Genomic DNA, 113,033 nt, shown 5'->3' with positions numbered 1-113,033 from the left:
GCTCCTCCGCGAGCACCGCGGTGAGGTGGTCGAGCGCGGCCTTCGACGCCCCGTAGCCGCCCCACGCGGGGTACGCCTCGACCGCCGCGTCCGACGAGACGTTCACCACGAGACCGCTGCGCTCGCGCAGGTTGGGCAGCAGTGCCTGCGTCAGTGCGAACGGGCCGATGAGGTTCACGGTCAGCACGTCACGCAGCGTCTCGACCGCGAGCTCATCGAGACGGGGCAGGGGTGAGACCCCGAGCGTGCTCGCGTTGTTGACCAGCAGATCGACCGGACGGCGGTCGACCGCGGCCTGCAGCGCGAGGCGGTGCGACGGGTCGCCGATGTCGCCCGCGATGTCAGCAACGCGGGGCGAGCCGGCGCGTCGGAAGCCCACAGCGGCGCGGCGCAGGTCGCGCTTGGTGCGGCCGTCGACGACCAGCTCCCAGCCGCGTCGCGCGAGGGCGGTAGCGACCGCGCAGCCGAAGCCGCGCGATGCGCCGGTTATGACTGCGGTTGGCATCGCATCTCTCCTGTGGTTGGAACCGGTCGAGAGCGAAACTACGAGTTGAAGTTAACTTCAAGTCAAGCTAGGTTGTCCGCCCCGCGCACACGCCAGATCGTGAGGAGGCTCGCCCGACGGTGGATACACACGATCGGCTCACCGTGAGCGAGGTCGCCGACCGCAGCGGGTTCGCAGCGTCGGCGCTGCGCTACTACGAGGCCGAGGGCCTGATCGACGCCGAGCGCACGTCCGGGGGACAGCGCCGCTTCGAGCGCAGCGTCCTGCGACGGCTGGCGTTCATCCAGGCAGCCAAGAACGTCGGGCTGAGTCTCGACGAGGTCCGTGAGGTGCTCGGGGCGCTGCCCGATGGCCGCACCCCCACCAAGGCGGATTGGGCGCGCGTTTCGCGCCGGTGGCGGTCGCGGCTCAACGCCGAGATCGAGGCGCTGGTCGCGCTCCGGGACCGGCTCGAGGGCTGCATCGGCTGCGGCTGCCTGTCGCTGCAACGCTGCCGGCTCTACAACCCCGATGACGAGCTCGCCCCAGAGGGACCTGGTGCGGTCCGCCTGCCCGACCCGGCAACGGTCCGCGCCCCCACTCCCTGACGAGCGGGAGCAGTTGCCCGCGGCGCCTGACGCCGACTTCTGCTCCCAGTCGTGAAGGCGGGTACGGTCGGTGTCCATGGATACACGGGACGTGTTCGCCGACGCCTTCGAGCGCGTGCGCCAGGGAGTCGGGCGGGTGACCGACGGGCTCGACACGGACGCGCTCGCGTTCCGCCCCGACCCCGATGCGAACTCCATCGCGTGGCTCGTGTGGCACCTCACCCGGGTCCACGACGACCACGTCGCCGAGATCGCGGGGCGCGAGCAGACGTGGACCTCCGCCGGCTTCCACGACCGTTCCGACCTCCCGTTCGACGCCGCCGACACCGGGTACGGCCACTCCAGGGAGCAGGTCGGTGAGGTGCGCTTCGACGACCCGCAGCTGCTGGTCGAGTACCACGAGGCCGTCGTCGCGCAGACGCGCAGCTACCTCGAGACGATCGACGCCGAGGAGCTCGACCGCATCATCGACCGCCGGTGGGACCCGCCGGTCACGGTGGGAGTGCGTCTCGTCAGCGTGATCAACGACCAGATGCAGCACATCGGTCAGGCCGGCTACGTGCGCGGGTTGTGGGAGCGCTCGCGAGCCGCGGCAGAGACCTGACCTCGCGGCCGACTCAGCGCGGTCCGGGCGTGCCCGCCGGTGGTCCAGCGCCCTCGGGTGCGCCGACACCCTCAGGTGCTCCAGCGTCGTCCGGGGCTCCGGCATCCTCAGGTGCGCCCGCATCTTCGGGTGCTCCGACGCCTTCAGGTGCTCCGCGGCCGTCCGGGGCTCCAGGCTCCTCGGGTGCTCCGGCGTGCTCGGGTGCTCCGGCGTCCTCAGGTGCTCCAACGCCCTCGGGTGGCCCCGCGTCGTCGGGTGCACCGGTACCGGTGCTACGACCGCCCGAGGCCTCCGAGGCGGTGGCGCGTCCGAACTCCTCGCCGCCGCCAGCCCCACCGCAGCGTCCGGGCAGGTCCTCCTCGGCCACGGGCTCCGGCGCGTCAGCCGGATCGAACGTGGTCGGGCCCTGTCGGGCGGCGGCCGCGATGGTCAGGCCGCGCTGACACCCTAGGACCTCGTCCAGGCTCTGGACCCACGCGGAGAACGCCTCGGCGTTGTCGCCGTCGACGCCGCCGGTCGCGGTCTCGGGGACCAGCTCGAGCAGGTCGACGGGCGGCCCGTCACGGTCGGGCTGATCGGGCGCCTCGGGCACGTCGTCGGGGGGTCCACCCGCCTGCGCGAGCGCGACGGTGCCGCCTCCCAAGACGATGGCTCCCGCAGCGATGAGGCTCGACAGGTGGCGTGGGCGTCGCATCAGGACCTCGCGTGGTCGCGTCGTGGTCGGAGCGAGGGGATGGACCTCACGCTCCGCATGCCTTCACCCTCGTCATCGTCACGCAGGGTCACCGGGTTACACGAGGCACCCGAAAGCGTGCGCTCAGCGCGCGGGGAAGGACGGCCGGGCGGCGACGGTGCCGTGCTCAAGTAGCGAAGCGGTAGCACGACCTTCCGTGCTCAAGTAGCGAAGCGGTAGCACGACCTTCCGTGCTCAAGTAGCGAAGCGGTAGCACCACCTTCACCGCAGCGGCAGCAGCAGTCGTGTCCCGTCGAGGTCGAGGGACGTCGTCGCGCGGGTCTCGTCAGCGACACCGAACGTCGCGTTGGTCGACGACAGCGTCAGCTCGAGCCGGTCACCCGGCCGCAGCACGTGGTCGATGTCCCACAGTTCGACCGTCGCCTCCCAGGTGGACAACGGGTCGAGCAGCTCGGAGGTGTCGAGCCCGTCGCGGTTGCGGCTGTTCAGCAGGCCGCGGGTGATGGGCGTCCGCGCCCCGCTCGACGACACCTCCCACAGGACCGGGGTCAGGTGGGTGGAGACGAGGTCGGTGCTGCCGCGGAACTCCAGCCGAGGCGCCCCGACGATCCTGGTCGTCGTGGTGACCGGTTGCGAGACCGCGCGGATGCACTCGACCGTGCAGCCTTCCCGGGAGACCTGCGGCTCGAGCAGGCCGGGGTTGGTGTCGGTCCAGGTCGGGGCGGCCCCGTCGAGCCCGAGCTCGTCGCCCGCGGCCGCCGCCCCGTCCACGATGCGGAACTCGACCTCCTCGGTCCCCGCGGGCGGCCACTCGTAGCTGTAGCGGCGGCCGCGGTCGCTGGCCTGGCTGTCCACCAGCGGCACCAGCCACTCGCCCGTCTCGGGGTCGGTGAAGCCGACGTCGAGACCGACGAGGAAGTGGTCGAACCAGGCGTGCCGCAGCCGCCCCGCGTCGGCGAACTGGCTGACGCTGTGGCTCCACTGCCCGATGGCGAGGTGCTTGGGCAGCTCGTCCGGCAGCGCCTCGATGAACCGCGTCGCCGCCCAGTGCTTGACGTTGTCGTCCAGCCACGCGCCCTCGAACAGCACGCTGGCCCTGACGTTGGACGCCAGGTCGCGGTAGTCCCGCTCGATCCAGAAGTCGTCGTAGACGGGGTCGGTCTGGTAGCCGCGCGTCTGGTTCTCGACGCGGTTGCAGGGTTGGACGTGGGCCGCCAGCGCGCTGGCGCTCCCCTCGGGGTCGTCGCTGAGACGGTGGTAGGGCGGCACGACGCCGTAGACGGTGTCGTAGTCGGCGGGGGAGTCGATCGGCGGGTCGAGCAGCCCGCCGAGGTTGTCCTCGAGGCCCATGCGGACACCCTGGTTGAACATGTAGTCGTACCAGCGGTCGATCGCGACCTGCGGGACGATCGTGGCGAGGTGCTCGGGTGCCTCGACGGCTGCGGCGATGGCCAGGGTGCCGTCGTAGCTCGCTCCGATCATGCCCACCTTGCCGTTGCTCCAATCGCGCTCGCCGAGCCAGTCGACCAGTTCGGCGGTCGAGCGGCGCTCACCGAGGCCACCGAAGTCGGTGCACCCCTCGGAGCCGTAGGTGCCGACGGCGTCGAAGACCGCGAACGCGTAGCCGCGCGGCACGAAGAAGTCGGCGTTCGCGAAGTAGTCGACGCGGGTCGCCCCGCCCGGGTTCAGCGACTTGTAGAGCACCTGGTAGGGCGTGACCACGAGGATGATCGGCACCTCCACACCGTCGGGGACGACGGGGCGACGCAGATCGCCCCGCAGCACGCCGTAGGAGGTCTCGACCGCCAGGTTCTCGTCGATGTACTCGGCGTAGATCGGCTGGCTCACGCCCTCGTAGGTCCCGGGGAGGTGGTGAGGACCACCGTCGGATGCCGCCGGTGCGGTCGCCGGCACGGCGGCGACGAGTGTCCCGAAGGCGAGCGCGCCAGTGGTGAGCAGAGCGAGGTGACGGCGCACGCCCCGATGACCTCCGTGGTGGACTTGGGGAGAGCTTCGACGGGAACCAGGACGAGTCCTGCGGCGGAGCGGCGACGGCCACGGCGCCGCCGTAGGCTGCGCTCAGACGGCGACGACGAGGCGGACGTTTGCGGTTCCCAGGCAGCGGCCGGCAGGTCCTGGACGTTGGACACGATCCCGACTACCGCTTCTCGCTCGCCAACGAGCGGACGTTCCTCGCCTGGATCCGCACCGCGCTCGCGCTCATGGGTGGCGGCCTCGCCGTGGTCTCGCTGCTCCCCTCTGACGCGAACCCGGCGCTGCGCGACACGGTCGGGCTGGTGCTGGTGGTGCTGGGGACGCTGGTCGCCGCCACCAGCTACCGCCGCTGGTCCACCAACGAGGTCGCGATGCGCACCGACCGCCCCATCCCCGCCTCGGTCCTGCCGCTGTTGCTCAGCATCGGGGTGCTCCTCGTGGCTGTCCTGGCGGCGGCACTGCTCATCGCGATCAGGTAGCCGCCCGTGGACCCCGACGACGACGGAGCACCCCAGGGTCTGCAAGCCGAGCGGACGCTGCTGGCGTGGAACCGCACCGCGTTGGCGCTGCTCGTCGCCTCCGCGCTGCTGCTCCGCGCGGGCGAGGCCCCCTACCTGGCGCTGCGTCACCTGCCAGCGGTGATCGGCCTCGCGGTCGGAGCGGGACTGTTCCTCCTCGGTGACCACAACTACCGGCGCCTCATCGGTTCACGGCCGGGACGCCCCGCACCGCTGGGGGCGCCCTGGGCCCTGCTCCTCACGGCTGCGACGACGGTCCTACTAGGGGTCGCGGCGACGATCGTGGTCGCACGACCCTGGGCCTGACTCGCCCACCGGGCCGCGGCGAGGCAGTCTGCCCCGCCGACGAGCCGTTGCCGCCCGTCGAGTTCGCCGGCGGACAGGACCTGCTGACCGTGTGGGCCGAGGCCGATGGTGGCACCTCGCGAGATCGGTAGGGCTTCAGGACCGTGCCGCCAGGAACTCGTCGATGTAGCCGGTCAGGAACTCCATGCACGACGGCTCGGCCAGCAACGGGTCGTGGTCGCGCCGCACGCGGCGTCGTACTCCTCGAAGTGGTTCTCGAACAGGTAGCCGCCGAGTCCGCGAGCGCGTCGATGTTGACCACCCTGGGATCGGTGATGCCGATCAGTCGGTCTGCGCGATGCGGTCCCCGACGATGGCAGTACGCCAGCATCTGGTGGTGGGTGTGGTCGTACAGCGAACGGAAGGCCCGCTCCTTGCCCTCGCCCTGCGGTCGCGGGTGCGGTCTCCAGCGGGGCGACGCAGGTGCTTGGTAGCGCGAGGCGCGGTGGTTAGCGTGCGCGCGCCCGCTGGGGGGGCCGTGCCCAAGCGCGTCTCCCACGGCTGCGGAGAGCCGTCTGAGGGGATGGGCGATGCGTCGTGTCCTGTACCTGTCCGTCGTCGGCGCGCTGCTGTTGGGTGCGACGCCGGGTTGGGGGGCGGTCACCTCTGGCGATGACGGCCGCCCCGCACGGGGCGAGATCACCCGGCTGGCTGGTCGCGACCGCATCGGCACCGCGGTCGAGATCTCGCGTGCGACGTTCGCGCCGCGCGTTCCACTGGCGATGATCGCCACCGCTGATCGCTTCCCGGACGGACTCAGCGCCGGACCGCTCGCCGCCACCATCGGGGCGCCGATCTTGCTGACGTGGCTGGACGACCTGCCCGACGAGACCGCGCGTGAGCTCGAGCGGCTCCGGCCAGCTCGGATCCTGATCCTCGGCGGTCCCGAGGCCGTGAGCGATGCGGTCGCGTTCGAGCTGACGGGCTACGCCCCGCCCGACAGCGTCGATCGCATCTGGGGGCCCACGCGGTACGAGACCGCGGCCGAGATCGCGCTCGAGGCGTTCACCGCGCCGGTCGGGATCGCGTTCGTCGCCAGCGGACTCGACTACCCCGACGCGCTCTCGGGTGCCGCGGCTGGGGCCCGTCTCGGGGGCCCGATCCTCCTCACCCGCTCGAACGAGCTGCCCGCGGCGGCGCGGACGGCGCTCGAGGAACTGCTGCCCACACGGATCGTCGTGCTCGGTGGGGAGGAGGTCGTCTCCGAGGGCGTGAGGCAGGAGTTGGCGTTCTACACCGACGCCCCGGTCGAGCGCTGGTCGGGCAGCGATCGCTACCGCACGTCCGCCCGCATCGCGGCCGAGGCGTTCCCGGCGCAGCAGACCACCGCGGTCTTCGTGGCGACCGGAGAGCGGTTCCCCGACGCCCTCACCGGGGCCGCAGCGGCCGGGATGTTCGACGCCCCGCTGCTGCTGACGTCACGCTTCCAGGTACCCGAGCGTCTCGCCGAGGAGCTGGAGCGCCTCGCCGCCGGCGGCCTCGACGTCTACGTGCTCGGTGGCGAGCAGGTCATCAGCGCCCAGGTCGTTGAGCTGCTGTCGGCGTACGCCAACCCGACGCTGTCCAAGCTCGGGGGTGAGGTGACCGACGCGGTCAGTGCTGAACGCGTCGCCGCTGCCGACGTCCGGCTGTGGCGGGGCGACGCCGAGGAGGCGACGACGGCATCCGGACCCGCGGGGGCGTACGCCTTCGAGGGCCTGGTGTGGGGACGCTTCCGGCTCGAGGTCACGCGCATCGGCTACGCCCCGGCCACCGTGACCGACGTCGAGGTCGCACCAGGCGAGGACCACGTGGAGGATGTCGCGCTCGACCGCGTGGCCAGCATCGCCGGTCGCGTGGTCGTCGCAGGCAGCGACGAGCAAGTCACCGGGGCACAGGTGAGCGCCCGCCGCGTTGTCAACGGTGAGATGGTCGGTCCCACCTTCGAGGCCGTGACCGACAGCGACGGTGCGTTCGTGCTCTCCGATGACGAACTGCAGGGCCTCGAGCCGGGTCAGTACCGCTACGAGGCGACGCACGACGACTTCACCTCGACGTCCACCCTGGTGACCGTAACCCGCGGTGAGTGGACCGAGGTCGAGATCGAGCTCGTCAAGGCCGCCTGATGGCCGCGGCCGTCGGTCGGCATCGGCGCTCCGGCGCCGCCGTGCCGTGCCGTAGGGTGGCCTCGTCGAGGAGGTTGCGGTGTACGACACGCCGGCCGATGACGAGGAGCTGCTCCACGAGTTCCGGGTCATCGAAGTCACCGAGGACGAAGCGCACCGCCTCGAGGCCGGCTGCACGTGTGGCTGGCGCGGCAGCGTGTTCGCCGCCGAGGAGGGCGGGTACGCCGGCGCGCGCGACGAGCACGGGGCGCACGTGCTCCAGCTCGAGGAGGAGATGGAACCTCCGAGCTAGCTGACCGTGAGGCTGCCCTCCATGCCGGCGTCGAAGTGGGTCGGGATGCCGCAGATCACCTGGTAGGTGCCCGCCTCGTCGATGGTGAACGACTCGGTGGTCGACTCACCCGCGGGAATGGCCTCGACCTCCAGCAACACGATGTCGTCGGTGAACTCGTCCTCGGACGTGATGTCCTCGCCGAGCTCGATGACGACCCACTCGTGCTCGAGCGCCCCACCGTTGGTGAGGTCCACGGTGAACTCCTCGCCGGCCTCGACCGTCCAGCTCGACGGATCGAACGCGAACTCGGTGGCCGTGGTCTCGATCGTGGTGCCGCCCGCGTCATCATCATCACCGCCTTCGCACGCGACGAGCATGGTCCCCAGTACCAGTACGGTGGCTGCCAGTCGGTGTCCACGGGGCAGGTGCGTCATCGATCCGTCCTTCCTCGGTCGTCGACCTCACGCTAGCGCCGGCGTCGACGTCCCCACCACCGCACCGTGCCCGCAGCACGTGACACCGTCATCGTCCCGGAGCCGACCCGTCCGTCGGTCGTAGGATGCTCGGGGCCGATGAACGAGGTGCGGGTGGCTCACGGTGACATCGGAGCGGACGCAGCGTCGGCGGGGAGTTGCGCCAGAGCCGGCACGGGGCTGGGACTCTCGATCGTGAAGGAGTACGTCGAGCTGCACGGCGGAGCGGTCGAGGTCGAGAGCGGCGATCGACGGACGACGTTCCCGGTGACCCTTCCCGCCGGACCGATCACGTGAGGATCCGTCCCGCCACGGCGGACGACGTCCGGGCCATCGTGGAGCTCCTGGCTGCGGATCAGCTCGGTGCGCAGCGCGAGGATGCCGCCGACCCGCTTCCGCCGGAGTACGGGGCGGCGTTCGATGCCATCGACCGCGACCCCAACAACCTCCTGGTGGTCGTCGAGACCGACGCTCGCGTCGTCGCGACGCTGCAGCTGACGTTCATCCCCTACCTCACGCACCGCGGATCGTGGCGGGCCCAGATCGAGGGCGTGCGCGTTGCGGCGGATCAGCGCGGTCGCGGCGTCGGCCGCGAGCTGATGGTCTGGGCCATCGCCCAGGCGCGCGTCCGTGGGTGCCACCTCGTCCAGCTCACCTCGAACAAGATCCGCGCGGACGCGCACCACTTCTACACCTCGCTGGGGTTCCAGCCCACCCACGAGGGCTTCAAGCTCCACCTCGACGCCGAGTAGCTCTGCCAGCTTTCCGTGCGTCTGCCGTCGCGGTCACCAGGTGTCCTCGTGAACGACGTCCTCGTAGGGGCGTCGGTCAGGCTCCGTCATCGCCTCCAGTGAGCGGTCCGACGGGTAGCCGAACCCGACCATGAAGGCGACCTCGCGATCCGGGGGGACGCCGAGCAGCTCACGTGCCAACTCCTGATCGTGCACCGCGGCATGACCGCTTCCGATGCCCTGGTCAGCGGCAGCGAGCATCATGCTGATGGTCGCCTGGCCGAGGTCGAACGAGATCGATCGGCGGGTGCGCTCGTCCTCGGCGATGGGCGCGACCAGGCAGACCGTCGCAGCCGACGTCGCGACGTGCCCGGCACCCCGCCACACCTCGGCCAGTCGCTCCAGCCGTTGTCGGTCCGTGACCACGACGAAGTCCCAGCGCTGCTGGTTCTGTGACGACGGGCTGCGTCGCCCCGCCTCGAGGATCCGTCGCAGCGCGTCAGCGGCGATCGGACGTTGCTCGTAGCTTCGCACGTTGCGGCGTGCGCGGATGGCGTCCCAGGTCTCCATCGCTCTCCCTCCAGGTGGCCGTCGTTCGGGACCGTCGTAGCGTTCCCACGGGGCGTGACGTCGCCTTCCGACACGTCCATCCAGCCGTCGGTGTAGGTGATCCGGTGCCATCTCGCACCGGAACACGTACATCGACGTGTTTCCACAGGGCCGCGCCCGGTGGTCGTCGGGGCGGTGGTGTCCCCGCGGCACCCTGGCGGCCATGGCGACGAAGAGTTCCTGGCAGAAGCTGATGAAGCTGGCGCGCCGTCAGCACGGTCTGGTGACGGTCGCGCAGGCGGAGGAGGTCGGTATCCCTCGCTCGACGCTGTCGAGGTGGGTGGCGGCGGGGCGTCTCAAGCGCTGGTACCCGGGGGTGTACGCCCTCGAGGGTGTGCCCGACTCGTGGCTCCGTCGCGCGAAGGCGGCGACGCTCGCGGCACACGCCGAGGCTGTCCTCGGCGGGGCGGCTGCTGCACGTCTCCACGGCCTGCTCGCCTTCGACGGGTCCCAGGTCGAGCTGCTCGTCCCACGAACGGCGGCGTGCGGACGGCTCGGACGTGTCGCGATCCGACGGACGAGCACGCTGCCGGACCACCACCGCGTCGAGGTGGATGGCGTACCGGCGGCGTCGGTCGCCCGAACGATCGTCGAACTCGTCGACGTCGTTGCGGAGAAGCGCCTGCGGGAGGTCCTGCTCGACGCGTGGCGCCGGAACCTGGTGACGCCGCTGGAGGTGGCCGCGTGCCTGGGCGAGGTCGGTCGGGTGCGGGGCGCGGCGAGGCTGCGGCGCGTGCTCGCCGAGTGCGATCCGGCGCTCGCACGGACCCGGTCCATCGCCGAGATCGTCGGCTACCTCGCCATCCGGGACGCGGGTCTGCCGGTACCCGAGGTCAACCATCGGGTGGAGGTGGCGGGGCGCCGGTACGAGATCGACCTCGCCTGGCCCGAGCTCGAGCGGGGCGTGGAGATCGACGAGGAGGCGTTCCACTCCATCCCCCCGGACGTCGCAGCGGACGCACGGCGGCAGGCTGACCTCGAGGGGGCGGGCTGGCGGCTCGACCGCGCCCCGGCGAGGCTCGTGCTCACCGACCCCGCTGCGTTCGTGGCACAGGTCCGGGACCTCCTGGCGTCTGCGCAGGTCGGGGCGCCGGAGTAACGCGAGCACGATCCGCGCGGTCGGTGTACGTGATCCGGTGCGAGATGGCACCGGAACGCGTACGTCGATGCCCTGGGCGGTGGAGGAGGGCGACGCCCCGGCGTCGAATTCCCTCGCAGTCTCGCCTGCGGGGAAGGGGCCGGCATGAGGCACGAACCGCAAGGCCGGTACGTGTGGGTGATCGTGCTCACGCTGCTCGGGCTGCTCGGGACGGCGCCGGCGACGGATGGGTCCGGATCGGCGATCGGTGCGTCAGCGGCTGCGAGCTCCTCCGCTGACCGCCTGTACCTGCTGGAGTCGGCGGACGGCACGCTCACGTGGAGCGTGGACGCGACCGACCCCGAGCTCGGCACCCACCCGATCCGGCGCCTCTGCGGCTACTACGCCCAGCACGCGACCCAGAGGCGCTACCCCTGCCTCGGTGGGTACGGCCACGTCTTCACGCAGGGCTCGCTGCTGGACACGCCTGCGAACTGGACCGTCGAAGAGCCGCTGCGCTTCCACCTCGAGCTCGACGTGGCCTCGCCAGACGAGGTCGACGTCACCCTCGAGGTGCAGGACGAGGCCCACATCTCCGAGGCGGGAACCGCGACCGAGGTGGCGCCGGGCGTGTGGGAGGGCGAGATCGCACCGTACGAGGGGTTGTTCGCCGGACGCGAGACCGTGTTCGTGCTGCGTGCGACGCCGCGGACGCTCGCCGGGACCGGTGTTCACGTCGACCTCACGCTCGGCGGTCGCGGGCGCTCCTACATCGAGGTGCCCGCGCCGGTCCCGGCTCGGTCCGTGCCGCAGCTGCTGGCGGCGGACACACACGCCCCGGTGCGGTCCAGCTTCGCTGGAGGACGGTGGGAGCTGGCGTTCAACGACGACGACTGGGTCGCGCACGCCTTCGAGGGCGACGTGACCGAGAGGCGCGCGTTTCCGTTCCCCGTCGCAGCGCACGCCACCTCGATCCTGTCCTGGGTCGACGTCTTCGACGCCCCGCCGGTGCACGGGCTGGCACGTGGGCGACTACCGGACTCGCGGCAGCTGACCGATGACGTCTCCCTCGACCTGATACGTGACGGGGAACGGGTCGAGGGGATCCAGGTCGGGGCGGGCTCGATCGGGACCGGGTACGCCAGTCTCGCCGCCGCGGATGTCGCGCCTGGCGTGCTCGAGCTCGAGGTGACGCCACGACCCAACGCGCAGGACTCGACCTACACCGTCCACGTCGTCGTGATCCACGGCGAACGGACCCTGCGGCAGATCCACGCCACGGTTCCCGGCGACACCAGTGCACGCACCCCCTCGGTGGGCGTCTGCCGAGGAGGCGGGATCGTGTTCACGGTGAGCCCCGCCGTGACGACCTACCGACTCGATCTCGACTGGGACTCGTACTCGCTGGTCAACCCGGGTTGGACGCCGGCGTTCGACTCGCCGATGGGCGCGGCGGTTTGTGGCAGCACCACCAACGGCGACCGGGTGCGCCTGACGTTCCGCCAGCACGGCGTCACCGGTGTGGGTGCGCACCCCACGGTCGACTCGGACTACGTCTCGATCTACGACACCGTATTCGCCTGGACCATCGACTTCACCCACTCGCCCCCGCCGGTCTGACCGCCGACGCCGCGTCAGCCCGGGTGAGCAGGTGCGTGCCGGCACGGCTCGGGCCACAGCGGATCGATCTGCTCGAGGACGATCTCGAGCATCTCGAGCAGATCGGCGTCGGGCTGCTGCGCGGCCCAGATCGCGATGGCGGCGTTCTGTGCGGCCACGAACGCCATGGCCGCGGTGGTGGCGAGCAGCGCCCCGTGCTCGAGACCGGTGACGTCCGGCCCCATCAGCTCGAGGTAGCGAGCCACCCACTCGGCGTCGGAGCGGCCGTGCCGCGACAGCAGGCTCGGAGACGAGGCGAGGACGGCGTACCCCCGAAGCACGTCGTGACGGGTCCGCTCGATGTGGACCGCCGTGTCACGCAACGCCCGACGCAGCAGGTCGCGCGTCGGCTCGTCCTCGCGGCGCTCGGCGATGGTGGCGTCGAGGACCTCGAGCCACTGGCGCGGCAGCTCGAAGACGATGTCGTCCTTGGTGTCGAAGTAGCGGTACAGCGTGCGCCGCGAGAGCCCGGCAGCCTCGGCGACTTCGTCCATCGAGGTCGCATCGAAACCCTGCGCGAGGAACAGCTCGATGGCGGCGTCAAAGATCTCGGCGCGCGTCTGTGCCGCTCGGCGATCGAGGAGGCTCGAGCCGGTGGTCTTGCCATGTATGTCACGCTGTGCCATCATGTCACAGTATGCCATCAGCGCGCGGGCATGGCGCGCCAGGACCGAGCAAACAGGGCGACAGCAACCGAGCGCGCCGTCGTGCGCGAGAGCTGAGGAGGCCGGGCCATGGGCACCGATAGGTCGACGATCACGACGAGCGGACCAGACGGGACGGCGGTGGAGCCGGCGCGGTGGATCCGGGTCGTCACGCTGCTCGGAGCGGCGGCGTTCCTGCTGTTCGGGCTCTGGGCGTTCCTCGCCCCGCAGAGCTTCTTCGACCAGATCGCCACGTTCGAGCCCTACAACCCTCACCTGATCCACGACCTCGGGGCGTTCCAGGTCGGCATCGGCGCCGTGCTGCTGCTCGCGGCGTACCCCGAGCGCATCGACGGTCTCGCCGCGGCGCTCCTCGGGGCGGGCGTCGGCGCGGCCGTGCACGTGATCGGGCACGTGATCGACATCGACCTCGGAGGCAAGCCGGCCAGCGACATCCCCACGCTGTCGATCCTCGCCCTGGCCGCCATCGTCGCCGGCTACGCGCGTTTGCGCGAGACCACTCTCAGGCGTTGATCCCGTCGTCGGGGTCCCAGACGTAGTCGATCTGGCGCGCCGTCCGCAGCGCGAGGTCACGGCCGGCTAGTCGATCGACGAGGTGCAGAGCCATCGCGATCCCCGAGCTGAGCCCGCCGGCGGTGACCACAGCACCGGTGTCGACCCACCGCGGCGCCCCGTCGGCGGGTGGGCTGGTGACGTCCGTCGCGAGATCGCTGATGTCCTCCCAGTGCGTGGTCCAGGACCGGTCGTGCAGCAGCCCGTGATCGGCGAGCAGGAACGCACCCGTGCACACCGATGTGACCAGCGGGGCGCGCGCGATCGCGTCGGCCAGCGCCGACGACAACGTCCGATCGCCCCGGACGCGGTGGATGTCGACCGCACCCGGGACCACGAGCACGTCGAGGTCCCCGGCATCATCGAGCGTCCGCTGCGGCACCAGCCGGAGGCCGCCGTAGGCCGACACCGGCTCGGGCGTGACGCCGACCGTGGTGACCTCGAAGGGTGGGGTGTCGCCGTCGCGAGCGACGAGTCGCGCCGCGGTGAGGAACACCTCGTAGGGTCCGCCGACGTCGAGCAGATCGACGTCCTCGAACAGCAGCAGGCCGATGGTGAGGGTTCGCACCTGCTGCGTCTCGCTCACCCGACGAGGAACATCGAGAAGTAGGGGATGAAGTTGGGCTCCCAGATCGTCCCCGACCAGTGGTTGGTGACCTGGAGCAGGACGTCGGTCCCCTCGATCGGTTCGGCGTCGGCGACGGCGGCGTCCGGGTCCGGCTCGTAGGAGGCGTGGTCGGCGAGGAGGTAGGCGGTGGTGTGCAGCGCCTCGGCACGCCCCGGACCCCCCACGTTGGGCGACAGTTGCAGGTGCGTCACCGTCGGTCCGCCCGCGGTGTCGAAGGCCTGGACTGCGGGCAGGGAACCGAACCAGCCGTGCAGGAGCGCGCCGACGGGGAAGTCGAGCACCCCCTGCGGGACGGCTGCCTCCTCGGCGTAGGTCTCCCCGGTGTAGAACGGCTCGCGGAACGCATCGCCGTCGTCTCCGCCGATGGCGGGGTCGAAGACGGTGTGGACGGTGACGTCGTGAGGGGAGCCGTCGGTGCTGTGGCCGTCCCACAGGTACCAGGTCGCCGACGTACTGGTCGGCAGGGCATCCACGAGGAGGACGACATCGGCGAAGACCTCGCCGGTGTCGTACAGCGCGACCACCGACCACCGCCCCGATCCCGGCTGGGCAGGCCCGTTCACCCAGCGATCGAGCAGCACGGCGTCGTCGAGCGCTGCGCTCGCGCCGTCGACGGTCAACGCAGGCACCGCCAGCTCGCCGACCTCGACGCCATCGCGTGCGATCGCCAGGGCTGGCGTTCCGTCACGGTCGACCACATCGACCGACGCACCGTCCGCGACCACCTGGCCGCCGCCCTCGTCCGACACGGTCCGCTCGGTGGCTGCGGGCAAGGCCGGGCCCGGGATGCGCCGGCCGCCGACGTTCCCACCCTGGCCGGTCGCCGCGAGTTCCACGTGCGCGCCGGGTGGCAGGTTGGCGTCGAGGAGCCCAGGAGGTAGCAGCGGCGACCCGTCCGCCGCGAGTCGATCCACGGCGAGAGAGCCGTCGGGGCGCAGCCGGGCCGGGGCGGCGAGGTGCTCGAGAGCCGCCGGTTCCCCAGGCCCGCCGTTGACCAGGTCGCCGTAGTCCCAGCCCATGAAGAACACCCACGGCGACCACTCCCAGGTGGGCACCGTCGGATCGTCGTCGAGCGCGCCGGACGCCGGCCACACCGATCCCGCGTGCACCGTCGCCTGCAGCGTCAGCGTGCGTGCGTTGAAGTCGAGCGCCCGCGTCCACGACACCTCGACGCCGGGCGGAGCTGGCGGGGTGGAGAAGAAGACGAGCCCCGACGGCCGCACGGGCAGCTCGAGCACTAGGGGAGGGGCCGCTGTGTCCTGCTCGAACACGCCGTCGCCCCCGACGATGCGCAGCGCCGGCTGGGCGAGGTTGCCCCAGAAGACCCCTTCGAAGGTGCGGCCGGTGGCGGGGTCGTGATCAACGGTCGTGGCGGTGCGGATCAGGTGGCGGTCGTCCCACGCAAGCTGAGCCTCGCCGCTCGCGACGATGGAGCGTTCGGGGTACGCCACCGTGGTGGGGCCGAGTCCGAAGACCGCGTTGTCGGCGTGCTCCTCGCCGCTGAGCAGCCCGCCGGCCAGCACGCCGCCCCACGCCCACAGGTCGGTGGCGGTCTCCTGCCGGTGCCACCAGCGCGTGCCGTAGGGGTTGGCACGCGCATCGACGATGACGTGGACCGGCAACGTGTCCTCGGCGTTGACCTTCACCGGCGCGCCTCGCCCCGCGAACGCCCAACCCAGCGTGGCGTCGGGGCGCAAGGTCGGGCTCAGTGCTTCCCGCTCGAGCCGTGCCGCGGGAGTCGCGGTATCGGCCGTGACCTCGACCGGCAGTCCCGCCGTCGCGCGCGCCCTGGACGAGTACGCGAACAGCGCGGGGCGCGTTCGGCCCTGGTCGTAGAACACGGCGTCGTGGTCGACGATCGCGAGCTCGATGTCCGCCTGCTGCACCGGGGCCGTGCCTGCCGCGATCGACAGAAGCGCCACCGCCAGCAGCGTCCCCACGCTCGTACTCCACCGCACCATCCGCGCCACCTCCCCCCTGCCGGTTCGACGTAGCCCCCCCGTCCACCTTCTGCCCGGGCACGGTTCCCCGACAGGAGACCGGACCCGCCGCGCTACGTTCGACGCACCGCATCGCGAGGGAGTAGCGGTGGCGTACGTCAGCTTCATCACGCTCGGTGTCGACAACCTCGACCGTGCCACACGCTTCTACGAGGCGCTGGGTTGGCGGCGGTCAGCCGCGTCGGTCGACGGTGAGATCTCGTTCATGGTCGGCGGGGCGGTCGTGCTCGGGCTGTTCGGCCGCCAGGCGCTCGCGGACGATGCGCGCGTCGAGCCCGAGGTCGCGGGGCGGCACGGCAACGTCGCCCTCGCCAGCAACGTCGCCTCGGAGGAGGCCGTCGACGAGCTGCTGGCGCAGGCGGCGCGCGCCGGCGGGGAGATCACCAAGCCGGGGCAACGCGTCTTCTGGGGCGGCTACTCCGGCTACTTCCGCGACCCCGACGGTCACCTGTGGGAGGTGGCGCACAACCCCGGCTTCGAGCTGCTCGACGACGGCCGCATCGTGCTGCCCGAGGAGGGTGACGGGTAGCGCGCCACCTCCAGCGCCTCCGTCAGCGGATCTGACCGCGGATCTCGCCGCTGGGATGCGCGGTGGTGTGGACGTTGACGTAGGCGCCGCCGTTCTCGATCGCGGCGATGACCTCGTCGAGGTCAGACCACTCGCACGCGTTGTTCTCGTCCGGAGCGGTGATCGTGCCCTCGGCCAGGGTGCCCGACACGGTCACGGGAGGGTCAGCCATGAACAGCGTGACGCCGATCGGACCGTTGGCGCCGGCAACGTTGCAGTGGATGTGCGAGGCGAAGATGTCCTCGAGGTTGGCGACGTTGAGCTTGTACACCAGGCCTTCGGCACGGTGCTTGAAGGTGGCGACGCCGGTCCCACGGGTGTCGACCGGGTCGACCTCCTGGTCGCCGCTCATCGGAGCCGCGTAGTTGCTGGACCGTGCCAACGATCCAGCGGCTGGCAGGGTCATCAGCAACGCCACCACGACGATGCCCACGGTGCGGATGCGGTTCACGGTTCCCCTCCTGTCTCGGTCTTCAGAGGGGTGGTCCACCCACGGACCGGGCGCGTGCGAGCGCACGCGCAGCGCCCCTCGAGCACCGCTAGGCACGCCAGGCTGGCACGGTTCAGGGCATAGCGGGTCGTGCGGCCCTCGCTCGTGGTGCGCGGCGGCCCCGACGAGGGCCAGCAGTACCCTCGCGATCCCCTTCAGAGAGGCCGCTTTGGACGTCCACGAGGTGCTGGCTGCGCTCGAACGGGAGCGCCCCGCCTTCCACCGCGACGGAGCCGGTCGTGACGCGAGCTGGCCGGTCAGTCCGGCGCTCCTCGAGTTGCTCGCGGCCGCGGCCGGTCCGGGTTCGACCACGCTCGAGACCGGAGCCGGGTGGAGCACGGTCGTGCTCGTCGCGACCGGTGCAAGGCACACCTCGATCAGTCCCGCGGAGCACGAGCCGCAGCGCATCGAGGACTGGTGCGCCGTCCACGAGGTCGCGACCGACCAGTGGCGCCACCTGCTGGGAGGGTCGGCGGATGTGCTGCCGCGGGTCGAGACCCAGCCCCTCGATCTGCTCCTGATCGACGGTGCCCACGCGTTCCCGCTGCCGGCGATCGATTGGTACTACGGGACGCGCCACCTGCGCGAGGGTGGGCTGGTGATCGTCGACGACCTGCAGTTGTGGCCGTGCCGCATCGTCGCGGAATTCCTCCTCGGTGATGACGGTTGGGAGCGCACGGTGGCTGGCGACCGCTTCGCCGTGTTCCGGGCCCTTGGCCCGGGTTCGCAGCTCACGGCGCGGTGGTGGGGACAGCAGCCGTACGTGGTCGAGCAGGGGGACGGCGTGACTGCGGTCGCTCGAGCCGTCCGTGCTCTTCGGGCCCGAGTGCGGCTCCGCAGCCGCTTGCACCTCGATCACCGCTGACCGCCCCCTAGGGTCGCGCGTGGTCCCAACGGAGGCGAGGCGATGTCGCCACGGCAGCACGGTCACCCGTGCGCGGACCAGACGGCGGCGGGGCGGCGGGTCCGGATCCGCCCCGCGCGGCGCGACGACCACGACTGGGTCGTCGCCCGGCACGGTGCCATCTACCGCGCGGAGTACGGTTGGAACGCGGACTTCGAAGCCCTCGTGGGGCGGATCATCGCCGACCACGCGGCGACGCACGATCCTGACCGGGAGGCCGGCTGGATCGCCGAGGTCGACGGCGAGCGGGTCGGCTGCGTGTTCTGTGTCGCCAAGGACGACACCACTGCACAGCTGCGGATCCTGCTCGTCGAGCCGTCGGCGCGAGGCCTCGGCATCGGATCGCTGCTGGTGGACCAGTGCATCCGGTTCGCCCGCGACGCCGGCTACTCGGCCATCACGCTGTGGACCAACGACGTCCTGGTCTCCGCCCGCCGCATCTACGAACGGGTGGGGTTCGAGCTGGTCGAGGAGGAACCCCACCACAGCTTCGGCCACGATCTCGTCGGCCAGTACTGGCGGCTCGAGCTGTGACGGCGGCGCGCCGCCAGGTGGCCGCCTCAGGTATGCCGCGGCCGGCGCTTGCCGCGCGCATCGGTCGGTTCAGTTGCTGAGGACCGGGACGGTCAGCGTCACGCTGGTCAGGAGCGCGGCGCCCGGCCGGCGTGTGCTGTTGAGTGCGTGTTGCTCGTTCCATCCCTCGACCCGGAGCAGCAGCTGTTGGCCCGGTGCGAGCGTCGTCGCGATCCCTCCGAGCTCGGCACGGTGCGGCACGCCGCGCTCGGACATGCACGTCGCCTCGGCGTAGCCGTCACACCCGGCTCGCAGGCGCATCCCGGTCACCTGATCATCGATGACGTGCAGACCGTCGGCGTCGGCGACCACGAGCGAGAGGTAGAGCTGGTCGTCGAGCTCGTGCAGCGGGGTGCCGATCAGGCGCGGGATGCCGGCCAGCGTCACCGGCTCGTCGGCGGTCATCAGTGGCAGCAGCAGGCTGCCTCCAGGTTGGGGTGCGGTGAACGCGGGGAACGTGAAGGTGAGCTCTTCGTCGGTCAGCGGCCAGTCGGGCCCGCTGATGCAGTCACCCTGCTCGGTCGGGATGACGACCCGCGGGACATCGGCGAGCCGTGCCGCGGCGGCGCTGTCGCCCCGCAGGTGGTGGGCGAGGAAGTCGTCCACCAGCGTCGGCAGGTCGGCGCAGGGCGACTCCTCGGCGCGGAGTGCGTGCCCCGCTCCCGTGGGCTGCAGCCCGGGCAGGAGGTGGCCGGTGTTGAGGCCGACGAGGCGTACGTCCACCCCGTGGTCGCGCAACCCGAGGTAGTTGTGCACGCCCTCGTTGAGGTTGAAGACGGTGTCGGGCAGGCCCTGGATCAGCAGCGTCGGGGCGCCGATGCGGTCGATCCACTCCGCGGGGCTCGACTCCTCGAAGCTGTGGGTCGCCTCGTGGGATGGCAGGTTCTCGGCCATCCCCTCGATGAACCAGGCGTCGAGCTGGGGGTCGAGCGTGCTCGCGGCGCCGGCTGACGTGTACGGCGCCTCCGTGCCAGACGGCACGGAAGCGCCTCGACGTTCGTCCACAACCCGCGGGAGGTCAACCGACCGGTGCTGGCGCCGGGGCGGCAGCCTGCCCGCCATGGCGAACCGGACAGCGTGGCAGCGGCTGGTGCGGATCGCCCGGCGTCAACACGGGCTGATCACCGCCGCGCAGGCGGAGGAGGCGGGTATCGCCTACTCCACGCTGTCGCGCTGGACGTCGGCGGGGCGCCTCAAGCGCTGGTACCCCGGCGTGTACGCACTGGAGGGGATGCCGGACTCCTGGCACCGCCGTGCCAAGGCCGGCACGCTGGCAGGACCGGCGGGGGCGGTACTCGGCGGGATGGCAGCCGCGCGGCTGCACGGGTTGCTCGGCTCCGGGTCGGCAGAGGTGGAACTCCTCGCGCCACGGGGCACGCGGGGTGAACGCGTGCCCAAGTTGCGCATCCGACGCACGCGCACTCTCCCGGTCGAGCATCGCGTCGAGGTCGAGGGCATCCCGGTGGCCTGCGTGGCTCGCACCATCGTCGAACTCGCCGCCGTCCTCCCCGAGGAGGAGCTGCAGAGGCTCCTGCTCGAGGCTTGGCGTCGGGGGCTGGTGACACCGTTGAAGGTGGCGACGATCCTCGGCGAGATCGGTCGCGTGCGGGGCGCCTCGACCCTGCGGCGCGTCCTGGCCGGATGCGATCCGGTGCTGGCGCGGGCTCGATCGGTCGCCGAGATCGTCGCCTACCTCACGATCCGCGACGCGGAGCTCCCCCTGCCCGTCATCAACCACCGCGTCGAGGTGGCGGGGCGCTGCTTCGAGATCGACCTCGCCTGGCTCGACCTCCTCCGTGGCCTCGAGATCGACGGTGAGCGGTACCACTCGATCGCCCCGGACGTCGAGGCGGACGCGGCGCGGCAGGCGGAACTCGAGGCAGCCGGTTGGCGGTTGGACCGCGCCCCGGCGCGCCTGGTCCTGACCGACGCTCGCGCCTTCCTCGCGCAGGTGCGGGGCTTCCTGGAGGTGTCCCCGTAGCTCGGTGTACGCACTTCCGTGCCAGACGGCACGGAAATGTATGCCTCGCCTATGGCGTCCCAGGTCTGCACGTCACTCCTGGGGCACGCCCTTCACGTACTCGACCAGCTGGTCGAGGGCGGTGCTCCAGCCGGCGGAGAAGCCCATCTCCTCGTGCGCGGCCGCTCCCTCGCGGGTCGCGTGGATCGCGCGTACCGAGTAGCGCGTGCCGTCGCCGACCGCCTCGAACGTGAGCTCCGCCGTGAAGGCCAGGTCCGGGCCATCGGCGTCCGCGGCGGGCGGGGGCAGCGGCCGGTAGCCGGGGCCCAGGGCGGAGGTCCACACCAGCCGGTTGGGCGCCTGGACCTCGAGATAGCAGCCGCCGGGGTTGTCGACGACGTTCCCGTCCGGGCCGCGCATGACCGTGCGGAAGATCCCACCGGGGCGCAGGTCGATCTCGCAGTCGATGGTCTCCCACGGTCTCGGCGCGAACCACGGGAGCAGATGCTCCGGCTGGGTCCAGGCCTTCCAGACCAGCTCGACCGGTACGTCGACCAGCCGCTCGAGGTACAGGTCGAGCTCGGGGTCGTGCGTGAACGGGGTGGCGGGGCTCGGGGCGGTGGTCACGGCTCGTCCTCCTTCTCCAGGTCCTGCTTCATCCGGTGCAGGTGCTCGTCGAGCTGGTCGAGCCGGCGTTCCCACAGCTCGCGCTGCTCGGAAAGCCAGCTCTCAGCGGCGCGCAGCGGTTCCGCTACGAGCCAGTAGGTACGGACCCGCCCGTGCTTGTGCGAGGTCACCAGCCCGCTGTCCTCGAGCACGCCGAGGTGTTGCAGGAACGACGGCAGCGCCATGTCGAAGCCGCTGGCCAGCTTGGTCGTGGCTGCGGGCCCCCGGCGGAGCCGCTCGACGACGGCACGGCGGGTGGGGTCGGCCAGCGCCTTGAAGATCCGTTCCACCTCGAGGGCGCTCGTCGTGCTGGCAAATCGGTTAGCCATATGCCTAAGTGTAACGCACGTCGACGGTGAGGTCGAGCCCTACCGTCTCTGCTGGGAACCTCCACCCGGTTGGGGTCGCCTCCCATCTGACGGCGTGGTCGGGGCGCCGCCCAGGTCGCACACGAGCGCGTCGAAGTCGCGGTCGCCGTCCGGGTGACTCAGGCTCGTGCGAGGACCCCGTCCGGGTCGTAGTGGCGCCGCACCTGCTCGAGGCGCTGCCGCGTTGCCTCCGGGTAGGCGGCGTCGCGGGTGTCGTCCCGGTCGAGGAAGTTGACGTACACGCCGGTGAGCCACGGCCGCACCGCCTCGTGGTACGCGCGGGTCCACGCCGTCTCGCGCTGGCCCGCGTCGTGGTTCGCCTCCTCCTCGGTGGTCCAGATGCCGTTGATGTTGAGGTTGTGCCGCGCCCCGCGACCCGCGTAGGCCGTGGCGTCCGGGTCCACGTCGGTTATGGCACCGCCGAGGTGGAAGGTCACCGAGTAGGACCGCGCGGAGATGCCGCTGGAGTGCTCGATCATGGCGTCGATCATCGCGTCCTCGAGGCGTTCCACCTCGGCCGACTTCCAGTAGTAGTGCCAGCCGTGGGGCACGGTCGGGTCGAGCATCGATTGCAGCTGGCGGTACGGCCGGGGAGCGACCGCGTCGAGCAGCGGGGACCCGTAGCCGCGCAGCGGGGCGAGCGCCGCGGCGCCGGCCTCCACGGGACCGTTGTGCACCATGGTGATGATGCAGACGCGGCGGCCGCGCAGCTCCGCGGGCACGGCGGGCAGCGGCGGGGCCTGCCTCAGATTGACGACCGTGCCGACCTCGCGCGGGGCGGTGAGGGTCCAGTCACGGTAGTGGCGCAGCACCTCCGGGGCATCCTCGAGCGCCCACAGCACTGGCCCGGCGAGCACCTCGGGACCGAGCGGGTGCAGCCGGTAGGTGAAGGCGGTCACGGCGACGCTGCGGCCACCGCCACCGCGGAGCTGCCAGAACAGGTCGGGGTGTTCGTCCGCCGACGCGCGCAGCAGCTCGCCGTTGGCGGTGACGGCGTCGACCGCGAGGAGGTTGTCGATGGTCAACCCGTGCTTGCGCATCAGCCAGCCGATACCGCCTCCGAGCGTGAGCCCCGCGACGCCGGTGTGGCTGACGACGCCGCCGGTCGTCGCCAGGCCGTGCGCCTGGGTGCGCTCGTCGACCCCGGCCCACAGCGCCCCGGCCTCGACCCGGACCGTGCGCGACTGCGGGTCGACGTCGACCGCCCGCATCGCGGACAGGTCGATCACCAGCCCGTCGTCACACACCGCGGTCCCCGCGACGTTGTGGCCACCGCCGCGCAACGTGACCGTCAGGTCCCGCTCGCGGGCGTGGCGGACGGCGGCGGCCACGTCCGCCGCCGAGCTGCAGCGCGCGATCACGGCCGGCTTGCGGTCGATGGCGGCGTTCCACACTGCCCGCGCGTCGTCGTAGTCGTCGTCGTCGCGCCCGATGACCCGTCCTTCGAAACCCCTGATCGACATCCCCGGTGCCTTCCCTCGGTGACGTGGTGAGCGTCCCGGCGCGGGGCGGTCGCCTCAAGTCCACATCCTGTACTGTGGCGGCGACGGGTCGTCGGGGAGGCTGGTGGAGTGGTCAGCTACGGCCAGTACTGTCCGATCTCGCGTGCCGCCGAGGTCCTCGGCGAGCGCTGGACGGTCGTCATCCTGCGCAACATCCTGCTCGGGGCGACGACCTTCAACGCCATCGCCGACGGCGCCCCGGGCCTGTCCCGAACGCTGCTGAGCAAGCGGCTGCGCGAGCTCGCACGCGCCGGCGTCATCGACATCCTCCCGAACCCCAGCGGCCGTGGGTCGGTGTACGTGCCGACCGCCGCGGGGCGCGACGCCTGGGCCACGATGGAGTCGCTGGGGATCTGGGCGGCGCGGTGGCTGGAGTTGCAGCCCACGCACGCCAACCCCGACGTCGTGCTGTGGTCCTGGGTGAACAACTGCCTGGCGGTCGAGCGTCTGCCGGAGCGGCGGGTGGTCGTCGAGTTCCGCTTCCACGACCAGCCCGAGCGGCGCCGCCGCTACTGGGTGCTGTTCGGGCCCGACCGCGCCGAGGTGTGCCTCAAGCCGCCCGGCTACGACATCGACCTGGTCGTCGAGGCGCAGGCGTTGAGCTTCGCGCGCTGGCACGCCGGGGCGATCGAGTGGGGCCAAGCGATCCGCTCCGGCGGCATCACCGTGACCGGGCCGACGCGGCTGGCGCGGGCGCTGCCGACGTGGAACCGGCGCAGCCACTTCGCGCCGCACGTCACGGCTGAGAGCGCCCGCTGACCCGTCGGGGACGCCGGGCTGCGGCCAGCTCAGCCGAAGGTCGGGCGGGAGAAGTCACTCGCACCGGGAGCGGGATCGGACGCGGTCCAAGGCGCCCAGGTCACGCCGGCGTCGTAGGGGCTGGGGTTGACGTCACCGACCCCGTCGAGCTGGGTCACCCAGATCCCGCCGGCCTCGTTGGTGCCGCCGTACAGGCCGCCGCCGCCGAACGAGTTGCCGTACACGTAGCCGTGCCAGTAGTAGGCGGCCCAGAAGTCCCCGCCGGTCGGGGTGAAGACGGCGTGCTCGGTCGGCAGGGTGCGGTTGGCGTAGTCCACGACGATCATCCCGGACTTGTACCAACCGATGGTCAGCAGGTTCGTGCCCGGGATGAAGTTGTAGAAGTGGCTGGTGCACGGCAGCTTGGCCGCGGCTTCGCTGGTCGAGAACGACCCGAGGTAGACCGGCAGCTCCGGGATGCCGATGTCGTAGAAGAACAGCGCCCCCAACGGGTCGTTGGTCGTCGGCAGGCATCCCGGCGCGGCGGCCGCGCCGCCGAGCTCGTCGTTGAGCACGAGGGTGCGTCCGTCGGGAGCGAGACGCGCCCCGTGGTGGATCGACTCCGGTGGACCGACCACGTTGGCGACGTGGCGCGGCTGCATCGGATCGCTGACGTCCCAGATGAACGTCTGCTCCACGGCGGCACAGAACGCCAAGGCGCGGTGGCCGAGGTTCGCCACGCCGATGTCGTGGCACTCGGCCGTCGCGGTGGGCGAGATGGCCTGCATCGGGATGATCTTCACCGGGAAGTCGGGCTCGGTCAGGTCGACGATCGACAGCACCGTGTCCGCCTGGGTGAAGCCCGAGCCGGCGATGTAGAGCACGCCCGCCCACGGCAGCGTCGTGATGTTGTGCGCGTCGGTACCGGTCTCCTCCTCGGTCAGGTGAGCCACCAAGGTGGGACGGGCCGGGTCGGAGATGTCGAAGATGCGCACGCCGGCCTCACCCTTCTGGTTGAGGCCGTGCGGATCGAAGCGCTCGTCGCAGCCCTCGTTGCTTCGGGCCGAGTCGATGCCGTGGATCAACAGATCCTCGTAGACGGCGATGTCGGCGTGGTAGCCGGAACAGTCGACGGCGACGAGCTCGTGCGGCTGCGTCGGATCGGTCACGTCGAAGATCCGGATCCCCTCGGGCGTGCCCTCGGGAGGCTCACCGACCGCCGACGACGCATCCGCACCGGCGAACAGGTAGTCGCGGGTCCCGTGCACGACGCGTCCGTCGACCCGTTGCAGGCCGTCGCGGCGCTGGAAGAACATGTCCGTCCCCTGAGGGAACTGCGCCCGAGCGACGAGCTCGATGTTGTCGCTCTTGCGGTCGTAGTCGACTTCGTCGGACGACTGTGCCAACGCGGTAGGTACTGAGACGATCAGCAGCGCGGCGATCGCGAGGAACATCGACCAGGTGCGGAACATGGGGGCCTCCTGGCGCCCTCCGGGGGGGGGGGTGCCCCCCGAGGCTGCCTCTCGGCGGTCTGGTCGACCCAAGCCGAACCCCTACTTCAGTACACGCGGGGTTTTCTCTCGCGCGTCCCGCGTCGCGGACGGGCGAGCGTGCTGTACGTGCGGTGGACCTGCACGCGCGTCCCGTCGTTCGCGGTGCGCTCGGCGACGCCGGGTGACCGGACAGCCGTGACCCGGCGCCGGCCCACCGCGCCGCATCGGCAGCTGTCCGTTCGACGTTCCCTCGGTGCACTGCGATGATGGACCGTTCGCCGCCGCGGTATCCGGACGTAGGAGATGTCGGTGCGCCCGAGGATCCGCCACTACCGCGAGGGCGACCTGGGCGGCGTCGTGGGCCTGTGCGAGCGTGAGGGCGTCGTCCACCGAGTCCCCGACGGGCTGTCGATCGACGAGGTCGCCGACCTCGTCACCTCCGCGGCGACCGAGACGCTCCTTGCCGAGGTGGAGGGCGAGGTCGTGGGCCTCGCCGTCGGTGCGGTGAGCGGCGCGGTCGGCTCCATCTACCGGGTCGTGGGTGACCGCGGCTCGGTCGACGGCCTGCTCGATGGGCTCGAGGGCCGGCTCGCGAACCAGGGGGCGCGCATCTTCACCACGGCGCTGCACAGCGGCACCGAGCTGCACGCGCTGCTCGAGGATCGCGGTTACGAGACCGCCGACGGAGTGGTCGTGCTCCGTCGCGTCATCGAGCATCGCCGCAGCGAGCTGGCTGACCTCGGCGGGCAGCACATCGACGCTGGCCTATGGGACGAGCTCGAGGGCATGGACGAGGTCAAAGGGATCATCGAGCGCCGTATCATCCTGCCGCTGGCTGAACCCGAGCTCGCCCTGCGGCACGGGGTCACGGCACCGCAGTCGGTCGTGCTGTTCGGTCCCCCCGGCACCGGCAAGACCACCTTCGCCAAGGGCATCGCATCGCGGCTGCGGTGGCCGTTCGTGCCCGTCGAGGTCGCCCAGCTCGGCGAAGGCAGCGACGCCCCGGCCGTCCTGGTCGACACCTTCGACCGTTTGCTGGCGGCCCCGGCGGCGGTGGCGTTCTTCGATGAGGTCGAGGACCTCGCGGCGAACCGGCAGTCGGATCGGCGCGTCGGCGGACAGGTCACCAACGAGTTCCTGCGCCAGCTACCCCGGATGCGGGAGTCGTTCGACCACCTGCTGGTGTGCGCCACCAACTCGGTCGGCAGCCTCGATCCGGCGTTCCTCCGGCCGGGTCGCTTCGACTACGTCGTGCCGGTCGGGCCACCGGACGCCGACGCCCGGGCGGCGATCTGGCGTCGGTACATCGCCGACATCACCGACGAGGACATCGACGTGGGGATCCTCGTCGAGGCCTCCGAGCGGTTCACGCCCGCGGATCTGGAGTTCGCCGCGAGGAAGGCGGCGCAACTGGCGTTCGAGGCCGAGCACGCCGGCGAGCGGTCGGGTCGGGCCGGGACCGACGAGTTCGTGGCGGCGATCCGCGCCACCCGGCCGACGCTGACCGACGAGATGATCGAGAGTTTCGAACGCGACGTCGAGACCTTCGCCCGTTACTGATCGCCCCGGTGACGCCGGTTCCGCTACGAGCGGCGCGATGTCGCCCGCAGGGCGATCTCGAGCTCGAAGCGGGCGGCGGGATCGTCGAGCTGGGCACCGAAGAGCTCGCGGAGCTGCGTCAGCCGGTAGCTGACGGTCTGGGGGTGCACGTGCAGCGCCTCCGCGACGTGCTGGCGCTGCCCGTGGTGCTGCAGCCAGGCGAGCAGGGTCTCGGCGAGCCGATCCCGGCTCGACGCACGGACCGACCCGAGCGGTGCCAAGCGCCTCGTGGTGAGGTCGTCGAGCAGCTCCGGTTCGTTGTGCACGACCAGCGTGGCCAGGTGCTCGTCCACGAAGAGGGGATCCGCGTCGATCACGCCGGCAGCCTGCAGACGGACGGCGGCTCCGGCCAGGCGCAGGCTGGTCGCCACCGCGGTCGTCTGTCGGCTGGGTCCGATCACCGCTGCGCAGCTACGGAGCCGGCGCGACAGGAGGTTGCGGCTGCGGTCGTCGAGGGGTGTCGGCACGACGCCGACCACCGTGTCGCCGCGTTCGGCGACGAGCGCGTCGGTGCCGAGCCGGGTCCGGACGGTGTCGGCGGCGTCCAGCGGCACGAGCACGGCCATCGCCTGCTCCGGCGGCACCCAGCCGACCGCCGGTGCCGCCTCGGCGACCGCGGTGGCGTCCACGGTGGTGGCGAGCAGAAGCTCGAGGAGCTCCCGGCGGCGCCGGCCTTGCTCGTCCGCCCGCGCGGATTGCTCCGCGGCGTACCCCTCGGCGCTCGCGGCCGACAGCTCGTCGATGTAGGCGAACACGGCCTCGGCCAGCGGTACGACGCCGTCCGCCGGCAGACCGTCCTCGCGCGCGTGGGTCGCGAAGCGGCGGAACGCCACGCGCGCCCCGATGCGGTACGCCTGCAGGAGCGCCTCGAGCGCACGACCTGCGCGCATCTCGCCGCGTCCGAGCCTGACGTACACCTCGCGATCGGTCTCGGTCAGCGCGGGCTCGTCACTGCCGGGCAGGGTCAGGAAGCGGCCGAGCGCGACCTCCACCCCCTGCCGCAGGCCCACCCCGAACGCGCCCTCCAGGGGGCGGGCGTAGGCCGGCACCTCGCGCGCGATCGTCGCGATGGTCTCGTCCACCACCGAGGACAGGTGACGAGCGAGCCCCGCCGCGATGTCGGTCGGGAGGGCCTGCCAGGGCGCGGATGCGGCCAGTTCTATCACCTCGTGCTAAGTAGACGGCGAGATTGGTGCGTCGAGAGCGTAGCGGAGGTAGTTGTTCATCACAGATGATGAAGTCCCAGTGACCCGACCCCCCGACCATCGACACCGAGAGCCCCATGACGCTGACCACCGACCAGCAGCTACTCCTCGAGCTCGAGCCGACCGCCGCCGAGCTGCTGCGCCGCCACGAGCAGACCGCCAGGGAGTGGTTCCCCCACGACTACATCCCCTACAGCCTCGGGCGCGACTACGACGGCGACCCGTGGACCCCGGACCAGTCCCGGCTGTCGGGCGTCGCGCAGACCGCCTTCGAGGTCAACCTGCTGACCGAGGACAACCTGCCCAGCTACCACCGTGAGATCCACGCCATGTTCGGCGACGGCGACGGCGCCTGGATCAACTGGATCCACCGCTGGACCGCCGAGGAGGGCCGCCACTCGATCGTGCTGCGCGACTACCTCGTGGTCACCCGCAGCGTCGACCCCGTCCAGCTCGAACGCGGCCGGATGCAGCAGGTCATGACCGGCTACGACCGGGGCGGCAAGGGTCTGCTCCGAGGCATGGCGTACGTGTCGTTCCAGGAGCTCGCCACCCGCATCAGCCACCGCAACACGGGACGCTACTCCGACGACGCCGTCGCCGACCGGATCATGGCGCGGGTCGCCGCGGACGAGAACCTGCACATGGTCTTCTACCGCGACATGCTCGGCGCCGCGCTCGAGCTCGACCCGTCAGCCGCCGTCGAGGCCATCGCCGCCGAGGTGATGGGCTTCCAGATGCCCGGCGCGGGCATGACCGACTTCAACCGCAAGGCGGTCGAGATCGCCAAGGCCGGGATCTACGACCTGCGTGTCCACCACGACGAGGTGCTGTGGCCGTTGCTGCGCCACTGGGGCTTCTTCGACCTCGAGGGCCTCGACCCCGACGCCGACAAGGCCCGCACCCAGGTCAGCGAGTTCCTCGAGGGCCTCGACGCGATGGCACGCAAGTACGAGGCGAAGCGCGCCGAGCGCGAGGCACGCGCGGCGACCAACTGAGGCAGGTCGTCGCACCGGGCGCGCCGTAGCGCCCGATGGGTCGCGCCGACTCAGAGCGTGCAGTACTGTCTTCGGCCCAGGTCAGGAACCCCCTCGCGCGTACTGCAGATCGCTCCCCCCTGGTTCGCCGTGCCGCCGATCGGATACGGCGGCATCGAGTGGATCGTCGCATCGCTGGCGGACGGACTCGTCGACGCCGGTCACGACGTGACCCTCTCGGCGGCAGGTGGGAGCGTGACCAAGGCGACGCTGGACACCGTGTTCGACATCGCGCCCTCGTTGCACATCGGCAACCCCTGGTACGAGGCGACCCACGCGGTGTCCGCCTACCGCGATCCAGACCGGTTCGACGTGATCCACGACCACACCGGCGCGATCGGGCCCGCGATCGCGGCCGGGATCACCGATCGGCCCCCGGTGGTCAACACCCTCCACGGATCCTGGACGGACGCGAACGCACGGCTGTACCGCGCCATCAGTCACCGCATCGCGCTGACGGCCATCAGCCACGATCAGATGTCCCGGACACCTGCGGGGGTGCAGGTCTCGGGAGGAGTCGTGCACAACGGCATCGCGCTGGAGCGCTACCCCTTCCGGACGGACAAGGATGACTTCCTGCTCTTTGTCGGCCGTGCCTCCGCCGACAAGGGGCCCGAGGTCGCGGTCGAGGTGGCCAAGCGGGCGGGGCTCCCGCTGATCATGGCGATCAAGGTCAGCGAGCCGCTCGAGGTCGAGTACTTCGAGACGATGATCGCGCCCGCGATGCTCGGCGCCGATGTCGACCTGCGTACCAGCGTCGAGCACGAGGAGAAGGTCGACCTCATGGGTCGCGCACGCGCGGTGCTGGTCCCGATCCGGTGGGACGAGCCGTTCGGTCTGGTCATGGCCGAGTCGATGGCCTGCGGCACCCCCGTCGTGGCGTACCGGCGGGGAGCTGCGCCCGAGATCGTCGTCGACGGCGAGACGGGGTACCTGATCGATCCTGGCGACCTGCGCGCCTTCGCTCGCGCAACCGAGGCGGTGGGCGAGATCGATCCGGTGGCTTGCCGCGCGCGCATCGAGGACGAGTTCTCGGCGGTCCGGATGGTCGAGCACTACGTCGCTCTCTACGAACGCCTCCTCTGACCACCTGAGGGGACCCCCTTGACCGGCCACGGACCTATCGGCGAGATCGTCTGCGTGCGGGGCGAGTCGTTCGTCATCTCCGGCGCGAACGGCGACATCGTGCCCGGTGGTGACCACGGCCTGTACGTCCGCGACACCCGCTTCGTCAGCCGTCTCGAAGTGCTCGTCGACGGTACGCGCCCCGTCCATCTCGCGGGCGTCTCCGTCGGCGGCCACGAGGCGGTGTTCCACGCCTACCTCCCCCCGTCGCGCGACACCGAGATCGACCCGAGCATCTCGGTCACGCGTCGTCGCGTCGTCGACGGTGGGTTGCGTGAGGAGATCGAGGTCCGCAACGCCGGCTCGGAGCCGGCAGAGCTATCCGTGAGCGTGGAGGTCGGCGCCGACTTCGCCTACATCTTCGACGTCAAGCACGGCCGTTCCCTCGACGAGGTCGCGCCGGAGCCGCGCCCCGGCGCGGTCGAGTTCCGGCGCCCGGGCGGCGAGGAGTGCGCGCGGGTCACGATGACCGCCGGGGTCGCGGACCGTGACCGGCTGCGCTGCGACGTCCGACTGCCGCCCGGCGGGACAGCAACCGTGGTCGTCGAGGTGGTGGCGTCGGACGTACACGGTGAGACCGCGCTACCCGCCGTCGGTGTGGGGGCGACCGCTCGGGGCGTGGGCGTCACCGGATCGCCGTCTCGGGGCCCGACCCTGCGCTGCTCGGAATCGCGGTTCACACGACTCGTGCGGCGCTCGGTCGTGGACCTCGCCTCGCTCGATCTGCGCGACCCCGAGGCTCCCGACGACCGGTTCACCGCCGCCGGGAGCCCGTGGTTCCTGACGCTGTTCGGTCGCGACTCGATCTGGGCCGCGTTCATGGCGCTGCCGTACGACCTCGATCTGGCGCGGGGCACGCTGCGTGTCCTGGCACGGCGCCAGGGGCGGCGCGTCGACGAGGAGACCGAGGAGGAGCCGGGCAAGATCCTGCACGAGGTCCGGCGCGGAGCGCTCGCGGACCGCGGGGACCTCCCGCCGTTCTACTACGGGTCGGTGGACGCGACCCCGCTGTTCGTGGTGCTGGCCCACGAGGCGTGGTGCTGGGGGCTCCCTGACGAGGATGTCGCCCCGCTCCTACCCCACATCGAGGCAGCCCTGTCGTGGCTGCGCAACCACGGCGATCCCGACGGCGACGGGTTCGTCGAGTACGTGCCGCGCGGCAGCCGCAGCCTGGCGAACCAGGGCTGGAAGGACTCGCGTGACGGCGTTCGCTTCGCGGACGGCGCGATCGCGACCGCGCCCCTCGCGCTGAGCGAGGTCCAGGGCTACGCCCACGACGCGGCGGTTCGGGGCGCAGCCCTGCTCGACCACTTCGGTCGCCCGGGGGGCGAGGGCTGGCGTGCCTGGGCCGCCGACCTGCGGGAGCGGTTCCGGGCCGCGTTCTGGGTCGAGGACGCATCGGGGCCCTACCCGGCCGTGGCGGTCGACCACGACAAGCGCCCCGTCGACGGCATCGCGTCGAACATGGGCCACCTGCTGTCGAGCGGCCTACTCGACCGCGACGAGACCGCGCGGATCGCGACCCGGCTCGCAGCCCCGGACATGGCGTCGGGCTGGGGGCTGCGCACCCTGTCGTCCGACTCGGGCGGCTACAACCCCCTGTCGTACCACTGCGGGGCGGTGTGGCCCCACGACACCGCGATCGCCGTGTGGGGGCTGGCGCGCACGGGCCACGTCGCCGAGGCCACCACCCTGCTCCGCGGCTTGGTCCGGGCCGCTCCCGCCTTCAACTACCGCCTGCCGGAACTGTTCGCGGGCTTCTCATCGGACTTCGCGCCACGGCCGGTCCCCTACCCGACGGCCTGCCGGCCGCAGGCGTGGGCCGCCGGCGGGGCGCTGCTGCTGGTCCGGTCCCTGCTCGGCGCCGAGGCGGATGTGCCCCACGCACGCCTCACGCTCCGGCCGCTGTCACCGGCACCGTTCGAGCGCCTCGAACTCACCGGTGTCGAGATCGGCGGTGGCACGGTCGACATCAGCGTGCGCAACGGCGAGGTGACGGTCGACACGCACGGCACCGCCATCGACGTGATCGTCGAGGGCAGCGACGAGCGGTGATCGCTGGGTGACGCCGACCCGAGCTCGGACAGGATCGCAGGTACGAGACGACGCGCGCCGATCGCGAGGCACGCGCCTCGACCAACTCCCCCGTGCGTGGAGCGCTCCGGGCGTCGACGGTACGACGTTGGTCTTGACGCTCGATGCGGGGAGCGGGATGCTGCCGACGGGCTCCTGCGCCGGGCAGGGCTCGGTTCCATCGGGGACGGGTCATGCCGGGTAGCCACATGCGCAGCCGGACACCGGCCAGGGCCAGCACGACACGCAAGACCGGGGCAGGTCCCGCTCTTCGCGAGCACCTCGTTCCCGCCGTGGCAGCCCTGAGGAACGGGATCGGGGGCGCCGCTCTCGACCTGCAAGCGGTGCTCGGCGTCCAGAGGCTGGTGGGCAACCGCGCGATGACCGCGCTGCTCCAGCATCCAGCGGACGCGCGGACGACGGTGCAGCGCGACGACACCGCGACCACCACCAGCGCCCCGACCACGACGGCGGACGACACGGTCGCCGCGGTCAAGAAGCGCATCGAGGACGTGCTCGGTGGCAAGAAGCCGACGCTGAAGGCACTTCAGAAGGCGTACCTGCCGGCCCTCTACCCGCAGCGGACCAAGATCGCGGCTGACTCCGCGCTGATGGGTCGGATCAAGACCGCGATCGGGGTCCCGGGCTGGATGACCGTGATGGCCGACCTCGAGGCGCAGGCGCAGGGCGGCACGGTCGCGCACGCGACCGCCAAGGCCACCGACGCGACCGTCCGCAAGGAGCTCAAGGACTACGTGGGCAAGGCCGTCAAGTCGGGACGGACCGCCCGCGGCAAGGTGATGATCCTGGAGGGGCAGGACTGGCTGGATGCCTACTACCACGAGTTCCCCGACGAACTGCCCCGCGGCGGACCGACCGACGAGGAACCCTTGACCAACGCGTTCACGACGACGAGTCCCCCGAAGAACCTGATCGTGCTGAACAAGGACAAGGGCAACCCCGGCACGTCGGTACACGAGGGCGTCCACCTGTACCAGAACAACGCGATGCTCAACAGGTACGGCAACGAGGTCAACGAGGCCATCACCGAGTACTTCACGCGCAAGGTCACTGGACCCATGGGCATCGTGCGCGCCAACTACGAGGACAACCTCGTGGCCGGGCAGGCGCTCGTCGACGCGGTCGGCGAGCAGGTCGTCGCGAACGCGTTCTTCGATGGCAAGACCGGGGCGCTCGAGAAGGCTCTCGTGCAGTTCCAGAAGGCCAAGGGCGAGGCCGACGCCAAGAAGGCGTGGACGAACTTCGTGGGGTGGTGTCGGGCGAAGGAGTTCGACAAGGCGGCGGCGTGGTGCGAGTGACACCGGACGGGGACGACGCCAGCGAGCGGCGCAGGGTCGAGCTGCTCCTCGACGTCCACGGCGAGCCCGGGCTCGATGAAGCCGAGCCGGAGGGCTACCCGGGACCGGGGACGGCCGAGTGGGCCGTCGGCTACCGCGACGAGGAGCACGGTCTCGCCGTGACCGTCTGGTTCGTCCGCGACCCCGAGCTCCGCTCGCAGGCGGCGAGCCGACTCGACACCTCTGGCGCGCGCGTCGTGATGAACGGCGGGCTGCTCATGGTGGCCCGATCGGGGCGTGACGATGACACCACCGCGAGGCGACTGCGGCGCCTCGTGTCGCGGTTCGCCGGAGCCGAGTGAGGGCGGGGCGCCGCGCCGCGCCCCGTGGTCGAGCGGTCAAGACAGGCGTGCGGCGAGCTCCTCGGCGAAGGTCTCGAGGTCCGCGAGGCGATCGCGGATGATGCTCAGCACCCGACCGTCGTCGATGTCGGCGTACTGGTGGACGAGCAGGTTGCGGAACCGGGCGGTGTCGCTGAGATGTGCAGCGAGATCCGATCCGAGCCAGCCACCTTCCTCGAGCGAGCGGAAGCTATCGGCGAAGCTGGTGGCGGGGCGCAACTCCTCGGACGCGATCACATGCTCGGCTGCGTCGGTGGCCGCCTCGATGGCGACGATCAGGCGGTACTTGGCCGCCGGTAGCGCGTTCGGGTCATCGGTCACGGCAGCGTGTGGTTCTCCTGCACCCGTCCACGGAGGGTGAGCGGGGCGGTGTCGAGGACGACGACCTCGATGGGTCCCACGCCGGCAGCGCGCTCCAGCTCGTCGGCCAGCCGCAGGCGCAGCTGGAGCACCTCGTCATCCGACAGCTCGACGGATGCGCGCAGGTGGACCGCGATGTCGATGTCGCTGCGTTCCGTGGCGGTGCCGGCTGCGTGCGAGCCGAACAGGTAGGCGAAGGCGACCTCGCCGTCGGCGAGGACCCTCGCCGCAGCCTCACGCAGTCGCTCGGTCAGCGTCGCCACGAGCACACCTTACGGCCTGCCTCGGTCCGCGGACGCCCGCAGGCGCCGATCGAGGTCGACGCCTGATCGTCACGCTTCACGTTGGTGTCGGCCGCGGCGGATCGGGTGCCGGCGCCGGTCCGGGTGGCCCCGCAGGATGTCGCCGGCGGCCCGCTCGAACGGGGTGCGGGGCGGCAGCGGGACGGTGTCCACGCGCTCCCACATGTCCATGTGGTCGATGCCGGTCACGATCCGGGCGGTGCCCTGGCCCCGGGCCTCGGCGTACCACAGCATCTTCCAGCGCGGTTCGACGAGCTGGAGCTCTTCGAACCCGTCCTCGTCATCGGGAGGCGGCAGCCACGCGTAGCGCGGTCCGGGGGTGAGCGTGAGGAACAGCCACAGCTCGCGGAAGGTCGCCACGTCCTCCCGAACCTTGGCGGCGAGGCACCGGGGCTCCTCGCAGTCGGCGTCCCAGCGCCAGCGCTCGTCGCCGTGCTCGACGATGGCTACGCCCAGCGGGTGATCCCCATGCGGCGGCGCGTCGCGACCGAACTGGTACTCGACCGTGCGGGCGAACCGGCGCTGCTCCGCGATCCAGGCGTCGAAGTCGCTGGTGCGGTCGGAGGCACGAGCCAGCTCGACCCGGTGCGCCCTGGTGGGTACCGCGAACGCCTCGGGCACGAGATGGCGTGCCCACTCCCGGATCGCGGCGTCCCTCGTCGCCGATAGCTCCACGCGGTCCTCCCTCGCTCGCCGCCCTCGATCGGACACGCGAGTGGACCACCCAGGTGCGACATCTCCGCGAGCGCGGATCAGCCCACGGCGAGCCGAGGGCGACGCCAGCCTCTGCGGGTCAGTGTCAGGTGAGGTCGGCGCAGGCGATCCGCGTCCCGCCGCCGGCGTGGATCACGACCGACTGGGCCTCGGGGCGTGCTCGCCACGGCGCCGACGCGTTGGCGTTGCCCACCCCGGCCGCGTTGGCGGTGATGCCGACGCCGGCCTGCGGCGAGTCGGGCCACAGCTCGTTGGGCGGCGTGGTCGGCCCGGACGGGTCGTGCTTGTAGTGCCCGCCACCGCCCGTGTCGCACGGCGCGTCGTGCACGTGGGACGGGTAGGTGACGCCAGCTTCCAGCCCGGTGACGTGGACGTGCACCCGGGTCGTGTCGTCAGCGGTGCGTTCCATCTGGACGCGTCCGGCGAGATCGTCGAAGCCGGCCGCGATCCCCGCTGCGGTGGGTGTGAACGTCCCACGCGTCACCTCGCTGTGGCCGTGTGACGCGGCAGGTGCCGCGAGCAGTGCGCTGATCCCCACCACGGCGAGGAGTGTCGCTGCGGGACGTGCGGTCCGGTTGGTCCCCATAGGTTCCCCTTCATCAGGTCGTGCCAGGCTGTCCTGGCTCTGGCCCTGTCGCGCCATGGGCCGTCGCCGGTTCTCGGGCGAGCACGTGAACCGTCGACGCGTCGGGATGCGACAGGGAACATGGACCTACCTGAACGGAGCACGCACGTTGGAGCGGCGAGACGACCGGGCACTGCTCGACGCGGTGGCCGACGGGGACCGCGAGGCCCTGCGGGAGCTGTACGAGCACCACACACCGTGGCTGCTCATGCGGCTGTCGCGGCGCTGCGGCGATCCCGGTCTCGTGGAGGAAGCGGTGCAGGACACCTTCCTCGCGGTGTGGCGCCGACCCGACTCGTACCGTGGACGCGGCGACGTCGCCGCGTGGATCTGGGGGATCGCGATCCGCCGGCTCATCGACCTCCTGCGGCGCCAGGAGGTGCGCGAGCGGCTGAGGGTCCCGGAGACCCGCGACCTCGGACGGCCGGTCGAGGACGCGGCGCTGTCGGGGCTAGAGCACGGGGACTTCGCTGGGGCGCTGGCGCGCCTGTCGCCCGAACTGCGGGCCGTGCTCGAGGCGACCGTCCTCGACGGGCTGACGACCCGGGAGGCATCGACGTTGCTCGGGATCCCCGTCGGCACGGTCAAGACGCGGGCGATGCGCGCCCGCGCACAGCTCAGAGAGGCGCTGTCATGATCTGGCACGCGGACCAGGAGTCGCTCGCTCGCTACGCGCGTGAGGAGGCGGACGACACCACGGCCTATTCGGTCGAGGCGCACGTGCTCGCCTGCGCCGACTGCCGCGCCGATCTCGCTGGTCTCCGCCCGGCCGACCAGCGGCTCGAGCGGATGTGGCACCGCATCGAGGCCGGACTCGACGCTCCCGTACCGAGCCCGGTCGAGCGGTTCCTGCTCGCTGTGGGTGTCCGCGACCACGTCGCGCGTCTGCTGGCGGCCACGCCGTCGCTGCACCTGTCGTGGCTCTTGGGCGTCGCGGTGGCGTTGGGCTTCGCCGTGCTCACGGCCCACGCACGCCCGGCCACCTCCGCTTCGCTGCCCTTCCTGTTGCTGGCGCCGCTCGTGCCGGTCGCCGGCGTCGCCGCCGCCTACGGTCCCGGGGTCGACCCCACCTACGAGATCGGGGTGGCCGCGCCGCTGCGCGGCACCCGTCTACTGCTGCTCCGAGCCCTCGCCGTGCTCACCTCGAGCCTGGCACTCGCCGGACTCGCGGCGATGGCGTTGCCGCAGCTCGACTCGACCGCGGTCGCGTGGCTGCTGCCCGCTCTGGGCCTGACCTCGATCACCGTGGCGGTCGCGACCTTGGTCGACCCGCTGCGTGCCGCCGTCGCGGTGGCGCTGGTCTGGGTCACGGTCGTGCTGACACTCGAGCGCCTGGCCGCGACGCGGCTGGCGGCGTTCGACGCCGAGGGGCAGTACGCGTTCCTGATTATGACCGTCGTCGCGGGCACCGTGTTGCTCGTGCGGCGGCGTACCTTCGACACCGGGAGGCACCTGTGAACACACCCACCGTGGAGATCGTCGGCGTCGAGCACCGCTTCGGGCGGACGCAGGCGTTATCGGGCGTGACCTTCGACGCCGGCCCCGGGATCACGGGCCTTCTGGGGCCCAACGGCGCGGGCAAGACGACGCTCCTGCGGATGCTGGCGACCGTCCTGGCGCCCGACCGCGGTTCGCTGCGGCTGCTCGGGCGGGACCCGTCCCAGCCCGACGACCGCGTCGAGATCCGCCGCCGCCTCGGCTACGTCCCCCAGGAACCCGGCTTCTACCGCAACTTCACCGCCTTCGCGTTCATCGACTACGTCGCCATCCTCAAGGAGATGACCGACCGCAAGGCCCGCCACGAGGAGGTGCAGCGCGTCATCGACGCGGTCGATCTCCGCGACGTGGCAGGCAAGAGGATCCGCAAGCTCTCGGGAGGGATGCGGCGCCGGGTGGCGCTCGCGCAGGCGCTGCTCGGCGACCCCGAGCTGATCATCCTCGACGAGCCCACCACCGGCCTCGACCCCGAGCAGCGGCTGCGGTTCCGCGATCTGATCTCGCGCATCGCCGAGCAGCACACGGTGCTGCTGTCGACGCACATGACCGAGGATGTCTCGGCGGTCTGCCAGCGGGTCGTGGTGCTCCACGCGGGGCAGGTGCGGTTCGACGGCACACCTGGCGAGCTCGCCGACGTCGCCCGAGGGCAGGTGTGGCTCGCGGACGCGCGCAGTCCCGCCGCGCAGCTGGTGTGGCGGATGAGCGACGGGCGCTTCCGCCACCTCGGCGGCGCACCCGAGGGCGCACGACAGGCCGATCCCACGGTCGAGGACGGCTACCTGCTGCTGGTCGGCGAGCAGGCGATCGAGGAGCGGGCAGCGTGAGCACGATCACCTCCCCCCCGGTACCCGCAGCGACCGTTCCATCGACAACCACCGCATCCGTGACCCGGACGGTGCTGGCGCTGGGCCGCGTCGAGGCCTGGAGGCTGGTCCGGCATCCCTTCCTGCTGGCCGGGACGGCACTGGCCGCGTTCGTGTTCGTCATCGGTCGCGGCGAGTCGGGCGCCCCGTCGCCGGGCGACCGCTACTACATCCTGACGGTGATGATCCCCATCCTGGTCGCCTACCCCACCCTGCTGGCGGCCAACCTCGGGGCGCTGCGTACCCGCCGGGCAGGCACGGGTGAGCTGTTCGCGGCCACACCGATCCCGGCTGGGGGGCGGACCATGGGCCATCTCGCCGCGCTCCCCGCGGTGGTGGGGATACTGGTTCTGCTGTGGCTCGGGTCGGTCCTGACCCACCAGGTGTGGGACGGGCTGCCGGTCGCGTTCCCCGACGGGGTCCGACCGCGCGTGCCGACTCTCCCCGAGTTCCTCCAGGCGCCGCTGGCGATCCTGGCGCTGGGTGCGGTCGGCGTCGCGCTGGCACGCTGGGTCCCCTCGGTTGCGGCGACGTTGCTGGTGCTCGTGGTGATGGTGCCCGGGTTCGTGCTGCAGTCGTGGGGCGTGCTCGACCCCTGGGCCCCGCTGTTCGATCCTGCCATCCCCGGCGAGTGGATCGAGACCGGAGCCGACGGCAGCGGCTACTCGATCATCCACGGTTTCGACCTCGCCGCACTCGCCTGGCACGAGGTCTACCTCGCCGGCGTGGCCGCCCTGTTCGGCGGCCTCGCACTGCTACGGGACGGGTGGCGCCGTGGGCCGGTGATGCTGCTGCTCGCCGGCGTGGCCGCCACCGCGACCGGCGGGGTCCTGCAGGTCATCGGAGGATGAGGTGAGCACGTCCCTCGCCCCAACCGGTCGTGAGGTCGCGATCGGCCCGCCCGGGACCGGCCTCGCACGGCGCCGCGCGGTGCTGGCGCTGGCCCGCGTGGAGACGTGGCGGCTGGTGCGCCACCCCGCGTTCCTCGTCGCCCCGCTCCTCATCGCGTACGGGGCCGTCGGGGTCGGGACGGACAGCCCCGACGCGATGCTGCGGACCCTCGGTGCGGTGTTCCTGTGGGGGTTCGGCTACATGGGGCTGGGCCTGGGCGCCATGATCGCCGCCAACCTCGTGGCGTCACGGGACCGACGCGACGACGCCGTCGAGATGCTCGCGGCGCATCCTCTGGATGCGCGAGATCGCACCCTGGCGCAGGTTCTGGCGGTGACGGGTCCCGCGGCGGTCGCGCTGGGCATCTCCGCCGTGCTCGCTGTGGTGGTGCGGCCCTGGACCGCGGCGGCGCAGTTGACCTACGAGCTCGATCCCCAGACCGCCAGCCTGGGGCGCGCGCTGGTGTTCCTGCTTCAGGGCGCCGCGATCGTGGCCCTGCTCGGCGTGGTCGGTGTGCTGCTGGCCCGCTGGGTGCCGACGGTCGCCGGGGCGCTGCTGGCCGCCGTCGGCGTGTTCATGCTCCAGGCACCCGCGGTGTGGTCCGATGCGGCAGCCCGGTGGTTGGCGCCGCTGGCGACCTACCGCGACCCCGGCGCGGAGCCTGCCGCGGTGATGGTCTGGCACGTCATCTACCTGCTCGCGCTCACCGCCCTGGCGGCCTTCCTCGCGCTGCGCCGCCACGGCTCCTCGCGGCGGCTGCGGGGCGCCCTCGGCATCGCGGCTGCCTGCGTCATCGCGGCCGGCACGGTCCAGCTCCTCGCGGTGCCGTGACCGTCGCGGTCGGCGGGACCGGACCGGGCGTGGTGATGTGGACCTGCCGGTCCGAACCGCGGAGGCCGCGGGGCGCGACAGAGGGAGCGACACGGAGGTGACACGATGCCAGCGCAAACGCGGAGCATCACGTCGGTGACGGCGCTGTTGGGGGGTGGCCTGTGGATCGCCGCGGTGGCGGGGAAGGTCGGTGGCGCGGACGAGACGGCGCGGCTGCTCCTGGTCGTCGCCACGGCACTGCTCGCCGTGGCCGCCGCCACCCTCCACGCCGACCGGCTGCGAGGGACCGACGGCCCTGGAGCGGCCGGAGTGGTCGCTGCGGTGCTCGCCACTCTCGCCGCCGCGGCGCACGTGGTGGTGCCCGATGCGTGGCCGCTGGCGCCGCTGACGCTGCTCGCTGCCGTGGCCGCTGCCGTCCTCGTCGGGCTGCACCTGCGACGGCTCGACGGCTGGTGGCCGCATCTCGGCACCGTCCTCGTGGCGACCGCGGCCATCGGCCTGGTGGCCAACTCCGAATCGTGGATGATGTGGCTCGCGGCCGGTGTCGGGATCGGCTGGATCGTGCTCGCCGGGGCGCTGGCGCTGCGCCGCAGCAGCGCCTCCGAGGTGACGTCGGCGAGGTGACGGGGTAGGCCTCGAGATCCGGTTCACGGTGGCCGCTGCGCGAACCGGTCGTGCGCCCCGACGCGACAGGACAGGTGAGGACCTGACGGGAGCTGCCGAGCTGTGACGCTGCACCAACGGGCCGGCGTGGCGCGGACCGTGCTCGGCCCGACGGCCCGCACGAGCCAGCTGTGGACGATCGTCGCCGCCGGCGCCGTCGGCCTGCTGACGGTGTGGCTGACCGCGCGCAGGGGAGTGCCCGCCCCGGACCTCGTGCTGCCCCTGCGGATCGCCGGGGTCGCCCTCGCGGCCGGTGCGGCGTTCGTCCTCGACGACGCCGCCGCGGTCACGGTGGCGAGCGCCCCGACCGGTCTTCCCGTGCGCCGTGCTCTGCGCGTCGCCCTCGCGCTGACGGGCGTGGCCGCGGTGTGGTCGGGGCTGGTGGCGTACGCCGCCGTGGCCGCCGTCGATCCGTCCGGCGGCCCATTCGGGCTGCCGGTCGCCGGGCTGACGCTCGAGTTCGTCGCCACGGTGACCGTCGCGTGGGCTATCGCTGCCACCGTCGCAGCGACGGTGGAGGCCGGCTCCGGTGGCGTCGCCGCCGGTCCCGCGGTGCTCGCCCTGGCGGCGGTGGCCGCCCTGGCTCCTGCGCGCTGGGTGATGTACCCCGCCGGTCCGCTCGACCCTGCCTGGACCGACGCGCACCGGCGCTGGGTGGGCGTGCTGGTGGTCGGGCTGCTCGTGCTGGTTCGTGCCAGCCGCGACCCCGCCAAGCGTGGCCCGCTCACGTCGCTGAGGGCGACGCCGAGGTTCCCCGCCTCGCCCTGAAACCACCGTATCCGGTGGTTCTCGGCCTCGGCACGCGCGGGCACGGGGCAGGGGGCGGTGCGGGCGCGCTGGAACCACCGTATCCGGTGGTTCTCGGCCTCGGCACGCGCGGGGAGGGGGCACGGGGCGGTGCCGAGGCGCGACACTGCGGTGCCGCCTGCACCCACGACCAGGAGCGTCTGCTGTGTCCCCAGCTCCCGACGGCGCGACACCCGACGTGCTGTTACGCCCCGCACGGCCCGACGACCTCGACTGGGTGGTCGCCCGACACGGCGAGCTGTACGAGCAGGAGTACGACTGGGACGCGCGCTTCGAGGCGCTCGTGGCCGAGGTCGTCGCCGCCTACGCCGCCGAGCACGACTCCGTGCGTGAGGCCGCGTGGGTCGCCGAGCTCGACGGGCGTCGGGCGGGGTGCGTGTTCTGCGTCACCAAGGACGACACCACCGCCCAGCTTCGGCTGCTGCTGGTCGAGCCGTTCGCGCGCGGCCTCGGGATCGGAGCCGCCTGGTCGACGAGTGCCTGCGGTTCGCGCGAGGTGCCGGCTACGACGCCATCATCCTGTGGACCAACGACGTGTTGGTGTCGGCGCGGCGGATCTACGAAGCGGCGGGCTTCGAACTGATCGAGGAGGAGCCGCACGACGACTTCGGCCGCGATCTCGTCGGCCAGTACTGGCACCTCGACCTCGCCACGACACCGACGGCCGGATCACGCCGCCCCTCGACCCCGGGCTGACGGGGCGGTCTCGGCCTACGCTCGTCCGCCCCGACCTTGGAGGGACACGTGGTCAACCCCGTACCCGAGCACCTGCACACCATCACACCCCACATCGTCTGCACCCCGTGCGCCGACGCGATCGTGTTCTACGAGCACGCGTTCGGGGCGGAGCGGGTCGGTGACGTGATGGAGGGACCCGACGGCAGCATCGGCCACGCCGAGATCCGCATCGGCGACAGCGTCGTGATGCTCGCCGACGAGTGGCCCGACGGGCCGACGCGGTCGCCGACGAGCCTGGGCGGATCGACCGCAGCGCTGTTCATCTACAGCGACGACGTCGACAGCCTGTGGGAGCGCGCGCTCGAGGCCGGCTGCGAGGTCGTCTTCCCCCTGGAGGTGCAGTTCTACGGCGACAAGGGCGGCCGCCTCCGCGACCCCTTCGGCCACACCTGGGGGCTGGGCCAGCACGTCGAGGACGTCAGCGACGAGGAGATGCAGCGCCGCGTCGCCGCGTTCTACGAGGACGCCGCCGGAACGGGCTGAGCCGGGGCGGGCGACCGTCCGCCGCGTTCCTCCCCCGATCGTGCGGGATATGCCGTCGGATCGGGGGAGGAACCCGCGGGGCGCAGGTTCTCCACAGGTTCGGACGAACCGGCTGGCCGCTTCCCTGCCGGACGGGCACACACTCGCCTCCTCAACGAGGAGGTGGCGAGGTGGACCAGACCCAGGACATCGTCGGCAGCAGCATCCACGCGCTCCTGCGGACCCCCCGGTTCGACCGCGATGGGGCTGTACGGGACCCGGCCGATGCCGAGATCGCGCGTGACCTCGCCGCGGCCAGCCCGTTCGTTTCACGGCTCCTCCCTGTCGCGAGGTGGGTCGGCCTGGGGGTACCGGCCGAGCAGGCGCTGGATCGCTTCGCACGGGGCGCGCCGAACGAGCACCTCGAGGCGGCCGGCGTGCCCGTAGAGGAGTGGATGCACTTCGTCATCGGGGTGGCGTGGGCCGCCGACCTCGTCGAGTACCAACGCGTTGGTCGGCGTGAACTGGTGTTGCGTCGGGGCGTGGACGGCGACCTGCTCGCCCACCACCCGACGGCAGCGTGGGGCGCGGCCGTGCTCCAGGCGTTGCTCAGCGACGTGCTGTTCGTGCCGCGAGGGACGCGGTTCGACGACCCCGAGGGCTGCCACGCTGTGCCGCTGCTGGTGTTCCAGTACGTCTTCACCGGGGTCGGGCACGGGCCGAGGGGCGCGTGCGGACGGGTCGACCTCGACCCGCTGGTGGCGGCCTTGACCGACGAGGTCCGCGTGCGCGGCGGGGTCGGGGCGCCGACCGACGACGAGATCGTGGCCGGGCTGCGCTGCGTCGCCGCGCTGCTGGTCGAGCTTGGCCTGGTGACCTGGGAGCCCGCCCCGTCGCCCCGCATCGGCACCGCGCACCTGAGCAGCCTGGGGATCCTCGCGTGGATGCTCTGGACCAACGAACTGTCCGAGGAGACCCCCGACTTCGTCGACGAGTTCATCCGCGAGTCGGGCTACCTCCGAGCCGACGGCGGCTACCTCGACCCCAACGCCGGGCCCGCGCCTCCCTCCTGGAACTGAGCGGTCCCGAGCTGGCTCACGTGTCGGTGGTGAGGTTGGCGATGTCACGAAGATCCTGCGGACGCCCCGATGCCCGCTTCATTCGGATCAGGTCATCGAGGCCCGCCACCCGCACGACGACACCGGCGGCCTCCGCCTCCACGGAACGCGCCCGCACCGCGTCGTAGTCGTCAACACCGGGGACGTCGTTGAGGTAGTCGATCGGGCCCGCGTCGGTGTCGAGGGTGAAGCTCGCTCCGCTCGCCAGCGTGTCGGGATCGGTCGGGTCGGTGCCGAGCAGGTGCGCGTCGACCCCGCGGAGTCGGGCGTCGAGCTCGGCGAACGCGGCGGCGAGACGCTCCAGGTTCTGCCGTTCCTGTCCGGCGATCAGGTCGACGTCCGCGGTCGCGCGCACGTACCCGTGAGCGATGACCGCGAACGCCCCGATGGTCACGTAGTCCACGCCGTGTCGCTCGAGCGTGGCGAAGATGCGGGGCGGGTCGAGCCGTGTCACCGCCGCGCCTTCCCGGCGAGCTCGGTGGCGAAGGCGGCGAGTGCGAAGCCCTCCTCGAGGCGCTCGCTCACGGACTTGGCACGGTCCGCAGCGAGGTCGGCGACGGGGCGCTCGGGATCGAGCGACCGGACGCCGATGTCGAGCTCGTCGCCCATGGCGTGCAGCAGGCGAACGAGCCGCTCCAGGGTCGGCGACTCGTGCCCGTTCTCGATGCGGCTGAGGGTCGGTTGCGCGGTGCCCGCCCGATGGGCGAGCTGCGCCTGCGACAGTCCACGCGCCTTGCGGCGGCGCCGCACGAGCGATCCGACGTCCAACGCCCTCTCCTTACCGCCGTGACCGGTCGATAGCGTATCCGCTATAGGAAACCGGCGAGGGAGGATCGGGGAGGGAGCGGCGGGTCCAGGTCGATCCCGAACGTGGAGGAGGGGCCCCGTGGGGCCCCTCCTCGTCCGTTGGTCAGCGACCTCAGTCGTTGCCGCCACCGTTACCGCCGCCGGCGTGGTCCACCTTCGAGCAGAACTCCTCGACATCATCTCCGGCTTCGTCCTGCAGGGCCTGGAACGGCGGCGCGTTCTCGGCGTTGCCGTTGTCCCGGCCGGTCTCGTTGTTGGCCCACGCGGTACACAGCCCATAGGCGTTGTTGCCGTGGTGCGGACCTGGGTGGGCGACGGCGCCGATGCGGTCGACGGCTCGCCAGCACCCCCGCCTGGTCCGGAGCCGACGCCGACGGTCCTGCGAGCCGTCGTCGAGGACGCGGTCGGTGACGTGACCGTCTCGGCGGAGCGACCCCCCAGCACGCCGACCTGTTCCGCTCGATCGTGATCCGGGACACCCGCGGGTTCGAGATCCGCCACGAGGTCCTCGGAGGCGCTCCTGAGGACACCGACGAGCAGCACACGCAGAACATCGCGACCTTCTTCGACGTCGACGGCGACGGTGGGGTGGACTTCCACGTCTGGGCGAACCTGTCCTCGAGCGGTTGGGGGAGTGCGTACTTCGACATGCGCACCGGACGTGCCCTCTACGCCGACGACGATCACGTCGACGTCCACGTCGACGCGGGAGGGTGGTCGTGGTCCGTTTCCCCCACGACTACCTCGCGGACGCACACAGCTTCCGGTGGTCGGTCGGCTCGGAGTGGGGCCGCTACGAGGTGATCAGCACCGACGCCGCAGCCCGGGACTCCGCCCCCGACGGCCACGGCGCTGTGGCCTTCCCGAACTGACGTCCATGCGCAGCGACCGCGAAGTCGTGGAACGCGTCGTCGACCTGAGGGACGGCGCGGACAGCTTCTACCTCGCGGGCGAGGCGGTCCTCGACGAGCCCACACTCCTGCGGCGGTCGCGTCTCGACCGGCCATCCTGACCTCCCGCGATTAGGATCGGCGCGGGTGAGACGGGCTTCGAGGGGAGGATCCGGGATGGGGTGGCGTCGCGGCAGCATCAGGGTGAGGTGGATGGCCACGGTCGCCGCGGTCGCGACGGTCGGGCTCGTCGCCCCGGCGCAGGCAGTTCGCGATCCGGCACGCGACGCGGGAACCGACGCGGTGAGGGTGGCGACCTTCAACGCGTCGCTGAACCGCTTCAACCAGGGCGAGCTGATCGCCGACCTGTCGGATCCCAGCGACACGCAGGCGCAGGCGGTGGCCGAGATCGTGCAACGCGTGCGCCCCGACGTGCTGCTCATCAACGAGTTCGACTTCGATCCCGGCGGTGAGGCGGCGCGGCTGTTCCAGCGCAACTACCTCGACGTCGGTCACAACGGGGCGGAGCCGATCCACTACCCGTTCCGGTTCGTCGCTCCCTCGAACACCGGCGTCCCGTCGGGTCACGACCTCGACAACAGCGGCGGGGTCGGTGGTCCCGGCGACGCGCAGGGGTTCGGGTTCTTCCCCGGCCAGTACGGGATGGCGGTGTACTCGCGCTACCCGATCGTGACCTCGCAGGTGCGGACCTTCCAGCACTTCCTGTGGCGCGACATGCCCGGGGCGGTACTCCCCGACGACCCCGACACGCCCGAGTCCGCCGACTGGTACTCGCCCGAGGAGCTCGAGGTCCTGCGGCTGTCGTCCAAGAGCCACTGGGACGTACCGATCCGGCTCCATGGCCGGATCGTGCACCTGCTCGCCAGCCACCCCACCCCGCCGGTGTTCGACGGGGCGGAGGACCGCAACGGCCGCCGCAACCACGACGAGATCCGCCTCTGGGCCGACTACGTCACGCCCGACCGCAGCGGCTACCTCTACGACGACGACGGTGTCCCCGGCGGTCTTCCTGCGGGCGCCTCCTTCGTGATCGTGGGCGACCAGAACGCCGACCCTCACGACGGCGACTCGTTCGCGGACGCGATCCTGCAGCTGCTCGATCACCCGCGCGTGGACACCTCCCTGACCCCGGCCAGCGACGGGGCGGTCGAGGCCTCGGCCGTCCAGGGTGGCGCCAACCTCGACCACGTCGGGGACCCGCGCTTCGACACGGCCGACTTCAGCGACGTCGCCCCCGGCAACCTGCGCGCCGACTACGTGCTCGCCTCCACCGACCTCGAGGTGCTCGACGGTGGGGTGTTCTGGCCCACCCGCGACGACCCGCTGTTCCGGCTCGTCGGCGACTACCCGTTCCCAAGCTCGGACCACCGCCTGGTCTGGCTCGACCTGCGCTGAGCGCCGCGCCGCTGCACAGGCCGGCATCGCGGCGGTCGGTCAGGACCCACGGTCGAGCAGCGCCCCGAACGTCGCCGCGGCGTCGGCGTCCATCGAAGGCAGCACGTGGGCGTACACGTCGAGGGTGATCTGCACCGAGGCATGGCCGAGCCGCTCGGAGACGACCTTGACCGGCACGCCCTGGGCCAACAGCAGACTGGCGTGCGTATGCCTGAGATCGTGCAACCGCAGCCGGGGGAGGGGCAGCTCGGTCATCAGCTTGCGCCACGCCCGGGTGACGCGGTCAGGGAGGATGGGGTCGCCGGACGCGTCGGTGAACACCACGTCGAGGGGGTTGCGGGGCGGACGGTCCGCGGCGCGGTGCTCGATCGCCTGCCACGTGGCCGCGTCGAGGGTGACGATGCGGGGGCGGGAGGACTTGATGGTCTTCAGCTCGGGGCGGCCGTCGATCACCGTCAGCGACTTGCGCACGACGAGGCGGCGCCCGTCGCTGTCGACGTCGTCCCAGCGCAGCCCGAGCAGCTCGCCCCGCCGCATCCCGGTCCCGATCGCCAGCCGCCACACGTCGGCGTACTCGTGACCCACGGTGGAGGCGAGGAAGACCCGGACCTGCGCGGCGGTCCAGGTGCGCAGCTCGCGGACGGTGGGGTCGGCGCCGGTGCGCGGGTCGCGGCGCGGCACGGTCGCCTTGGCGGCGGGGTTGCGGTCGATGACCTCGTCGTCGACGAGCTGGTCGAGGGCGCGGCGCAGGATGTGGTGGATGCGCTGGACGGTGGCGATCGACAGCGGCTTGCCGCGCAGGCCGCCGCGCTCGAGCAGCTGCGCGTACAGCCTGGTGAGCATCGCCGGGGCGAGCTCGCGCACGTACACGCCGTGTAGGCCGGGGACGAGGTAGCAGCGCACGGCCTGCTCGTAGCTGCGCCAGGTCGAGTGCTGCACCTGGGTGCGGTGCACCTCCAGCCAGTCCTCGAGCACCGCCCCGACCAGCGGCCCCCGGTCCGGCTGAGGTTCACGCTCGCGGCGGGGGGCGGGGCGAGGGCGGGGACCTGTCGTCGTCGATGGCGGCGATGCGATCGACCTCGTACGGGAACCTCTCGAGGAGGTAGGCCTTCGCCTCGGGGACGGTCGCGAACCCGCCCTTGCGCTGGCGGTGTCGGCCCCGCTCGCGTCGCAGCGCGGTGCGGCACCGCGGGCAGAACGTCGGCGGATCGTCGAGCTCGAACGCCCAGCAGCGCCAGTCGCAGCGGGGACAGAGCAGCCGGGTCTGGGTCCCGTAGCTCCACTCCGCCGACCACGACCGGTTCTGCCAGTTGACGGCGACGTAGGTCCGCGACATGCCGCCAGGGTGCGGCCACGGGTCGCCGGCACCGACGACGGTGCCTCCGTCGGCTGTGGAAATCGAGACCCCGGGTTCGCTATCCTATTGGATAGCGAACGACGAGGAGATGGTCGCGTGGTCGGTGAGCTCCTGCGAGACGTGCGCCGACGTGCTGCGGTCAGTCAGCGTGAGCTGGCTCATCGGGCTGGTACGTCGGGCCCCACCGTTGCCGCCTACGAGACCGCGGCCAAGGTCCCGCGTGCCGACACGCTCGTTCGTCTCTTGCGCGCCGCCGGCCACGACCTGACGGTCTCGCCCGCCAGGTCGCGCAACGATCGGTTCGTGGACCTGCTCTGCGAGCGCATCGCCGCCAGGGTGGCCTCGGAACCCGGCTTGTTGGAGGACGCCCGCGACGCGCTGCCTCGCCTCGCAGGCCGATCGGCGTGGACCGACACGTGGGAGGCGCTCCTCGACGCCGGTCCAGAGGCGGTCATCGGTGTCCTCACCTCGTTGGATCCAGCGGTGCGCCCGCTCAAGACCGACACTCCGCTCGCCCTCGTCGTGGACATCGACGACGCCGAGCGTGGCCGGGTGTTGGAGATGGCCTATGCGGCGTAGCGAGGTCTTCCACGTCGCGCGCGCGGCGGCTGACGTCGCCGGCGTTCGTCGCGTTCTGATCCTGGGTAGCCAGGCGATCCACGGTTCGTTCGACGTCGAGGAGCTCCCACCCGAGGTCGTGCGCTCCATCGAGGCGGACGTCGTGATCCTCGATGACCCGGTCGGCGATGCCGCGAGCCGCGTCGACGGAGCCATCGGGTTCATGTCGCCGTTCGCGCGCCAGTTCACCTACCACGCCGACGGAATGACGCTCGACGAGGCCAGCTTGCCGGACGGGTGGGAAGGTCGCGTTGTGAAGCTGAAGACGGACGATGCCGCCGGCGAGGTGACCGACGTCTACTTCCCGGAGGTGCACGACCTCGCGCTCGCCAAGCTCGCCGCCGACCGACCCCACGACCATCGGTTCGTCGAGGCTCTGTGGCACGCCGACCTGCTCGATGGCGTCACGCTGTCACGTCGCGCGGCTGCGATGAGTGCTGAACCAGCGGCGAAGCGCCAGCGCCTCGAACGTCTCGTGGCCCTACTGCGTGAGAACGGCTCCCTGACCGGCCGGAACTAACCGACCTCGGCAGTGCGAAACACGCGTGGCTCGAGGCACCGCTCCTGGGCTCGCTCCCCCCCGACGTTGACACAAGATCTACTCATGCGGTTCCGCCTGCGGCTTCTGGCCTTCCTCCAGCTGAGCGACGAGGTCGAGCAGTCCGGCGGCCTCCCAGGAGCGGTTGCGGCGGCCACCGCTCAGAGGACGCAGCACGCCGGCGTCTTCGAGCTGCTCCAGTGCGGCGTAGACGGCAGCCTTCGCGCGTCCCGTCGCCGCTGTCGCTACGGCCGCGGTGATGACGGGGTGTGCCGGAAGCGCCTCGATGACGGACCAGGCGGCGGCGTCGGCGCGCGGATCCGAGCGGGCGCGGAGCTGGGCCTGCCAGCGTCGCTGCATCGCTTCGGTGGCGTCCAGGTAGGTGCTCGCCAGCAGCGCCGCGCGCGCCGCCGCGGCGGCGAACTGCTCGACCCACGCCTCCACCTCCTCGTGCCGGTACCCGGTCAGCCCGGCGATGTAGCGATCACGGCCGCGGGCGAACAGCACGCTGATCGGAGGCACGTACGAGCGGGTGATGCGCCGCCGCCGGAGCACCACGTGGATGAGGGTCCGTCCGGTCCGGCCGTTGCCGTCGTCGAAGGGGTGGATGGTCTCGAACTGTGCGTGGACCAACGCGGCTTGCACCAGCGGCGCCATCGAGTCATCGGTGATCGCCGCGCAGAGGTCCTCCAGCAGCGGATCGACGAGTTCGGGGGGTGGGGGGACGAACTCGGCACCGCAGGGGGTGAAGTCGTTGCCGCCGACCCAGTTCTGCTGCGTCCGGATCCGTCCGGCGTTGCGCGGGTTGGGTGCTCGCGACATCAGTTGACGGTGGATGGCCAGGATCTGGCTCCGATCGAAGCGTTCGGAGGTCACCGCCTCCTCGATCGCGAGCTGCATGGCGTCGATGTTGCCCAGCACCTCAGCCACGGTCGGGCCGACCTTGGCGCCGGTGTCGGCTCGCGCCTCGCTGCGGGCGAGGTCGCGAGCATCCACGTGGAGCCCCTCGACCTTGGATGAGGCGATCGATTCCGTCCGCAGCAGCAGCCGCGCCAGCGGAGCCAGCGCGCGCTCGGAAGCTCCGCCGACCGTTTGAAGGGCCCGCTCCGCTTCGGACAACGTCGCGACGGTGGCCGCCGACAGCCCGGGAGCGAACCCGGCGAGGGGTTCGGGTAGGAACACCTCGTATCCACAGGCGCGTCGGTAGCGCGGCGGGGCGTACGCGGCGGGGTCGTGCTGCCACGTCCGTCGCTCGTAGCGGCCTCGCATCCCGAACCACCTAGTCGGCTTAGTTCAGATTAACGCATAAAGTGAACTACGTGCTCATCCTGGTTCAGGTTGCCCGAGGGGCCGTTCGTTCGCTCGGTGACCCGCTCTCAACTCGATGTGCCAGCTCGGGGGTTCCGCCGCTCCGGTGTGCCGACGCACGCGGTGTGCATGCCGGTCAGCGGCCGCCGAGGTCGCGCACGCGCCGTCGGATCGTGCGCTGCAGGTCACGCATCCAGTCGGCGGGAAGCGTGATCTGCTCGGCCGCGAGATCGAGGAGCTCGCCGACGCCTGCGGTGACCTGATCGACGATGCGGCGTGCCGCCTTGTCCGGCAGGTCGATGTCCGCGGCCAGGTCGAGCCAGTACCGCAGCGTGACGCTGTCGTGGGGCCCGTCAGGACGCACGGCCGGGAGGAAGCGGTGGTCGCCCTCGTAGGGCCAGGTGTGGAGGACGTCGTAGATCGGCGTGACGACCCACAACCCCGAACGCGGCTCGCGCTGGATCGACAGGTTCTTGGCGTGGACGTCGTTGTTGCCCACCGCGTACGAGTACACGAGTTGGTGGAACAGGTCACGGGCGGCCAGCCGCGGTGACGCGCACCGGCTGGCGAGCGCGTCCACGACCGTGCGCGCATCGGGGTCGTACTTCTCGCCGGGGCGGAGCCCCAGGACCTGGGTGGCGTCCTCCTGTGGGTGCCGCAGCAACTCCCCGCCGTCGACGGTGCGGTCGAAGCGCGCGACCTGGAGCGCCTGCTCGCCGTCCCGGTCGGCGACCACCGCGACCTCAGGCGCCGCGAGGCCGACGTCGGGGCCGTGCGCCATGAAGAAGCGCTCGTTGCTCAACGCCCCGTGCCAGCCCTCGATCGCGAACTTGAGGATCACCGGGCCCACGGCGCCGCCAGCGAGTGCGCGCGGGTGCGCGGACATCTTCGGCTGCACGCCGGGCAGCGCCGACCGCGAGCGGGGTCCGGGCAGCTGGCGCCACAGCTCGCGGAACGACACCGTCTCCCAGGCGGGCGGTTCGGTGGGCACGTCGTCGGCAGGCAGCTGCTCGCCGGCGGGTACGACCTGCACGTCACCGACGGTGTCGGCCCCGACCACGGCGAGCAGACCGAGCTCGTCATCCTCAGCGAGGTGGTACGCGCGCTGGAGGTCGCGTCGCCGGGACTCGCCTTCGGGCAGCAGCCCGGCGAAGAACGCGGGCAGCTGCATCCGCGGCGTCGCCACCTCACGCGTGGTGAGGCCGAGGCTGAACCCCACGGGGGGCGCCCCGGACCCGACGTAGTCCGCGCGGTAGCGGAACACGACCGTGTCGCCGAGCCGCCACAGGTGTGCCGCGAGGCTTCCCGCCTTGTACACATCGACCGGTGTCAGCGCATCATCGGGGATCGGGGCGCGACCCTCCGCGGTCACGACGGGGTCTCGTCGTCGACGCGCAGCCGCCCGACCACGTCGTGGGGCAGCGCCACCAGTTGCAGGCCGAGCGCCTCGGCGACGGCGACCAGGACGTCGAGGCGGGCGGTGGGCTTGCCCGACTCGAGCACCGAGACGGTGCGCTGAGTGGTGCCGGCCAGTTCGGCGACCTCCTCCTGGGTGAGGTGCAACGCGCGCCGACGTCGGCGGAGCTGGTCACCTAACCGCCCAGCCGCCGTATCGTATGTCCGGTCGTTCATGCGACATCGCCTTCGGGATGCGGGGCCGCCCCAGAGTACCCTCGCATGACCGATAGAACATGAAGCGGTCCTCGTGCGCTCAGGATGAGCCCTCCCGTGATGCCGTATGTGCGAACGGACATGGACCAACCTCACCGGTGGCACCGATCGGCAGATCTGAGGAAGCTGCCGCTGTAGAGCGCTCCCGAACAGCGAACGCGACCACGTCACGGGCCCAAGACCGCCCGCATGAGCATCTCGCCCTTCGGAGGCAGCAGGCCGGCAGGCGCCGTCGCGCGCACGTGCGTGATGGCGGCCTCCACGTCAACGAAGCCGCAGAGCGGGTACAGCGCGGCGAGGTCAGCGGCGTCGCGTTCGATCCGGGCCGTGACGGCCTTCATCGCGAAGAGGTAGCGGGGTGAGGCGACCTGCACGGTCAGTCCTCGCCGCGCGAACAGCGTCGTCGCGTCCGACTCGTTCCGGAAAGCACCTCCCACGACGGCGTCGGTCAGCCACGTCTCGCCCCACCCGTGCTCGCTCCCCAGCCGCGCCGCTACCTCGCTGACCATGTCCGAAGGCGAGAACAGCGCCTCGATGTCTCCGGCGTGATCGTCACGACCGTAGGCCAGCGTCATCGCGGTGTCGCCGACGACGAAGATCCGGCCCTCGAGTCGCTCATCGTGGAGCGCGTTCGCGAGTCGCTCGAGTGCATCGATCACGGCCTCGCGGGTCTCGAACATCGGCGCTTCTGCTCCTCGTGTGTCGGCTCCGTCGGGGCCCCGATGTTCACCGATTCGAACGCAGGGCCGCGCATCCATCGGTGGCTGGGCTGTGGATGCCGCGCCCGGAGGGTGATCGTTGGAACGCTGCCTCCGCGTCACGGGCGGCACGTGCGTCGATGGGTCGTTGCCCGACGCGAGGCACTCCACCACGCCTGCGTCGTCCCGCTTCCTCTGGGGACGCGCGTTCGAGGACATCGCCACCGATGACGAGCTCTTCCGTGCGGTTCGCGTCGATCCGGAGCTCGGCACGCTGGTGTGGCCGAACGGATCGGACATCTCCCCCGAGACCCTCTACCGCCACAGCGAGCCGACGGCCCGGGCGAGCTGAGATCGGCGGAGGCAGGCCCCCGACCCTGCAGCGCCTGCGCGCAGGTTGCTGGCGGGCGACCCGGACTGGTTCGCGCCGGCGGACGTCACCAGGTCCGCAGACTCGCGCGATCCACGAAGACGCCGCGTGCCGCGAACTCGCCGGGGGCGTTGGCGAGGAGGTAGGCCGCGAGTCGGGTCGGGAGGCGACCGATCATGTCCTCGACGGGGAACCACCAACGGTCGAGGAACTTCGACGGGGCGGCGGTCCACGACGGTGGACCGACGCCGATCCGTGCGGTCGCGTGCTCGACGGCGGCGGCCAGGAGTGCGTCCCACCGCGGCGATCCCGTCGTTGCCGGTTCGAGACGGAGGGCACGGGATGCGTCGATCCGATCCCGCCGGTCGAGGTCGCACAACATCCGGAGAACGGCGCGGAAGGCGCGGGATGGGTCCCCCTCGGTGAGGGAACGCTCGATGTCGGCACGCGCCCGTGCGAGGGGATCGGCCCCGGGTAGGGCGAGTGTGACCTCGCCGCCGAGCGCGGCGGCGTTGCGGGCGACCGTCTGGTACAGCGGCCGGGTCCGCCCACCCTCGAGGTCGGACACCGCGGACTGCGTGCAGCCCATCCGCGCCGCGAGCTGATCCTGGGTCAGGCCGGCCCGCTGCCGCGCAGCGCGCAACTGCGCTCGGATCGCTTCTGTCGCCTCGTCCACGGGGCAGGCGTAGCTCCGACCGATGGCTCAGGCCACTGACTGTCCACAGGCCGTGGCCGGAGCGTGCCCATCCCAGCCGTCACGAGCTCGGCCGGGGCCATGTCGGCCACGTTCCTCGGTTCCGACTCGCGGCGGGACCCGTCGACCGGCCCAGGATCAGGCTCGCGCGGCGCCTGTGTTTCGGGGCGGGGCGGGGTCTGTGGATTGCGGGGAGTGGTAGCGAGCGGGCTGAGGGGCGCGGCGGTACCGAGAGGGGAGTCGGGGTTCGGTCTGGACGTTACCGTGCGTGTTGAGGCCAATGCACACGTCAGCATGCGTCGCGCCGATCGTGCAGTTCCGCCTCCCGAGTACACGCCCTTCTACCGGACACGCTGCGAGGGTGTGGCTGAAGTTGCTAGAGTCAGCCAATGAGCCGAACCTACGTTCGGTAACGTGTCTACCTGCAAGCGGAAGCCCGTCGTGGATGCTCAACTGATAGGTGGTCGACTCGGCATGACTGGTGAGTTCGTTCATCACGTCTCATGGGCGGGCGTGCGCTTCTCGGCCGTCGTGCGCCCTGACTGGTTTGAAGTCGACCGTCGGTCGGTCCACCAACTCGGAGCGGTCACGAGCTACACGCTCCTCGACGCGGTCGTGACTCTCCCTGTCGGTCTCGAAGTGCCCTGGGATGAGGTCGACCCTGTCGTGGCGGGATTCTTGGACTGCGCACCGCCCGGGCTAGCCAGTTGCTCATCCACGGGCATCACCCGAGAGCTACGGGCACCCCTCAGATTGATCGAGATCGTCAAGCTGTCCGATAGCTGGCGCGCGGCCGGCCGAGTTGGTGTACTGGCGCGGGATGCCGCGACGACTCTCGTGGTGCGGCATCGACCTCGAGACCTCTCAAGGGCTGTGTCGGTCGCAAACCGATGTGGTCTAGGACTCGTGCATTTCGATGGCGACCAGGTCGAGGAACTCGCCGAACCCACTGCCATTCCTTCACCGAGTCTCCGGCGGGCGCGACTACTCGAAATCGTGTACGGGGCGCTTCTTCGTCAAACCGCTGGAACTCCGGCGAAGCGAAGCCAGGCCTTGAGCTGCCTCGACGGTGCCTGAAGCAATCCGCTCGTGTCTTCGATCGCATCAAGATTGTCGTACGCGGTCTGACAGAGTCGCAGCCACGCGTCTGCGCGGTGTCCGGGATCTTCGTCCTGAAGCCGGCGCGCGAGATCAGCCCAACACGCGACGGAGTGAGCGTCGGCCTCCGCCCGCAGGGCTTCGTCCTGGAAGCGAGCCAGGCTGGCGCCCCGGCAGACGGGGCATGAGCAAGACCGAAACATCGGGTCTTCCTCGTAGTACGCGAGGCGCGAGCCTTTCCACCATCCCATGATGAAGGGAAGGAACACGCGTGGGGTGCGATCCGTGAAATCGGCCCAGGAGTTGTCATCGGGGTCGAGGAAGTGGCGAGTCGAGGTTCCGATCCCGATAGAGCCTCCCGTCGCTCCGAACGCCATTGCTCCGAGAGCGCCGTGATCACACCGAAAGACAGCGACGCTCTCAAGCTCGGTCACGAGCGTGACGAGCCCCTCCACTGCCTGGACGGTGTCGAGGGGATCCATGGCCTTCTCGAGCATCAGCCCGATCGGGGCGCCGACGGATCGAAGCGCGGAGATCACTTCCCTGCGGGACTCCCGCGACGTCAACCACTTGTGGGACAGTGCGACCATGGCTACGAATGGCCGACTCGGTTCCGACCGTGTCGCATGAGCGTGGCTCGTCCGCGAAGTGAGGACGGCCTGCCGGAGCCGTTCACGTCCCTCAGTAGAAGGCGGCGGCACCCAGCCTGCGCGGCTGCTTACGACCACGCACGAGTGCTGTTCGCTTAACCAGGACTCATCGGGACCAAAGAGTGTGGGCTGGGGTGCTGGTTCGAGATCCGCATCGTGCTGCAGCATCGCGGGGATACCGGACTCCAGGACCTCGCGAGCCTGTCGGTACTTCGGCGGGCCTTGGAGAACGACACCACCGGCGGCGGTTGCCACCCGCCCGATGTGATCTGGCGGCTTGAGGCCAGCGTGCACCCAGACGGCTCCGTTGAGTGGCGTCTGGATCATCATCGTTCGGTTCCTGAATCAATTCCGTCGCTCGGTGAGAGGTCAAGCGCCCGGGCAAGCAGATCGGCATCAAGCGGCTTGAGAGCTGACATGTCAAGACGAGCAACGAGCGCGTCTCGGGCAGTCTGCCACGGCCTTCCGTCTCCGCTCTGGAGGCTCATCGCGGCTCCCCACCAGTCCACTCCTTCTTCGCCAAGACGGTAAGCGACGTTGAGAGCGAGCGGTCCTACATCGACGTTCTCGTGACGGGCTACATACCGGACCGCTCGTTGCATCATCGGTAGCCGGTTCTCGGCCTTCTGCCTCACTTCGTCGAACAGCGCTTCGCTGCGCCCCCCGAAGATTGTGGCGGAAGCCCACTCATTTGCATGTCTCTCGCGCTCAGCCGCCATGTCCGGATCGTGGCCAGGGTCTGTCTCCAGCCAGCGCGTGCCCGCGAGTTCTGGATCGCTGATGTGGCCACCTTCGTGCAACAGGATGAACAACCACAGAGACTCAAGCTCCCGAGTGGAGTTCAAGACCACGACATCTCGCTGGTCTCGGCGCCACAGTGCAGCGTCGAAACCGCCTGAGAGGCTCAGGGGCAGAATGGGGACACCGGACGCCCAGAAGAAGTTGACTGCCGCTTCGAAGGTCACGGGGCGCCCCAGTCCGCCCAGACGCTGATGCACCTCGACAGGGTTGGCCGGCAGGTCTGTCGCCGCGGGTGGTGTGGCCCGGAGAATGAGGCCGACCAGGTAGTCGACGTACGCACTGGTCGCTGCGATTCGCGGACGACTGGCTCTCTTGGAGCGCTTGAACGCCGCGGGAACCGCCTCGAATCCCGGGTCTACAACCCGTCCAGCCATCACGTCTTCAGGTGTGCGCCTGAAGACGTGAGACAAGCGCGCGATCGTTCTCGTTACCGAGTCGGGGTCGTTCGCGTCCACGGCGCCGAAGCCCCGGTCGAGAAACCATTCGTCGATCCCGTCGTCTCGCAAGTTCCGAAGCCAGCCGGTCGCGTCGAAGGAGGCTCCCGCCGAACCCGCCTCGGCGCAAAGCTGGAGATCGAGAGCTTCGCCCACCTCTATGAGTCGGCTGAGACTTGCCGACTCGTAGTCGGTCGCCTCGTACCGTTGGATCTGCTGTTCCTTCAGGTCCAATCGTTCGGCGAGGTCGGCTTGCGTAAGTCCTGCAGCGATGCGCGCACGAACGAGAAGTCGTGATACGTCCTCAAGGGTTCGGGCCGACCCGATGGGGGCCTTGCCTTCCTTCAGGAGTTGGTAGTCCCCGAGCTCTCCACGCATGCGTCGGATCTCTGCACGAGTGGCTCTGAGCTCAAGCTCAAGCTTGCTCGCGTCCGCGGGGGAACGTCCAAGACGTTCCAGCAGGTCATCCTGAAGGCGCTCGAGGCGCTCCGACCTGCTGCGGACGATCCCGAACTGCCGGTCGTTCTTGATCATCCGAGTCCCTCCAAATCGATCTCGACAATCCCTCGCTTGCGCCCAGTCACCGCGTCTTGCTGAAAGAAGTCCAGCAACGGCATGCCGCTGTCGGACTCGATGATGTTCGGCAAGAGGTCGCCCCTGTACTTCGCCTTCTGACCTTCGCGCGGTGGATCCAAGTCAAGGAGCACCGCATCGAGGGAAGTGAGGTCGACGTCGGTCGGGTCCCAAGCGAGGTCGTAGTCCCCCGGCTGCTCCTTCGCGGTCACGAAGCTGCCGTCGAGCCACGCTCTCCTGCAGCCCGCCCGTGCTAGCTCGTCGAGCGCGTCTCGAAGCCCTTCGAGTAGCGATCGCCGCCGTTGGTTCCAGCCGAAGCGCTGATCGACCTCGTGCCACGAGGCCGCATGTACACCCGGGGGCAAATTGGCCCCGCCAAAGTCCGGTATCACAGACACAATATTATCGTTGTGTTATTCGGATAGCAAGAGACCCTGGACGAACCGCCTGTGAAATGAAGTCAGAGCTGTGAGTTGATTTCACAGATACGGCACGATATGGTTCACGTCATGGACACCGCAACTGCCCCGAGAACCCTTCACTTGGTCGACGTCGAGAACCTCGTTGGCTCTGGCTCGCCGACGAACCACGACGTCGCCCGCTGCGTTACTGCGTACCGTCGCCTTCGCATCCTGCGCCACGGCGATCACATCGTGGTGGCGTGCAACCCCTCGATTGGCGTGTCAGTGGGCCTGAGTTGGCGTTCTGCGAGGCTCCTCGTCCGGCGCGGAACCTCGGGTGCCGACCTCGCTCTCGCCGAAGTGGCCCTGCGCGAGCGCGTGGACTCACGTTTCGGCCACGTCGTGGTTGCCTCAGGCGATGGCTTGTTCGTCGATGCGGTTGGCTTCCTCCAGCGTCGCGGCGTGACGGTCACGGTTGTGGCTCCTCTGGAGAGCCTGTCCAGGCGGTTGAGGATGGCGGCGAACCGCGTTGTGCCGTTCCATCTCGATCGTGACCCGGGGGCTCCGGCTGTGGAACAGAGAGCCGCCTGATGGTCCGCAACGCCGGAGAGGCTGTCTACGTCAGCCTGAGCGACGTCGCCGAGATCGCTGACGTCGGCTCTTCCGCTGTATCTAACTGGCGGAAGCGCCACGAAGACTTCCCGGCCCCGCGACTCCAGACAGCGGGCGGGGCCCTCTTCTCGCTTGCAGAGGTCGAGCGCTGGCTCCTCGAGAACGAGAAGATCGACGGCCCCGTGCCACCAAGTGCCGTCCTCTGGCGGCTCGCCGATGCGGTCCGCGGAAGCTGGACACCCGAGGAGCTCCGACACTTCATGCTTTCGGCGCTCGTGTACCTCGTCGCATGTCAGCGCGCGGCGAGTGGCCGACTCGACCTGGCCACCGAAGATCAGTGGGGATCGGTGCAAGATGTCGCGGACGAGCAGCTGTTGGAACGGCTCGCCGCCGTGGGACGTCGCCTAGAGGAGGGCAACCCACAACTCCAGGGCTTACTCGTGGATGGGTTCTCAGTCACGGAGGCGCCAGGGCACGCCGTGCGCCAGCTCCTTATCGCGCTGCGAGCAGCGTTGTCTGAGGAAGCTGCTGACGTTGAGCTCTTCCATGAACTCACGGACCGTATGGACCGAGCAGACCGCTTCGCGCAGGAGTACTCGACGCCCGATAACCTCGCGCTTCTCATGGTTCGGCTAGCCGAGCCGCTGGGTAAGACCGTCGCGGACCTTGCCGCGGGCAACGGCGGTCTGCTCCTCATGGCTGCAGTGGCTGCCGAGAGGAGTGAGCCGCCGACGACCCTCTTCGGAGTCGACATCAACGAGGACGTCATCAGGCACGCCCGCGCGTGGTTCTTCATCTACGACGTTGACGCGAATCTGCGCGTCGGCAACAGCTTGCGGATGCCGCCCGAGGAGTTGCCGGCGGCAGACACGGTCGTCCTAGACCCGCCCTACGGAGTCGGGAAGTGGGGTGACGCCGAGCTCTACCTCGACGACCGCTGGACGTATGGAGCGCCCCCTCCGAGCTCTGCCGACTTTGCGTGGCTGCAGCTCGCGCTGCATGCACTTCGCCCTACAGGGCGCGCGGTCGTTCTCCAGCCGCCGAGGTCGACTTGGGCTGGAGGTCGCGAAGGCGAGATCCGGGCGGGGATGCTCGACGATGGGTGCATCGAAGGTGTCATCCAACTTCCGGAGCGCCTACGAAGGAACACATCGATTCCGTTGACCCTCTGGCTTCTGCGGTCCTCGAGCCGGAAGCAAGCGAGCACCGACGAGATTCTTTTCGTCGACGCCTCGGACCTGGGAACCGCCGGGCGCCACGCAACTGAGCTGGAAGAGCATGAGATCGATCTGATCGTCGAGTTGGTGCACCTCGCTCGCTCCGGGGCGGCGATACCGAGGGAGCATTCAGGCCGAGCCTTCCGGTTGTCGCGAGAGGACCTGGAGGAAGGCTCGGTCATCACACCGAGCCGGTACCGAGACCCGATGGAGGGCTTCGACGTCGATGCTCTCCGAGCGCGTGCCGTAGTACTCCGAGCCGGTATCGCTGAGGACCTGCCGAAGGTTCGTCGCGCGCTCGACGTGCTGCAGGACATTGCGGGAGGTCCGCGATGAGACGCGTCCCGCTCCAGTCCGTGGCGGACATCACTCGCGGCGTTCGGATCGATTACGACCACCTGGCGGACACGGGGACAAGGTTCTTGAACGCCAAGGCACTCGCGGACAACGACGCACCGGCCCAGTACCTTCCCGAACCCGAGGCGCGCTGGGCGTACGATCTCGAACCTGGAGACGTTGTTCTCGCGGTCTCGTTCAGACCTGGGGCTGCACGGGTGGTCGACGAGGAACTTCGCGGCGCGGTGGTCGGTAGCGACTGCGTGGTCCTGCGTGCGCTCGCCGGAGGACCGGTCACGCCTGGCTGGCTAGGCGTGTGGGCCCGATCGTCGTACTTCCAGGGTCAGGTAGAGGTCCGATCTAGCGGATCGGGGATACCGCGGATTGCAGCTCGGGACGTCGCACAGTTGCAGGTCCCGGTGCCCTCCCTCGACCACCAGGATCAGACGAACGATGCTGTGTCGGAGCTTGATCGTGTCCACCGCGAGTTGAGACAGCTGGCCGATGAGGTCAACGAACTGCGAGCGCTCGAGATTGACCTTGCCGTGGTCGACGATCCGGATCCGGGCTCATCCCGATCCATCCAGAGGCCGACATCGACAACGGCAGCCGGACGGAGGAAGCCCCGGTGATGACCTTCGCACTTGCGTCACGCGCACCTGAGAGCACTTCCGGCGTCAGGGACCGCGCCTTGCGGCTACCACCTACGGTCGGGAGCGCTGGTACCTGCTTCTCGCGCGAGTGGCTAACGAATTCGGGACCGGGTGAACCTGCGCATCGCCAGCGGCGACACGCTGCGGTGGGATGCGAGGACTGTAACGCCTATTGGCCCGTTTGTACGCAATCGCCCAGTTGACATCGCGGGGGTGCACTAGATGGCAATCAAGAAGTCCGATCTGTACCGGTCGATTTGGGACAGCTGCGACGAGCTCCGTGGCGGCATGGACGCCTCCCAGTACAAGGACTACGTCCTCACGCTGCTGTTCGTGAAGTACGTCTCCGACAAGCATGCCGCCGACCCACACAGCCTCATCGTCGTGCCCGAAATGGGCTCGTTCGACTACATCCACAGCCTGGTGGGCGACAAGGAGATCGGCGACAAGATCAACAAGGCGATCGGTCGGCTGGCCGAGGCCAATGATCTGCAGGGCGTCATCGACCTGGCCGACTTCAACGACTCCGCCAAGCTCGGCAGCGGCAAGGACAAGGTCGACCGGCTGTCTGCCCTAGTTAACATCTTCCACCGTCGGCTCGACTTCAGCGACAACCTCGCCGCCGGCGACGACCTACTCGGCGACGCCTATGAGTACCTCATGCGGCACTTTGCCAGCGAGGCCGGAAAGAGTAAGGGCCAGTTCTACACCCCTGCCGAGGTGTCCCGGATCATCGCCCAGGTTATTGGCATCGGACCGCACACCACGCGTGACGAGACCGTTTACGACCCCACCGCTGGCTCTGGCTCGCTGTTGCTGAAGGCGGCCGATGAGGCTGGCGGCAACGTCACCGTGTATGGACAGGAGATTGACAACGCGACTTGGGCCCTGGCGAGGATGAACATGTTCCTGCACGGCCAGCCGACCCACGACATTGCTCGAGGCAACACCCTTGCCGCGCCGGAGTTCATCGAGAAGGGCCGACTGAAGACGTTCAACTTTGTCGTCGCCAATCCGCCGTTCTCGACGAAGTCCTGGTCGAACGGCATCGACCCGAAGAACGACGACTTCAACCGGTTCGAGTACGGCGTCCCGCCAACCCGCAACGGCGACTATGCCTTTCTCCTTCATGTCATCAAGTCGCTGAAGAGCACTGGCACCGGTGCGGTCGTCCTACCCCACGGTGTGCTGTTCCGCGGTAACGCCGAAGCAGTGATTCGCCGCAACCTGCTGCAGCGCGGCCTGATCAAGGGCGTGATCGGCCTGCCCGCCAACCTGTTCTACGGAACTGGTATCCCCGCGTGCATCGTCGTGGTCGACAAGAAGGAAGCCGGCACGCGCCACGGCGTGTTCCTGATTGATGCCAGCCGCGGGTACATCAGGGACGGCAACAAGAACCGGCTGCGTGAGCAGGACATCCACAGGATCGTCGACGTCTTCCGCACCCAGCGGGACATCGACGGGTACTCCCGGCTCGTACCGCTCGAGGAGATAGCCAGCGACGCGAACGCCTTCAACCTCAACATCTCCCGCTACATCGACTCCAGCGACCGCGAGGACATCCACGACCTGACCGCCCACCTGCATGGTGGGATCCCCCGCCGCGACGTCGACGAACTCGAGCATTACTGGCAGGTCATGCCCGACCTGCGGACGGTGCTGTTTGAGCCGGCCGGCCGAGACGGCTACGTGCAACCCGCCGTCGAAGCGGACCACGTCCGCGAGACCGTGGAGTCCCACCCGCAGTTCGAAGCGTTCGCCGCCGAGGTCCGCCAGAGGTTCGAGCAGTGGGCTGACGCCCACCGTGAGAAGCTCAGGTCTATCGATGAGGACACCTCGCCGAAGGAGTTGCGGATCGAGCTGGCTGAGGATCTGCTCGACCGGTTCGCCGACGTGCCTCTGGTCAGCCGCTACGACGTCTACCAGCGGTTCATGGACTTCTGGGACGCGGACATGCAGGACGACGTCTACCTCATCGTGTCCGAGGGCTGGGAGGTCGGTCGTTCGCTCAGGGAGGCGCGCGATAGGGAGGCCGCGGACTTCGCGATCAAGAAGGGCCGGAAGAAGGTCCAGTACGTCGCTGATCTCCTGCCGCCCAGCCTGCTGATCGGCCGCTACTTCCCTGACCGTCAGGAGCAGCTCGACGAACTGTCGGCAGCGGTCGCAACGGCGGAGGCTGAACTCGCGGAGTTCGAGGAGGAGCACGCTGTCGAAGGCGGTGCTCTGGACGGCCTCGAGGGCTCGAACGGGGTGACGAAAGGCAACGCTCAGGACCGCGTGGCTGAGCTGAAGGATCTGATCCTCGACGCGTTCCCGGACGACAGCCTTGAATACGAGCAGGCGAAAGGCATCGCCAAGACCAAGTTCGGCACGCGAACGTGGGAGGCCGGTGTCGAGGACCCTGAGGGCTACTTCGCCGAGCTAGACATTCTGCACCGGTTGCTCGCGCTGAGTGACGGGGCGACGTCCGAGAAGGCTGCGCTCCGAGAGACCGAGACGGACCTCATCAAGGCAGCGATGGGCAAGTACGAGGAGCTCGACGAGTCGGCGGTCCGCGGGTTGACCGTGGACGATAAGTGGATCTCGTCGCTCCGTTCGGCGCTGTCGAGGGAGATCGACGGTGTTGTGTCTCGCCTGGCCGGTCGTATCGCGCAGCTCGTGCAGCGCTACGACACCACGCTTCCTGAGCTCGTCGCGGAGACAGAGGACCTCTCGGCGCGTGTCGCCAAGCACCTCGAAGCGATGGGCGTGGAGGTGCCAGTGTGAGTGGCCAGACAGACCTTCCATCAGACTGGACCATGAGCACAGTCGGCGAGGAGTTCACTCTCGAACTCGGGAAGATGCTCGACGCCGCGCGCAGCACCGGGACCGACAAACCATACGTGGGTAACGCAGCAGTCCAGTGGGGCCGCATCGACCTCGATGCGGTATCAACTGCACCTTTCACGGCGAACGACGTGGCCCGTTACCGACTCCAGCCTGGAGACCTTCTGGTCTGTGAGGGAGGTGAGGTCGGACGCGCCGCGATTTGGGATGCGTCTCTGGATGAGTGCTACTTCCAGAAGGCGATCCACCGTCTGCGCAGCAGAGGCTCCTATCGCCCCGAACTGCTCATGTACTACCTCAGTTTCTGGCAGGACACCGACCATCTCGACGAGTTCACAGCCCGCACCAGCATCGCTCACCTGCCGAAGGAGAAGTTCGAGCGTGTGCCGCTACCGGCCCCGCCCCGAACGGAGCAGGCGCGGATCGTGGGAGCTCTTGGAGATACCGACGACCTGATCGAGTCGCTCGAACGCCTCATCGACAAGAAGCAGGGGGTCTTAACAGCGACGCGCCAGTTGCTCCTGACGGAAGCACTGCGCCTCCCCTCGTTTGGCCAGGACTGGCGTGAACGTCCCCTCCGGGACCTATGCGACGTCGTTCCCGGAGGAACACCGGACACGGGTGTCGCGGCCTACTGGGACGGTGACATCCCGTGGTGTACGCCGACTGACATCACAGCCGGGCATGGCCGGTACCTAGATGCTACGTCTCGAACCATCACCAAGAAGGGCCTGAAGGCTTCATCTGCCCGTCTACTGCCCGAGGGCGCGCTGCTCCTTTGCACCCGTGCCACCATCGGAGAGTTGAAACTCGCGAAGCAACCGATCGCCACGAACCAGGGGTTCAAGTCTCTCGTCTGCGGCTCGGATGTAGACCCCACGTTCGTCTATTTCTTGCTGACGCAACGGCGCCGGGACATCGAGGCCTTAGGGTCAGGCTCGACCTTCGACGAGGTCGGCACATCAGACCTCAAGGTGATGGCCCTACGCGTACCTGAGCTGGCTGAGCAGCGGGCAATCACCGAGATCCTCGCGGACATGGATGATGAGATCACGGCGCTTCGGGGGAGGCTTGAGAAGACGCGTGCCGTGAAGCAAGGGATGATCCGGGAGCTCCTCACCGGACGCACACGCCTAGCGGCCGAGGAGGGAGCAGCATGAGCGACGTTGGCCAACACGAACGCCGCGTACAGAACCGGGTCGTCGAACTGCTCGGCGACGATCTCGACTACACCTACCTCGGCAACCTCAAGGACGCCGACGACAACAGCAACGTCATCGAACCGCGGCTCACCGATTGGCTCCGGCGCCAGGGCTACGAAGACGGGCTGATCAACCAGGCTCTCCAGGCGCTGCGTCGAGCGAAGGCAGTAGGCGGTGGCCGCAGCTTGTACGACGCGAACCGCGACGTCTACTTCCTCCTGCGCTACGGGCACGACGCCCAGGTCGAAGCTGGCAAGCAAGCCCAGCACCTCAACTTCATCGAGTGGGACGATCCTGAGAACAACGACTTCGCTCTCGCCGAAGAGGTCACCGTCGCCGGCAAGCACGACAAGCGCCCCGACATCGTGCTGTACGTCAACGGGATCGCCGTCGCTGTGCTCGAACTGAAGCGCTCGACCGTGTCGGTCACCGAGGGCGTCCGGCAGATGCTCGACAACCAGAAGCCGGAGTTCATCCAGCCGTTCTTCTCCACCGTCCAGCTAGTCATGGCCGGCAACGACACCGAAGGGCTGCGCTACTCCGTCATCGAGACACCGCAGAAGTACTGGCTCGAGTGGAAAGAACCGTCAGAGCTCGCCAGCCCGCTGGACGCGGCCCTTGTCCTCTGCAACCAGGCGCGGCTGCTCGAACTGATCCACGACTTCATCGTGTTCGACGCTGGCACCAAGAAGATCGCTCGGCACAACCAGTACTTCGGCGTCAAGGCCGGCCAGCAGCGCGTCAAGGACCGCGAAGGCGGGATCTTGTGGCACACCCAGGGCTCCGGGAAGAGCCTGAGCATGGTGTGGCTCGCCAAGTGGATCCGGGAGAACGTCGAAGACGCCCGCGTGCTGATCGTCACCGACCGCGAAGAGCTCGACGAGCAGATCGAGAAGGTGTTCTACGGCGTCGACGAGCAGATCTACCGCACCGCCAGCGGTGCCGACCTCATCAAACAGCTACGTGATGGCGCCAACTGGCTGCTGTGCACCCTCGTGCACAAATTCGGCGTCGGCACCGGTGACGAAGCCGACTACGCCAAAGCTGTCGAGCGTGCGATCGCTTCTGGGTTCGAGGCCCGCGGGAACCTGTTCGTGTTCGTCGACGAGTGCCACCGCACCCAGTCCGGCAAGCTGCACGCCGACATGCGTGAACTGCTGCCCGGGGCGACGTTCATCGGGTTCACCGGCACCCCGCTGCTGAAGGACGACAAGGCGCGCAGCATCGAGGTGTTCGGCTCCTACATCCACACCTACAAGTTCGATGAAGCCGTAGAGGACGGCGTCATCCTCGACCTTCGCTACGAAGCACGCGACATCGACCAGCGGATCACCTCGCCGGGCAAGATCGACGCTTGGTTCGAGGCCAAGACCAAGGGGTTGTCTGACCTCGCCAAGGCTGACCTCAAGCGCCGGTGGGGGACGCTGCAGAAGGTGCTGACCGCCCAGTCGCGCCTCGACAAGATCGTCGCGGACATCATGTTCGACATGGCCACCCGCGACCGGCTGATGAACGACCGCGGGAACGCGCTGCTGGTCTGCTCCTCCATCTACGAAGCCTGCAAGTTCTACGAGGCGTTCAGTCGCACATCGCTGAAGCACAAGTGCGCGATCGTCACGAGCTACCGACCGACCGCCGACACGATCAAGGGTGAGGAGACCGGCGAAGGCGAGACCGAAGCGCTGGAGAAGTACGCCACCTATCGCAAGATGGTCGCCGACTACTTCGACATCAGCGAAGACGATGCGGTCGGTCGCGTCGAGGACTTCGAGGACGAGGTCAAGCAGAAGTTCATCGAACAGCCCGGCCAGATGAAGCTGCTGATCGTTGTCGACAAGCTCCTCACTGGCTTCGACGCGCCGGCAGCGACCTACCTGTACATCGACAAGCCGATGGCCGACCACGGCCTGTTTCAGGCCATCTGCCGCGTCAACCGACTGGACGGTGAAGACAAGGAGTACGGCTGCATCATCGACTACCAGGACCTGTTCAAGTCCCTGGAGTCTGCCGTCCACGTCTACACGTCCGGAGCCTTCGAGGACTACGACCACGAGGACGTCGCCGGGCTCATCAAGAACCGGCTCGACCAGGCCCGAGAACGACTCGACGAGACACGCGAGATCGTGAAGGCCCTCTGTGAGCCTATCGGTCAACAGCCGTCGACCAGCGACTACTTGCACTACTTCTGCGCGGAAGACAGTGGCAACGCGCAGCAGCTGAAGGCCAACGAACCCAAGCGACTCAAGCTCTACAAGCACGTGGGGGCGTTCGTCCGCGCCTACGCGGACCTGGCCAACGAGATGGACGAGGCCGGTTACAGCGGACAGGAAGCGGCAGAGATAGCCGCGGAGGTCAAGCACTACGAGAACGTCCGCCGTGAGGTCAAGCTCGCCAGCGGCGACTATGTCGACCTCAAGGTCTACGAGCCCGACATGCGGCACCTGCTCGACAGCTACATCGAGGCCGAGGACTCGCAGGTCCTGTCCGACTTCGATGAGCAGGGCCTCGTGCAGCTGATCGTCGAGCGTGGCGCGGCCGGCGCAATCGCATCCTTGCCCGAGGGCATCCGCGACGACGATGACCTCTCCGCTGAAACGATCGTCAACAACGTCAGACGGGTCATCGTTGACGAGCGGCCTGTCAATCCGAAGTACTACGACCGGATGTCTGTCCTGCTTGACAACGTCATCGAAGAGCGCCGTCGCCGTGCGTTCGACTACCGGCAGTACCTCAAGGAGCTGGAGAAAATCGCAGGCCAGGTCACTCGACCAGGGGGCGCTTCCTATCCGGCGCCGATCGACAGCCCTGCAAGGCGGGCCTTGTACGACAACCTCGACAGCAACGAGCAGCTGGCCCTGGCGATCGATGAAGCCGTGCGCGGTACAAAGCGCGATGGCTGGCGGAGCAGCGTCATGAAGCAGCGTGAGATCCACAGGGCGCTCGATGCAGTCCTAAGCAGTGAGCAGCGTGCCCAGTACAACACCGAAGAGCTGTTCGAGATCATCAAGGCCCAGGATGAGTACTGAGCGGTTAACCATCACGGTGAGCGACCTCACCGTTCACGTGGTCCGCAAGCAGATCGAGAACCTGCACATCGCGGTCTACCCACCGGATGGTCTGATCCGTGTTTCCGCACCCGAGCACATGGACGAGGACGCGGTGCGGATGGCTGTCGTGGACCGGCTGAAGTGGATCCGAGACCAGCGCGATGAGCTGCTCGCCCAGCCTCGGCAATCAGTTCGGGAGATGGTCACAGGCGAGAGTCACTATGTATGGGGAAAGCGACACCGGCTGAGGGTCGTCTCGGGTGGGAAGACGTCGGGGGTCGAGATCGCCGGTCGTGGAATCTTGCTCTTGACGGTCCCGACCGCAGCAGACCGCGATGAGCGCGCGATGATCTTGGAGGAGTGGCGACGTCGCGAGTTGAAAGTCGCTGTGCCAGCTCTGGTCAACAAGTGGGAAGAGCAGCTCGACGTCGCACAGGTCGAGTGGCGCGTCCGTCGCATGCGAACGAAGTGGGGGACCTGCAACCCGGAGGCCAGGAGGATCTGGCTCAACCTCCAGCTTGCGCAGAAGCCTCGTCCGTGCCTCGAGTATGTGATCCTTCATGAGATGCTGCATCTGGTGGAGCCAGGCCACACCGAGCGCTTCGAGCGCCTCTTGACCGCCGCGATGCCTGACTGGCGGCGACGCCGGTCAGAACTAGCCCGCTTGCCTCTCTCCGATGATGGTGAGTGGCCACCGCACGACGTGCCCGGTCGTGTCAGTCAATGACCTGTGTAGGAGCGCGGCCGCACGCCGACGCGTGACGGAAGACCCGGCTCTCCGCGTCCACGCGGTCACGTCCGGCCATCTCGTCGGCGTCTTCGGTCGCTGAGGACGGCCGTAACAGGCAAGATGTGCCTAACGAAGACGGAGGGCACCCATGCCGGTCGAGTTCGGCGTATGGCGTCTACTGGGGGACAAGGCGACATCCCTGGCCGCGACGTCGATGCCCGATGAGAAGCGCCTTGAGGATCTGCTCGTCTACGACATCGACATCCTGGGGCTCGGTGTCATGGTCGTGGGTCGCCAGATCCCGACGGCGGCCGGCGGGTACATCGATGTACTGGCCATCGATGCGGATGGTGACCTGCACGTCATCGAGCTCAAGCGTGATCGGACGCCCCGCGACGTTGTGGCGCAGGTCCTCGATTACGCCTCGTGGGTGAAGGACCTCAGCTACGAGGACATCCGCGACATCTGGGCACGGAACGGTCCGCGACGGGGGCTGGAGTTCGAGGTCGCCTACGACGAGCGGTTCGGCGAGTCGCCCGATGAGAACCTCAACAAGCAACACCACCTCGTGATCGTCGCGAGCGAGCTGGACCCCAGCACGGAACGGATCGTCACGTACCTGACCGAGGAGTACGGCGTTCCCGTGAACGCCGTCTTCTTCCGCTACTTCGCCGATGTCGAGACGGGCGCTGAGTACCTGGCACGCTCGTGGCTGATCGATCCCACCGAGGTCGAGGTCAAGAGCAGCCGCGTCGCCGGACGGCGGCCGCCCTGGAACGGGCACGACTACTACGTGACCTTCGGGCCGCCCCAGGTTCGCGCGTGGGAGGACGGGCGGCAGTACGGCTTCGTCTCGGCGAGTGGTGGACCACGCTGGATCAAGCCGCTGTTCAACCTCGCCCTGGGTGACCGCGTGTTCGTCTTGGCGCCAGGTCACGGGTACGTCGGTGTCGGCATCGTGCGCGAGCGTGCTGTGCCGATCACGGACTTCGAGGTGAACGGTACGCCTCTCCTGCAACTTCCCCTGAAGTCGCCGCGACTGGATGAGCACCTCGACGACCCCGAGGCCATCGAACACGTCGTCCGGGTCGAGTGGATCAAGGCGGTGCCCGAGCCCGACGGCTACTGGGAGAAGGGCATGTTCGCGGTCCCCAACTCGGTCTGCCAGCTGCGCCAGCAGTTCACGCTCGAGAAGGTCATCGAACACTTCGACATCCCGCCCTACGAGCCGTCGTGAATGGCGCGAACCAGGCTCTGGAGCGGTACCTCGATGGCGCAGAGCGCAAGATCGCTATCGCTGAGTACCACCTGATCGAGCTGGAGCGCGCCTACGAGGAGCTGCCGCGCGGTCCGGTGCCTCCGGTCGCCGTCCAAGCTCACTTTCGAGGGCGTCCTGCAGGCGTTCATCGCCGCGGGCGACCGCGTGGCGGCGGGTCTGAACAAGGCCCTGAGCCTTGGCTGCTCGACCACGAACCTCTCAAGCGTCATCAAGGCGCTCATGGCCGCGGACGAGAAGGACCCGCTTGTAGCTCCGCTGGAAGCTTGGCGCTTCGCCGAGATCGCTCGTGACGCGGCGAAGGCCCGAGTTCGCGTCGCGCACTACACGTACGTAAAACGGCCTGCCCCGGAGGGTGACGGCTGGGCGCTCGAACCCTTCGGGGACGTCTGGTCCGGCGACCGCGAGCTGCGCGACTACTGCGGGGCCGTTATCGATCATCTTCAAAGTCTGCGCCCGGTCATGGAGGAGATACGCGACGAGCTTGCGCGGCGATGACGGCACCCGAGAGCAGTCGCTGCCACCCGCGCTAACATGCTGGGCCGCCTTCGGGCGCTGGCACCCCCTGCGTCGCTTCGTTCTCGCGGATCGTCCACACGCCCCGAAAACACATCTCCGCTGGTTCGCTGGTCGCACGCCTTGAGAACGGCCCTCAACGACGTCAAGCCCTAGGTCGGGCCCAGCGCGAGCGTCCCGCTGTGTGCGCCTTCGTTGGCCAGTCGAGCCGCTCGAAACCGCCACGCGCCGAGAACGTAGCCCATGCGGTGTCACCCCCAAGATTGCGCTCTGGCCGGTCCAGTCCGTGTTGAGATGCCACCGGAGCTATCGGTGCCCGGGGGCGCCTCGAGAGTTGGCGCCCCCGACAGGGCCCGAGCTGAGGGAGGACCTCATTCCGGCGGGTTCTAGTCTTGCGTGGGGTACACGACTAGGGTTCCTCGGCGAGGATCGGGGGACTTATCTACGGCGAACACTTGGCCGGGGACGATTGGGAGAACGTCGCGGTACGCGCTCTCGGTCACCGGTACCCCAACTTCCAACCGGTCCCGGCCCAGCACGATGGTGATTGCGGAATCGACGGCTACGAACCTGACTCTCGGCGAGTCTTTCAGTGCTACGGCCCCGCGGACCCCTTCCTGGACGTCCCCACCCGCCTGAAAAGGCAGCAGAGGAAGATCACGGACGATCTTCGGACGACAATTGAAAACCTTTCGACCATCACCGATTGGTTGGGGGGACCGATCGCCGTCTGGGAACTGGTCGTGCCCAAGCACGACAGTCGACACCTTCTCGATCACGCAGCTAAGAAGGCTCAGGAAGTTCGTGAAATGGGACTCGACGGCATCGACCCCCAGTTTCGAATCCACATTCGTGACGCTGCTGCTCTGCGGGGCGACATTGAGGCCGCACTGAACCTGGTGTCCAGCAACGTCGCCCTCCCTCACCAGGAGAACCCGCCTGCAGCCACCAGTCCACCGGAATTCATAGGAAACTTGAGTCGCAAAGCGGAGAGCGTGGAACCGGAACACGCCACACGGCGTGACCGGTTCGTGATCGACATTCAAGCCTTCTATGGGCGGTACCTAGAGGCGCAAGCCGCTCTCGAGCAGTTCCCGGAAGCTCATCAAGCGATGTTGCGCACGGAAGCCGTTGAGGTTGAGGGAATCGGATTCGAAATCGATGGCCACTCAGGAACGCCTAGGGAACTCATCCAGCACATCGTCGCCCGTCTCCAAGAAGTGTTCAGCGACGCCCTTCCTGCGCTGTCCGCTGCAGACATACTCAAGCTGGCCAGAGGGGCGACGGCCAGCTGGATCCTCGATTGCCGGCTGGACTGGGTCGAGGAATGAGATCCCAGTTCGATCGACGTGGGCAGCACCTCCCGCCTGAACTGAGGCCCGACTGGATGGTCGCGGTCGTTCTACTAGCCATAGATGCTTGCTGGGGCGACCGAGCGGGTCTTCCCCAACTCCATGCATTGGTGTGGGCTGCGAGGAGCAGAGAGAACTTCAGCCAGTTCGTCGCTGCCTACGCAGCGGACACTCCCCAGCGCAGTATCTGGCGACGGATGGGGGTCCGCTTCAACCCGGCCGTGGATCAGGCAGTCACGCGTGCGGTCATCCGCGGACTGGCAGATCGTCAGTCCAGCGGCTCGATCGTCCTCACGCATAGCGGCCGAGAACATCTCACGCAGCTCCTGGATGCGGGCCTGATGTCCGACGTAGTCCAATTGCTGAACGAACTCCCTCAACCGATCACCCAAAGCCGGGTGGTGGCCCTGCTACCGACCTCTGCAGACGTCGAGGGGGTGTCCCTTTGATGCATCTTGAATCGATACGGCTCACGTCGCTCACGGCAAGTCGCACGTTTGAGTTCTTCCAGGAGTTCGAGACTGGTCTGCAGATCGTGCGTGCGGACAACTCCATGGGCAAGTCGACGGTAGTTCAGGGCTTGCTGTACGGACTCGGTCTTGACCACATGGTGTCATCGACTTCCGGTGCACTCCTACAACATGCAATGACCGGCTCGGTACGAGATTCGGTAAGTCCCGAGGAGATCCCGGTTGAAGCTTCTTGGGTCGAGGTTGTCATCGTGAATGGCGAGGGAGAACGGCTACGCACGCAACGCTATGGCCGGAGCCAGAATTTCGATCCCCGTCTAGTACGGGTTTGGCGAGGCGGTGAGGCAGAAGGTAGGGATTACTTCGTTAGGTACCAAGGCGCTGCGCAGAACGAAGCTGGGTTCCACCGTCTTCTCGCACAGTTTCTCGGGTGGCGCCTTCCCCACGTTCCTCGCTTCGACGGAACGCTTGTGCCTCTGTATGTCGAATGCCTCTTTCCCTTCTTAGTGGTCGAACAGAAGCGCGGTTGGTCCGACATCTCCGCGACGGTTCCGCGCCAGTTCAGGATTCGACAGCCTGCCGAGCAGGCGATCCAGTTTTTGTTGAGTCTTGAATCGGGAAACTGGCAAGCAGAGCTTGAGCAAGTCGAAGCCGACATCCGTCAGTTGCGATCCGACTGGCGCTCAGTCGTGGCTGCCTTCCGCGAAGCGCTTCGAACTCGCGGCCTGGGTGCTCCACAGTACCCGAGCCAGCCGCGTATCGGCCTGACCAGCCTTGATCTTCAACTGATTGTGGCCGGCTCCGACGGCTGGCAGCCAGTCTCCGAGGTCCAGGAGCGACTAGAAGAAGAACTGTCCCGTCTACGGCAACAAGGAAGCCGCTCGGCCTCGTCCGACACGGACGAAGCGGTACTGGCTGAACTCGCTCAGGGCCAGGAGACGTTGGACGAACTGCTTCTGCGTGGGCAAGCGTTGCAATCCCAGGCAGATGCGTCGGCGGAAGCTTCGCGCCGCCTCGACCGTCGCCTAGAGGAGAACGAATCGGACCTGAGCCGATACCGAGACGTCCGCACGCTCCGCCGTTTCGGGTCGTCCCCACTCCACAGTCCCATGGCACAGGAGCACTGCCCCACTTGCGAGCGGCCCCTGCCCGACGCACTGCTGGAGGATGCAGAGGGAGTCATCGTCACTAGCGTCGACGAGAGCATCACGTTCTTGGAGAAACAGCGGGAGACACTTCGCTACCTCCTCGCCGCCGCCATCGAAGATCAGGAAGTCGTTCAAACGGAATTGGCCGCGCTCCGAACCGAAGCAGCATCTGTCCAGGCCCAGCTCCGCAGCCTACGACAGTCACTCAGCCAACCCTCCGGCGCCCCAACGGAAGCGGACGTTGAAAGACGCCTGTTCGTAGAGAGGCGCCTAGAGAGCATACGCGAGGCTGCTGACCTCCTCAGCGATCTGGAGGAAGAGTTGGTGACCCTGTCCTCGCGGCTCGAAGAGTTGGAGGAACGGCGCGATCAGTTGCGCTCGGCGCGACTCTCAGCTCGAGATCGGGAGAAGGTTCAGGCTTTCGGGGACTTTCTCCGAGATCAACTCTCTGACTACGGGCTCGGCTCGATACCTGTGACGTCAATCGAGCTCGACGAAGACAGCTATCGCCCCTCTGTCGAGGGCTTCGACTTGCACTTCGAACTCTCGGGTAGCGACCTGATCCGACTCATCTGGTCGTACATGCTCGGGCTAATGGCGACGGGACGCCGGTTCGACACTAACCACCCAGGATTTCTCCTCTTCGATGAGCCAGGACAGCAGGGCGTCGATGATGTCAGTCTGGAACACTTGCTCCAGCGGGCAGCGACGATGGCGAATGAGCACGGCCAGGTCGTTGTCTTTACTAGTGAGGCGACGGAGTCGCTAATGGACATGCTGGAGGGATACGAATACGACTTGTACCAATACGAGGGCCGCCTCTTAGCCCCGGGGCAGCCCACTCAAGACTCTTTGTAGCACTGCGCGTAGCAGTAGCGCTTGCGGCAGGAAATTTCGGTGAGCTGGAGCCTGTGGACGCACTTCGGTAGCCCGACGAGGCGACAGTCCGCTGGTAGGACGACAAGGCTCTGGAACTCGAGACGAGGCACGCCAAGACGGCGCGTACCATCTGCGGGCCAACTCTACTGGCGGCCGATCGCCGCCAGTTGGTCACTCCCGGACGCGCGCTCCGAGGGAGCGTTATGAGCTGCTGCGGCCATGAGGTCGTCTGCACGTGGCCACGGCTTCGTACGTGAGTCGCCGAAACACACTACTCAGGGGTTTCGCCGCTCCGGTGTGCCCACGCACGTGGCGCTGCATCCCGATCACTTGCCTCCGAGGTCGCGCACGCGCCGTCGGATCGTGCGCTGTAGGTCTCCCCATCGTTTGTGCTGAGCGTCAGCTGACCTCGTAGCTACGCCGGATCATTTCCTTGGCGACATCGAGGTGGTCGTCGTCGGTGACTCGGACCTCAAGGTCACCAGTGCCGAAGTGTCCGATGTTCCGGACATCTCGCAACAGGCCGTCGACGAGTTCGACTTCGTCCGGATTCACCTTCACGTATACGAGCAGGTGACCGCCACCTGGGTGCACCTCGATGCAGGCGAAGTTCTTCAGGCGCCGGAACGCGAAGTAGTTCTTCAACTCCTTCTTCGTCACGTCGTCCCCGAGTGACAGTGCGAACTCCTCCAGCGTCCTGTAGCGATCGACCATCACGGCAGGAGCCTGCGCGAGGTAATCGGCGACCGTTTTCTCGGATCCAGCGCCGCTCGTTGGCGTGGTAGGCGCGCTGGCGTCGGTCGCTGCGGCGTTGACCAGCTCGAACAGCAAGAGCTCGCTGCCGTATTGTCGGTAGCGGATGAGCTCGATGGATCGGCTGATCTGCTCCACAGCATGTTCGTCGTACCGGGTGAAGTCGCCGGCGATGCACAGAAGCCGCGGGGCAGACCAATCGACGACAACATCGCCACCGACGACCTGAGCAACGAGCGCTTGGAACTCGGCGCGATGGTCCAGCAGCCAGTCGAGGTAGAACAGCCCCTGGTTGATGACATTCTCGCCGGTCGAGCGCTTGTACTCGATGATGACGGGGGAGTTGTTCTCATCGAGACCGAGAGTGTCGATGCGTCCCCGGTGCTTGCGGCCGGTGGAGTACTCGCTCGCGAGGAACCGCACGCCCAGGAAGACGTCGAGATGTCTTTCGATCAGGTTCTGGAGGGACTTCTCGAGGGCGGCCGACCGTGCGTCGAGCTCGATAGGCGTCGGGCCAGCCGTCTGGAACAGCTTGATGTCAGCCATCTCGTCTCCAGGTCGTAGAGGACCGTGTCACGGTCACGAGCTTGGTTGAGTTCAGTATCGAGTACGGGAGCGTGCTGAGCGCGCCGAAGCCGGTGCCGGTGACCTCGAGCTCGCCGGCGTCGGCCTGCTGGCGCAGCGTGTCAGGTGGTGGTTGCAGTCCAGCCAGGCCGTGACCTTGGATGGTGTGAGCAGACGTTCGGTTACGTGATCCCCCGTTGAGATGGCCGCTGGCCGCACCCTAGAGGAGGGCTGGGACAGTCCTGGGTGTTTCCCGCCAAATCATCCGCCGGGTGCGTCCTCCTCCCCGCGCAAGCCAGCGAGTTCCGCGACCTTGTCTTGAGTCGTTCTTTGGCGGCGTCGATCACGGCCGCGTTCGTCTTGTCGGACAGGTCCCGCGCGGCCTTCCTCCCCAGGAAGTACGCGATTCGGTCCGCGTTGGAGCCCGAGGCATGGGGGAAACCGCTCAGGATGCGGCGGTCGTCGAGCAGTCCGGTATCCGCCAGGTGCTCCGCCACCCTGCAGCGACGGGCCCGATAAGCCGTTCGAAGCGTTCGGTGAGGCCGCGCCAGAGCGCTCAGTCGTAGCGGTTGATCGAACGGATGCTCAGCGCGATCATCGCCGCCCCGGCCAGCGCGACCACCACGAACCCGCGTGCGACCGAGGCCAGCTCGAAGCCCTCGAGGATCAGCGACCTCGATCCCTCCATGATGTATGTCACGGGGTTGAAGGTCGCCGCGATCTCCATCGGCCGTGTCAGCAGCTCGCGCGGGACGAAGTTCGGCGTCAGGAACAGCAGCGGGAAGAACACCAGGCCCGCCGACTGCGTCGCCGCAGCGCTGCGGGTCTTGAGCGCGACGAGCTGCATGAAGCCGCTGAACACCATCGCCCACAGCGCCATCAACACGATGAGCGCCAGGAAGCCCGCGAACCCGCTCGCCATCCGCGCCCCGAACGGCAGCGCGAGCACCACGACGAGCGTGCTGACGACGAGGCTCTTGACGAACTCGGCGAACAGCCGGCCCAGCACGATCGACGCGCGGGAGACGGGGGTCGCACGCAGCTTGTCGAGGTAGCCCCCCTCGATCTCCTCGACCAGGTAGAGCGCGGCGCTGCCGAAGGACGCAGCGATCAGCAGCGAGTTCGGCAGCTGGAACGCCGCGTAGCTCTGGCCGTGCAGGAACGCCGTGTCGTTGGACGGGAAGATGCGCCCGGCCTGGCCGACGTTCACGACGAGGAAGAACAGCGGGATGAACAGCGTCGGCAGCAGGGCGTCCGGCGCCCGCAGCGCTTCCCGGATCGCGCGTTGACCCAGCACGAGGGAACTGCTCACGCGGTCACCTCCTTGACCGCCCCGGCAACCCGTTCGCGGGTGCGGCCGGTGGCATCGAGGAACACGTCGTCCAGGGTGGGCTCGCGGTCGAGATCGAGCCGCTGCCGCAACTGACGTTTCAGCTCGTCCGGGGAGCCCTCCCGCACGATCCGTCCTTCGTCGATGATCGCCAGCCGGTCGCACAGCTGGTCGGCCTCCTCGAGGTACTGCGTCGTGAGGAACACGGTGGTCCCGCGGGCGTTGATGCGACGGACCTCGTCCCAGACCGTCAGGCGGCTGGCGGGATCGAGCCCGGTGGTGGGCTCGTCGAGGAACAGCACGTCGGGCTCGTGCACGAGCGCCGAGGCGAGGTCGAGCCGTCGCTTCATGCCGCCCGAGTAGCCCTTGATCAGGCGGTCGGCCGCGTCGGTGAGCTCGACGAGCTCGAGCAGCTCCTCGGCGCGGTCGGCGGCCTCGCGGGGCGTCATCGAGAACAGCCGGGCCTGTAGGACCAGCAGTTCGCGTCCGGTCTGGCGGTTGTCGAGCCCCGCCTCCTGCAGCGCCACACCGATGTGCTGGCGTGCGCGATCGGGCTCGGCTGCCACGTCGACCCCGGCCACCGCCGCTGAGCCGGCGTCGATGCGCATCAGCGTCGTCAGCATCCGCACCGTGGTCGACTTGCCGGCTCCGTTGGGACCGAGGAAGCCGAAGACCTCGCCGGTCGTGACCTCGAGGTCGACGCCCCGCACCGCCTCGACGTCGCCGTCGCGGCTGCTGAACGTCTTGACCAGGCCCTCGGCGTGGATGGCGCTGAGGGCGATGCGGGCGACCGGGGGCTCGACCGCCCCGATCCTGGCGGGTCTAGCCATCGGCGGGTTCCGTCTCGCCCTTGGCTCCGCCTTCTCGCGGCTGGTCGGGCGCAGCGACACGTACGCGTTGTTTGCCTGCCACGATCAACCTCCGATCGGATCGTCCGTGCCGTCGTACGCGCGCTGGAGCGTCGCGATGTCGAGCTTCTTCATCGGGAGGAAGGCCTCGGTGACCCTCCTGGTCTGCTCCTCGCTGCCGCTGGTGAGCATCTCGCCCATGACGTCGGGCACGATCTGCCACGACAGGCCGTAGCGGTCCTTGAGCCAGCCGCACTGCTCGGACTCGGGGACCGCGGAGAGGCTGTCCCAGTAGCGGTCGACCTCGTCCTGGTCCTCGCAGCCCACCATGATCGAGATCGCCTCGTTGAACCCGGCGTCGTCGACACGTGCGCTGTCCATGGCGGCGAACGACTGACCGTTGAGCGTGAAGCCGGCGAACTTCACCGTGCCTTCGGCGTCCGGCTCCTCGTCGTCCCCGTACCTCGCGATGTCGCCGACCTCGGAGTCCGGGAACAGCGACGCGTAGAAGGTGATGGCCTCCTCCGCCTTGCCGCTCACGTCGCCGGTGAACATCAGCGTGGGGGTGATGCGCCGGCCGGCCTGGCCCGCGGCGTCGTACATGACCTGCCAGGACAGCCCGTAGCGATCCTCGACCCAGCCGTAGCGGTCGCTGAACGGGTACGAGCCCAGCTCCATGAGGGGTGTGCCGCCCTCGGCGAGCCGATCCCAGAACGCGTCGACCTCCTCGATCGAGTGGCAGGCGACGAGGAACGAGATGGACGGGTTGAACGTGAACAGCGGTCCCGCGCTGATGGCCATGAACGGCTGGCCGAACAGCTCGAACGAGACCGATTCGGCGTCTCCCGAAGGGGTGTCGTGGAGCACCGTCACGTCGGTGATCTTCGAGTCCGGGAACGTGTCCACGTAGAACTCGGCCGCCTCGACGGCCTGGTTGTCGAACCACAGGTGGGGCGTCAGTTGGGGCATCGCTGCTTCCTCCTCGGGTCTGGCGACATCAGCTACGACGAGGCTCGACCGCGGAACTCATCGGTCACCGGTGAGTTCGTGCGGTTCGTACCGTCTGAAGGTTGATGGACGATGACGGCCAGGTGACGATCAGGCTCGACCTCCGCGGGTTGCCGCCGGACGCAGCCACGATCGGGGCGCTGGCGCGCCTGCAGCTCGTCGCGCGCGGCATCGGGTGCCGCGTGGAGCTGTTGCACGCGTCGCCGGAGCTGGTCGATCTGGCGGAGTTCATGGGGCTGGCGAGGGTCCTGGTCGGCTGGCGACTACCGCTCGAGGTGGTCGGGCAGGCCGAACAGCGGGAACAGGCGTCCGGTGTCGAGGAAGAAGGTGAGCTCGACGATCCGTCCCTCTGACAGCTCGAGCACCTGCAGCGCCCACGGCGCGTAGCCGCCGTCGGGATCGGGCTTGTACTGGCCGAACGCGGGGGAGCCATTGGCCGAGGTGGTTGGGATGACGCGCGAGTTCCTGCAGTCGATCCCGGGCCCGAGCCACCACGCGAAGATGTCGTCGCGGCCGCGCAGCCACAGGTCGTAGGGCGGCATCGACTGGATCGCGTCCTCGTGGATCAGCGAGGTGAGCGCCTCGATGTCGTAGGCCTCGAACGCGGCGACGTAGCGGTCGAGCAGCGCCGTGTCGTCGCTCGCCGGGGCGGACGGCGTCAGCTCGGCGGTCGCCAGCGTCGCGCGGGCACGTTGCAGGGCGCTGTTGATCGCCGGCACGGACGTGTCGAGCAGCTCGGCGACCTCGCTGGCCTGCCATCCCAGCACCTCGAACAGGATGAGCGCGGCGCGCTGGCGCGGCGGCAGGTGCTGGAGCGCGGCGACGAACGCGAGCCGGATCGAGTCCCGCGCGACCGCGGCGTCCGCCGGATCGGGCAACGGCTCGATCCAGGTCGCCTCGGGGCGGGTGTTGAGGTTCTCGCTCACCGGCTCCAGTGCGGGGCCGAGGTCCATGGGGCGCACGCGCCGCTGGCTGCTGCGGAGAACGTCGAGGCAGACGTTCGTGGCGATGCGGTACAGCCACGAGCGCAGCGATGAGCGGCCCTCGAACGACCCGAGCGCGCGCCACGCCCGGAGCATCGTCTCCTGCACGGCGTCATCCGCCTCGAAGACCGATCCGAGCATGCGGTAGCAGAAGCCGGTCAGCTCGCCCCGGTGCTGCTCGAGGGCGTCGAGGTCGGCGGTGGGTGATGGGGTGGAGGTAGCCATGAACCGGATGCTCCTGGGCGATGTGTCGGTCGTCCGGACGAGGTGTGAGGTTAGGTGAACCTAACTGATGGCGTGGATGCCCGAGGCGGGGCCGACCACCACGAACAGCCCCGGGACGTGGGCGCTGAGGTCGGTGGCGTTGCTCAGGAAGGCCCAGGGTAGTCCGGTCTCATCGACGCGCTGCGGGTCGATGGGGAGCAGTGGTCTCGTCGGGTTACTCATCGTGGCGTCGTGACGTCGGGGCGCCTCACGAGGCAACACCGTCCTTCCTGTGGGTCGCTCGAGTCTGCCTCGCACCTGTGACACGAGCACCTGGCGCCTCAGCTGAGGAGCTCAGTCAGCGACGCCTGCCACGGGGAGCGTCATGGTGACTTGGACACGCCCGTAGACACTACGTTCCGTTGCAGAGCACGCACAACGACCGACTCAAGCCGGCCGACAGGTGCCAGACGCACGACCGACTGAGGTGCGTCGGGCCGGGGACCGTTACGCGTAGAGGGAGGCCATCATGGCTGGTTCGGACACCTACACCGTCGAGCGCAGCGGCCACGTGGAGGCTCCCGCGGAACAGGTGCGTGAGCGCATCGTCGACTTCCGCCGGTGGACGTCGTGGTCGCCGTGGGAGGACCTCGACCCCGCCTTGAGCCGGAACTACGGCGGCGCCGACGCCGGCGTCGGCGCCTGGTACGAGTGGCAGGGGAACCGCAAGGCCGGCGAGGGCCGGATGGAGATCGTGGACGTGACCGACTCGGCCATCACGATCGACCTGCAGTTCCTCAAGCCGTTCAAGTCCCGCAGCACGACACGGTTCGAGCTCCAACCGGAGGAGGGCGGCACGACCGTGACGTGGACGATGACCGGACCCAAGACGTTCATGACCAAGGTGATGGGCATCTTCACGTCGATGGACAAGCTGATCGGTCCCGACTTCGAGAAGGGCCTCGACCGCCTCAAGGCCGAGGTCGAATCCCCCGGCGACACCACCACGTCGGGCTGAGCGGGAGGTCCACGATGGCCTACGGCGAAGATCTCGCCGACCGCGTGCGCGAAGCCCTCGTCGTCAGCGACGTCGAGCCGGTGGAGCGCAAGATGTTCGGCGGCCTCGCCTTCATGGTCGCGGGCCACATGACGGTGGGCGTCCTCGGCGACGAGCTCATGGTGCGCGTCGGCAAGGACGGGCACGCGGACGCGCTCGCCCAGCCCCACGCCCGCGAGATGGACTTCACCGGCGAGCCGATGGCGGGCATGGTCTACGTCGCGCCGGAGGGGATCGCCGCCGACGCCGACCTGCGCGCGTGGGTCGGCCGCGGCCTCGACTTCACCTCGCGCCTCGAGCCGAAGTAGGTCTCGTGCCGCGCCAGATGCTGACGCGAGACCTCCGGCTACACCACGATCGACGCGACCTCAGCCGTGGAGCGCCTCCGCCCGAGGTCAGGACGGCAGCCCCGTCGAGCTGGTCACAGCAGGCGCTCCCCGGACCCCACGGAGAGACCGGAAACAGCAGCGATACCGGCAGCCAGCACTAGGCGCCCAAGGAGCATCGGCACGAAACGGTGACGGCGCCCTCCCCGTTCCGCGAGGTTGACGGGCGCCTCCGTTGTCGCCAGAGGTAGCGGCCCGACCGGTTCTTGCTTCCTCGCGTTGCGGAGCGCTGGCCCGCCCAGGATCGCTCGCCGATGGGGGATGAACACGCCCTCTCGGACGCTGATCCACCGGGGTTTGGACCACCGGTGGTGACCGGTGTCGACCCAGGCCTCCCAGATCCTGGGTCCTCTCGACCCGATCAGTTCGGCGCCCACCTCCTCGTCCGCGAGCAGTGTCAGGTCGGGTTCCGGGAGCGGCTTGGTGCTCGTCGGGTCCGCCCACCAGATCAGAAGCACTTCACGGATCGCGCCGTGGACGGGGTTCCTGACGAACGCCACGTATCCGTGACGGGGAGGGTCGCCCGTCCGGCGGGCATCGGCGATGGCGATGGCGATGCCGAAGAGCCTGCGCGAACCCCACGCGACGAAGACCGCAGTGAGCAGGAAGTAGAACGCGTCGGCTGGTCCCGACACGGTAGGGAGGAAGTCGGCGTGGAACCTGCCATTGACCACCCACCCCTCCTGCGTGTCACCGACCTCCCATCGGTGATCCGCGTCGCCGGAACGTTGCCAACGCACCTCGGTTCCTTGACCTCGCCCTACGAAGAAGACGGCCACACCGCCGCTGGTCCGTAAGCGGGATACGACCTCGCCCTCGACCCGGTAGTCGCCTTCCGGCCACCCGACCCCAGCCCCGTACGCGTCGAGGAGGAAGAACACAGAGGCGCTGGCGATGACAAGCGCCGCCAGCGCCTTCACCGCGTGTTCGCGTGCTGAGCGCAGCGGCGTTTCGACATCCAGCGGTCCGGGATGCTCGGTAGAGGGATCTGACGGCTCGTCCACGGAGCTAGTCCTCCACCTCAGCTCACCGTCTCTGTGAGGTGACGGGTTCCACAGACCCGCCGCGATGTCCTCCGTCTGTGAGTCTGCACCCTCGGAGCTGCTGCGCCGCGGGGCTGAAGCGCGCGCTGCGCTACGCCCTCGACATCCGGTACTGACCCCACGGTGCCGGAGACGGGCCCCGCGTCGAACGCCTCGTTCGCTAGAGGCTGTCGTAGCCGCCGAGCAGCGCCTCCGAGATGGTCTGCACGTGGTCGCGTTCGCCGATGACCATGACGATGAAGACGTCGAGGTGTGAGAACAGCATCGTCTGTCCCGCGACCTCGCCGCTCCGCGCAGGCTTCCCAGCGATGGTCACCGCTTCCAGCTCTTGTCCGCCCGACTCGGTGAAGCCTCGAGCGAGGCTGTCGAGGTCGAGTTCACCGGGCCGCCTCTCGATGACGACGACGAGTGTCTCGGACTGGTCGTCGGCCTCGACCCGGCGCGCCTCGACTCCGACGGGATCCTCTTCTCGGAAGGCCTCGAGGAGGGGTTCGTCGGGTCCCAGCGGAGGGAGGTAGGTGTAGCCGGACGGCAGGGGCACGAACAGGTCGGAGACGTCGAGCCGCTCCGCCGCCTCCGTCTCGCGGCTCGTCTGCGCGACATCGCCCGAGGCAGTGATCACGATGAGGACGCCGGCCATCACGAGGCCGATCGCGCCGGTCCGCCAGCTTCGCGCACGCTCGCGGGCGGCACCGGGGTCGCCTGTCCGCCGACGGGCCACGATGTAGACGATCCCGTAGGCCAGCAGCATGCCCATGATCAGGTACCCGGTGATGCGGCCGATCGCGTAGGCCATGTCGGTCCCGTCCTGCGCTCTCGCTGCAGTTGCCCACGGGCTCGCGAAGCCCCTCGAACATGTCACGAGCCCGCCCGGATGCTAACTATCCCGTCACCCAGGGTGCGTTGCATCGACTCGTGATGCCTGGGCCGCGGCGCGGGCTCTGCCGTCGCCTATCGGGGTCAGCTCGTAGCCGTGGCGCGCCCCGCGGCGGCCACCGCGGCGGCGGCCATCGCCGCGCTGAGCGCGAACCCGGCGAGGTAGACGGCGGGCCGCGCCCCGAACACCGCCAGGAGCGAGCCGCCGAACGCGAGCACGGTCGCGACGGTAACGGCGTCCGCGATCTGCAGCGAGGACACGTTCGCGCCCTGGGTCTCCGCGGGTGACAGTTCGAGCACCAGCACCGACAGTGTCGGGAAGACCAGGCCCATCCCGGTGCCTGCGAGCAGCCAGCCGACGTAACCCACCGGCGTCGGGGCGACGGGCGCGACCGCGATCGCCACGGTCGCGATACCGACGGCGATGAGCGCCATCCCCACCTGCAGCGTCCGGCGGGGCGACCATGAGCTGCGTCCCTGGAACGCCGACCCGGCGGACCAGCCCAGCGCCCCGACCGTGAGCACGGCGCCCGCGCCGGTGGGCGTCAGGCCCCGCTCGTGGGTCAGCATCAACGGCAGGAAGGTCTCCGCGCCGAAGAACGCGGCGGCGATCACACCGCGCAGCGCGATCACGGACGGCAACCCTGCCCCGAACCGCAGGGTCCCGGCGGGCAGCAGATGGCGGACCGAGACGCCGATCGCGGCCAGGCCGACCAGCACCCCGGCGACCGCCGCGGTCGCGCTCCACTGCGCCGACTGGTGCAGCAGCGCCGCGCCCAGGGCGGCTGCGACCGCGGCACGCACGCGGCGGGGCGCCGTGGGGTCGGGCTCGGTCCGTGGGATGTCCGCGACGGGTAGGGATCGCAGGCCGATCCGCATCGAGATGGCCGCGGGCACGACCAGGACCGCAGCCGCGAGGAACACGGCGCGCCAGTGCACGTACTCCACCAGCGCCCCGGCGATGGGTGGGCCCGCCACGGCGGGAAGGACCCACGCGGCGGCGAACGCCGCGAACACCCGCTTGCGCAGCTCGGGCGGGTAGCCACGCCCAACGATGACGTAGACGGCGACGATCTGTCCCCCGGCTCCCAGGCCCAGGGCCGCCCGCCCCACCACGAGCATCGGCATCGTGGTCGCGGTCCCGGCGATGACGAGGCCTCCGGCGAAGGCGGCCATCCCGAGCCACAGCGCTGGCTGCGGCCCGCGCCGGTCGGTGACGATCCCGGCGACCACCATGGCGACGACGCTGGCCGCGAAGGTCGCCCCGAACGCCAGGCCGTACAGCGACAGCCCGTTGAGTGCCGCGGCCACCGTCGGCATCGCCGTCGCGACCGCCATCGCTTCGAACGCGAACAGCGTGACCAGCAGAACACCGCCGACGCTCAGCGGCCACAGCCCCGCCCCGAAGATGCCACCCCGAACCGCAGCGGCGGGCAACGGCCCGCCGCCGCCGGACAGGACGGTGGGACGTCCGTCAGCGCCGTGGTCCTGCAGCACCGTCGCCCCCCATCTGGATGTGGTGTGGAGCACGCTACGACCTCAGGTCAACTTGAGGTCAAGCGGGACCCTTCCGTCGGTGCGCGGGGCGCGCACCCCCGCGTTCCTCGTCGCCGTGCTCAGCGATGCGTCGACGGGGGGAGTCGATCTCGCCCTGGGTTCAGCGGGCCAGCACGACGATGCCGACGGCGACGACGACGTCGTAGACGGCGCACATCGGCGGGTACCAGCGCGGCAGGTGCGTGGTCATGCCGTGCCGGGGATGATGGGCGATGTCCCACACTCCATGGGCCGCGAGACCCACCGCGAGCAGCCACGTCCGCTGGGTGGCGAGCGCCAGCACCGCGACCGCGACGAACGCGGCGGCCACGACCGACTCCACCACCAGCTCGGTGGTGCGGCCGTCCCGCAGGCCGAAGCCGACGTAGATCCCCGCGATGGCGCCGAGCAGCACCGCGAGCAGCGGGACGTGCACGGTGTCGGGCAACCCGACCAGTGCGGGCCACGTCGCCAGACCCAGCGCGCCGCCGACGGCGGCCGCGGTGGCAGGCCGTGCCGCTGCGACCGTCGAGGTGGGCTCAGGCATGGGACGCAGCGTAGGTGTGGGGTGGCCCACTCTCGGTGTCGCACACGGATGCCAGGCTCCCGTGGTGATGCCCCACCGCGGTGCGGTGCCCCATCGCGGCAAGGAGTCGCCACCGTGCTCGAGGTGTCCACTGACGAAGGGACCCATCCTGGGGCGGCGCTGCGGGCCTCGCTACGCCACCCTCGAGACTCTGACGACCGACGAGGAGATGCCATGGCTGTGAAGGATGTCCTGCGAGACCACGGCGACCAGCTCAACACCGACGAGCTGGCCGCTCTCATCGAGAGCGCGATCGACTGCGCGGCACACTGTGATGCCTGCGCCGACGCGTGTCTGGAGGAAGGCAACCCCGACCTGACCCGGTGCATCCGTCTGGACCTCGACTGCGCCGAGATCTGTGCGGCGACCGCGAAGGTCGTGTCCCGCGCAGGTGCTTCGGGTGCACCGTGGCTCGAGCTCGTGGAGGTCTGCGAGGCGGCGTGCCGTGCCTGTGCTGAGGAGTGCGAGAAGCACGCAGACATGCACGAGCACTGCCGCGCCTGCGCCGAGGCCTGCCGCCGCTGCGAGGAGGCGTGCCAGCGCTTGCTCGAGGCTGCCCGCTGACGCGCGGGAGGGCGTGAGCTACGGGGCCTCGCGCCGGTTGCGTGGTTCGGGATCGCTCGCGTGCGAGACGTGATCGGTGGTGCCATGCTGCTGCGAGGACCTCGGGTTGTCGACCACGCAGTGAGGGCATGGATCAGGTCGACGTTGACGGGCTGCACATCACGTTCGAGAAGGCCGGGCACGGGCCACCACTGGTGCTCTTGCACGGCGGCTTCGCCGACCGACGGGCGTGGCGTCGCCAGCTCGAGGAGCTCTCCGACGACTTCACGCTGGTCGCCTGGGACGCACCTGGTTGTGGCGGCTCGTCGGATCCTCCTGACGGCTACGGACTGGCGGACTACGCGGACCACCTCGCCGGGTTCATCGGGACGCTGGGCCTCGACCGGCCCCACGTGCTGGGGCTGTCGTTCGGCGGCGGGCTCGCGCTGGAGCTCTACCGCCGACACCCAGACATCCCTCGCACACTGATCCTGGCTTCCGCCTACGCCGGCTGGGCCGGGTCGCTGCCACCCGACGAGGTCGAGGGGCGGCTCGAGCGTGGCCTCCGCGACGCGCAACGGTCACCGCACGAGTGGGTCGAGGACTACCTGCCCACCTTCTTCACCGACACGGTCGCACCGGAGGTGGTCGAGGAGACGACCGCGATGATGCTGGACACCCGCCCAGACGGGCTCGTGCCGATGCTACGAAGCTTCGCTGAAGCCGATCTGCGTGACGTGCTGCCGAGCATCGCCGTGCCGACGCTGCTGCTGTACGGGGAGCTGGATGTGCGGTCGCCGTTGACGGTTGCGGAGGACCTGCACGCCAGGATCCCGGGCTCACGGCTCGTCGTCCTGCCAGGCGTCGGCCACGACACCAACCTGGAGGCACCCGAGGCCTTCAACGATGCCGTGCGCGCCTTCCTCCGCTCGGTCGAAGGCTGAGCGGACAGAAACCACCGAGTCCGGTGGTTCTCGCTCGCCACCAGACACTACCGACGTCGTGAGCCGCCCGGTACCGACCGCAACCACCGCATGCGGTGGTTTCCGGGCAGCGTGGTGGTCGATCGGGCCACGGCAGGTGGCCGACGAGCCCTCCCGGATCTGGGGACTGGCCGACGGGCGGGGCACCTACGTGACCACGTGCCCGGCCGCGCGCAGCGCCGTGATCGCACGCGCCAGCTGGTCCTCGCGTACCAGCAGCCAGTCGGTGTCGTAGGTCGACACCACGAAGATGGGTACGCCAGCGTCGGCCAGCGGTCGTGCCAGCTCAGCGAGGACGCCCGTGAGCGAGAAGTCCAGGGGTCCACGCACCGACAGCGCCGACCAACCCCGCTCGGCTGGAACCTCCGCCGGTACGGCTGCCTGCGGGGCGACGATCGACAGCTCCGTGGCCGTGCGCGTGACCGACACGAGCGGGTCAGCCGGCGTGTCCAGCCAGCTCGGCTCCGGCGTCGACGGATCGAGCCGACAGACCGCCAGCGTGCCGGGGTGCACGTCCAGTTCCACCGACGTCCGGCTCCTCGTCGCGTTGCAGACCCTCCAGCGAGCGTTGCGGTTGCACATCCGCGTCGTCAACACTGAGGCTCCGTTGTGGTGAGCCCGGGACGGCCCTCGCCGGTCCCACCTCCGCGCTACCAGGACGTGTTCCTCCACGACGAGAGGGGCGTGTCACAGCTGACCGCGACACTGTCGGCCTCGGTCCTCCGCCGATCGAGGACCACCACCTACGGGGGAAGAGACGATGATCGATGTGACGGTCGGGGCGCCGCGAACGCGGCCAGGTGCACGACCCCGTGCTCAGGCGGGAGCCGGTCTTGGGTGAGGGTCTGGTCCTCGTGCTGCTCGGGGTCGCGGCGGTGCTGGTCGTGCTGACCGTCGTAGCTGTTCCGGTCGCCGTCGTCTGGCTGCTGCACCGGGGGCGGGGACGGACCGTCGTGATCGTGGTCGACGAGGGGACGCTCGGCTGCTCCGCGGACGACGCCGCCGTGGATGGATCACCTAGTACGGCATCGACGACGGAGGAACGATGAGTCAGAAGCAACGGATCGCGGGGATGCTGCTGGGCATGGCGGCGGGCGATGCACTCGGCGCGGGCTACGAGTTCAGCACCCCGCGCCCCGACACCGACATCGCCATGATCGGCGGCGGCGTCGGCGGCTTCGCGCCGGGGGAGTGGACCGACGACACCTCCATGGCCGTGTGCATCGCCGACGTCACGGCCACGGGCGCGGTGGAGCTCGACGCGATCGGGGAGCGGTTCCTCGACTGGTTCCGCTCCGGGCCGGCGGACGTTGGGATCCAGATCAGCGCGGTGCTGCGCGGGGCGGCCTCCGGCGCCGACCTCGACCCGCGTGCCGCCGACTACCACGCCCGCAAGCCGGACTCCTCCGCCGGCAACGGCAGCCTCATGCGCACCGCGCCGGTCGCGCTGGCGCACCTCGGCGACGACGACGCCATCGCCGAGGCGGCACGCGCCGCGTCCGCGCTCACCCACGCCGATCCGCTGTGTCAGGAAGCGTGCGTGCTGTGGTGCATCGCGATCGACCGCGCCGTGCGCGAGCAGCGCCTCGACGGCGTGCACGACGGGCTCGAGCTGCTGCCCGAGGACCGACGCAGCTTCTGGCACGAGCGCCTCGTCGCGGCCGAGACGCAGCCGCCGGCGAGCTTCACACCCAACGGGTTCGTGGTCACGGCCCTCCAGGCGGCCCACGCGGCCATCAGTCAGACGGCGATCCCCGACGGTCCGTTCGCGTGCCTGCACCTGCAGCACGCGCTCGAGGCGGCGGTGCGGATCGGGCACGACACCGACACCGTGGCTGCCATCGCCGGCGCGGTGCTCGGGGCGCGGTGGGGCGCCTCCGCCATCCCGTTCCGGTGGCGCCGGATGCTGCACGGCTGGCCCGGCTACCGCGCCGCCGACCTCGTGCGCCTCGCGGTCCTCACCGCGCGGGGCGGCCGCCCGGACGGCATCGGCTGGCCCACCGCCGAACGTCTCTCCACCGGCGGGGAGCCGCCCTACGTCACGGCGCTACCCGACGACGACGGGCTGCTGCTGGGCAGCCTCGGCGGCCTCGATCAGCTCGGTGAGCTCGACGAGCCGGTCGACGTCGTCGTGTCGCTGTGCCGCGTCGGGACGCAGCAGGTCCCGGCGGACGTCGAGGAGCACCACGAGGTGTGGCTGATCGACGAGGCCGACCACGACTCCAACCCGCACCTCGAGTTCGTGCTGCACGACGCGGTGGACGCGGTGGCGTGGTACCGGGCGCAGGGCAAGCGTGTGTTCCTGCACTGCCACGGCGGCCACAGCCGCACCCCGACCGTCGCGGCGGGCTACCTCAGCGAGAAGCTGGGCCTCCTCGCGACCGAGGCGCTCGACCGCGTCGCCCAGGTCGTGCCCTACTACGACCACAACCGTGCGTTCGTCGGGGCGCTGGCGAACTGGTCGGGCTCGACGCGCGACGGCTGATCACTCGTGCCGACCGGTGCGTTGGGCTCCCTAGGTGGGCCGATGTCGATCGGAGGTCGTCGTCACCAGGCGATGTCGGTCACATCGTCGGTGACCTCGGTGGAGCTTCCGTCGTGCCAATGGGACAGGATCGGGGGGCCGGGGGTCTGTTCTCCGCGGGGTGGGTGGGAGTGCTGTTGGTTGTACAGCAGGTGCTCGCCGGTGGGGTCGAAGTCGAGTTCGGTGACGGCCCGGTCGGCTTCGACCAGGACCTCGGTGACGGCGTCCGTGTCGGGCTCGAGCTCCGAGATGCGCCAGACCTGACGGGCGTCAGGATCCAGCCCGGGACCGTCGACGACGGTCAGGGTTCCTGTGCCCGGCCGGAACTGCGGGGCCGTCAGCATCCGAAGATCACCGGAAGGCTGTACCTCGCGGCTGTCCTGCTGGAGGGAGTCGCCGTCTGCCGCCGGGTCCAGGATGCGGACCTCGGTCCCGTCCTCGAACCGGAGTTGGAAGGCCAGTCGGGTGACGTCGGGCGACCAGGTCAGGTGTGAGATCCGGACGGGTTCCTCGGGTGCGACGGGGTCGGCCCACCGGTGCAGCACCTGCCCGTCGAAGGTGCGGATCTCCAGGACCTCCTGATCGGGAGCCTGCTCGCCCAGTTCCCGGCGGCCCACGGCGAAGCGCTGACCGTCAGGAGCCACCGCGACGGTGTGCCCGACAGCCACGACGTCCGTCCCGCCGTCGCCGAGGCCGATCTCGACGATCTCCTGGCGCGCGGCGGTGATGACGCGCGAGAACAGCACGCTGTTGCGCAGCGGGCTGTGAACCAGACTGCTGGCCCCATCGCCCTGATCGGCCTCGAGTTCGCCGACGATCTCTCCCGAGGGGATCGCGATCTCGACCAGGATGCCCCGACGCAGGGCCACCGCGCGGTCCGGCGCCAACGCTCGGGTAACGGTCGGCGTCGGCGAAGGCGAAGGCGTCCCCGCGGCGGTGGGCGGTCCTGTCGCAGGCGCCGGGGTGGTCGGTGAGGCCGCGGTCGGCTGGCCTGTCGGGTCCGGTGCTCGCGGCGGTCCGTCGCCACATGCCGCCAGGCCGAGGATCAACGCGAGGCCCAGCGACGCTGCTGTGCCCGAACGCTGCACGGGGAGGTCACCTGCCGGATGTCGCCTGCACCTCCAACATAGGGGGCCTCACATCCGGCATCTGGATCGGTCGGTGCCGCCACGGTCGGTGTGAACTGGGTTCACCGGGGCGAAAGTCGGGGCGCTGGACGCTGTCGCGCCGGGTGGTCAACGGCGCCTTCGAGACGTGGCACGAGGACCCGCCCGGGGGAGGGTCACTCCCGGCCTGCGACGACGAGCTTGATGGCCGGTTGCACCCAGGCGTCGGCTGCCTCGTCGAAGTCGACGACCCGCGTCGGCACCACGCCGGGGTCGAGCGTGCCGTTGGCGATCTCGTCGAGCACCGCGCCGAGCAGCCGGCGTGCGTCGGCCCGGGAGGTGTGGAAGGTGATGCCCCTGGTGTACATCGACAGTAGTGGCAGCGGGATCGGCGCGCCGAAGTGGATGGCCACGCTCGTGCAGGTCCCGTAGGGACCGGTCGCCCCGTGCGCGGTCGCGGCGTGGATCGCGTAGAGCCCGATCGACACCCCGAGGCCGCCCACGACGAGCACGTCGGCACCGGGTTCCGCACGTAGCGCCGGGACGACCGCACGCCACCCGTCGGCGAGGTTGTCCGCCGCCGGTGCCAGGTGCTGGTCCTCCACCCCGTCGGGCGCGGCGAGGAGCAGGTGGTCGGCGTGCGGCACCGCGAGCAGGTCCGCGACCGCCCCCGGGTGGCCGCCACCCTCGGAGCCGAACCCGAAGGCCGCCCCGGCACGTGCCCGGTGCGGCTCGCACGCCGCGAACCGGCCGGCGCGACACGGCTCGCAGCTGCCGCACGAGACCTGGAAGGGCACCACGACCCGGTCGCCGGGCTGCCACCGCTCGACCTCATCGCCGACCGCGACGACCTCGCCGGCCGCTTCGTGACCGACGGGGAACGGTCCCGGGAAGAGCCCGAACGCCACCATGAACGGATCGAGGTCGCAACGTGCGACCGCGGTGGGGCGCACCACCACACCGTCCGCAGCGGGGCTGGGGTCGTCGACCGACCGCCACGCGACCTGACCGGGCTCGAGGTAGACGAGGTGCTGCACCGTGGGCCTCCTGTCCGGCTGCGAACCCTACGCCGCGTGCCGCGTGGCGGGGGTCAGGCGAGCGGGCCGTCGACACCCGGCGAGCTGGTCACGGCACGGTGGCGACCAGGGTCAGGGCCCGTGCGGTCGGCCGCTCTGAACCCTCGACCGAGGCGTTCCATCGCTCGTCGAACCACGACCGCAGCTGCTCGCGGGCTGACGGATCGAGGTCGGAGACGGCTCGTCCGCTGGGGCCCACCCCGAGCGGAAAGCCCTGCCACAGCTCCTCGACGTCGCGGAAGGGTGTGTCGATGACGAGCGGCGCGACTCGGACGTTGCTCAGCGCCGACCGCGTGGCGAGCTCGGTCAGGCCTGCCTCCGTACATACCGGCCAGAGGCCGCGCTCGTCGTGTTCGTCGCGCTGACCGCGGATCGACTCCAGGCCCTCCCACAGCCAGGTGAGGAAGAAGCCCGGGTGGTCGTAGTCCCACACGTACGCCAGGAGGGTGCCGCCGGTCCGGACCACACGTGCCGCCTCACTGACCGCCGCCGTGGGGTCCGGCACGTGGTTGAGCGCGAGGCCGCTGACCGTGGCGTCGAAGGTGGCGTCGGCGAAGGGCATCTGCCGCGCGTCGGCCTGGACCGGCACCAGCTGAGGCAGCTCCCGACGGGCGAGGTCGAGGAATGCCGCGCTGGGATCGATGCCCACCAGCAGATCCGGTCGGGATCGCTCGATCACGACCCGGCTCAGGCTGCCCACCCCACAGCCGACGTCGAGGTAGCGGCCACCGCCGGGGGGGCGGCGAGGTCGAACAGCGCCCCGGCCACAGCGGCGCTCCAACGCCCCATGAACCAGTGGTACGCCTCTGCCGCCTCCCACACCCGGCCACCTCCGTGAGTCTCGTCCCCGTGAGCCTGGCACATCTCCCCCCTCGACAGGGCCCCACGGAGCCACTACGGCCTTACGCTGAGGACAGGTTCCCTGGGAGGTGGGTCGTGCCAGCCACGGACCCGTATTCCGACAGCGAGGTGGCGTGGCTGGACGAACTCGACGCTGCTGAACCGCGCGGCGATGCTCACGCGGTCCTCGTTGCACCCGTCGAGCACCGGCTGATGGGCGGGCCGCCACCCAGACAGCCTGACCCGTCGGTGGTCTGGATGTCGTCGGTCCCGAACATGGACGCCTTCGTCACCGTCCGAGCGACGATCACCCTGAGCGATGGAACTGCACTCGATGGCTTCGTCAAGATCTACGCCCGGTCGGGAGACCTGCATCAGGCTTGGATCCGCATCAACGGTCGTTGGGATCGACTGGCGCACCTTCCCCGGCCCCGTGACCGGAGGGGCCTCCTACGCGGGTGGGAGACGGTCGTTGCGTTCGAACTCGATCCAGACTGGGGTGCGACGCCGTACGTTCCGGGCACGGATGGAGCGACCATGCCACGCGAGCTGAACGACGGCGGACGGCTTCCGCTCGTTATCAGGGCCGGCGGTGCCGCGGGTGGCTTGCTGGTCGCCTTCGTCGGGGCGTGGATGGGCTCGATGAACGCCGGTTGGTTCGGCCTCCAACGTGACACGAACGCGCTGTTCCCACTCCTGGGTCTGGGTGTGGCTCTCGTCGTGGCCGCCTGGGCGGCCGCGGGCTGGCCGGCCAAGCTGTGGCGCGCCGGGATCGACGGCCGCAGCGCTGTGGGTCTGCTGGTCGTTGCTCCAGGCGTGTACATCCTCAGCTGGGTGATCGAGTTCGCCATCTTCGGGACCCTGGCACTGGGGCTCGGTCTCATCCTGCTCGCCGTGGCGATGTGGTGGCGCCGCCTATCGGATCGGGTCGATCGTGTTCTCGTCACGCTCGCGGCTGCAGGAAGCCTCACCTGGAACACCGAGACCCGGTCCGCCTTCCTACTCGTCGGCGTGGGGTTGGTCTTCGCCTCCCTCTGCCTCCGGCTGCGTCCACAACACGAGCCGCGTCAGGTGCCTGACGCGACGGGGTGACCGGCAGAAAGTCGCCCTACGACGCCGTGCAGGTCGAGGTCTTCGCTGACGGACTACCAGTGCCAGATCTGGTCGTAGCGGTCGAACAGCTCCGGCAGATCGGCGCGCGCGACCGCCTTGAGGCCGGACGCGATGCGATCGCTGGGGATGCCGCGTTCATCGACGTCCTCGGTGACGTAGTGCACCGCGACCCCCTTCTCCGCCAGAACGGTCAGGTCGGCGACGAAGTCGGGCGCGTGAGCGAGCGTGTGGCCGGCGATCTCGAGGTCGGAGACGTCCTGTCCGGTCACGGCGTAGTTGACCGCGTTGCCGCGGAGCAGCACGTCGACCTCGACCGAGCCTGAGTTGTGGACCGCGTGGGTGAACCACAGAACCGTGTCGTCCTGCTCCTCGAGCGTGGCGCGGTAGGCGGTCTCGACGACGGACAGGGCGGTGGTCACGGCGATCTCCTCACCTGGTCGGGATGACCAGCGTCGCGTCGGACGAGGCGGCCCACTCGGCGAAGTGGGCCGGGCCGCCCCGCACGGGTCCTTCGATGGTGTTGCCCGCGCCCCGCTCGTCGACACACAGGCCGCAGTTGATCCAGTTGAGCCCGCCGTTGCCGGCGCCGGCCTCGAACAGCGCCGCCACCCAGTCCTTGGTGAGCGGGTGCTGCTCCTCCGCCACGTCGGTACCGTGCACGGGGTTGGGGTGGGGAGCCTGGTCGGCCATGGTCAGGTTCACGGCCCCCTCGTACGCGAACACGTTGACGGTGTGGCCCCGGCGCAGTGCCGCGTCGATGAGCCGGAACGCGGTGGTCGTTGTCTCGCTCTCGTAGGGCGGATCCATCAGCAGGAACGTCAGCGTCTGGGCCATGGGTGCTCCTCCGGTGCTGGCGTCGGTCGAGGCGAGTCAGTGCCAGAACGCGGTACGGCCGGCGGCGAGCAGGTCGACCGCCGTCCCGATGTCGGCGGGGGAGACCCCCTCGACGAGCTCGTCCTCGCCGATGCCGCGTTCGCGCAGCGAGAACTCGTCGGCCAGGACCGTCGCCTTGCCCGCCAGCGTCGCGAGTCGCGACGAGACCGCGGCCGCGCGTCGCGTCGCCAACACACCGTTCTGGACCAGGAAGACCGTCACCTCGCCGCGCTCGGCGAGGCCGCCGGCCAGCTCGTAGAGGTCGTCGACGTCGTTGCTGTCGAAGGGATCGCGCGACTCGATGATCACGTAGTCGCCCATGAGAGGGGATCCTCCTCGTCGCCGCGCGGCCGGTCGGGTGGTTCCGAACCCACGCTACGGCGCGACCGCGGCGATGTCTGCCGGTCGTAGTGGCAACGTGAGGAACAGGTGCGGGCGAAGTCCGAGGTCGTATGCGTGCGGCTCACAGCTTCTCGTGGTCGCGACGGCGATCGCCCCGTCGCCGCAGCGCCCAGGCGACCGCGGTGACGAGCGCCCCGAGCGCCCCGACGCTCGGGGCTCCCGTGACGGGGAGGGCGGGCGCGGATCGGGTCGGTCGCGGGGCGCGGGTCGGTCGCGGGGCGCGGGTGGGCTCGGTCGCGGGCTCCTGGCCGGCTGCGGCGGGACGCCCCGCGGCGACGTCGAGGGCCAGCGCGGGCTCGTCCTCCAGAGCGGGGACCCCCTCGACCGGCTGCACCCCGCCGGGGGTGACGGTGCCCACGCCGGCGGCGTGGAACCACGTGGCGGGCTCGGTCTCGAGCTCGAGGTGCGGGCGGTCGCCGGGGCTCAACCGAGGTCCTCCACGAGGGGCGGTCGCACCTTCCACAGCGCGACCTCCTCGTCCACCGCCACCCCGATGCCGAGCAGCCGCGCATCGTCGAACGGCAGCCCGGTCAGGCACAGACCGACCGGCAGGGCACCGTCGAAGCCGACCGGGACCGACAGCGACGGGAAGCCGCACATCGGCGCGAGGCGCATGAGACGGAAGGGGACACCGAACAGGAACGACTGAGACGGCACCTGCGGGAGCGGCTGAGCAGGCGTGGTCGGGTGGGCGATGGCGGCGAGGCCGTGCTCGGCGAAGATCTCCCGCCACTGTCTGGAGTAGACCGACCGCAGCCGCTGATCGTCGAGGTAGTCGGCCGCGGTGATGGTCTCGCCGTCGGCCAGCAGCGCGAGGATCTCGGGGGAGTAGCCAGCCGCGCGCTCGGACCGGACCAGCCCGCGGTGGTAGCTGGTGGCCTCGGCGAAGACGGTCCGCTCGAAGGGTCCGAACGTGCCCATGACCTCGTCGTTGACCGCGGGTACCGGGACCTCGACCACCTCGGCGCCGAGTTGTTCGAGTAGCGCCAGCCCCTCCCGGCAGGCTGTCTCGATGCCTGGCTCCACGTCGTCCCAGAAGTACTCGTCCGGCACGCCGACACGGATGTCGGCCAGGCTCGGGGGTGTCACCGGAAGCTCGCCCAGACCCGTCCGAGCGCTGGTGGGATCGTCGGGGTCGTGCCCGGCGACCGCAGCCAGCAGCAGCGAGACGTCCGCCATGCGTCGGGCCATCGGCGCCACGGTGTCCAGCGACCAGGCGAGCGCGATGATGCCGCGGCGCGACACCGCCCCGTAGGTCGGGCGGATGGCGCAGATGCCGTTGACGGCCGCCGGGAGCCGCAGCGAGCCGCCCGTGTCGCTACCGGTCGCGACCGGCAGCATCCGGGCACCGAGGGCAGCGCCCGATCCACCGGAGGAGCCACCGGGGTTGCGCGCGGGGTCCCACGGGTTGCGGGTCGGTGGGGTGCTCGTGCCGTAGGCGAACTCGTGGGTGTTGAGCTTCCCGGCAAGGCCAGCCCCCTCGTCCGCCAGACGCGCCCACAACGTCGCGTCGAAGTCGGGCACGAAGTCGGCGAGCACCCGCGAGCCGGCGGTCGTCGCCACCCCCTCGGTGTAGTACAGATCCTTCAGGCCGACCGGGATGCCGCCGAACAGCCCGGGGTCGTCGCCGCGGGTGCGCCGCTGGTCCGCTGCCTCGGCCGCCGCCACCGCCCGATCGTCGGTGCGGGTGATGAACGCGTGCAGCGTCGGCTCGAGCGCGTCGATGCGGGCCACGCACGCCTCCGTGAGCTCGACCGCGGAGAGCTGACCTGCGTCCAGCTCACCGATGATCTCGAGCAAGGAGAGGTCGGCTGGGTTCGTCGCGTGGGCGTCGGTCGCGGCTGCACGCACCGCTGGGATGAACGGGCTGGTGGCGACCGCCACCCCGCCCGCCCGGAGAACGGCTCGACGGGTCAGGGTCGGGCGCACGAGTCGTCTCCGGGAGCGAGGGTCACGGTCACCGTAAGGAGCCCTGGACGGACGGCCGGGGCGCCGGGTGTGGTCGTGTGGCCACCGTCCCCATCGCCCGATGCTCTCTCACCGGACGATGGCGACTCGCCGCCAGAGGTCATCCCCGTAGCGGGTCACGAGTCCGGCTTCGTCGACCGTGAGTTCGGCGGTGAAGTCTCCGGAGCGGTACCGCCACACGTCCGCCGCGATCCGCGCGTAGCTCTGCTGTCCCCGCTCCACCCGCAGGTCGGGGAACCTCACCCACGCCACGTCGATCTGCGCCTCCGCCCCGACGTCCAGGTCGAGCCGTCGGATCGGCAGCGTGTTCGTCGACGGAGAGATCCCCAGGTCCACGTCGACGCAGTCGTCCAGCTCCGGCGCTGCCACGCCGTCGATCGTCCAGCTGTCGTCGGCCGCTCGCTCCAGCTCCAGGCGCCTCGGCTGGGTGAGCTCGTCGACCGTGACCGCCACCGAGCGCGTCGCCCACCCGTCGTCGACCTCGATCCGGTACCGCGCATCGATCAGGCGCCCGTCGTACGCGACGACGACGACCCCGTGGAGGATCCAGCCTCGTTCGGTGGAACGGATGATGCACCGCTCCGCGCCCGTGAGGTCAGGATGCGATACGGCCCAGATCAGGTCCACGGTCACCGCTCCATCTCGACTCGACCTGACGCCCGAGACGCCAGCTGTGCAGGGAGGCAGATCGCGAGCTGGACCGCCATCACTGCCGATCGAACGCTATGCGCGTCTCGGACGCCTCGCCTACTCGCGCGGAGCCGCGGCTGCGCACCCCGCGGTCCGGCGGCTGGGGCCGTCTACGTGCGGTGCCGTCCGCCGCGGGCGAGGAAGTCGCGCTCCGCCTCCGTCGCGGCCAGCTCCGCAGCGCGGTCGTACTCCTCACGTGCATGGTCGGTCCGTCCCAGCCGGGCCAGCAGGTCGGCGCGTGCGGCGTGGTAGGGGCCGTAGCCGTCGAGGTCGAGCTCGTCCACGAGCGCCAGCGCGTCGGCCGGTCCGCGGGTCTCGCCGATGGCGATCGCGCGGTTGAGGGCCACCACGGGGGTCGGGGAGAGCGCGAGCAGGTCGTCGTAGAGCGCCACGATCTGGTGCCAGTCGGTCTGCCCGGCCCTAGCCGCGTCGGTGTGCACGGCGTTGATCGCGGCCTGGAGCTGGTAGGGGCCGGGGCGGTCGCGTCGCAGGCACCGGCGCACGATCTCGTGTCCCTCCTCGATCATCGCATGGTCCCAACGGGCGCGGTCCTGCTGGCCGAGGGTGACCAGCGCCCCGCTCGCATCGTGGCGGGCCGGTGACCGCGCCTCCGTCAGCAGCAGCAGCGCGAGCAGCCCGGCCGCTTCCGCCTCGTCGGGCATCAGCTCGGTCAGCGTGCGGGCGAGCCGGATCGCCTCGGGGCGCAGCTCGTCGCCGGCACGGCTCGACAGCCCCGCGTTGTAGATGAGGTAGATGACCGCGAGGACCGATCGGAGCCGGTCGGGTAGGTCGTGCGCCTCGGGGACGCGGTAGGGGATGCGTGCCGCCTTGATCTTGCGCTTGGCGCGCACGAGGCGCTGGGCCATGGCGGACTCGGAAACGAGGAACGCGCGGGCGACGTCCTCGGTCGTCAGCCCGCCGAGCAGGCGCAGCGTCAGGGCCACCTGCGCCTCGGTGGCCAGTGCCGGGTGGCAGCAGGTGAACAGCAGTCGCAGCACATCGTCGCGCACGGCCCCCACCTCCTCGGCCTCCGGGTTCACGGGCACGAGGACGGCGCGCTCGCGCAGCAGCTCGCGCCCGCGTGCCTCACGGTTGAGGCGGTTGATCGCCCGGTTGCGGGCCGTCGTCGTGATCCACGCGCCGGGGTTGTCGGGGACCCCCAGCTCCGGCCAGCGGTCGAGGGCGACCGCGAACGCCTCCTGTACGGCCTCCTCGGCGATGTCGATGTCGCGGAAGACGCCGGCCAGCGTGGCCACGCAGCGACCCGACTCCTCACGGAAGATCCGGCCGATCCGCGCCGCGTCGACCTCAGACGGCCGAGGACCGGTCAACGCTCACCCCCCCGGGTGGTCGACCAGCGGACGGACCTCGATGGGGGTGTTCACCAGCTCGGCGGTACGGGCCGCCCAATGCAGCGCCGCGTCTAGGTCGTCCACGTCGATGAGGTAGAAGCCGCCGAGGTGCTCCTTCGACTCCGCGAACGGCCCGTCGGTGGTGAGCACCTCGCCGTCGGACACGCGTACCACGGTCGCGGTGTCCGGCGCGTGGAGGCGTGCCGCGAACAGCCACACCCCCTGCGACTTCATCTCCGCCTCCATCTCGAGGACCTTGCGGGTCACCGCGGCGACCTCGTCCTCGGTCATGGGCCCGCGAGCCTCGCCCTCGACGCCGTGTGCGGACAGCAGGTACTGCGCCATCGTCTGCTCCTGTACCGGGCGGGCACCTCCCGCCTCACCCTAACGACAAACGGGATCGTCCCGTATCGACAGGCCGGCATAGCCGCCCTCGGCGGGTCACGGCGTCGCACACGTCACGTCGCTACGGTCACCGCCCGACCGGAAGGCGAACCGTGACGACGCTCGAGTTCGGCGTGCTGCTGCCACAGCTGGGGGCAGGGTGGGACCAGGCACGTCGCTTCGCGCGACACGCCGAGGATGGTGGCTTCGACTCGGTGTGGGTGGCCGATCACCTCCTCGGTCTGCCGCCCGAGAAGGGGATCCTCGAGGCCTGGACCGTCATGAGCGCGGTCGCAGCCGTGACCGACCGCGTCGGCATCGGGGCGCAGGTGCTGTGCCAGTCGTTCCGCGGCTCGGGCCTGCTCGCGAAGATGGCGACGACGCTCGATCTCGTGTCCGGCGGCCGTCTCCGCTTCCTCGTCGGGGCGGGCTGGTACGAGGCCGAGTACGACGCGTTCGGGTTCGAGTTCCCTCCGGCGGGCCAGCGCGTGGAGGAGACCGAGGACACGATCAGGATCTGCCGCGCCATGTTCGACGCGGGCGGGGAGCCGGTCACCTACGAGGGTCACCATCTCTCCGTGCACGAGGTCGTCAACGTCCCTCCCCCGCAACGTCCGATCCCGATCGGCGTGGGCTGCACCGGCGACCGCATGCTCGACGTCACAGCACGGCTCGCCGACGAGTGGAACTACCCGGCGACCGCTCTGGGCCGCTACGACGAACGCCGACGCACGTTCGACGAGCGGGTCGCCGAGCACGGCCGCGAGGTACGACGCTCGACCCAGATCGTCTTCTCGCCGGGCGAGCGGGAGCTGCCGCCGTTCTACGACATGTTCCGCCCGGACCTCGGGATCCGAGGTTCGCGAGATCAGATGGTCGACCGCGTCGGCGCGCTGGCGGCCGCCGGGCTCACCGGCTTCTACGGCTTCGTCGCCGACGAGCAGGCGCTCGACGAGCTCGCCGAGGCGCTCCCCGATCTCCGAGCGGTGGTCGATGGCTCGGATCCTCCACCTGTCGGCTGAACCTCGTGGTCACCGGATCACCTCGCCGACTGGCCGGCGCGTTGCTGGAGCCGGATCACGACGACCTCGGCGGGCCTGAGCGGTGCGAAGCCGACCAGGATGTTGACGACGCCCCGGTCGACGTCGGCCTGGGTCGTGGTCCCGCGGTCGCACTTGACCAGGTAGGCCTCCTGCGGCGTCGAGCCCTGGAACGCGCCCCGCCGCCACAGCGCGTCCATGAACGCCGCGACGTTCGACTGGATCCGGGTCCACAGCGACTCGTCGTTGGGCTCGAAGACCGCCCACTGCGTCCCGCGGTGGAGGCTCTCCTCGATGAACAGCGCGGTTCGCCGTACGGGCAGGTACTTCCACTCCGAGTCCTGCCCGTCGGCGCCCTGCATCGTGCGTGCGCCCCACACGACCGGGCCGACGTCCGGGACGTCACGGAGGCAGTTCACGCCGAACCGGTTGAGCTGGCCGATGTCGTCGTCCGTCAGGTCGATCGTCAGGCCCGCGACGCCGACCAGCGACGCCTCGACGCCAGCGGGAGCCTTCCACACGCCCCGCTCCGCGTCGGTCCGCGCGATCACGCCAGCGACCACTCCCGAGGGGGCGAACGGGGCGATCTCTCCGTCACGCAGCGCGTCGCCTTGTCGCAGGCGCGGGAGGAACACTGCGGCGTTCCGGCTCGCGGTTCCGACGCCGGCGGGCAAGTCGGCGGCGGTGACGGCACCCACGCTCTTCCAGTGGGCCGGCGGATCGACGAGCAGGATCGACCGGCGCTTCTCGCAGTACTCGGCGGCTGCCGCCACCACACTGCTGTCGACCGAGTCGCCTCCCACCGTGCCATCGTGCTCGTACGGGGGGATGACCAGCAGGTTGAACAGATCGGTCTGCTCCAGTAAGTACAGCCCGGTCCCGTCGGTCACGCCGCCGGTGAACGAGGCGCTACCGAGCGGCTCTCCGTCCGAGGCCTCATCGGCCGCATCGACGGACGTGTGTGCGCTGGCGTCCTTCCAGACGTCGCCGGCCGAGATCCCGCTGCTGGCCGGTCGTCCGGCGGGGCGGTTGGTGAGCCGCACGAGGTTCGACTCCTGTTCGAGGACGTCGACGAGGTTGCGGGCGTGGCCTTCCAGCGACACGACGACGTCGCGGTGCTCCTCTATAGCCCCCGAGGTCACGTCCCTCACGTAGAGGTTGAACAGCGAGGACGCGTCCTCACCGAGCGCAGGATCGAACGGGCGCGTGTCGTGATCGACGCGTGCCTGGAGCCGGTTCCCCCAGCTGCCGGGCTCGGCTGCAGCCAACTCGAGCGTGTCGATCCTCACGACCGCACTCCCCCGGTCCACACCCGGCTCGAAGAGTCGGGCGATGACGGCACTCGATCCGCCGTTGCGGAAGAAGTCACGTACCGAGTGGCCGACCTGGCTGCCGCTCCAGAGCCCGCCGTACACCCGCTCGAACTCCCCGAAGCTGGTCACGAGCACGGGGCGGTCCACCGGGCCTCGGTAGGTCCGCCCCACGAACGCGGTGATCGACGTCGGGACGCCCGTGATCGGCCGGATCCCACTCGACCGCTCCTCGATGTAGACGCCGGGTGCCTCCGGCTGCTGCTGCATGGCGGTCTCCTGTCGCGCACGGTGACGGGATCGTTCCGACCGCACGTGAACCCCGTCGCTGCGCGCATCATGTCGCCCGCTCGTCCGGTGCGCGACCGGCTCTCGCGCAGCGCGGAGGTGGTAGCGGCCGCATCCCCCGAGGAGTAGCGTCCGGCTCGGGGGAGGACAGCTCGGCGCGAGCAGGAGAGTTCCTGGTGGCACGCAACTCGGGGCGTCAGCGACGCGGCAGGTCGGGCCACGACCAACACGAGACCGACGGCGGCGCGGCGGCGTCCCCACTGCTGCTGGGACTGCAGCGAACCGCCGGCAACCGGGCGGTCTCCCAGCTCGTCGGCGACCCCATCGTGCAGCGGCTGCCCTACGCCATGGCGTACACGAGCTCGACCGTACGGTCGCTGCTCAACCTCAGCGAGGGACGGATCTCGCCGGTGTCGAACGTCGCCGGCCACCCGCGCCAGCACGTCGGCCGGTGGGCCAAGGCTGAGGCGGTCGCCGACGCGCAGAACATCACCAAGAGCGTGTACAAGAACACCGCCGTGCAGGACGCGGCGGTCAAGGACGCTCTCGCCAGCGGGCAGGGCCAGCTGGCGGCTCTGGACGCCGCCCCCGGCGCCCCTGCTCGGGCCAAGCTCGAGGAGGTCCCGACCGGATCCGCGGAGGTGCTGGTCGTCAAGGCGAAGAAGCGCAAGGGCGCGGCGAGGGGGACCGACCCCAAGAGCTGGCAGCTCGTGTCGGGTACGGCGGACAAGGCCACCGTCATCGTCGACTCGATGGGCACCAACACGCAGGGGGACATCCACATCCACACCGCCTACCCGGTGATTTGACGCAGCTCGACGCGCGTGTGCCGCGATTCAGCGGCGGCGCCCCGTCGGCGCGTCGAGCTCGGGTAGGGAGGGCGTGAGCGCCTCGGTCAGCGACGCGTCCTCGCGGCCGAGGACGCGCACGCCGTGCACGTAGGCGAGGCTGCCCCCGACCCAGCCACCCGCGGTGAGCACCACGAACGCGATGATCGTCGCGATGGCCGCTCCGGGCGGGACACCCTCGTCGAGGTAGCCGGGGTAGAGCAGGATGGCGGCCAGGGCGAACAGCAGCGTGGCGGTCACCATGATGGCCAGGTGGAGCCAACCGGTGCGCCGGGCGCCGCTGTCGTTGGGGATCTTGAGGAAGTCGGCGAGGCCGGTCACCGCGGTAGGCAGCGCGGCACCCAGACCCACGATCACGGCCACGAACCCCGCGCCCGCCATGAGCTCTTCCTTCCAGCCCGCCCAGCCCAGCACCACCGCGATCGTCGCCACGGTGTACGCCCCGATGGAGACGTCCGTCAGCGGCGGATGCAGCGGGTGCCCACGGAAACCGTGGAGCGCGATCTTCAGCAGTCTCATGGCGTCGACCTGGCGGACGGCTCGCCATCGACGGTAGCGGCCGTCCAGACGCGCCCCGCGGGGCGCGTACGTCTGCTCGGCCCCCGTCCCCTCGTGCCGCCGGAAGCGGTCGCTTCATGCAACCTCGGGCGCAGCCGCGCAGACGCGCCCTGGCTCGCTCCGCCGCGCCGGAGACTCGCCGCCGTCCGGACGGCTTCGAGAGGATGGCGGTGTTCGCCGACCGCGGCGGCTCCGGCGACCGCGAGGATGCGCTACGTACGGGACCCGCGCGTGCGGATTTGGGGGGTTGCAGGGGTCATCGGGGTGGCGGATGATGGGTGGATCCGACAACGGAGACACGGCCATGTGGGCACGCGTCAGCCTGTACTCGGGTTCGCCCGACTCCCTCGATGCGGACCTCGACTACACCCGCGAGAACATCATGCCGAAGGTCCGCGAACTGGCCGGCTTCCAGGGCATCTACGCCTTCGCCGACCGCGACACCGGCACGACGATGTCGATCACGCTGTGGGACAGCGAGGAGGATCTACGCGCCAGCGATGAGGCGGCCAACCAACTCCGGTCCGACAGCACCCAGCACGCCGGCGGGTCGGTCGTGTCCGTCGAGCGCTACGAGGTCGCCTACCACGAACTGCGCTGAACCCACCGCTTCACCGCGGCCGGCTGCAGACGGTTTCAGGTGAGTGAGCTGACCTCGAACAGATGGCCGTCGGGGTCACGGAAGAACGCGCGGATCTCCTGGCCGTGATCGACCGGCTCGGTCAGGAACGGCGCGCCCCGCGAGCTCAGCAGCTCGTACGTGGCGTGGCAGTCGTCGACGCGGAAGATCAGCTGCGCGCTGACCCGGTCGGGGTCGTCGGGCGGGGCGAAGGTGACCGTCGGCTTGTCCGCAGTCGGTCCTCCGCCGGTCACCAGCAGCAGCCAGTTCCCGAGGAGTTCGAGCACCACCGAGGTGCCGCCGTACTCGCGGTAGACCGAAGCGTCGAGTACCTCGACGTACCAGTCCCGGCTTGCCTGCGCGTCGGCGACGACGAGCAGGTGGGTCAGCGCCGCCGCCGTGAACCGCTCCATGCCGGCCACGCTAGCTCAGGGCCCGACTTCGTCCCCCGGTTCGCTCGGATATCCGAACGGATCGGGTGACGAAGTTGGCCCGCGCCCCGCTGCAACGGGTCGCGGGGCGTCCCGACACGGCCCCGGTGTGACAGGTCCGTCGTTCAGGCGGTACCTGCGAGGCGGTTGTCAACAGGCCAGTGGGAGCACGGCGTGCTGGTGGTCGGCGTTCCGCGGCGGCATCCTCGGCGAGAGGGGAGACGACTGGAGAGGACGCATGAGCGCTCGGATCTCACCCCCCAGGCCGGCAACGCCGGCCCCTCCCCCCTCCAGGGGGGAGGCATGACTGATCGGATCTCACCCCCCAGGCCGGCAACGCCGGCCCCTCCCCCCTCCAGGGGGGAGGCATGACCCCCCGAGCCGCCGACGTGGCGATCCGCGCCGCCGAGCCCGACGACGCCGACGCCCTCTGGGCGATCTTCGAGCCGACGTTGCGGGCGGGGGAGACGTACGCGATAGACCAGGACGTCTCCCGCCACGACGCGCTCGGCTGGTGGCTGCGCCTCGCCCACGAGGTCCACGTCGCGACGATCGACGACCGCGTCGTCGGCACCTACTTCCTCGTCCGCAACCACGACGGCCCCGGCAGTCACGTCGCCAACGCCGCCTACGTGGTCGGTCCTGACGCGCGCGGCCGGGGCGTCGGGCGAACCCTGTGCGCCCACTCCCTCGACCGCGCCCGTGAGCGCGGCTTCACGGCGATGCAGTTCAACTTCGTGGTCAGCACCAACACGGCCGCGGTCGAGCTGTGGCGCGCCATGGGCTTCGAGATCGTCGGCCGCATCCCCGACGCGTTCGACCACCCGACACGCGGGCTGGTCGAGGCCTACGTCATGCACCGCTTCCTCTGAGCCGACCCCACGTGGTCCACGTCGACCTCTCGGACGCGGTTGGTGTACGCGTTCCGGTGCCATCTGGCACCGAAGTGCGTACATCGACATCTCGTGTGAACCTGCGCGGCCTCCGCCGGTCCCGTTCCGTGTGCGGACCCTCGGCGACCGGTCGGTGCCACATCCCACGGGATGGCTCACGGTCTAGTACCCTGTCACTACGCTCCATCACCTGGCCCCCGACCACCGCTCCCACACCGGTCGACCAGCGTGACCTCGAAGGTGCGTCGCGAGCTGTGCCTCCGACGCAGCGGCCCGCCGGGCCGCTGGCACCTCTCCGCGAGGCGCCACTGGCCACGCCGACGGAGCGGGGCACCCGTGCCCGCACGCCTGCCGAACAGGATGGTCAACGATCAGCCAGAGCGACACCACCGCCCCGCCAGCCGGGACCGACTTCGAGGCCCTGGCACAGGCGCACCTCGACGGACTCGCGTCCGACGAGGACCTCGCACTGCTCGAGCAGTACGAGCAGGAGTGGATCGCCGCCCTTCGGGCGCTGCGATCCGACCTCGACGAGACCCTCGCCCGCATGGACCAGAACGTCACCGGACCAGAGCGCGAACTCGTGCTCGCCGACTTCACCGAGGAGCTGCGCCGCATCGACATCGTGCTCGCGGAACGGACCGGGAACCCCGTCGAGGTCGGCCCGCCACCGCCTGCGGCGGAGGTCCTCCCGGAACGTCCACCGGTCGGGACGTCGCAGCTGCAGCTGTCGTGGAACGAGGGACGCATCGTCGCCTGGGAGGCGGCGGCGCAGGCCGATCCTCGCCGCGCTGACGACGTCGTCGCGACCCTGACCGGGCTCGGGGCGCCAGCCGAGCCGTGGCAGGCGCACGCCTCGATCGCGCTACCCGGGGACGTGAAGGTGGAAGCGGTGAGCGCCCCCGTCGCCGCCGTGCTGGGCTGGCTCGTCTCGCTGGGTTCGGGAGCGGAGGACGAAGCCGTGGGCGTCAGCGCGAAGTGGGTCGGCCTGGTGACGGCGCTCGCCGTGCGCCTCGTCGCCCAGGGCCGGACGGTGCCCCAGCTCGAGTGCATCGCCGACGGGCCCAGCCACAACGGCGCCGGCCGCGGCAAGCGAGGCGGAGGCGGCAGCAGCAACGACGGCCGCTCGACGTTCGCCGTGCGGTGGAAGCCCGCGCTCGTCGACAACGACGAACTCGACGCGCTCGCCGGGTCGATGCCCGGGGCGGTCGCCGTCACGGTCGGGGGCAGGTCAGCCAGGGCCGTTGCCCACGGACTACTGGCCGACAGCGTCGATGCCATCTGCCGCGATGCGGCGTCCCACCTCGCGGTCCCGGCAGCACCGCCCCGCCCGCGCACCGGTGCCGAGGTCGCCGAGGCGTTCCTCGCCTCCCTCGACGGCACCGCCTTCGACGCCCCCGACAAGCACGGCGTGGGGCTCAGCCACGGGCTGCGGCGCTGGGCGGAACCGGTCACCGGCTCCCGCCGGCTCCGCCTCACCCTCCGGCTCGACCCACCCGACGACCTCGACGCGTGGCACCTCACCACCCTCGCCCCGATCGCCAAGGGCATCGAGCCGGTCGAGCCGGCCATGTCCAAGGCCTCCGACAGCCGCCGCGAGAGCATCAAGGCCGAGCTCGAACGGCTCGAGACGCTCTACCCGCCCCTCGCGGCGGACCGGTCCCGCCACCGTGGCGAGGTGCTGCTCGATCAGGACGAGGCCTGGGAGTTCATGACCGACATCGGCCCCGACCTCGCGGCCGCTGGCTTCGACGTCGAGGTTCCGCCGCTCTCCACACGGTCCGCCGCGCCCTCGCTGCGCGTCACCGCCGGCGGAGGGGAGACGGCGGTCGGCGCCAACGACCTCGCCGACGTGCGCTGGTCCGCGGTGTTCGGCGACGCCGAGCTGACGGTCGAGGACATCCGCCGCCTCTCGGAGCAGTCGCGCCCCCTGGTCAAGGCTCACGGCCGCTGGGTCCCGGTCGAGCACGCCGACCTCGAGGCGGCAGCGGCGGCGCTGGCGGAACGCGCCGGCCCGCAGAAGCTCACCGGGGCGCAGATGCTGCGCTACGCACTGGGTCTGGAGGCCGGACCCCTGGCCGGTGGCGTCACCGTCGACGGCGAGGGCTGGGCGGTCGACTTGTGGCGCAGCGCCCACGACATCCCCGAGGACCCCACCACCACGCCTGCGGGCTTCGTCGGCGAGCTGCGCCACTACCAGGCCGACGCGCTCGCATGGCTCGAGTTCCTCGACAGTGCCGGTCTCGGCGGCTGCCTCGCTCTCGATATGGGTCTGGGCAAGACCCCGGTCATGCTCGCCCACCTGCGGCAGGTGACCGACCGCGGACCGGCGCTGGTCATCGCCCCGCCGGCCGTCGTCGGCAACTGGGCCTCGGAGGCGCAGCGGTTCACCCCCGACCTGCGCGTCGTGGTCCACCACGGCGCCGACCGGACCGACCCCGAGGACGTCGCCGCCGAGGTCGCAGAGGCGGACGTGCTCCTGACGACCTACGGCACGGCGCTGCGCGACGTCGAGGCGCTCGCCGCGATCGACTGGGGCAAGGTCGTGCTCGACGAGGCGCAGGTCATCAAGAACCACACGACGGAGACCGCCCAACAGCTGCGACGCCTCGAGGCCCACGCCCGCGTCGTGCTCACGGGCACCCCGATCGAGAACGGCCTGGGTGACCTGTGGTCGCTGATGGACTTCGTCAACCCCGGCCTCGTCGGCGACCGCTCGAGCTTCATCGCCCAACTGTCGACCGACGGCGGACACGGCAGCGCCGAGCAGGTGCTGCGCACCCTCAACGGCGTCCTCGTCTTCCGCCGCACCAAGGCCGACCCGGTCATCGCGGAGGAGCTCCCCGACCGCATCGACGAGCTCGACCACTGCCCGATGACCGCCGAGCAGATCGGGCTGTACCAGGCGGTCCTCGACGAGCTGGTGATCAACACCAGCGGCGACGACGGACCGAAGAAGAAGGGCGCCGTCCTCGCCGCGATCACCGCGCTCAAGCAGATCTGCAACCACCCGGCGGCGTACACCCGCGACGACGGGCCGCTCGAGGGTCGCTCCGGCAAGCTCGAACGGCTCGAGGAGATCGTCGACAACGTGTTCGCGTCGGGCGAGCGGATGCTGATCTTCACCCACTTCGCCACGTGGGGCGAGCGCCTCGCCGCCTACCTCACCGAGCGCACCGGCCAGCCCATCCGCTGCTACCACGGCGGGCTCGCGCGGGGCGCGCGGGACAGGATGGTCGACGAGTTCCAGACCGGCGAGGGCCCCGGGGCGCTGGTGCTGTCGCTCAAGGCCGGCGGCACCGGGCTCAACCTCACCGCCGCCAGCCACGTCGTGCTCTACGACCGCTGGTGGAACCCCGCCGTCGAGGACCAGGCCCGCGACCGTGCCTGGCGCATCGGCCAACAGCGGACCGTCGTCGCCCACCGCCTGGTCTGTCCCGGCACGGTCGACGAACGCGTCGAGGAGGTCGTCGCCGGCAAGCGCCGCATCGTCGACCTCGTGCTGCCCAAGTCCAGCACGGTCGCTGATCTCGACGGCGACCAGCTCCAGCGGGCGCTCGGGATCGATCCCGACCTGGTGCTCACGCACGACACGACCGAACCGGCAGGTGCCGCATGAGCGACCGACGCGGACGACGCCCCGAGGGTGGCAAGTCCCAGGCTTCGAGCGGGCAACGGCGGTCGGGTGCCGAGCCCGTGCGCGAGCGAACCCGCAAGCGCTCTCCGGACCGTAGTAGCGAGGAGAAGACCGAGCGGGGTGGCGACGCCAAGACGCAGCCAGCCCGCGGTGGCGGCGGCAAGCAGTCCAGCCAGAAGAAGCAGCGCGCGCGGGGTCGGGGCGGTGACCAGTCCGACAGGCGCAAGCAGCAGGGTCGCGGCGGCGGAGCCGGTCGCGGGCGCGGCCGGAGCGGGAACCGCTCACAGGGTGGTCGCGGCGGTGGTCGCAGCCGCGGTCGGGGCGGTGAGGTTCGCGCGTTCTGGGGCGACGCCTCCGCGCTGCCTGCGGCGAGCAACGACGTGCGCATCACCGACGATCCCCACGCCGTCCCGCGATCGCTCGGCGAGCCGCCGCTCCCGCAGCAGCGCGAGATCGCCGAGCACTACTTCGCCGCGATCTACGACCGCGCCGTGATGGCGGCCGGCGCGCTCGCCGCCGCCGGTGGCCTCATCGGCCTCGACGAGCTGCGCGATGCCCGCTCCCGCCCCGACACCTCCGACTAGCCCTGCCGCAGGTCCGTCTTCGACTTCGTCCCCCACTTCACCCCGATATCGGGGACGAACGGGGATAGAAGTTGGTGACCAGTCCGGACGCCGGGTCACCCCGAGCGCGAGCCGATCCACTCACCGACCACCCGCCCGGAAGTCGGGTTGACCGTCGACACGGCACGCCCTTCACTGAGGTCGTACCGAGAGAGGGAAATGCGACATGTGTTACAACTGCGGCTGCGGTATGCCCGACGACGACCACGGCGACGCGCGCAACATCACCAACGCCACCTTCGAAGCGGCGGCTGAAGCGGTCGATCAGCGCCCCGAGCAGGCCCGGTCGAACACCGACGACCTGTTGCACGAGGTGGACCACGCCAGCGGCCAGAAGGCCTCCTAACGCACGGGAGTGGCACGCCTGCACCGCAGCGGCGACCTGCGCAGATGAGCGTGTCACGACGCCGGTTGGTCTCGTTGTCCAAACGGCTCTCGTACGTGCTCCGGCACCGCCCCGACTCGATCGGGATCCGCCTCGACGAGGCCGGCTGGATCGAGCTCGACGAGCTGTTGGCCGCGATGAACGAACGCGGCAGCCCGATGACCTGCGAGGACATCGACGCCATCCGGTCCGCCATCCCCAAGCAGCGCTTCGAGATCGTCGACGGTCGCATCCGCGCAGCGCAGGGGCACTCGCTGCCGGTGGATCTCGGACTGCCACCCCAGACGCCACCCGTCATCCTCTACCACGGGACGGTCACGCGGTCCGTGCCCTCCATCTTCTCCGAGGGTTTGCAGCCGCGCGGACGGCAGCACGTCCACCTCTCGGCTGACCGTGACACCGCACGGGCCGTCGGTTCCCGCCGTGGTCGGCCGGTCCTGGTCGTCGTCGCTGCCCGCCGCATGCACGCCCACGGGTACGTCTTCCACGTCGCCGCCAACGGCGTGTGGTTGACGGCTCACGTGCCTCCCGAGTACCTCAGCGAGGACACCGACGGGTCCTGAGATCGCGATGTGGTCGCCGGTGGCCACGAGGTGGAGGGCGTCGCCCGGCGCCCGTTGAACCGGTCGAGTCGGTGGTGGAAGTCAGCCGACCGCCTCGGGGGAGCCGGTGAGTTGCAGCAGGCGCACCCCGATCGCGAGCAGCAGGGCGGCACCCATGATGGGCACGAACACGAAGATCAGGTCCCGGACGTCGGTGGTCAGGGCGGTCACGAACCCGACCAGGCCGATGTTGACACCCCAGAAGATGACGTCGTGGATCAGGCCAGGGTCGGAGACGCGACGGGAGAGGTGGATCACGAACGCCAGTAGCGCGTTGGTCGTCGCCCCGATGGCCAGCAGGTGGATGAACGAGAGGAGCTGTCCCTGCGGGATCGCTCCGAAGTCACCCTTCGCTGAGGAGATGGCGACGAAAACGTAGACCATCGTCACCGCGAGCAGCACGCCGCCGGTCAACGAGTGGCGACCGGGTGCACGAGCGGTCAGCGGGGCGCGACGCACGACGTGGCGCATCCGGCCGAAGAAGATGCCGATCGCGAGGATGCCGAAGAGGATGCCGGTGCCCACGAGTTCATCCTGCCCGGCCAGGATGAACACCAGCACCCGCGTCCGGGGCCGTCTACGGTCCCGCGATCACGGACGCACGGCGCGCGCGATGCTCGAGACGCCCCCCGCGTCCGGACCCGGACGGTCCGGCGGACCGTAGTGGAGGGCGGACGCCCTCGACCAGCGATTCGGGAGAGCGATGACGACACAGAGGGGTGACGGACCAGCTGCCGACGTGGGTGCGCTCCTACGTCGAGCGGCCGACCACGCCGCCCGCTTCCGTAAGGGTCTACCCGAACGTCACGTCGGGGCGGGGGCGAGCGTCGAGGACCTCCGCGACGGGTTCGGCGGTCCCCTCCCTGCACACTCGACCGCCCCGGACGAGGTCCTCGACGCGCTCATCGCCGCCGCCGAACCCGGCCTCGTCGCCACCCCCGGACCGAGGTTCTTCGGGTTCGTGATCGGCGGGGCGCTACCCGCAGCGACAGCCGCCGACATCGTGGCCGCCGGTTGGGACCAGTGCGCCTTCAACGCGGCCCTGTCCCCGGCCGCGATGGCGGCAGAGTCGGCCGCCGGTGGCTGGCTCAAGGAGCTGCTCGGCCTGCCCGCGTCGGCGTCGGTTGGGTTCGTGTCCGGAGGGCAGGAGGCGAACACGGTCGGGCTCGCCGCCGGCCGGCACCACGTGCTGCGCGAGGCGGGATGGGACGTCGAGGCGCGGGGACTGTCCGGCGGTCCCGTCGTCCGCGTCGTCGCGGGGGAGGAGCGCCACGCGACGATCGACCGGGCCGTGCGGCTGCTGGGCATGGGGACCGACGCCATCGCATCGGTTCAGGCCGACGCGAACGGGGCGATGGATGTCGCCGATCTCGAGCGCGTGCTGACGAGTGGGGAGCCCGCCCCGACCATCGTGGTACTCCAGGCCGGCAACGTGAACACGGGCGCGTGCGACGACCTCCGTTCCGCGTGCGAGATCGCCCGGGCGCACGACGCCTGGATCCACGTCGACGGGGCGTTCGGCCTGTGGGCCGCGGCCAGCCCCAGCACCCGCAACCTCGTGGACGGCATCGAGCTCGCCGACTCGTGGGGCTGCGACGGGCACAAGTGGCTCAACGTGCCCTACGACGCGGGCTTCGTGTTCTGTGCCCGCCCCGACGTCCACGCGGCGGCCGTGTCCTACACCGCCGCGTACCTCACTGGCTCCGGCGTCGGCCCGGCCGCCGGGGCCGACCTCACGCTGTCGTCGTCGCGCCGAGCGCGCGGCTTCGCCACCTGGGCGGCGCTGCGTGCCCTGGGCCGCCGGGGAGTGGCCGCACTCATCGATCGCTGCTGCGAGCACGCGACGCTCTTTGCCACCCTCCTGGGCGCCGAGCCGGGCGTGGCGTGGGTCGCCTTCGACCGGGCGGTCGCCGCGGTCGAACGCCACCAGCTCGAGGGCCCGGCCGATCGCTGGCGGGTACAGCGCGACACCATCCGCAAGGACGTCCTGCGCGAGGGCTACGACGCAGAGCGCAACACCTTCGTGCAGGCCTACGGGTCGTCGGAGCTGGACGGCGCGCTGCTCATGCTGCCGCTCGTCGGGTTCCTCCCGCCCGACGACCCACGGGTCGCCGGCACGGTCGAAGCGGTCGGGCGCGAGCTATGCGAGGACGGCCTCGTGCTGCGCTATCGCACCGACCCCTCCATCGACGGGCTCCCCGGGCGCGAGGGTGCGTTCCTGACGTGCAGCTTCTGGCTCGTCGACTGCCTCGCGTTGGTGGGCCGCCGGGACGAGGCCGTCGCCCTCTTC

General features: G+C 69.9%; 122 protein-coding genes and 1 pseudogene (1 of these 123 running past the window's edge). 66 read left to right on the top strand and 57 right to left on the bottom strand.

Going from position 1 to position 113,033, the window contains the following annotated elements:
• Positions 1-505 carry the 5' portion of an SDR family oxidoreductase gene (locus tag KY469_10130; protein ID MBW3663445.1) on the bottom strand. It extends 197 nt beyond the left edge of the window, so the window shows 505 of its 702 coding nt (coding positions 1-505); its start codon is at positions 503-505; its stop codon lies off the left edge, out of view.
• Between the two features lie 119 nt (positions 506-624).
• Between KY469_10130 and soxR the strand changes: the two genes are divergently transcribed.
• Both soxR and KY469_10120 read left to right on the top strand, forming a co-directional pair.
• The gene (soxR, locus tag KY469_10125; protein MBW3663444.1) at positions 625-1,092 is read left to right on the top strand and encodes a redox-sensitive transcriptional activator SoxR; all 468 of its coding nucleotides are present in this window, start codon (positions 625-627) and stop codon (positions 1,090-1,092) included.
• 76 nt (positions 1,093-1,168) lie between these two features.
• Positions 1,169-1,696, top strand: coding sequence for a DinB family protein (locus tag KY469_10120; protein ID MBW3663443.1), 528 nt, complete (start codon positions 1,169-1,171; stop codon positions 1,694-1,696).
• Between the two features lie 13 nt (positions 1,697-1,709).
• Here KY469_10120 and KY469_10115 read toward each other — a convergent pair whose 3' ends face one another.
• Both KY469_10115 and KY469_10110 read right to left on the bottom strand, forming a co-directional pair.
• A complete protein-coding gene (locus KY469_10115; GenBank protein ID MBW3663442.1) occupies positions 1,710-2,390 on the bottom strand; it encodes a hypothetical protein in 681 nt (226 codons plus the stop codon).
• 261 nt (positions 2,391-2,651) lie between these two features.
• On the bottom strand, positions 2,652-4,367 hold the full coding sequence (locus KY469_10110) for a CocE/NonD family hydrolase (protein ID MBW3663441.1): 1,716 nt from the start codon (positions 4,365-4,367) through the stop codon (positions 2,652-2,654).
• Between the two features lie 128 nt (positions 4,368-4,495).
• On the opposite strand from KY469_10110, the gene KY469_10105 reads away from it, so the two are divergent.
• The 4 genes from KY469_10105 (at position 4,496) to KY469_10090 (ending at position 7,645) form a co-directional block, all read left to right on the top strand.
• Positions 4,496-4,864: a DUF202 domain-containing protein gene (locus tag KY469_10105; protein ID MBW3663440.1), complete on the top strand. Its 369-nt coding sequence runs from the start codon at positions 4,496-4,498 to the stop codon at positions 4,862-4,864.
• A 6-nt stretch (positions 4,865-4,870) separates the two neighbouring features.
• Positions 4,871-5,209 (top strand): DUF202 domain-containing protein, encoded by a 339-nt coding sequence (locus tag KY469_10100; GenBank protein ID MBW3663439.1) that lies wholly within the window; start codon positions 4,871-4,873, stop codon positions 5,207-5,209.
• Positions 5,210-5,778: 569 nt separating this feature from the next.
• Entirely contained in the window at positions 5,779-7,353 is a 1,575-nt protein-coding gene (locus tag KY469_10095) for a cell wall-binding repeat-containing protein (GenBank protein ID MBW3663438.1), read from the top strand.
• Positions 7,354-7,432: 79 nt separating this feature from the next.
• The gene (locus tag KY469_10090; GenBank protein MBW3663437.1) at positions 7,433-7,645 is read left to right on the top strand and encodes a hypothetical protein; all 213 of its coding nucleotides are present in this window, start codon (positions 7,433-7,435) and stop codon (positions 7,643-7,645) included.
• On the opposite strand, the gene KY469_10085 is transcribed toward KY469_10090, so the two are convergent.
• Positions 7,642-8,061, bottom strand: a complete 420-nt coding sequence (locus KY469_10085) for a cupredoxin domain-containing protein (protein MBW3663436.1) — start codon at positions 8,059-8,061, stop codon at positions 7,642-7,644. The genes KY469_10090 and KY469_10085 overlap by 4 nt on opposite strands.
• 138 nt (positions 8,062-8,199) lie before the next feature.
• Between KY469_10085 and KY469_10080 the strand changes: the two genes are divergently transcribed.
• Positions 8,200-8,397: a hypothetical protein gene (locus KY469_10080; protein ID MBW3663435.1), complete on the top strand. Its 198-nt coding sequence runs from the start codon at positions 8,200-8,202 to the stop codon at positions 8,395-8,397.
• Positions 8,394-8,852, top strand: a complete 459-nt coding sequence (locus KY469_10075) for a GNAT family N-acetyltransferase (GenBank protein MBW3663434.1) — start codon at positions 8,394-8,396, stop codon at positions 8,850-8,852. The genes KY469_10080 and KY469_10075 overlap by 4 nt, the downstream gene beginning before the upstream one ends.
• A 33-nt stretch (positions 8,853-8,885) precedes the next feature.
• Here the strand turns inward: KY469_10075 and KY469_10070 are convergent, their stop codons facing one another.
• Positions 8,886-9,401 (bottom strand): nitroreductase family protein, encoded by a 516-nt coding sequence (locus KY469_10070; GenBank protein ID MBW3663433.1) that lies wholly within the window; start codon positions 9,399-9,401, stop codon positions 8,886-8,888.
• Positions 9,402-9,603: 202 nt separating this feature from the next.
• Here KY469_10070 and KY469_10065 point away from each other — a divergent pair, with 202 nt between their 5' ends.
• Together KY469_10065 and KY469_10060 are read left to right on the top strand one after the other, a co-directional pair.
• The gene (locus tag KY469_10065; GenBank protein ID MBW3663432.1) at positions 9,604-10,539 is read left to right on the top strand and encodes a type IV toxin-antitoxin system AbiEi family antitoxin domain-containing protein; all 936 of its coding nucleotides are present in this window, start codon (positions 9,604-9,606) and stop codon (positions 10,537-10,539) included.
• A 144-nt stretch (positions 10,540-10,683) separates the two neighbouring features.
• Complete coding sequence (locus tag KY469_10060) at positions 10,684-12,138, top strand: hypothetical protein (protein MBW3663431.1); 1,455 nt, start codon at positions 10,684-10,686, stop codon at positions 12,136-12,138.
• A gap of 14 nt (positions 12,139-12,152) precedes the next feature.
• Here KY469_10060 and KY469_10055 read toward each other — a convergent pair whose 3' ends face one another.
• The gene (locus tag KY469_10055; GenBank protein MBW3663430.1) at positions 12,153-12,806 is read right to left on the bottom strand and encodes a TetR family transcriptional regulator; all 654 of its coding nucleotides are present in this window, start codon (positions 12,804-12,806) and stop codon (positions 12,153-12,155) included.
• Positions 12,807-12,911: 105 nt separating this feature from the next.
• On the opposite strand from KY469_10055, the gene KY469_10050 reads away from it, so the two are divergent.
• A complete protein-coding gene (locus KY469_10050; protein ID MBW3663429.1) occupies positions 12,912-13,355 on the top strand; it encodes a hypothetical protein in 444 nt (147 codons plus the stop codon).
• Here the strand turns inward: KY469_10050 and KY469_10045 are convergent.
• Positions 13,345-13,962: a DJ-1/PfpI family protein gene (locus KY469_10045; GenBank protein ID MBW3663428.1), complete on the bottom strand. Its 618-nt coding sequence runs from the start codon at positions 13,960-13,962 to the stop codon at positions 13,345-13,347. The genes KY469_10050 and KY469_10045 overlap by 11 nt on opposite strands.
• 14 nt (positions 13,963-13,976) lie before the next feature.
• A complete protein-coding gene (locus KY469_10040; GenBank protein MBW3663427.1) occupies positions 13,977-15,962 on the bottom strand; it encodes a hypothetical protein in 1,986 nt (661 codons plus the stop codon).
• Here KY469_10040 and KY469_10035 point away from each other — a divergent pair.
• Positions 15,892-16,551 carry a VOC family protein gene (locus KY469_10035; GenBank protein MBW3663426.1) on the top strand — a complete coding sequence of 220 codons (660 nt, stop codon included), beginning with the start codon at positions 15,892-15,894 and terminating at the stop codon, positions 16,549-16,551. The genes KY469_10040 and KY469_10035 overlap by 71 nt on opposite strands.
• A 22-nt stretch (positions 16,552-16,573) precedes the next feature.
• Here KY469_10035 and KY469_10030 read toward each other — a convergent pair whose 3' ends face one another.
• Positions 16,574-17,488 carry a CHRD domain-containing protein gene (locus KY469_10030; GenBank protein ID MBW3663425.1) on the bottom strand — a complete coding sequence of 305 codons (915 nt, stop codon included), beginning with the start codon at positions 17,486-17,488 and terminating at the stop codon, positions 16,574-16,576.
• Between KY469_10030 and KY469_10025 the strand changes: the two genes are divergently transcribed.
• Both KY469_10025 and KY469_10020 read left to right on the top strand, forming a co-directional pair.
• On the top strand, positions 17,424-17,945 hold the full coding sequence (locus KY469_10025; protein MBW3663424.1) for a class I SAM-dependent methyltransferase: 522 nt from the start codon (positions 17,424-17,426) through the stop codon (positions 17,943-17,945). The genes KY469_10030 and KY469_10025 overlap by 65 nt on opposite strands.
• A gap of 42 nt (positions 17,946-17,987) precedes the next feature.
• Positions 17,988-18,518, top strand: coding sequence for a GNAT family N-acetyltransferase (locus tag KY469_10020; protein MBW3663423.1), 531 nt, complete (start codon positions 17,988-17,990; stop codon positions 18,516-18,518).
• Positions 18,519-18,587: 69 nt separating this feature from the next.
• Here KY469_10020 and KY469_10015 read toward each other — a convergent pair whose 3' ends face one another.
• Complete coding sequence (locus KY469_10015) at positions 18,588-19,538, bottom strand: hypothetical protein (GenBank protein ID MBW3663422.1); 951 nt, start codon at positions 19,536-19,538, stop codon at positions 18,588-18,590.
• A 79-nt stretch (positions 19,539-19,617) separates the two neighbouring features.
• Between KY469_10015 and KY469_10010 the strand changes: the two genes are divergently transcribed.
• Complete coding sequence (locus KY469_10010; protein MBW3663421.1) at positions 19,618-20,538, top strand: type IV toxin-antitoxin system AbiEi family antitoxin domain-containing protein; 921 nt, start codon at positions 19,618-19,620, stop codon at positions 20,536-20,538.
• 72 nt (positions 20,539-20,610) lie between these two features.
• On the opposite strand, the gene KY469_10005 is transcribed toward KY469_10010, so the two are convergent.
• The 3 genes from KY469_10005 to KY469_09995 form a co-directional block, all read right to left on the bottom strand.
• Entirely contained in the window at positions 20,611-21,144 is a 534-nt protein-coding gene (locus KY469_10005; protein MBW3663420.1) for an SRPBCC family protein, read from the bottom strand.
• Positions 21,141-21,512 carry a metalloregulator ArsR/SmtB family transcription factor gene (locus KY469_10000; protein ID MBW3663419.1) on the bottom strand — a complete coding sequence of 124 codons (372 nt, stop codon included), beginning with the start codon at positions 21,510-21,512 and terminating at the stop codon, positions 21,141-21,143. Before KY469_10000 ends, KY469_10005 begins: the two co-directional genes overlap by 4 nt.
• A 158-nt stretch (positions 21,513-21,670) precedes the next feature.
• Positions 21,671-23,014 (bottom strand): FAD-binding oxidoreductase, encoded by a 1,344-nt coding sequence (locus tag KY469_09995; GenBank protein ID MBW3663418.1) that lies wholly within the window; start codon positions 23,012-23,014, stop codon positions 21,671-21,673.
• Positions 23,015-23,122: 108 nt separating this feature from the next.
• Between KY469_09995 and KY469_09990 the strand changes: the two genes are divergently transcribed.
• A complete protein-coding gene (locus tag KY469_09990; protein ID MBW3663417.1) occupies positions 23,123-23,812 on the top strand; it encodes a helix-turn-helix transcriptional regulator in 690 nt (229 codons plus the stop codon).
• Between the two features lie 29 nt (positions 23,813-23,841).
• On the opposite strand, the gene KY469_09985 is transcribed toward KY469_09990, so the two are convergent.
• Positions 23,842-25,263 (bottom strand): hypothetical protein, encoded by a 1,422-nt coding sequence (locus KY469_09985; GenBank protein ID MBW3663416.1) that lies wholly within the window; start codon positions 25,261-25,263, stop codon positions 23,842-23,844.
• 330 nt (positions 25,264-25,593) lie between these two features.
• Here KY469_09985 and KY469_09980 point away from each other — a divergent pair, with 330 nt between their 5' ends.
• Positions 25,594-26,844, top strand: a complete 1,251-nt coding sequence (locus KY469_09980; protein ID MBW3663415.1) for an ATP-binding protein — start codon at positions 25,594-25,596, stop codon at positions 26,842-26,844.
• Between the two features lie 23 nt (positions 26,845-26,867).
• Here the strand turns inward: KY469_09980 and KY469_09975 are convergent, their stop codons facing one another.
• Entirely contained in the window at positions 26,868-28,049 is a 1,182-nt protein-coding gene (locus tag KY469_09975) for a helix-turn-helix domain-containing protein (protein ID MBW3663414.1), read from the bottom strand.
• Between the two features lie 116 nt (positions 28,050-28,165).
• Here KY469_09975 and KY469_09970 point away from each other — a divergent pair, with 116 nt between their 5' ends.
• The 5 genes from KY469_09970 (at position 28,166) to KY469_09950 (ending at position 33,983) form a co-directional block, all read left to right on the top strand.
• Positions 28,166-29,086, top strand: coding sequence for an acyl-ACP desaturase (locus KY469_09970; GenBank protein MBW3663413.1), 921 nt, complete (start codon positions 28,166-28,168; stop codon positions 29,084-29,086).
• A gap of 129 nt (positions 29,087-29,215) precedes the next feature.
• Positions 29,216-30,211 carry a glycosyltransferase family 4 protein gene (locus KY469_09965; protein MBW3663412.1) on the top strand — a complete coding sequence of 332 codons (996 nt, stop codon included), beginning with the start codon at positions 29,216-29,218 and terminating at the stop codon, positions 30,209-30,211.
• Between the two features lie 18 nt (positions 30,212-30,229).
• On the top strand, positions 30,230-32,305 hold the full coding sequence (locus KY469_09960) for an amylo-alpha-1,6-glucosidase (protein ID MBW3663411.1): 2,076 nt from the start codon (positions 30,230-30,232) through the stop codon (positions 32,303-32,305).
• A gap of 212 nt (positions 32,306-32,517) precedes the next feature.
• Positions 32,518-33,642 carry a hypothetical protein gene (locus KY469_09955; GenBank protein ID MBW3663410.1) on the top strand — a complete coding sequence of 375 codons (1,125 nt, stop codon included), beginning with the start codon at positions 32,518-32,520 and terminating at the stop codon, positions 33,640-33,642.
• A complete protein-coding gene (locus KY469_09950) occupies positions 33,633-33,983 on the top strand; it encodes a hypothetical protein (protein MBW3663409.1) in 351 nt (116 codons plus the stop codon). The genes KY469_09955 and KY469_09950 overlap by 10 nt, the downstream gene beginning before the upstream one ends.
• A 36-nt stretch (positions 33,984-34,019) precedes the next feature.
• Here the strand turns inward: KY469_09950 and KY469_09945 are convergent, their stop codons facing one another.
• The 4 genes from KY469_09945 to KY469_09930 all read right to left on the bottom strand — a co-directional run bounded on the left by KY469_09945 (position 34,020) and on the right by KY469_09930 (position 35,984).
• Positions 34,020-34,343 (bottom strand): DUF86 domain-containing protein, encoded by a 324-nt coding sequence (locus KY469_09945; GenBank protein MBW3663408.1) that lies wholly within the window; start codon positions 34,341-34,343, stop codon positions 34,020-34,022.
• The gene (locus tag KY469_09940; GenBank protein ID MBW3663407.1) at positions 34,340-34,645 is read right to left on the bottom strand and encodes a nucleotidyltransferase domain-containing protein; all 306 of its coding nucleotides are present in this window, start codon (positions 34,643-34,645) and stop codon (positions 34,340-34,342) included. The genes KY469_09945 and KY469_09940 overlap by 4 nt, the downstream gene beginning before the upstream one ends.
• A 69-nt stretch (positions 34,646-34,714) precedes the next feature.
• Positions 34,715-35,359 (bottom strand): hypothetical protein, encoded by a 645-nt coding sequence (locus KY469_09935; protein ID MBW3663406.1) that lies wholly within the window; start codon positions 35,357-35,359, stop codon positions 34,715-34,717.
• 124 nt (positions 35,360-35,483) lie between these two features.
• The gene (locus KY469_09930) at positions 35,484-35,984 is read right to left on the bottom strand and encodes a superoxide dismutase family protein (protein MBW3663405.1); all 501 of its coding nucleotides are present in this window, start codon (positions 35,982-35,984) and stop codon (positions 35,484-35,486) included.
• A 106-nt stretch (positions 35,985-36,090) separates the two neighbouring features.
• Here KY469_09930 and KY469_09925 point away from each other — a divergent pair, with 106 nt between their 5' ends.
• From KY469_09925 to KY469_09880, 10 genes and pseudogenes are all read left to right on the top strand, one after another.
• Entirely contained in the window at positions 36,091-36,660 is a 570-nt protein-coding gene (locus KY469_09925) for an RNA polymerase sigma factor (GenBank protein MBW3663404.1), read from the top strand.
• Positions 36,657-37,481 carry a zf-HC2 domain-containing protein gene (locus KY469_09920; GenBank protein ID MBW3663403.1) on the top strand — a complete coding sequence of 275 codons (825 nt, stop codon included), beginning with the start codon at positions 36,657-36,659 and terminating at the stop codon, positions 37,479-37,481. Before KY469_09925 ends, KY469_09920 begins: the two co-directional genes overlap by 4 nt.
• Positions 37,478-38,344 (top strand): ABC transporter ATP-binding protein, encoded by an 867-nt coding sequence (locus KY469_09915; GenBank protein ID MBW3663402.1) that lies wholly within the window; start codon positions 37,478-37,480, stop codon positions 38,342-38,344. The genes KY469_09920 and KY469_09915 overlap by 4 nt, the downstream gene beginning before the upstream one ends.
• Positions 38,341-39,234, top strand: a complete 894-nt coding sequence (locus KY469_09910) for a hypothetical protein (GenBank protein ID MBW3663401.1) — start codon at positions 38,341-38,343, stop codon at positions 39,232-39,234. Before KY469_09915 ends, KY469_09910 begins: the two co-directional genes overlap by 4 nt.
• A 1-nt stretch (position 39,235) precedes the next feature.
• Positions 39,236-40,105: a hypothetical protein gene (locus KY469_09905; protein MBW3663400.1), complete on the top strand. Its 870-nt coding sequence runs from the start codon at positions 39,236-39,238 to the stop codon at positions 40,103-40,105.
• Positions 40,106-40,210: 105 nt separating this feature from the next.
• Positions 40,211-40,729, top strand: a complete 519-nt coding sequence (locus KY469_09900) for a hypothetical protein (protein MBW3663399.1) — start codon at positions 40,211-40,213, stop codon at positions 40,727-40,729.
• 102 nt (positions 40,730-40,831) lie between these two features.
• The gene (locus KY469_09895) at positions 40,832-41,536 is read left to right on the top strand and encodes a hypothetical protein (protein MBW3663398.1); all 705 of its coding nucleotides are present in this window, start codon (positions 40,832-40,834) and stop codon (positions 41,534-41,536) included.
• A 217-nt stretch (positions 41,537-41,753) separates the two neighbouring features.
• A pseudogene (locus KY469_09890) lies at positions 41,754-42,271 on the top strand (GNAT family N-acetyltransferase).
• Between the two features lie 48 nt (positions 42,272-42,319).
• Entirely contained in the window at positions 42,320-42,796 is a 477-nt protein-coding gene (locus KY469_09885) for a VOC family protein (protein MBW3663397.1), read from the top strand.
• Positions 42,797-42,966: 170 nt separating this feature from the next.
• Positions 42,967-43,854 (top strand): hypothetical protein, encoded by an 888-nt coding sequence (locus tag KY469_09880; protein ID MBW3663396.1) that lies wholly within the window; start codon positions 42,967-42,969, stop codon positions 43,852-43,854.
• A 16-nt stretch (positions 43,855-43,870) separates the two neighbouring features.
• Here KY469_09880 and KY469_09875 read toward each other — a convergent pair whose 3' ends face one another.
• Positions 43,871-44,347, bottom strand: a complete 477-nt coding sequence (locus KY469_09875; protein ID MBW3663395.1) for a hypothetical protein — start codon at positions 44,345-44,347, stop codon at positions 43,871-43,873.
• Entirely contained in the window at positions 44,344-44,877 is a 534-nt protein-coding gene (locus tag KY469_09870) for a helix-turn-helix domain-containing protein (protein ID MBW3663394.1), read from the bottom strand. Before KY469_09870 ends, KY469_09875 begins: the two co-directional genes overlap by 4 nt.
• A gap of 542 nt (positions 44,878-45,419) precedes the next feature.
• Between KY469_09870 and KY469_09865 the strand changes: the two genes are divergently transcribed.
• Positions 45,420-45,572, top strand: coding sequence for a hypothetical protein (locus tag KY469_09865; GenBank protein ID MBW3663393.1), 153 nt, complete (start codon positions 45,420-45,422; stop codon positions 45,570-45,572).
• A 231-nt stretch (positions 45,573-45,803) separates the two neighbouring features.
• Positions 45,804-47,006 (top strand): endonuclease/exonuclease/phosphatase family protein, encoded by a 1,203-nt coding sequence (locus KY469_09860; protein MBW3663392.1) that lies wholly within the window; start codon positions 45,804-45,806, stop codon positions 47,004-47,006.
• Positions 47,007-47,045: 39 nt separating this feature from the next.
• Here the strand turns inward: KY469_09860 and KY469_09855 are convergent, their stop codons facing one another.
• Both KY469_09855 and KY469_09850 read right to left on the bottom strand, forming a co-directional pair.
• Positions 47,046-47,981 carry a site-specific integrase gene (locus KY469_09855; GenBank protein ID MBW3663391.1) on the bottom strand — a complete coding sequence of 312 codons (936 nt, stop codon included), beginning with the start codon at positions 47,979-47,981 and terminating at the stop codon, positions 47,046-47,048.
• 34 nt (positions 47,982-48,015) lie between these two features.
• A complete protein-coding gene (locus KY469_09850; GenBank protein ID MBW3663390.1) occupies positions 48,016-48,342 on the bottom strand; it encodes a hypothetical protein in 327 nt (108 codons plus the stop codon).
• Positions 48,343-48,459: 117 nt separating this feature from the next.
• Here KY469_09850 and KY469_09845 point away from each other — a divergent pair, with 117 nt between their 5' ends.
• Positions 48,460-48,942, top strand: a complete 483-nt coding sequence (locus KY469_09845; protein MBW3663389.1) for a helix-turn-helix domain-containing protein — start codon at positions 48,460-48,462, stop codon at positions 48,940-48,942.
• Positions 48,932-49,501 (top strand): hypothetical protein, encoded by a 570-nt coding sequence (locus KY469_09840; protein ID MBW3663388.1) that lies wholly within the window; start codon positions 48,932-48,934, stop codon positions 49,499-49,501. Before KY469_09845 ends, KY469_09840 begins: the two co-directional genes overlap by 11 nt.
• A gap of 78 nt (positions 49,502-49,579) precedes the next feature.
• On the opposite strand, the gene KY469_09835 is transcribed toward KY469_09840, so the two are convergent.
• The 4 genes from KY469_09835 to KY469_09820 all read right to left on the bottom strand — a co-directional run bounded on the left by KY469_09835 (position 49,580) and on the right by KY469_09820 (position 53,178).
• Positions 49,580-50,788: a Fic family protein gene (locus KY469_09835; protein ID MBW3663387.1), complete on the bottom strand. Its 1,209-nt coding sequence runs from the start codon at positions 50,786-50,788 to the stop codon at positions 49,580-49,582.
• A gap of 175 nt (positions 50,789-50,963) precedes the next feature.
• Positions 50,964-52,199, bottom strand: a complete 1,236-nt coding sequence (locus KY469_09830; GenBank protein ID MBW3663386.1) for a HipA domain-containing protein — start codon at positions 52,197-52,199, stop codon at positions 50,964-50,966.
• Positions 52,196-52,459: a helix-turn-helix domain-containing protein gene (locus tag KY469_09825; protein ID MBW3663385.1), complete on the bottom strand. Its 264-nt coding sequence runs from the start codon at positions 52,457-52,459 to the stop codon at positions 52,196-52,198. Before KY469_09825 ends, KY469_09830 begins: the two co-directional genes overlap by 4 nt.
• A 206-nt stretch (positions 52,460-52,665) precedes the next feature.
• Entirely contained in the window at positions 52,666-53,178 is a 513-nt protein-coding gene (locus tag KY469_09820) for a nucleotidyltransferase (GenBank protein MBW3663384.1), read from the bottom strand.
• A gap of 118 nt (positions 53,179-53,296) precedes the next feature.
• On the opposite strand from KY469_09820, the gene KY469_09815 reads away from it, so the two are divergent.
• On the top strand, positions 53,297-53,548 hold the full coding sequence (locus KY469_09815) for a DUF2442 domain-containing protein (GenBank protein ID MBW3663383.1): 252 nt from the start codon (positions 53,297-53,299) through the stop codon (positions 53,546-53,548).
• Positions 53,549-53,633: 85 nt separating this feature from the next.
• Here the strand turns inward: KY469_09815 and KY469_09810 are convergent, their stop codons facing one another.
• The 4 genes from KY469_09810 to KY469_09795 all read right to left on the bottom strand — a co-directional run bounded on the left by KY469_09810 (position 53,634) and on the right by KY469_09795 (position 58,208).
• Positions 53,634-54,266 carry a helix-turn-helix domain-containing protein gene (locus KY469_09810; protein ID MBW3663382.1) on the bottom strand — a complete coding sequence of 211 codons (633 nt, stop codon included), beginning with the start codon at positions 54,264-54,266 and terminating at the stop codon, positions 53,634-53,636.
• A gap of 1,010 nt (positions 54,267-55,276) precedes the next feature.
• Complete coding sequence (locus KY469_09805; GenBank protein ID MBW3663381.1) at positions 55,277-56,338, bottom strand: hypothetical protein; 1,062 nt, start codon at positions 56,336-56,338, stop codon at positions 55,277-55,279.
• Entirely contained in the window at positions 56,335-57,777 is a 1,443-nt protein-coding gene (locus KY469_09800) for a helix-turn-helix domain-containing protein (GenBank protein ID MBW3663380.1), read from the bottom strand. Before KY469_09800 ends, KY469_09805 begins: the two co-directional genes overlap by 4 nt.
• On the bottom strand, positions 57,774-58,208 hold the full coding sequence (locus KY469_09795; protein MBW3663379.1) for a hypothetical protein: 435 nt from the start codon (positions 58,206-58,208) through the stop codon (positions 57,774-57,776). Before KY469_09795 ends, KY469_09800 begins: the two co-directional genes overlap by 4 nt.
• Before the next feature lie 150 nt (positions 58,209-58,358).
• Between KY469_09795 and KY469_09790 the strand changes: the two genes are divergently transcribed.
• From KY469_09790 to KY469_09735, 12 genes are all read left to right on the top strand, one after another.
• Positions 58,359-58,808: an NYN domain-containing protein gene (locus tag KY469_09790; GenBank protein ID MBW3663378.1), complete on the top strand. Its 450-nt coding sequence runs from the start codon at positions 58,359-58,361 to the stop codon at positions 58,806-58,808.
• The gene (locus KY469_09785; protein ID MBW3663377.1) at positions 58,808-60,382 is read left to right on the top strand and encodes an SAM-dependent methyltransferase; all 1,575 of its coding nucleotides are present in this window, start codon (positions 58,808-58,810) and stop codon (positions 60,380-60,382) included. Before KY469_09790 ends, KY469_09785 begins: the two co-directional genes overlap by 1 nt.
• On the top strand, positions 60,379-61,014 hold the full coding sequence (locus KY469_09780; GenBank protein ID MBW3663376.1) for a hypothetical protein: 636 nt from the start codon (positions 60,379-60,381) through the stop codon (positions 61,012-61,014). The genes KY469_09785 and KY469_09780 overlap by 4 nt, the downstream gene beginning before the upstream one ends.
• A 243-nt stretch (positions 61,015-61,257) precedes the next feature.
• Positions 61,258-63,801, top strand: a complete 2,544-nt coding sequence (locus KY469_09775) for a type I restriction-modification system subunit M (GenBank protein MBW3663375.1) — start codon at positions 61,258-61,260, stop codon at positions 63,799-63,801.
• Positions 63,798-65,021 (top strand): restriction endonuclease subunit S, encoded by a 1,224-nt coding sequence (locus KY469_09770; GenBank protein ID MBW3663374.1) that lies wholly within the window; start codon positions 63,798-63,800, stop codon positions 65,019-65,021. The genes KY469_09775 and KY469_09770 overlap by 4 nt, the downstream gene beginning before the upstream one ends.
• On the top strand, positions 65,018-68,089 hold the full coding sequence (locus tag KY469_09765) for a type I restriction endonuclease subunit R (GenBank protein MBW3663373.1): 3,072 nt from the start codon (positions 65,018-65,020) through the stop codon (positions 68,087-68,089). The genes KY469_09770 and KY469_09765 overlap by 4 nt, the downstream gene beginning before the upstream one ends.
• On the top strand, positions 68,079-68,837 hold the full coding sequence (locus KY469_09760; GenBank protein ID MBW3663372.1) for a M48 family metallopeptidase: 759 nt from the start codon (positions 68,079-68,081) through the stop codon (positions 68,835-68,837). The genes KY469_09765 and KY469_09760 overlap by 11 nt, the downstream gene beginning before the upstream one ends.
• A 151-nt stretch (positions 68,838-68,988) precedes the next feature.
• Complete coding sequence (locus KY469_09755; GenBank protein ID MBW3663371.1) at positions 68,989-70,077, top strand: DUF91 domain-containing protein; 1,089 nt, start codon at positions 68,989-68,991, stop codon at positions 70,075-70,077.
• A 186-nt stretch (positions 70,078-70,263) separates the two neighbouring features.
• A complete protein-coding gene (locus tag KY469_09750) occupies positions 70,264-70,614 on the top strand; it encodes a hypothetical protein (GenBank protein MBW3663370.1) in 351 nt (116 codons plus the stop codon).
• Positions 70,615-71,087: 473 nt separating this feature from the next.
• On the top strand, positions 71,088-71,963 hold the full coding sequence (locus KY469_09745) for a hypothetical protein (GenBank protein MBW3663369.1): 876 nt from the start codon (positions 71,088-71,090) through the stop codon (positions 71,961-71,963).
• A 218-nt stretch (positions 71,964-72,181) separates the two neighbouring features.
• Positions 72,182-72,433: a hypothetical protein gene (locus tag KY469_09740; GenBank protein ID MBW3663368.1), complete on the top strand. Its 252-nt coding sequence runs from the start codon at positions 72,182-72,184 to the stop codon at positions 72,431-72,433.
• Positions 72,433-74,460 (top strand): hypothetical protein, encoded by a 2,028-nt coding sequence (locus tag KY469_09735; protein ID MBW3663367.1) that lies wholly within the window; start codon positions 72,433-72,435, stop codon positions 74,458-74,460. The genes KY469_09740 and KY469_09735 overlap by 1 nt, the downstream gene beginning before the upstream one ends.
• A gap of 420 nt (positions 74,461-74,880) precedes the next feature.
• Here the strand turns inward: KY469_09735 and KY469_09730 are convergent, their stop codons facing one another.
• From KY469_09730 to KY469_09715, 4 genes are all read right to left on the bottom strand, one after another.
• Positions 74,881-75,780 carry a DUF91 domain-containing protein gene (locus tag KY469_09730; GenBank protein MBW3663366.1) on the bottom strand — a complete coding sequence of 300 codons (900 nt, stop codon included), beginning with the start codon at positions 75,778-75,780 and terminating at the stop codon, positions 74,881-74,883.
• Positions 75,781-76,354: 574 nt separating this feature from the next.
• Positions 76,355-77,110 (bottom strand): ABC transporter permease, encoded by a 756-nt coding sequence (locus KY469_09725; GenBank protein ID MBW3663365.1) that lies wholly within the window; start codon positions 77,108-77,110, stop codon positions 76,355-76,357.
• Positions 77,107-77,958 carry an ATP-binding cassette domain-containing protein gene (locus tag KY469_09720; protein ID MBW3663364.1) on the bottom strand — a complete coding sequence of 284 codons (852 nt, stop codon included), beginning with the start codon at positions 77,956-77,958 and terminating at the stop codon, positions 77,107-77,109. Before KY469_09720 ends, KY469_09725 begins: the two co-directional genes overlap by 4 nt.
• Before the next feature lie 84 nt (positions 77,959-78,042).
• Positions 78,043-78,945 carry a VOC family protein gene (locus KY469_09715; GenBank protein MBW3663363.1) on the bottom strand — a complete coding sequence of 301 codons (903 nt, stop codon included), beginning with the start codon at positions 78,943-78,945 and terminating at the stop codon, positions 78,043-78,045.
• Between the two features lie 104 nt (positions 78,946-79,049).
• Here KY469_09715 and KY469_09710 point away from each other — a divergent pair, with 104 nt between their 5' ends.
• Positions 79,050-79,337, top strand: coding sequence for an STAS domain-containing protein (locus tag KY469_09710; protein MBW3663362.1), 288 nt, complete (start codon positions 79,050-79,052; stop codon positions 79,335-79,337).
• Here the strand turns inward: KY469_09710 and KY469_09705 are convergent.
• Positions 79,248-80,192, bottom strand: coding sequence for a sigma-70 family RNA polymerase sigma factor (locus tag KY469_09705; protein MBW3663361.1), 945 nt, complete (start codon positions 80,190-80,192; stop codon positions 79,248-79,250). The two genes, KY469_09710 and KY469_09705, sit on opposite strands and share 90 nt — an antisense overlap.
• Positions 80,193-80,252: 60 nt before the next feature.
• Entirely contained in the window at positions 80,253-80,414 is a 162-nt protein-coding gene (locus KY469_09700) for a hypothetical protein (protein ID MBW3663360.1), read from the bottom strand.
• A 286-nt stretch (positions 80,415-80,700) separates the two neighbouring features.
• On the opposite strand from KY469_09700, the gene KY469_09695 reads away from it, so the two are divergent.
• Together KY469_09695 and KY469_09690 are read left to right on the top strand one after the other, a co-directional pair.
• Positions 80,701-81,189, top strand: coding sequence for an SRPBCC family protein (locus tag KY469_09695; protein ID MBW3663359.1), 489 nt, complete (start codon positions 80,701-80,703; stop codon positions 81,187-81,189).
• Positions 81,190-81,203: 14 nt separating this feature from the next.
• Positions 81,204-81,536 (top strand): TfoX/Sxy family protein, encoded by a 333-nt coding sequence (locus tag KY469_09690; GenBank protein ID MBW3663358.1) that lies wholly within the window; start codon positions 81,204-81,206, stop codon positions 81,534-81,536.
• A 113-nt stretch (positions 81,537-81,649) separates the two neighbouring features.
• On the opposite strand, the gene KY469_09685 is transcribed toward KY469_09690, so the two are convergent.
• The 4 genes from KY469_09685 to KY469_09670 form a co-directional block, all read right to left on the bottom strand.
• Positions 81,650-82,618, bottom strand: a complete 969-nt coding sequence (locus tag KY469_09685; GenBank protein MBW3663357.1) for a hypothetical protein — start codon at positions 82,616-82,618, stop codon at positions 81,650-81,652.
• A 199-nt stretch (positions 82,619-82,817) separates the two neighbouring features.
• Entirely contained in the window at positions 82,818-83,453 is a 636-nt protein-coding gene (locus KY469_09680) for a hypothetical protein (protein ID MBW3663356.1), read from the bottom strand.
• A gap of 164 nt (positions 83,454-83,617) precedes the next feature.
• The gene (locus KY469_09675) at positions 83,618-85,063 is read right to left on the bottom strand and encodes an MFS transporter (GenBank protein ID MBW3663355.1); all 1,446 of its coding nucleotides are present in this window, start codon (positions 85,061-85,063) and stop codon (positions 83,618-83,620) included.
• 127 nt (positions 85,064-85,190) lie between these two features.
• The gene (locus tag KY469_09670) at positions 85,191-85,616 is read right to left on the bottom strand and encodes a hypothetical protein (GenBank protein ID MBW3663354.1); all 426 of its coding nucleotides are present in this window, start codon (positions 85,614-85,616) and stop codon (positions 85,191-85,193) included.
• Between the two features lie 213 nt (positions 85,617-85,829).
• On the opposite strand from KY469_09670, the gene KY469_09665 reads away from it, so the two are divergent.
• Together KY469_09665 and KY469_09660 are read left to right on the top strand one after the other, a co-directional pair.
• The gene (locus KY469_09665) at positions 85,830-86,219 is read left to right on the top strand and encodes a four-helix bundle copper-binding protein (GenBank protein ID MBW3663353.1); all 390 of its coding nucleotides are present in this window, start codon (positions 85,830-85,832) and stop codon (positions 86,217-86,219) included.
• Between the two features lie 128 nt (positions 86,220-86,347).
• The gene (locus tag KY469_09660; GenBank protein ID MBW3663352.1) at positions 86,348-87,142 is read left to right on the top strand and encodes an alpha/beta hydrolase; all 795 of its coding nucleotides are present in this window, start codon (positions 86,348-86,350) and stop codon (positions 87,140-87,142) included.
• A 186-nt stretch (positions 87,143-87,328) separates the two neighbouring features.
• Here KY469_09660 and KY469_09655 read toward each other — a convergent pair whose 3' ends face one another.
• A complete protein-coding gene (locus KY469_09655) occupies positions 87,329-87,763 on the bottom strand; it encodes an ACT domain-containing protein (GenBank protein MBW3663351.1) in 435 nt (144 codons plus the stop codon).
• A gap of 251 nt (positions 87,764-88,014) precedes the next feature.
• Here KY469_09655 and KY469_09650 point away from each other — a divergent pair, with 251 nt between their 5' ends.
• Both KY469_09650 and KY469_09645 read left to right on the top strand, forming a co-directional pair.
• The gene (locus KY469_09650; GenBank protein ID MBW3663350.1) at positions 88,015-88,230 is read left to right on the top strand and encodes a hypothetical protein; all 216 of its coding nucleotides are present in this window, start codon (positions 88,015-88,017) and stop codon (positions 88,228-88,230) included.
• A complete protein-coding gene (locus KY469_09645) occupies positions 88,227-89,666 on the top strand; it encodes an ADP-ribosylglycohydrolase family protein (GenBank protein ID MBW3663349.1) in 1,440 nt (479 codons plus the stop codon). The genes KY469_09650 and KY469_09645 overlap by 4 nt, the downstream gene beginning before the upstream one ends.
• A 62-nt stretch (positions 89,667-89,728) precedes the next feature.
• Here KY469_09645 and KY469_09640 read toward each other — a convergent pair whose 3' ends face one another.
• The 3 genes from KY469_09640 to KY469_09630 form a co-directional block, all read right to left on the bottom strand.
• Positions 89,729-90,574 (bottom strand): hypothetical protein, encoded by an 846-nt coding sequence (locus KY469_09640; protein ID MBW3663348.1) that lies wholly within the window; start codon positions 90,572-90,574, stop codon positions 89,729-89,731.
• A gap of 413 nt (positions 90,575-90,987) precedes the next feature.
• Positions 90,988-91,848, bottom strand: coding sequence for an alcohol dehydrogenase catalytic domain-containing protein (locus tag KY469_09635; protein ID MBW3663347.1), 861 nt, complete (start codon positions 91,846-91,848; stop codon positions 90,988-90,990).
• An 88-nt stretch (positions 91,849-91,936) separates the two neighbouring features.
• Positions 91,937-92,587: a class I SAM-dependent methyltransferase gene (locus KY469_09630; GenBank protein ID MBW3663346.1), complete on the bottom strand. Its 651-nt coding sequence runs from the start codon at positions 92,585-92,587 to the stop codon at positions 91,937-91,939.
• A 236-nt stretch (positions 92,588-92,823) separates the two neighbouring features.
• Between KY469_09630 and KY469_09625 the strand changes: the two genes are divergently transcribed.
• Complete coding sequence (locus KY469_09625) at positions 92,824-93,819, top strand: hypothetical protein (protein MBW3663345.1); 996 nt, start codon at positions 92,824-92,826, stop codon at positions 93,817-93,819.
• A gap of 53 nt (positions 93,820-93,872) precedes the next feature.
• Here the strand turns inward: KY469_09625 and KY469_09620 are convergent, their stop codons facing one another.
• From KY469_09620 to KY469_09585, 8 genes are all read right to left on the bottom strand, one after another.
• Positions 93,873-94,247 carry a DsrE family protein gene (locus tag KY469_09620; GenBank protein ID MBW3663344.1) on the bottom strand — a complete coding sequence of 125 codons (375 nt, stop codon included), beginning with the start codon at positions 94,245-94,247 and terminating at the stop codon, positions 93,873-93,875.
• A gap of 22 nt (positions 94,248-94,269) precedes the next feature.
• Complete coding sequence (locus KY469_09615) at positions 94,270-94,674, bottom strand: DsrE family protein (protein MBW3663343.1); 405 nt, start codon at positions 94,672-94,674, stop codon at positions 94,270-94,272.
• A gap of 36 nt (positions 94,675-94,710) precedes the next feature.
• Positions 94,711-95,034, bottom strand: coding sequence for a DsrE family protein (locus tag KY469_09610; protein MBW3663342.1), 324 nt, complete (start codon positions 95,032-95,034; stop codon positions 94,711-94,713).
• A gap of 142 nt (positions 95,035-95,176) precedes the next feature.
• Entirely contained in the window at positions 95,177-95,542 is a 366-nt protein-coding gene (locus tag KY469_09605; protein MBW3663341.1) for a hypothetical protein, read from the bottom strand.
• Positions 95,539-97,044: an amidase gene (locus KY469_09600; GenBank protein MBW3663340.1), complete on the bottom strand. Its 1,506-nt coding sequence runs from the start codon at positions 97,042-97,044 to the stop codon at positions 95,539-95,541. Before KY469_09600 ends, KY469_09605 begins: the two co-directional genes overlap by 4 nt.
• Before the next feature lie 108 nt (positions 97,045-97,152).
• Complete coding sequence (locus KY469_09595; protein ID MBW3663339.1) at positions 97,153-97,716, bottom strand: putative glycolipid-binding domain-containing protein; 564 nt, start codon at positions 97,714-97,716, stop codon at positions 97,153-97,155.
• A gap of 167 nt (positions 97,717-97,883) precedes the next feature.
• The gene (locus KY469_09590) at positions 97,884-99,104 is read right to left on the bottom strand and encodes a sigma-70 family RNA polymerase sigma factor (protein MBW3663338.1); all 1,221 of its coding nucleotides are present in this window, start codon (positions 99,102-99,104) and stop codon (positions 97,884-97,886) included.
• Positions 99,105-99,107: 3 nt separating this feature from the next.
• Positions 99,108-99,470, bottom strand: coding sequence for a hypothetical protein (locus tag KY469_09585; GenBank protein MBW3663337.1), 363 nt, complete (start codon positions 99,468-99,470; stop codon positions 99,108-99,110).
• A 152-nt stretch (positions 99,471-99,622) separates the two neighbouring features.
• Between KY469_09585 and KY469_09580 the strand changes: the two genes are divergently transcribed.
• Entirely contained in the window at positions 99,623-100,531 is a 909-nt protein-coding gene (locus tag KY469_09580) for an LLM class flavin-dependent oxidoreductase (GenBank protein MBW3663336.1), read from the top strand.
• Positions 100,532-100,548: 17 nt separating this feature from the next.
• On the opposite strand, the gene KY469_09575 is transcribed toward KY469_09580, so the two are convergent.
• Positions 100,549-102,129 (bottom strand): phage tail sheath subtilisin-like domain-containing protein, encoded by a 1,581-nt coding sequence (locus KY469_09575; GenBank protein ID MBW3663335.1) that lies wholly within the window; start codon positions 102,127-102,129, stop codon positions 100,549-100,551.
• 194 nt (positions 102,130-102,323) lie between these two features.
• Between KY469_09575 and KY469_09570 the strand changes: the two genes are divergently transcribed.
• Positions 102,324-102,956 (top strand): hypothetical protein, encoded by a 633-nt coding sequence (locus tag KY469_09570; GenBank protein MBW3663334.1) that lies wholly within the window; start codon positions 102,324-102,326, stop codon positions 102,954-102,956.
• A gap of 27 nt (positions 102,957-102,983) precedes the next feature.
• Here KY469_09570 and KY469_09565 read toward each other — a convergent pair whose 3' ends face one another.
• Positions 102,984-103,514 (bottom strand): DUF2231 domain-containing protein, encoded by a 531-nt coding sequence (locus KY469_09565; GenBank protein ID MBW3663333.1) that lies wholly within the window; start codon positions 103,512-103,514, stop codon positions 102,984-102,986.
• Between the two features lie 343 nt (positions 103,515-103,857).
• Here KY469_09565 and KY469_09560 point away from each other — a divergent pair, with 343 nt between their 5' ends.
• Complete coding sequence (locus KY469_09560) at positions 103,858-104,154, top strand: hypothetical protein (protein ID MBW3663332.1); 297 nt, start codon at positions 103,858-103,860, stop codon at positions 104,152-104,154.
• 35 nt (positions 104,155-104,189) lie between these two features.
• On the opposite strand, the gene KY469_09555 is transcribed toward KY469_09560, so the two are convergent.
• Positions 104,190-104,585: a VOC family protein gene (locus KY469_09555; GenBank protein MBW3663331.1), complete on the bottom strand. Its 396-nt coding sequence runs from the start codon at positions 104,583-104,585 to the stop codon at positions 104,190-104,192.
• A 386-nt stretch (positions 104,586-104,971) separates the two neighbouring features.
• On the opposite strand from KY469_09555, the gene KY469_09550 reads away from it, so the two are divergent.
• The 5 genes from KY469_09550 to KY469_09530 all read left to right on the top strand — a co-directional run bounded on the left by KY469_09550 (position 104,972) and on the right by KY469_09530 (position 110,704).
• Positions 104,972-105,475, top strand: coding sequence for a GNAT family N-acetyltransferase (locus KY469_09550; GenBank protein MBW3663330.1), 504 nt, complete (start codon positions 104,972-104,974; stop codon positions 105,473-105,475).
• A 568-nt stretch (positions 105,476-106,043) separates the two neighbouring features.
• Positions 106,044-109,115 (top strand): DEAD/DEAH box helicase, encoded by a 3,072-nt coding sequence (locus KY469_09545; GenBank protein MBW3663329.1) that lies wholly within the window; start codon positions 106,044-106,046, stop codon positions 109,113-109,115.
• Entirely contained in the window at positions 109,112-109,717 is a 606-nt protein-coding gene (locus tag KY469_09540) for a hypothetical protein (GenBank protein ID MBW3663328.1), read from the top strand. The genes KY469_09545 and KY469_09540 overlap by 4 nt, the downstream gene beginning before the upstream one ends.
• A 205-nt stretch (positions 109,718-109,922) precedes the next feature.
• Positions 109,923-110,102, top strand: coding sequence for a hypothetical protein (locus KY469_09535; protein MBW3663327.1), 180 nt, complete (start codon positions 109,923-109,925; stop codon positions 110,100-110,102).
• A 44-nt stretch (positions 110,103-110,146) separates the two neighbouring features.
• On the top strand, positions 110,147-110,704 hold the full coding sequence (locus tag KY469_09530; GenBank protein ID MBW3663326.1) for an RNA 2'-phosphotransferase: 558 nt from the start codon (positions 110,147-110,149) through the stop codon (positions 110,702-110,704).
• Between the two features lie 81 nt (positions 110,705-110,785).
• On the opposite strand, the gene KY469_09525 is transcribed toward KY469_09530, so the two are convergent.
• Positions 110,786-111,304, bottom strand: a complete 519-nt coding sequence (locus tag KY469_09525) for a hypothetical protein (GenBank protein MBW3663325.1) — start codon at positions 111,302-111,304, stop codon at positions 110,786-110,788.
• A 142-nt stretch (positions 111,305-111,446) separates the two neighbouring features.
• On the opposite strand from KY469_09525, the gene KY469_09520 reads away from it, so the two are divergent.
• Positions 111,447-113,033 (top strand): aminotransferase class V-fold PLP-dependent enzyme (locus KY469_09520; protein ID MBW3663324.1); only part of this gene is annotated, 1,587 nt, incomplete at its 3' end.

This window comes from Actinomycetota bacterium (assembly GCA_019347575.1).
Classification (GTDB): Bacteria; Actinomycetota; Nitriliruptoria; order Nitriliruptorales; family Nitriliruptoraceae; genus JAHWKY01.
Note: the sequence above shows the minus strand (reverse complement) of the source record. Positions and strands in the feature narration are given on the sequence as shown.

Bases quoted from the DNA above. Each gene is read 5' to 3' on its own strand.
- KY469_10120 (MBW3663443.1), top strand. From the start codon at position 1,169: ATGGATACACGGGACGTGTTCGCCGACGCCTTCGAGCGCGTGCGCCAG.
- KY469_10115 (MBW3663442.1), bottom strand. From the start codon at position 2,390: ATGCGACGCCCACGCCACCTGTCGAGCCTCATCGCTGCGGGAGCCATC.
- KY469_10095 (MBW3663438.1), top strand. From the start codon at position 5,779: ATGCGTCGTGTCCTGTACCTGTCCGTCGTCGGCGCGCTGCTGTTGGGT.
- KY469_10085 (MBW3663436.1), bottom strand. From the start codon at position 8,061: ATGACGCACCTGCCCCGTGGACACCGACTGGCAGCCACCGTACTGGTA.
- KY469_10080 (MBW3663435.1), top strand. From the start codon at position 8,200: ATGAACGAGGTGCGGGTGGCTCACGGTGACATCGGAGCGGACGCAGCG.
- KY469_10070 (MBW3663433.1), bottom strand. From the start codon at position 9,401: ATGGAGACCTGGGACGCCATCCGCGCACGCCGCAACGTGCGAAGCTAC.
- KY469_10065 (MBW3663432.1), top strand. From the start codon at position 9,604: ATGGCGACGAAGAGTTCCTGGCAGAAGCTGATGAAGCTGGCGCGCCGT.
- KY469_10060 (MBW3663431.1), top strand. From the start codon at position 10,684: ATGAGGCACGAACCGCAAGGCCGGTACGTGTGGGTGATCGTGCTCACG.
- KY469_10055 (MBW3663430.1), bottom strand. From the start codon at position 12,806: ATGATGGCACAGCGTGACATACATGGCAAGACCACCGGCTCGAGCCTC.
- KY469_10050 (MBW3663429.1), top strand. From the start codon at position 12,912: ATGGGCACCGATAGGTCGACGATCACGACGAGCGGACCAGACGGGACG.
- KY469_10035 (MBW3663426.1), top strand. From the start codon at position 15,892: ATGTCCGCCTGCTGCACCGGGGCCGTGCCTGCCGCGATCGACAGAAGC.
- KY469_10030 (MBW3663425.1), bottom strand. From the start codon at position 17,488: ATGCGCTGCGGCTCGTGCTCCGCGGGACTGATCGAGGTGTGCCTTGCA.
- KY469_10020 (MBW3663423.1), top strand. From the start codon at position 17,988: ATGTCGCCACGGCAGCACGGTCACCCGTGCGCGGACCAGACGGCGGCG.
- KY469_10010 (MBW3663421.1), top strand. From the start codon at position 19,618: ATGGCGAACCGGACAGCGTGGCAGCGGCTGGTGCGGATCGCCCGGCGT.
- KY469_10000 (MBW3663419.1), bottom strand. From the start codon at position 21,512: ATGGCTAACCGATTTGCCAGCACGACGAGCGCCCTCGAGGTGGAACGG.
- KY469_09995 (MBW3663418.1), bottom strand. From the start codon at position 23,014: ATGTCGATCAGGGGTTTCGAAGGACGGGTCATCGGGCGCGACGACGAC.
- KY469_09985 (MBW3663416.1), bottom strand. From the start codon at position 25,263: ATGTTCCGCACCTGGTCGATGTTCCTCGCGATCGCCGCGCTGCTGATC.
- KY469_09970 (MBW3663413.1), top strand. From the start codon at position 28,166: ATGACGCTGACCACCGACCAGCAGCTACTCCTCGAGCTCGAGCCGACC.
- KY469_09955 (MBW3663410.1), top strand. From the start codon at position 32,518: ATGCCGGGTAGCCACATGCGCAGCCGGACACCGGCCAGGGCCAGCACG.
- KY469_09930 (MBW3663405.1), bottom strand. From the start codon at position 35,984: ATGGGGACCAACCGGACCGCACGTCCCGCAGCGACACTCCTCGCCGTG.
- KY469_09925 (MBW3663404.1), top strand. From the start codon at position 36,091: ATGCGACAGGGAACATGGACCTACCTGAACGGAGCACGCACGTTGGAG.
- KY469_09920 (MBW3663403.1), top strand. From the start codon at position 36,657: ATGATCTGGCACGCGGACCAGGAGTCGCTCGCTCGCTACGCGCGTGAG.
- KY469_09900 (MBW3663399.1), top strand. From the start codon at position 40,211: ATGCCAGCGCAAACGCGGAGCATCACGTCGGTGACGGCGCTGTTGGGG.
- KY469_09870 (MBW3663394.1), bottom strand. From the start codon at position 44,877: ATGTCGAGGAGTTCTGCTCGAAGGTGGACCACGCCGGCGGCGGTAACG.
- KY469_09860 (MBW3663392.1), top strand. From the start codon at position 45,804: ATGGCCACGGTCGCCGCGGTCGCGACGGTCGGGCTCGTCGCCCCGGCG.
- KY469_09850 (MBW3663390.1), bottom strand. From the start codon at position 48,342: ATGTCGCGGACCTACGTCGCCGTCAACTGGCAGAACCGGTCGTGGTCG.
- KY469_09840 (MBW3663388.1), top strand. From the start codon at position 48,932: ATGCGGCGTAGCGAGGTCTTCCACGTCGCGCGCGCGGCGGCTGACGTC.
- KY469_09835 (MBW3663387.1), bottom strand. From the start codon at position 50,788: ATGCGAGGCCGCTACGAGCGACGGACGTGGCAGCACGACCCCGCCGCG.
- KY469_09825 (MBW3663385.1), bottom strand. From the start codon at position 52,459: ATGAACGACCGGACATACGATACGGCGGCTGGGCGGTTAGGTGACCAG.
- KY469_09820 (MBW3663384.1), bottom strand. From the start codon at position 53,178: ATGTTCGAGACCCGCGAGGCCGTGATCGATGCACTCGAGCGACTCGCG.
- KY469_09805 (MBW3663381.1), bottom strand. From the start codon at position 56,338: ATGATGATCCAGACGCCACTCAACGGAGCCGTCTGGGTGCACGCTGGC.
- KY469_09800 (MBW3663380.1), bottom strand. From the start codon at position 57,777: ATGATCAAGAACGACCGGCAGTTCGGGATCGTCCGCAGCAGGTCGGAG.
- KY469_09785 (MBW3663377.1), top strand. From the start codon at position 58,808: ATGGTCCGCAACGCCGGAGAGGCTGTCTACGTCAGCCTGAGCGACGTC.
- KY469_09780 (MBW3663376.1), top strand. From the start codon at position 60,379: ATGAGACGCGTCCCGCTCCAGTCCGTGGCGGACATCACTCGCGGCGTT.
- KY469_09775 (MBW3663375.1), top strand. From the start codon at position 61,258: ATGGCAATCAAGAAGTCCGATCTGTACCGGTCGATTTGGGACAGCTGC.
- KY469_09765 (MBW3663373.1), top strand. From the start codon at position 65,018: ATGAGCGACGTTGGCCAACACGAACGCCGCGTACAGAACCGGGTCGTC.
- KY469_09760 (MBW3663372.1), top strand. From the start codon at position 68,079: ATGAGTACTGAGCGGTTAACCATCACGGTGAGCGACCTCACCGTTCAC.
- KY469_09755 (MBW3663371.1), top strand. From the start codon at position 68,989: ATGCCGGTCGAGTTCGGCGTATGGCGTCTACTGGGGGACAAGGCGACA.
- KY469_09740 (MBW3663368.1), top strand. From the start codon at position 72,182: ATGGGGGTCCGCTTCAACCCGGCCGTGGATCAGGCAGTCACGCGTGCG.
- KY469_09735 (MBW3663367.1), top strand. From the start codon at position 72,433: ATGCATCTTGAATCGATACGGCTCACGTCGCTCACGGCAAGTCGCACG.
- KY469_09730 (MBW3663366.1), bottom strand. From the start codon at position 75,780: ATGGCTGACATCAAGCTGTTCCAGACGGCTGGCCCGACGCCTATCGAG.
- KY469_09720 (MBW3663364.1), bottom strand. From the start codon at position 77,958: ATGGCTAGACCCGCCAGGATCGGGGCGGTCGAGCCCCCGGTCGCCCGC.
- KY469_09715 (MBW3663363.1), bottom strand. From the start codon at position 78,945: ATGCCCCAACTGACGCCCCACCTGTGGTTCGACAACCAGGCCGTCGAG.
- KY469_09710 (MBW3663362.1), top strand. From the start codon at position 79,050: ATGGACGATGACGGCCAGGTGACGATCAGGCTCGACCTCCGCGGGTTG.
- KY469_09705 (MBW3663361.1), bottom strand. From the start codon at position 80,192: ATGGCTACCTCCACCCCATCACCCACCGCCGACCTCGACGCCCTCGAG.
- KY469_09700 (MBW3663360.1), bottom strand. From the start codon at position 80,414: ATGAGTAACCCGACGAGACCACTGCTCCCCATCGACCCGCAGCGCGTC.
- KY469_09695 (MBW3663359.1), top strand. From the start codon at position 80,701: ATGGCTGGTTCGGACACCTACACCGTCGAGCGCAGCGGCCACGTGGAG.
- KY469_09690 (MBW3663358.1), top strand. From the start codon at position 81,204: ATGGCCTACGGCGAAGATCTCGCCGACCGCGTGCGCGAAGCCCTCGTC.
- KY469_09680 (MBW3663356.1), bottom strand. From the start codon at position 83,453: ATGGCCTACGCGATCGGCCGCATCACCGGGTACCTGATCATGGGCATG.
- KY469_09670 (MBW3663354.1), bottom strand. From the start codon at position 85,616: ATGCCTGAGCCCACCTCGACGGTCGCAGCGGCACGGCCTGCCACCGCG.
- KY469_09665 (MBW3663353.1), top strand. From the start codon at position 85,830: ATGGCTGTGAAGGATGTCCTGCGAGACCACGGCGACCAGCTCAACACC.
- KY469_09660 (MBW3663352.1), top strand. From the start codon at position 86,348: ATGGATCAGGTCGACGTTGACGGGCTGCACATCACGTTCGAGAAGGCC.
- KY469_09655 (MBW3663351.1), bottom strand. From the start codon at position 87,763: ATGTGCAACCGCAACGCTCGCTGGAGGGTCTGCAACGCGACGAGGAGC.
- KY469_09645 (MBW3663349.1), top strand. From the start codon at position 88,227: ATGAGTCAGAAGCAACGGATCGCGGGGATGCTGCTGGGCATGGCGGCG.
- KY469_09615 (MBW3663343.1), bottom strand. From the start codon at position 94,674: ATGGCCCAGACGCTGACGTTCCTGCTGATGGATCCGCCCTACGAGAGC.
- KY469_09610 (MBW3663342.1), bottom strand. From the start codon at position 95,034: ATGGGCGACTACGTGATCATCGAGTCGCGCGATCCCTTCGACAGCAAC.
- KY469_09585 (MBW3663337.1), bottom strand. From the start codon at position 99,470: ATGGCGCAGTACCTGCTGTCCGCACACGGCGTCGAGGGCGAGGCTCGC.
- KY469_09575 (MBW3663335.1), bottom strand. From the start codon at position 102,129: ATGCAGCAGCAGCCGGAGGCACCCGGCGTCTACATCGAGGAGCGGTCG.
- KY469_09565 (MBW3663333.1), bottom strand. From the start codon at position 103,514: ATGAGACTGCTGAAGATCGCGCTCCACGGTTTCCGTGGGCACCCGCTG.
- KY469_09560 (MBW3663332.1), top strand. From the start codon at position 103,858: ATGTGGGCACGCGTCAGCCTGTACTCGGGTTCGCCCGACTCCCTCGAT.
- KY469_09555 (MBW3663331.1), bottom strand. From the start codon at position 104,585: ATGGAGCGGTTCACGGCGGCGGCGCTGACCCACCTGCTCGTCGTCGCC.
- KY469_09550 (MBW3663330.1), top strand. From the start codon at position 104,972: ATGACCCCCCGAGCCGCCGACGTGGCGATCCGCGCCGCCGAGCCCGAC.
- KY469_09545 (MBW3663329.1), top strand. From the start codon at position 106,044: ATGGACCAGAACGTCACCGGACCAGAGCGCGAACTCGTGCTCGCCGAC.
- KY469_09540 (MBW3663328.1), top strand. From the start codon at position 109,112: ATGAGCGACCGACGCGGACGACGCCCCGAGGGTGGCAAGTCCCAGGCT.
- KY469_09535 (MBW3663327.1), top strand. From the start codon at position 109,923: ATGTGTTACAACTGCGGCTGCGGTATGCCCGACGACGACCACGGCGAC.
- KY469_09530 (MBW3663326.1), top strand. From the start codon at position 110,147: ATGAGCGTGTCACGACGCCGGTTGGTCTCGTTGTCCAAACGGCTCTCG.